Origin of the sequence: Virgibacillus chiguensis (assembly GCF_900129865.1) — a bacterium.
Lineage (GTDB): Bacteria > Bacillota > Bacilli > Bacillales > Amphibacillaceae > Virgibacillus > Virgibacillus chiguensis.
Genome location: NZ_FQXD01000001.1, coordinates 1 through 115343 on the forward strand (window position 1 = coordinate 1; position 115343 = coordinate 115343).

Genomic DNA, 115343 nt, shown 5'->3' on the forward strand with positions numbered 1-115343 from the left:
AAAGAGTTATATTCATGGGTCAAAAAGAGTGATGTTGGCAGTAAGTCGAACTCTTCTAGTAGCAAAAGCTCTACTAAATCCATAAAAGTTGGCAGCAAGGTATACCTAAGCAAGGGAGCGAAAAAATATGTTACTGGTGAAAATATACCGTCTAGCATTAAAGGCAAAACCTACACTGTGCAGCAAGTAAAGGGAAATAGGGTGCTGCTTAAAGAAATTTATTCGTGGGTATATAAATCAGATGTAGGTGGTTCTACCGCATCCAGCAAACCAAAATCAAAATCATTTTCTGTTGGCCAAAAAGTAACGGTTAAAAAATCTGCAAGCAAATTTGCGACTGGCGAATCGATTGCTGACTTTGTTAAGGGTAACTCATACACGGTTAAACAGGTTAAATCAGATCGTTTGCTACTCGATGGTATTATGTCTTGGGTGCGTAAATCGGACGTTTATTGATTTAAAAAGCCCCGTCCTTAGTTGGATGGGGCTAAAAATATTCAACTTGATTAAGAATGTATGTTCTGTTATGATTTATTAAAGGAAATATATACTATAAAAAGCAGGAAAATAGTCCCTATTTGTCGAAATTATACCTGAGCATCATAAGGAAAAAGACAAATAAAGGGTGGTATTTCTTGAGTTATAAAACAGTGCATTTTCACAAACTAAATTATTTAGAAAAGAAATTAGTAAGCGTACCAGGGAAAGCAGATGAGTTGAAACGTAGTTATTTTTCAGAGAATAAACTGAGGTTGAAACTTGAAGATGTATTAAGCAAAGAATTATCAGAGGGTTGTCTAATTCTAGAGATGGGTAATAATCAAATCACTCTAGAAGTGTTGAGTAATACTAATGATTACATTTTTGCAAGGCTTGGCAAAATGCAGGACATTAAAACAGTTCATCTTAGAGATAAAAAAACGTTACGTGCTTCACCTATACAAAAAGCAATAGATCAGGAAATAGAGATATTCACGTATTTAATTATTAATAAGTACAATATGGTAGTTACTTATATAACCGAATTGGGTGCACCTCAGATTAAGAAAATAGAAAGAATAGCGAAAAGATATTTTTCCGAATCAGAGTATTTAGAAGTTGTTCCAATTCTTGTTCCAGATGCTTTAGAAGTATTAAAAAAGAAAAAGAAAATCAGTAAAATGGATTATAAAATAGCTTTACCAATTAATGATCTATTAGATAAAGATCATTTAAATTTACCTGTGGATGACATTCTAAAATTAAGAGAGTTGAAATCGGCTACTATTGAAATAAGTATTACTGGAAAAAAAGATAAAAATATAGTAGATGATATAAAGAATAATTTAAGTACGCTAGTTGAAAAAGTGAAAGGTAACAAGTTTGGAGACGTAAAACAATTAAGTTTTAATGCCAAGAATGAAGGAGAATACACCCATAAATATAACATTTTTGACGAGATTTTTGTCCGTAAAACCAGGATGAATACAAAACAAATAGATAGAAAAATAGATGAATTAGATTATAACGACGAGGATTACCATTATAAAGTTCAAGAAATCATCCATGAGGAAATAAAACAAAATTTACTTTCCGTCTATAAGGTAAATGAAGAAGACTTAGAAAATTATATAAAAGTTTCTTAAAGTAAAGGGTGGTGTTACTTGAATACTTTTATTCGTAGGAATAAGTTAAATGTTGCCTTACTCCTTAGTTGTTTAATAACTTTTACAATTGTAATAAACAAGCAACTGTTAGCCCAAAATGAAATTTACAACAGTAATTTTGTTTCTGTTAATTCTATTTTTGCAGGTTTTTTGTTTACTAGTTTAGGGATAATAGTAGGTATATTAGATAAAGAAATTATCGTTTTTTTAGATAAACATGGCTATTTAGATAGTTATATTAACGGAATTATAATCGGTCTAATAATGCATATTCTTTCAGCTGTTTTGGAACTTTTATTTAGTAATATAGAATTCACTGTTAGCCGTGATACTGATATTTTTATAAAAGAAATTGTGTTTTCGTTATTTTTGACAGGATTGGTATTTTTTATTAAGTCAACCTTTAATGTTCTTAAATTAATTAGGTTAATACGGAAATACAATAAAGGAGAAATATAATTTTCAACTTTCACTGCAAGTTTTTTCCCACAACAAACCACCTCCTGTAACCATAATCGAAATGAGTTACGGGTAGGTGGCATTTTTTGTTAGACTAAAAGCTTTTAATTGTTATAATTAGGGAAAAAGGGGAAGGGGGATTTACACACTTGACTGGTTATATTTTTAATGAATATAAAATCAAATATAGGAGGAAATCAATTGGCCAAGAAAAAGTATTATGATGAACATGGAAATCAAATTCGTTCAAAACCACCAAAACGAATTTATCAAAAATGGTGGGTTTGGTTAATGGTGGTTGTTGTGGTGTCTGTTGGAATCGCTGTTCTTGGTAGAGAAGAAAACATAGAAAAACCAGTATCAACAGGAATTTCGAAAACTGAGAAAGAAGATAAAGAGACAAATGCAGCTGATCCGGAGGAAGAGGGAATGAGTGAAGAATTAACTTATACATATGAAGATTTTAAAGGAACATATGCATTATTTGAAGGAGAGCCGTACAACTCTCCTATAGGGTTAGATATAAGGGTGATTGGAGACGATTCCTATAGAAGTTTTAATCTTTGGGATGTAGGTATGGCTTCTACCATTCTTGATAAAACAATAGAAGAAAATATTTTAACGCTTCACAGCGAAAGTGAAACAGAACAATTCGAGCTACGTTATGAAGGTGATAAAAAAATTATGCATTCAATTACAAATGGACAATCATTTTATTCTATGTCTAGTCAGGATTTACAAACTCACTATAATCAATCAGAAATTGATTATGCACGAATTATTTTGACAATAAATGGTGAACCAAGTTTAGATCAATGGCTTGTGTGGGAAGATCCTGTTGTTAAGATAAATCATAGTTCAGCTGATGATCCAGTCTTTCAGATTGCTGATGATATTGTTTATCCAGATGACGTAACTCATTTATCTAGCACTATAATGGATTCTAATTACATTAGCTATACAGCCAATGGCGACGGATATATCACGATTTATCCTAATCCATCCCATTCTCGAGCTAAACAATCCGAAGAAGAAAATCGTCAACTTGCTCAAGAAGTTTTAGATAATGCTTATACAATATATGTAGAGCCGTTCGACCCCTACACTGTGGCAGATTTTATTGGACGTGTTGAATTTGTATATGAATAATAATGGGATTGAGTAGGACGTTTAAAATCGCCCTACTTTTTTCTTTTTAATTCTTCCCAAACAAAGTAAAAAAAAGAGTACATACAAGGGTTTATCATTGAAAAACCAGATGTAAATGAATTGAGGTTAATTTTTGATTTAGTCGATGAAAAAGATCCCTCTAGTTTTGATTATTTAGCTGAAGAATTAAATTATAATTTAACTTTTGAATGATGTAAAAAAGCCTGCAATTGGCAGGCTTTAATCTTAATATAAACACCCACGAATGCACCCACGAAACACCCACAAAAAAATGAAAAAGTATGATAATCGTTGAAAGAGAATTTTCATAAAAACCTGTTAAAACCTATTTATTGAAACAGTATGAATTAGTAATAAAGCAAGGGGCTGATTTAAAACACAAGTACACCCGTGGGAAAGAGAGCAATATATAAGAACTTATTAATAGCGGAAGCCCCTGACACTATTGGTGTCGAGGGCTTTTGTTTTGGTAATTCAAATCATAGTTTGTTGGTTTCTCGGTAAACACCCAGAGATTATCCGGAAAAATAGTCGCTCATATCTTATTGTTTATTTTATTAAATATGTGCACATTTTTAATAGTTATTGAGTTAACTTTTAAAGCCTGAGCTGAATTTTTTTGTTCAAGTTTAGTACGAACGACTAGTCCAATCGTGCATGTCTTTTTTTCATTTGATATATCAAAGGGAATTCTAAGTTGGCGGAATTGTTCATAAGGTTTATTAGCGATAACGACAATGGTGTTAAATTTATGGACATCAGAGAAAGAATAACCCCTTAGAAAAGATCAATAGACTATGCAAATATTTAAAGAGTAAGGGAGGTAAATAACATGCAGAAGCTTAAAGATAAGTATTTGCTAGAACGTCGTTACCTTACAAATAAAAATGCCCGCCCGCAAATTAAGAATCTAGGTGTAAGTTTTTTAGTTGCTCATGAAACAGCGAATAATAATGCAGATGCAGATGCACATTATCATTACTTTCAAAATATTGACCCCAACATATCTGCTCATACGTTTATTGATGACAATAAGATATTAGAGATTATTCCTTTAGATGAAAAAGCTTGGCATGTACGCTATGATGTACCAAGAGATAACCAAATGTTTGGCGATGATGCCAACGATATTGCGATTGGTATAGAGCTTTGTCGTACTGGAAACTTTGATAAAGCATACGATCGTTATGTTTGGTATCATGCTTATCTTTGTAAAAAATATGAGTTGAATCCAAAAAAGGACATTGTTGCGCATTCAACGCTTGACCCTAGCCGCAGGAGTGACCCACAAAGTTGGCTAGAACCAAATCGTGTAAGTTGGGCAGAATTTATAGCTGATGTTTATAATTACTATCTTCATTGGGAGGATGAAATTGAGTTAGAGCCCAAGCCATCCAAGCCGGCAAAACCAGAAGGTGTTAGAGCTATAGAAACGGATTTAACAGGAGCTCGTATAAAAAATGTTTACAGTGAAAATGTAAATTACTATGACACTCCAAGGTGGAATAACCCATCTGGCACTTTTAAACCTGGTCATGGTTGGATAATTGTTGATAAATACCTTGTTCATGGATCACCTATGTATCAAGTGAAAAATAGTAAGGGTGATAAATATTTTATTACGGCACACCCAAAATTTGTGCAAGTTGTTGGCAGTATGTCTAATGAGTCCGGCCAACGTATTAACCAAACAATGGAAGCTGGTGACAAGGTATATCTTCGTAATACAGCTAAGAGATATTACACAGGCCAGACCATACCGTCAAAGTATAAAGGAAAGAGGTATACTGTGCAACAGGCGGAGCCAAACAAAGTACTCCTTCAAGAACTTTACTCTTGGGTGTACAAAAGAGATTTACAAGGGTATTATAATGAATCAATGGATACACTTGCTAGCTTTATTGATAAACGAGTAGAATCTATTCACAATGGTAGGCTTCGTTTTTATAAACAACCTTCTTGGTCGGATAAACATGTTGTTGGCCATCTAGAAAAAGGAGATGGTTTTCCAACCATCATAAACAAATTAAAAGTTGGTAATGGCTACCAGTATAAGGTTAAAAATAGCAAAGGCGTAATTTATTATGTTACAGCAAGTAATAAATACGTTAGAGTAGAATAGTATACGAAGTACTCGTGTCGATAATAACCCAACTGTTAAAATAAATTCTAACAGTTGGGCAGTACTTTTTGCATGATAGAATATCGCTATAACTTAGATATTCCTAGGAGACTAACAAGTTTATCAAGGATGGTGGAAGGGCTTTCTTGTAAAATATATCTCTCTTTCAAAATGTAGTTTTTTGCTTGTCTAGAGTATGTACGCTTGCGCTTAAAGCGTGCTTATCTATACATGTGCATAAATATTACAACTTAGCATGTTGACCTATACTCGCATGAATTGGGTAGCCAAAAGCTAGCTACTACAAGGGCCGGCTGATTATAATTTATAATGGGGATAAAATGCGTACAATAAATGATCGTTTTTGTACATATTTAAAAATAGCATTTATAGTAGCAGAACAAAAATAGATTATGCACGTTTAGATTGGATTGAATCAAAAAATAGTTAGTTAGGCTACGATGGTAAGTACATAAGTGATTTTTGTAGTAATTATTTTATGTAATGAAACAACGCTTTATTTTAATGCTCTTTTTACGATAAGGTGTAAAACGAGAAAATTTATTAATTTTATCATATTATAGAAATAAAGGAGGTGTAAGGAGTGAAAAAATATACAATCACGTTTCATATGACAGATGGTACTGAAATTGTTACAGAGGAAGAGCGAGAAAGTAAAAAAGATTTTTTCTTTAGTTTAAAGCGCTATGATTCTAATTGGTACAAAAGTAAAAATACAATAATAAATTTAGACAATGTAAACAGCATTATCCTGAAAGAGCAATCAGATGGAATGCTGAAAACTGGTAATGAAGAAAAAGAATTACGAAATGTTGTATGGTGACGAAGCATATCAGTGCTTCGTTTCTTTGTTTCATAAAGTCTTAATGGGGGTTTACATTACTCCTTTAAACTTGTCGTTGCCTATTTTACCTAACGAAACTGCTTGAAAAAATCAAACTCATCAACAATGGTATGTCAACAACTTCTTCTATTATCCATTATTTTATATAAAACGGAATGAGCTAAGGTGCATAAAATGAGATTGCGATATTTAACTACAACCTATCAACAATTTACTTAATGCTCCCCACAGCAATAATTGCCTATTTCTTTTAAAAAACGTGGGTGACTGTGTGAAATTCGTCAAGGTATACATATTCAGTTTGATTCAGTTTTACATTGCACACTCCACAGTGCATATTATCGCTCCTTTTAATATTGATTCGACAGTAAGCATTAATTTCCTTTCTGCTAATAAAACAAAAAGAGAAGGCATAAAAATCTTCTCTTAAAATAAAAGATAGCCTTCTTCAAAAGAGGGCGGCACCCACTTATTTGGTAGGAGCTATTTGTTATGTCTTTAAAAGCAAAAGGAGATCCTATTGCCAATTTGTATGAAGATATTGCTGCGGAAGAAAAGGCGCGGACGATATACCAATGGATTATTGATCTGTCAAGAAAACAGATTCGAGTGAACTACAGATTTCTGTGTATCCAGTAGGTATTGACTCTGGAATCGTTCCATAGTTTATACTTACAAACATAGTAACTATAGATAAAGGAGTAGTTGTACAATGTTCACATATGATGTAGCAATAATTGGTGCAGGAGCAGGTGGTCTAAACACCGCTATGGAAGCAGCTAGTATGGGAAAAAAAGTTGTATTAGTTGACAAATATAAGCCAGGCGGAGAATGTACTTGGGCGGGTTGTATTCCAAGTAAAGCACTTATTCAACTTGCTGATGAAATTCATACGGCAAAAAAATATGCCAACATTGAAGTGAATGGGAAGCAAATAATGAGTAAAGTTCGTCAATTAATAAAAAAAGCGCATCAAGCGGAGGCAGTAGAGCAATTACAGGCTGCAGGTATTGAATATATTCAAGGTGATGCGAAAATTAACGATCAACATAGCATACGTGTAGTCGATGAAATCATTACTGCTGAAAATATAGTTATTGCCACTGGATCAAGAGCACTTATTCCTTCTATTAAAGGAATTGATCAGGTTAACTATTTAACAAATGAGAACGTCTTTCAGCTTGAAGATTTACCAAAAAATCTAATCGTTGTAGGGGGCGGCCCTATCGGTGTTGAATTAACGCAAGCTTTTCAACGGTTAGGAGTGCAAGTAAAACTAGTTGAAATGGCTGACCGTATTTTGTTTAGAGAGGAAAAGGGCTTAGCACACCAGCTCCAGAGTACGTTGGAAGAGGAAGGGGTGCAACTGTATACATCTGCGAAGGCGCTTGAAGTAAAACAAGCAAATGGTACTACAACACTAACTATAAATAGGAACGATGTACTTGAACATATTGAAGCAGAACAGATATTGTTTGCCTTAGGTAGAAAGCCGAATATAGAAAATATTGGTTTAGATGATTTGGGGATTTGCTATACTAACAAAGGCATTGAAGTTAATGAATATAATGAAACTTCAGTTCGCAACATTTATGCTGTAGGAGATGCGGTTGGTCCTTATTTATTTTCTCATATGGCTGGCTTTCAAGCTAAACAGGCAATGCGACATGCATTTTTAGAAATGCATACCCCCATAGAGCAACACCCAGCTTGGTGCACCTTCACACATCCAGAATTGGCTAGAACAGGGATGACTGAAAATGAAGCAAGGGAGAAATTTCAAGACAAGTTTAATGTTTATACAGTAAGCTATTCTGAATTAGATAGGGCTGTTGTTGATCAACAGACAACTGGAGAAGCCAAAATAATTTGTGATCAAGATGGGTTTATAATTGGAGCAAGTATTTTAGGGGAAAGAGCCTGTGAGTTATTGGGCGAATTGCAACTTATGAAAACATTCCATATTCCCTTCCGTAAACTAAAAGATACAATTCATCCATATCCGTCTTATAGTGAAATTCTGACACAGTTAAGCAACGTAGCTACTGAGTAATTGAAATAAAAGCGTTTCTTCAATACCATATGTTAACCTCAAGTCTTGAATAAACGAATTCAAGCAGGTACCCTTTTATAGTACTAGAGAAAAAGACTTGTATTCATTATACAGGTCTTTTTCAATTTTTTCTTCCTTTTTTGTCTTATTAAGTTGTGTAACGTCCGTTGATAAATTTAGAATTGTAACGTATTCTATAGTATGTTAGATAACATCTACACACCTTATGCTAGTCGCTTTTAAAGACAAAACAAAGGAGTTTTTAACATATGGCTGAAAAATATTTTAAAACAGGAGACATAGCCAAATTTCATGGGGTGTCTAGTGACACAGTGCGTTATTATGATAAAGAGAATTTAGTTACTCCTTCTGTTGTTAAAGATAATAGATATAGGTATTATTCTTTGAATGATGCTTTAAAGTTTAGTAATGTGACTTGGTTGCGTGAACTAGGTGTACCTTTAAAAGCAATTAAGAACTGGCTTGATTATAAAGATTTGACAGATGTATCGGGATTTAACGAGACTTATTTAGAGACATTATTGCTAGAGAGAGAGTTATTAGATAAAAAAATTTATTTTTTACAAGAGTTAAATAGAAGACTAGCCTCTTTTCAAACAAAACCAAATATGTGGGAAGTAGTTAAGGATAATTACATATTTATTTGTAAAGGATTTAACTTTACAGCTGATGATAAAGGATTCAATATTAATGAATCCAACCTGTATGATTCCCAAGAAGATGTTTTTTGGAATAAAACTTCGATGATTGTTTATCAAAACAACTTAAGGGATTTTCATCATCCTAAAAAAGGAGAAGTATATTGCTCTAACATTATTTCTAGTATCGATCAAGATATCAAAAAAATTAGTTTTCCAACAGCACTTCGTTATAATTTTGTAGGCAATCCCTTCTCTAATATGAGAAAGATGCAAGAAATCTTGAAAGAAGCAAAGCAACATGCCACTACGCATCAGTTGTGCCTCGAAGAATACTGTTATTCATTGTTTTACCTTTCGCAAATTAAGGAAAAGAGCCCCGTTTACTATGTGCATATTTATTGTCCTGTTCATTATACAGGGGAATAATGACAGAACAAAATTCATAGTAACCCAATATTTATACACTAAAAACTGCCAATTGGCAGTTTTTAGTGTATATGTCGATACAATCCAATAACTTTCCCTAAAATGGTTACATTATCGTATACAAGCGGCTCCATCGTTGCATTTTCTGGTTGTAATCGTATATGATCTTTTTCTTTAAAAAAACGTTTTACGGTTGCTTCATTATCTGCTGTCATTGCAACAACAATTTCACTGTTTTGTGCTGTGTTTTGCTGTTTAACGATTACCATATCTCCATCTAAAATTCCGGCTTCAATCATACTCTCTCCTTCAATTACTAAAACAAATAGACTATCATCAGGGTTAGCTGTATTTGCAGGAAGTGGAATATATTCTTCAATATTTTCTACAGCTGTTATAGGTAATCCTGCTGTTACTTTTCCGATAACAGGCGCATAAAGTGCTTCTTCTTTTGGAATAGGATTCTCTTCTTCCAAATGTAAGATCTCAATTGCTCTTGGCTTTGTAGGGTCGCGTCTAATATAGCCTTTGTCTTCAATTCTAGCTAAATGCCCGTGAACAGTCGAGCTAGATGCCAAACCCACAGCCTTGGCAATTTCTCTTACAGATGGTGGATAACCTTTTTGCATTACTTCATCTTTTATATAATCTAAAATCATTTGTTGCCTTTTGGAAAGTTTAGTCATGAATCTATCACCTCGCACATAATATTAATTAACCTTAGTTTACCATTAGATAAAACTTCGCGCAAACATTCGTTCGAAAAAACGCTTGACAAGATCATATGTTCGAGTATAATAAGTGTATAACACGAACAAAAGTTCTGTATTGTATAAGGAGGGCTATTAGATGTTTCAAAAACTGACCAAAACAGACGCATTCTATCTTGTAGCTTTTGCATTAACATTAGGTTTCTTATATTATTCTATTATAATGAGTTAATATGATAGAAGGAGTAAACATTGTGAAGGCAGTTGTATATTGTAGGGTAAGTACTGACAAAGAAACTCAAGAAACATCATTAATAAGACAAAAACAGGAGTTGGTTAAACTGGCAGCTGAATATCAACTTGCTGTGGTCGCTTGTATACAAGAGCAAGAGAGCGGATATAGTATCGATCGAGATGGGATATTTAAGATGTTAGAGATTTTTTCTCAAAAAAGGGCAGATTGTTTATTGATTCAAGACGAGACTCGGTTAGGTAGGGGAAATACAAAAATTGCCCTTTTTCACCAGCTGCAGAAATTACATGTTCCAATTTATACAAGTTTTCATGGAGGAAAGTTAGAGTTATCGGAAGCAGATTCCATGGTGTTGCAGATCGTTGGAATTGTGGAGGAGTATCAACGCAAAATACATAATATGAAGATAAAAAGAGGGATGAAGCAGGCGATTGCAAAAGGTTATGATCCTACTTTAAATCTTTCGAATAGAAATGAAGCCCCAGGAAGGCAAAGATTAGAATTTCCTGTTGAAGAAGTTATTAATTTACGCCAAACTGGTCTGACGTTTAAAGAAATTGCTAATACATTAAATGGTCTAGGTTACAATGTATCAAAGGCTACTGTCCATAGACGCTATCAAGAATACAAAAGCAAACAAAAATAAAATTATTCTCAGAAGGACAAGTTCTTTGCCCTTCTCTTTTTTATATGGTAATGTAAATAAATCATGTTGATAAGCACACCTATTTTATCTCAATGACATCTCTTGTACAATGAAAGAAAGTGCAATTTTTGTCAACGAAAACTTATCATTTAACGGAATGAAAATATATGCTGAGGGAGGGTAGATGGATGCTATCAAAAGGTAAGATCGAACGTATTAATGAGCTTGCAAGAAAATCTAAAGCGGACGGACTAACTATTTCTGAACAAAACGAACAAAAAAAATTACGTCAGGAATACTTACAGGGTGTAAGAAAATCATTTAAAAATCAGTTTAAAACAATGAAAGTAGTTGATCCAGAGGGAAATGATGTAACACCGAAAAAAGTAAAAGATTTACAAAAAAAGCACAACAATAAGTAGTAATACCTATTTTGCTATAAGTGCATGATTTCACTTGTAGCAAAATAGGTTTCATTATAGAATGAGTATAGGCATGATTATGAAAGGAGTTTTTACTGAAATGGTAAATACAATTGAGCAGCAATCTATTAATACAATCCGGACATTGTCTATTGACGCTATTGAACATGCAAATTCTGGGCACCCAGGTCTCCCAATGGGAGCAGCGCCAATGGCTTATACGTTATGGACTGACTTTATGAACCATAACCCAAAAAATTCAAAATGGTTTAATCGTGATCGTTTTATTTTATCAGCAGGCCATGGATCTATGTTATTGTACAGTTTACTACATTTATCTGGTTACCAAGTATCCATGGATGATCTAAAATCCTTTCGACAGTGGGGATCTAAGACGCCCGGACATCCTGAAGTTCATCATACGGATGGAGTAGAAGCAACTACTGGGCCTTTAGGACAAGGTATTGGTATGGCTGTCGGTATGGCAATGGCAGAAGCACATTTGGCTGCTAAATTTAATCAAGAAGATATTGCGGTGGTGGATCACTTTACATATGCAATAGTGAGCGATGGCGATCTAATGGAAGGTATCTCTCATGAGGCTGCGTCTTTAGCAGGACATCTGGGATTAAGTAAATTGATAGCACTTTATGATTCTAATGATATTTCTTTAGATGGGGATTTAAATAAATCTTTCTCTGAAGATATTGAAAAACGTTTTGCATCATACGGCTGGCAAGTATTAACTGTCAAAGATGGTAACGATGTCAATGAAATTAGACAAGCTATTAAAGCAGCGCAAGAAAATCAAGAACAACCAACTTTAATTGAAGTGAAAACTATCATTGGATATGGGTCTCCAAATAAATCTGCTTCGGCAGCTTCTCATGGCGCTCCATTAGGTGAAGATGAAGTGAAACTGACAAAAGAATTTTATAAATGGACACACGAAGAAGATTTCTATGTGCCCGAAGAAGTATATGAAGATTTCAACCAAAAAACAGTTAAAAGAGGTGTTGAAGAGGAGGAAAACTGGAATCAACATCTAGCAATGTATAAAGAGAGGTACCCAGAATTAGCTAATCAGTTTGAGCTTGCTCTCAACGGTGAACTTCCTGCAGATTGGGACAAAGAGCTTCCAGTTTTTGAACCGGAACAAGATACACTAGCTACAAGGGCATCTTCTGGAAAAGTATTGAACGCTATTGCTAAAACCGTTCCAAACTTCTTTGGTGGTAGTGCTGACTTAGCCGGCTCAAATAAAACTACCATGAACGGGGAAGATGATTTCTCTCGTAAAAACTATGCTGGTAGAAATATTTGGTTTGGTGTACGAGAGCATGCAATGGGCGCAGCTTTAAATGGTATGGCATTACACGGTGGATTAAATGTATTCGCTGGTACTTTCTTTGTGTTTAGTGACTATTTGCGACCTTCCATTCGTCTTGCATCAATTATGAACACACCTGTCACTTATGTGTTTACACATGATTCTATTGCGGTAGGGGAAGACGGTCCAACGCATGAACCTATTGAACAGCTTGCTTCACTACGAGCAATGCCTGGTTTATCGCTTATTCGACCAGCTGATGCAAACGAGACACAAGCAGCTTGGCGATTAGCTTTAGAATCTACAGATACACCGACAGCACTTGTGTTAAGCAGGCAAAATTTACCTACGCTTTCTGGTACGAAAGAACATGCGTATGAGGGTGTTAAAAAAGGTGCTTATATTATTAGTGAAGCAAATAAAGAAACGCCTGATGTAATCCTTCTGGCAACTGGGTCGGAAGTACAATTAGCGATTCGTGCCCAAGCCGAACTGAAGGAAAAAGGTATAGAAGCTCGCGTAGTAAGTATGCCATCTTGGGATCGATTTAAAGCACAGGATAAGAGCTACCATGAACAAATTCTACCTCAAACTGTCAAGAATCGGGTAGCTATTGAAATGGCGTCTCCATTCGGTTGGGAAAGATATGTAGGTGAACACGGGAAAATTATTGGTATTGATACTTTTGGAGCCTCTGCAAATGGGGAGAAAGTAATGAAAGAATATGGTTTTACCGTGGAAAATGTAGTTAAGCACGTAGAATCATTTGTTAATTAAGTAAAAAAAGAGTGACCTGCAAGTTTGGGTCATTCTTTTTTTACTCTAGTAAATAATCATTTATTTTTATCTTAATCGAATATATTATAGTGATCGCCAAAGACAGACAAAAGAAGTGGTAATTTTCTTTAAAACCTGACAGTATTTTTAATATATAACACGTATAATAGGTATATCTAATAACATCCTGCATGATAGTAGGAAGATCGGAGAGATTATACCTATGCACATGTATTCTATATACCACTTGACAGAGGAAGTAGCTAAGAATTATTTCCATAAAAGTAGCTTACTATATCGGTTTTTTATGGAATTGAAATCCCAACCTAATCGTTCTGATTTGCGTAGACAATTTGATTACATTACGTATCCAATTTGTTATAAAGGAATTTTGCTAACGATTCAACGTTTTAATTCTGCTAATTTATTTGTAAATATAGACAAGCATAGGGTTAGTATATATAATAAGAAGGCGTGCATTTCTTTACATATTGGTGAAAAACATTTAAAATTTCATTGTGAAACGTTAGAAATCGCTGAGGAAATACTATTTCCAATATTACGTAGTTACCAACCATTGCTTTTTGTCGTTGGCGACAATATACAAAACTTCGGTTGGATAACACCAATTTTGGAATACAGTCAACCAGAACAAAATGAGGCAATGTATTCCTAGTATTAATTTACTATACTGTTTTAAGAGACAACACGAAGGAGGAAAGCTTTACATGGACACAATATGGGTCGTATTAATCGCTGTAGCAGCGTTAATTATTGGTGTTGCTCTTGGGTTCTTTCTTGCAAGAAAATATATGATGAATTACATGAAAAAGAATCCACCGATTAATGAACAAATGCTACGAACATTAATGATGCAAATGGGTCAAAAACCTTCCCAAAAGAAAATTAATCAAATGATGCGTGCAATGAACAACCAGTCCGGAAAATAAAAACGTTGATATGCCAGTGGTTTTAGACGTTGGTCTTCATTATCAAAAAAGTGCTTTTGATTAAGTTTATTAGCACACTTTTAGTATTATTTTGGGTTGATTTTCCTTGAAACCACTTATTTCTGTAAAAAATTAAGCAGAAAAGGTGGTTTTTTATTTTATGTTTTTAATAGGTTTTATACAGAATGTCGTCCTCAATCTCAATCGCAACGCAATGAAGTTACTGCAGCGTGGACAAATACACTTATCCCCCCTCTTTTAAAAGAAGTAGAATTTAAGGGGGAAATAGATAAACGATTAAAAACAAGTGATGAGAAGAAATTGGAGGAATGTTGGAATATATACGTTTTTCCAATATGGATGCATAGGCTTACACTACGTAAGAAAAACGTTTTTACGTTGAGAATAAAGGATCTTACAATCGTTCATGCTTCCGTTATAAAGAAACTATGAACAATACGGTAAGGGTTTTGAAGCGAGATTCACTTGGTACTAGAAACTTGAACATTTGAAGCATGAACTTTTATGGCAGCAACAGGTAAAAAAGGTGCTAGTTTGAAATACACATAGCAGAAGAGATATACGGAGACTCCTGTGAAAAACGGCGACTGAGACCCCACAGCAGGCTTTATGAGGAGTATCGGGCGGGTTTGTTCACGGGAAGCGGAGTATGTCCCTCTTGAGACCTAATAAAAAGTGTTTTTTATGGAGAACAAGCTTTTAACCAAAAAGTTGGTGGCGTAAATATCATACCAGTTCCTTTGACAGAGAACCTTTTTAATTTTGTATTTAGTTTCTGGTCTCACTGAGCAAAACTTTGTGAAGTTTATTTTGACATTTTATTAAATATGATTTCCTTTTAAGTACTTTAAGTTTTCTGATATATCTTCCTCGTAATTTCGAAGTGATGGAGAGTATAAATTGATGAAGACCACTATAGCAAAAATCAACAAATAAAATAAAGTTTTCATATTAAATCCTCCCTGATTAAATTGTGTTCTTAGTGTCCAAGTACATTTGATACTTATGAGAAATTATACTGTCTAAAATACGTTTAAACAAATGATTCGTTTCATGGAAGTTTTACTTTAGGAGAATGAATAAACAATATAGTAATTTATAAAAAGTTTTTAAGCGATGCAGAACAGCGTTATTTAAAGCACAATAAGTTTTATTGGTATCATTAGCATCATCCTTTCTGCTAAATTCTTTCAGATGAGTCTATATAATTAAGTAATACAGGTGCTTGAGTAATCTATAAGCTCATAGAAGAATGGTTAAAAACTTTATGAATAATTATGATTTTTAAACGTTTTCACTTGATTGTCAAAAATGTTTGCTAGACATCGATTGCTAGTTTGATACAATAGACACATTGAATAATAATAGAGGAGGTATACCTTTGACGGAAATAAATGTATTCATCGCTTTTGGAGCAGGTTTTCTCTCCTTTATATCTCCGTGTGTATTACCTTTATATCCAGCATTTTTATCCTATATTACAGGTATGAGCGTAAATGAGTTAGCTGAGGACAATAAAAAACTGAATGCAAAAAGCATATTTCATACGGTTTTCTTCTTGTTAGGATTTTCTGCCGTATTTATTATGATGGGGTTTGTAAGTTCGGGTATATCTGATTTTTTACTTTTGTACCAAGATATAATTCGGCAAATTGGTGCTATTGTGATCGTGTTTTTTGGGTTAGTTATTGTTGGTATACTAAATTTTGATTTTTTAATGAAAGATCGAAAAATAAATTTTAAAAATCGTCCAGCAGGATTTATTGGCACGTTTATTATCGGTCTAGCCTTTTCCTTAGGATGGACGCCATGTACTGGCCCAATTTTAGGGATCGTATTATCATTAGCTGCCACAGAGCCTAATACCGGTATGATGATGATGATTGGATACATACTTGGTTTTTCGGTACCTTTCTTCGTACTATCATTTTTCATTGGTAAATTAAAATGGATAAAAAAGCACAGTTTAAAACTTGTTAAAATCGGCGGCTATGTCATGATTTTTATGGGGATCGCTTTGTTTTTTGATTGGATGACCGCGCTAACTTCATACTTAGCAGGATTATTTGGTTTTTATGGCTTCTAATGGATTTTTAACTTATGATATATTACAATAAAAACTATAACTGCTATTAAAGGGGCAATACAAATGTACAAAACGAATGATCTTATTTTACGAACCACTGCATCTTTAATTGCGTTTATTCTACTAGGTTTTGCAGTGTATTTGTTATTGGCTGGACACAATTCTCCTGGTGGTGGGTTTGTTGGAGGCCTTATGACTGCTGGTGCTATTCTATTAATGAATATGTCCTACGGGTTTAAAGAAGTAAGAAAGGTGTTACCAATTAATTATGTGAAATTAATTCCTGTTGGCTTAGCAATCGCTGTTGGTACAGGTATTGGTTCTTTTCTTTTTCAACAGCCTTTTTTATCTCAAACCTATGGTTATTTTCACTTTCCTATATTTGGAGAAATTGAGTTAGCTACAGCCATGATTTTTGATTTAGGTGTATACTTAACAGTTGTAGGTGTAATGATGACGATTATTTTATCAATTGCTAATGATACGGAGTAGTGAGGAGGAAATGTGGCATGGCAAAAATACTTTTAGTCGATGACGCTAATTTTTTGCGGACTGCGCTCACTTCGATTCTAAAAAAGAAAAATCATGAAATTGTTGGAGAAGCAGAAAACGGCAAAGAAGCTGTACGACTATATCAAGAATTGACAATGCCCGTAATGAACGGTATTGAAGCTATGAAAAAGATTATTGAATTAGACTCTAAAGCTTCCGTAATTATGTGTTCGGCAATGGAGCAACAAAAGGTAGTTTTTGAAGCGATAGAGCTTGGTGCAAAGGATTTCATTGTTAAGCCATTTGACGATAATCGCGTCCACGACACCTTTGAGCGTGTCATATATTCCACGTGACACTTGTTTCTTAATTATTAAATAATTTTTGAAGTGACGCTTTATTTATTCGTCTATTACTTTTCCTCTCCATGTCACACGTAAACAAGTAAATTATTTAGGTTATGATGGGAGAAAGTGAATTGCACATGTTTTGGTTTATTACAAGTACAGTTGGGGCAGCTATTATGGCAACTTCTATGATTTTTTTTCGATTAAAAGCAGCAAAAAGGCCGGCTTCTGTTAAGAAAATCATTCTACCACCACTTTTTATGAGTACTGGAGCGCTAATGTTTTTGTTTCCTATGTTTCAAATTAGTTGGTATCAAGTTTTAGAAGCTTTTAGTGTAGGTGTACTATGCTCCTTTTTTTTAATTAAGACATCCAAATTTCAAATACGGAATCAAGCAATTTATTTAATTCCGTCTAAAGCATTTGCTTTTATACTATTTAGTCTATTGTTATTTCGTATTGTTGTTAAGCTTGCTATAGGAAGTCATATATCTTTTGGTGAAACAAGCGGTATGTTTTTCCTATTAGCTTTTGGGATGATTTTTACTTGGCGCATAGCGATGCTTTATAAATATTTACAGTTGGAAAAGGAATTAAACACTAAAGTAAATAATTTTTAATCAGAAGGTACTACTATAGATTTTATTTTTATTTAATTAATCTAATTCCAAATAAATTTTTAAAAAGACTTGGCTATTGCCAAAGCTTTATGACGATAACTCTAGTTTTTCTTCTACTATAAACCCTAAAGAATTTATATTTTCCTATAATGCAAAAAACCGATCTTACTTTTTATATGAAGGATAAGTCGGTTTTTTGCATTATAAAAGATTTGCAGATAGTATTATAATAAATTTTTTTCAAGACCATTAAAATAAATTTATATGGTTATAATTGATGTTTTCTCTTCCAATCCGAATTGTAATCATTATTGGATTGTTGAAAGAAAGGTTCATAAGGTGCAGTATCAATTTCTTTTTCAGCTAATTTTTTTCGTAAAAATTTATGATCACGTTTGGGGGTAGCAATTATATACCCTTCAATTAATACATCTTGCGTAATTTTTTGTTTGCTTTTTGCTAAAGCAACTTCTCCAACTTTGCCGACAATCTTATGTCTTGCAACATCACGGAATAGTTCAGGAACAGGAGAAACCAATTCTTCTAAAAGTTGTTTTTCTTCTTCATCCCACATATGTTTTGTTATATTTACATAATAAGTTTCCCAATCCATTGTCGATTTTCCATCTTTCTTTGGCAATCGTTTAAGAAATTTACGAAACATGAAGTAACCGCCAATAGCCATAATTGCAATCATAAAAAAGCCCCAAAAAATAATTAAGTAATCAACAAAAACCGACATCATCCTCCTCCTCCCCTTCTTTTTTCCAAAATTTCGCAAGAATTTGACAAAATATTTAACTATTTAATTTATTTTTTCATTCACTTATAGTAATATTACTAATAATTGGATGTTTAAATACGCGGTCAATTTCATTATAAGCTGAAAAATATATGGAAACAAGCGTCATACTATTAAAATTGAATTCATATAATTATGTAACAGAAAGGAATTGTTGATATTTGCAAAAGAAGGGGGAAATATGATGAGGTACGAAAAAGAGATAGGAAATACCGATGAAACTATTCATTTAGCTGAACTGGAACAGATACAAAGGAATAATCTTCAATTGTCGTCTTTATCGACATCTATGCTTACTTGGATAGAAGAAAATTGCCATGATATTATTTCCGTTTTGAATGAGGACGGTTTGTTTGTGTATACTTCCAAATCTGTCGAGCGTATTCTTGGCTATCATCCATCCCAATTAATCGGAAAACCATGGTATACATTTGTATCCACAGAAGATATTGACTATATTAAAGAAAATTGTGACCGTTCTCCAGCGCTAAAGCGGTTTTATCAACTGAATGTTTTAAATAGTGCTGGAGAAGCCATTTGGTCATCTTGTACACTAACTAAAATGAAAGAAAAAGATACAGACAGAACTTACTATCTTTCCATTATAGCTGATAAGCGAGATAAGAAAGAAGTAGAAGAAATAATGATTCAATCAGAGAAAATGTCTGTAGCTGGTCAATTGGCTGCAGGTGTTGCTCACGAAATTCGTAACCCTCTAACATCTTTAAAAGGTTTCTTGCAGTTACTTCAAGCGGGTGTACGGAAAGAAGAATATTACAATATTATGATAGAAGAAATAGAAAAAATGGAAACGATCACCTCAGAGCTGTTATTTATTTCTAAGCCATTAACTGAAACGAAGAAATTAGAATCAATTGATTCAATGATTCGTGATGTAATTGTATTGCTTGGGCCTCAAGCGAAAATGAAAGGAATCTTTATTGAATATGGTGGCTCAGAAAAAGATAAAATTTACTGTGATCGTTCACAGATTAAACAAGTATTAATTAACTTAATTAAAAATGCTATTGAGGCTATGGAACAAGGAGGTAGCATTCGAATTGTAACTAGTTCTTCCGAATCCCATGTAGATGTGTGCATTATTGATGAAGGGCCTGGAATACCGCAAGAAATAATACATAAATTAGGTGAGCCTTTTTTCACTACAAAACAAAGTGGTACAGGATTGGGACTTATGATTACAAAACAAATTTTAGAAAGACATCAAGCGTTTTTAGAGGTGAAAGCTAATGAACAGATTGGTAGCACATTCAGGATTATCTTCCCAATACCAGCATGATTTTAAATAAGTCAGAGCATAAAAATTGAAAGCATAGAATGATCATATAAACAAGTAATTGGAATAATATTATTTTATATAAGTATTTCTTATCGATATGCATAATTTTTTACTATAAGCTTAAGAGGGTTGAATGGTTTGTTTTATGTTGGTTTTTCTTATAAGATAGAGACAGTGAAAGGTTTTATATTGTAGATGTAATAACAAACGCTGTATTTTGGTATGGCGAGCATGAAGAAGAAAGGGGTACACACATGGGGAAGAACAATACATTAAATGCAAAAAAGCAATTTAAACTCAATGACAAAACGTACAATTATTATGAACTAAAAGCTTTAGAAGAAGCTGGTTTTGGAAAAGTAGCACGATTACCTTTTTCAATACGTGTGCTTTTAGAATCTTTAATTCGTCAACAAGATGGGCATCAAATTAAAGACGAACATGTAGAAGGATTAGCAAAATGGGGGACAAAAGAGGGCGAAGGGGTAGATGTGCCTTTCAAACCATCCCGTGTTATTTTACAAGATTTCACTGGTGTCCCAGCCGTAGTCGATCTTGCTTCACTAAGAAAGGCTATGGTAGATATGGGAGGAGAACCTGGAGAAATCAATCCTGAAGTACCGGTAGACTTAGTTATTGATCACTCTGTACAAGTAGACCAATATGGTACTGCGAATGCACTAAAAGCTAATATGGAATTGGAATTTGAACGAAATGCAGAGCGTTATGAATTTTTAAACTGGGCACAAAAAGCATTTAATAATTACCGTGCAGTTCCACCTGCAACCGGGATTGTTCACCAAGTAAACTTGGAATATATAGCTAATGTTGTTCATGGTATAGAAGATGACAATGGCGAATATGAAGCGTTTCCTGATACATTAGTAGGTACAGATTCACATACTACGATGATAAATGGTCTAGGAGTATTAGGATGGGGCGTAGGAGGTATTGAAGCAGAAGCAGGAATGCTTGGGCAACCATCGTACTTTCCTGCACCTGATGTAATTGGTGTGAAATTTACAGGTAGTTTTCCAAATGGCACTACAGCGACCGATTTAGCATTAAAAGTTACACAAGTGTTACGTGAAAAAAATGTAGTAGGTAAATTTGTAGAATATTTTGGTCCAGGTCTACAAGATATGCCATTAGCTGACCGAGCAACGATCTCAAACATGGCGCCAGAATATGGTGCTACTTGCGGATTCTTCCCAGTTGATGAAGAATCATTAAATTATTTAAAATTGACAGGTAGGGCGCAAGAACAGATTGACCTTGTAGAAAAATACTGTAAATTAAATAACCTCTGGTACTCACCGGATCAAGAAGATCCAAAGTATACAGAAATTGTAGAAATTAATTTATCCGAATTAGAACCAAATCTATCCGGGCCGAAACGTCCGCAAGATCTCATTTCTTTATCTAATATGAAGAAAGAGTTTAATAAAGCAATAACAGCACCAGCTGGAAATCAAGGTTTTGGATTGGATAAATCCGAATTTGATAAAGAAGCTGTTGTCGAACATCCTAATGGGAAATCTTCTGTAATGAAAACAGGTGCGCTTGCAATTGCTGCAATTACATCTTGCACGAATACGTCAAATCCTTATGTAATGTTAGGAGCAGGGTTACTTGCGAAAAATGCTGTGGAAAAAGGTCTAGAAGTTCCGGAATATGTAAAAACTTCGCTTGCACCTGGATCAAAAGTAGTTACACGGTATTTGGAAGATGCAGGCCTAACTCCATACTTGGATAAACTAGGTTTTAACTTAGTTGGGTATGGTTGTACTACATGTATTGGTAACTCAGGCCCTCTACGTGAAGAAATCGAACAAGCAATTATTGAAAACGATTTGACTGTCGCTTCTGTGTTATCTGGAAATCGTAACTTCGAAGGACGTATTCATCCGTTAGTAAAAGCAAACTATTTAGCTTCACCGCCATTGGTTGTTGCTTATGCGCTTGCAGGTACAGTGGATATTGACTTGAAAAAAGATGCATTAGGAACAGATAAAGACGGAAACCCAGTATTCATGAGTGACATTTGGCCTTCTATGGAAGATATTAAAAAACAAGTAGAAGCAGTTGTCCAACCAGAAATATTCCGTAAAGAGTACGAAGATGTATTTAGTTCCAATGAGCGTTGGAATCAAATTGATACTACAGATGAACCACTGTTTGAGTGGGATAGTGAGTCTACGTATATTCAAAATCCTCCATTTTTTGAAGGGTTATCGAAAGAACCTGGTACTGTAGAACCTTTACAGAATTTGCGAGTTGTTGGGAAGTTTGGTGATTCTGTTACAACAGATCATATTTCACCAGCTGGAGCAATTGCAAAAGATATGCCGGCAGGAAAATATTTACAGGATAAAGGTGTGTCACCTCGTAATTTTAACTCATATGGTTCACGTCGTGGAAATCATGAAGTGATGATGCGTGGTACCTTTGCAAATATTCGAATCCGTAACTTAATTGCACCAGGAACAGAAGGTGGATTTACAACATATTGGCCAACAGAAGAAGTTATGCCAATCTATGATGCTGCCATGAAGTATCAAGAAGAAGGTACTGGTCTAATGGTGATTGCAGGTAAAGACTATGGAATGGGCTCTTCTCGAGATTGGGCTGCAAAAGGAACGAATTTATTAGGAATCAAAACAGTTATTGCTGAAAGCTTTGAGCGGATCCATCGGTCAAACTTGGTTATGATGGGAGTTCTTCCTTTACAATTTAAGCAAGGAGAAAACGCTGATAAATTTGGTTTAACTGGAAAGGAAACCTATCATGTGGCAGTAGATGAAAGTGTAAAACCTCATGATTTGGTTAAAGTAACAGCAGTTGATGAATCTGGTAAACAAGTAGAATTTGAGGCTATTGCTCGCTTTGACAGTGATGTAGAAATTGATTATTATAGACACGGCGGTATTTTACAAATGGTGTTACGTAGCAAGTTAAGCGTTATTTAACAAAGAACAAGTGAAGATCTCTGCCTATTTATTGGCAGAGATCTTTTTTAAAAGATTAGAAAGCATATAATTTAATGCTATGGCGTAACCACCAAATAACCGAATGTGCACCCGTTGGGCTCCATCACCTAGAAACGAGGTGACTTCACGAATCGCAGTATCATCATTGGTTCGTCGTTAATAGAAAAGCCGACTAAAAACGGGCTAGTCGCCCGAAATCAGTACCTCCCTCTGTTTTAATGGCATAATTCCTAAATCTTTATTTGATTCGTTCCATTTGTCTAGGTGCTAAACGACACTTGGGACCTTTGTTCTTAAGAAACAAAACGCTGTGGTTTTGCTTATATGTTGAACATGAATATTTCTTATTTTTTCTGTAGTATCAAATTATCACGTGTCTTTATATTCTAAAGATGTTAAAATGGATTTTAGTTGACTATACAATTATTTATGTTTTTATTAATTATAGTTATTGTTAAACAATGCATATAACCAGTGATAGATAATGTATATGAAAAAGGACAAGGGGAAATTTTTATGTTAAAGAGGATAGTAGGAATTTCAATCATTATTGCCTTAGCTGGCGGTGTGCTATATAATTACGTACAGCAAAAGAAAGAATCGGAAGCAACAAAAAATAATGCATACAACGTAACTGGAGATACAGAGGCAGAAGGTGGAATGATTTCTTCGGTCAAAAATCCACTTGACGTCGGAGAGAATGCTCCAGATTTTTCACTAAATACATTGGATGAAGAGAAACTACAACTCTCAGAATTACAAGGGAAAAAGGTAATACTAAATTTTTGGGCAACATGGTGTCCTCCTTGTCGTGAGGAAATGCCCGCCATGCAAGAGTTTTATGATCATTTTAAAGATGAAGTAGAGGTAGTAGCTATCAATTTAACAAAGAGTGAAAGTAAAAAGGAAGATGTCGCTGCTTATATTGAGAAATATGACTATACATACCCAATTCCTCTAGATGAAAAAGCGGAAGTTAGAAGTGCCTATAAGGTTGTAGCTGTACCAACCACTTATTTTATTGATGAGGAAGGAAAGATTGCCAAAATACACCCAGGGCCAATGGATTATCAATTTATGAAAAAAACGGTAGAAGATATGTAGGCTTAAGGACAGAGGAAAACTGTCTGAGCTTCATATCTTCATTCCCGTCTATATATTGCTGTAATAGATCAATAATTCGGTGTATACAATGATTTTGAAATGGGTAACCTGTTTTAAAAAGGAGGAGATTCCCATTTCTCTTAAAAAAAACCAAACATTTAATGATTTGTTGCAGAAAAATCGCCAATCTATCTTAGAAGATAAACGTTTGATGGAAAAAATTGAAGAAAGAATAGAAGCAAAACATAAGCATATTCAACAGAAGAATGCATAAAAAGTCACGTAACCACATTTTAAATGGTTACGTGACTTTTAAGTTTAAAAAATGGAAGAACGGTATAGATCTATTTTAACTAGGTAAACTATAAACGAACGGAAATATTAAATAAGAAAGAGGTCAGAGATATGTCAGATCAATATCGTTCTAAACCTGATGATCGAAGTGACAATGTAGAGAAATTACAAGAAATGGTCCAAGATACGATACAAAATATTGAAAAATCACATGAGACCATGCAATTTTCTTCTGGTGAGGAGAAAGAAGCTATTCAAGAAAAGAATAAACGAAGAGAACAAGCGATTGAAGGTATGCGCCAAGAAATTAAAGATGAATATAAAGACCAAAATTAATGTTACTTTCTTTTCCCCCAAGTACAGAATTGTTGTATTTGGGGGGAATTTGAATTCTAATAAAATACCTCGACTTGTAAGACGCTGTATGGTTCCCGCTACCCTTATTACCCTTATCCTACTTGATAATGCGTGAGAAATGAAAAATGACAAATTCACTTTGTAGAAATACCTAAGTAGATTGATGCTAAATAGTGCCCTTGATATTAAGCCTTGTTACATACGTTAAAACTTGCTAAAAGATGGATTCTTAAAAATATGTTAAGCTATATATAAAGAAATAGTTTTTTAATAGGAGGAATCCTTCATTGTCAAGTATAAAAACACCAATCGAAGTACGTTATCAAGAAACAGATCAAATGGGAGTTGTATATCATGCTAATTATTTAGTGTGGTTTGAAATTGGAAGAACGAAATTTATTGAATCATTAGGGTTACAATATACAGAAATGGAAGCACATCAAATCGTTTCACCTGTCACTAACGCAAACATTCAATTTAAACACCCAATTCGTTACGGGGAAAAAGTAACTGTTGAAACGTGGCTAAAATCTTATAATGGCATACGTACAGTCTATGGTTATCGCATATTGAATGGGCAAGGAGAAGTTGCTGTTAATGGGACAACGGAACATGTTATTGTGAATAAGCACACGTTTCGTCCGCTATCGCTGAAGAAGACCTTTCCAATCTGGCATCAAGCATATAAAAGTCAACTAGAAGGAGAAAAAGAAAGTGGCATTCGGCATTAGTCGTCAAGAATTACAGTATTGGAAGCAAAAAGTAAGGGCAGGAGAAATTGCTTTTTTAACCCATTTTTGGTTGGATCATCGTTTCCCAAAATGTACAACAGTAACGAAAGCAGGTTGCAAAGATATACAAAAATTAATTGCTTGGGGAAAGAAGTACCATTTACAGCCAGATTGGATCGATCAAAAGGCTGATTTTCCGCACTTTGATTTATTTGGAGAAAAGCAAAGATACATATTGGAAAAAGAAGGCGAGTGGGACCAAATAGAACGATTCCAATTACTATAGTACTTTAAAACAGCTACAATTGCATAGAAAGTCTTCAACACTCGCATGTTAAAAAATTGGAAATAAGTGACTTTCTGTTTTTCTTTAAAGTATGAAAAAAGAGCTTATAATCTAAGCTCTTTTTTCATAAGAAATTTCTGGTTCTTGTTTTTTTCTGCTAAACTTAATTTTTAAATCATTATCTTCAAAGTACCATGCATCTTTTTCTTCGACATAAAAAGTAATGTTGTCTATTTCTTTAGCAGCATGTACCTCCTCAGGTGCATCCTTACTTACACCTAGTGAAAAACCTGGAATATTACCTCCAAATCCTCCATATCTGACAAAAAAGCGAATGTAGTTGTCATTGTTTTCTAAATCTAACTCATTCTTATACCATTTCGCTGCTTCTTTACTTATCTGTATATCCATGGTGACAGCTCCTTTTCATTTCTTGTTCTTTTCAGGTACCAGATCAATGCCACCTGGATGAAAAGGGTGACATTTGCTAATTCGCTTTACTGTTAGATAGGTACCTTTAACAACACCAAATCGTTTGTAGGCTTCGAGTCCATATTCAGAGCAAGTAGGGAAAAATCGGCAACTCGGCGGTTTAAAAGGACTGATAGCAGTACGGTAAAATTTTATCAAACCGATAAAGATATATTTCATAATAACCCTTCTTTATCTCAAATACCCTTGGTCTTATCATAAGTGATTTCAGCAATCGCATCGTGCATATGAATAGATTCTTCATTTTGGCAAGTTACTTTAAACTTTTCAATAAATGGCGTTTCATATAAATCAGCAGCTATTAAACGAACCATATCTTCGACAAAACGCGGATTTTCATATGCTTGTTCTGTAACAAATTTTTCATCCGTTCGTTTTAAGATAGGATGTAATCGAGCGCTTGCGTTACTTTCTGCTGCCTCAAGCAAGACTTTTTTCCAATCAAGATCTTCTTCTTGATAATCATCACTAACTCTTATTTCCATTGTAACATTACCACGCTGGTTATGAGCGCTATATTCACTTATTTCTTTAGAGCAAGGGCATAGTGTAGTAATGGATACACCTAAAGATAATTGAATATGGAATCCTTTTGTTTCATGGTATTCCATTTTAATACTCGCATTAGCGTGATTTAAGCCAATAAGACTTGTGTCAGGGGCTTGTCTTTCAAAAAACCAAGGAAAGCTTACTTCTATTGTTGCATCTTGTTGTTCAACTCTTTTGGCCATATCTTTTGTGAATTTTTTTAATAATTCTAGGTCCGTAGAGAACCCATTTTTTTGGTAACTTGCTAATTGTTCAATAAAGCGACTCATGTTTGTGCCTTTGTTCGTTTGTTTTAAGCTGGAAGTGAATGTGAATTCTGCGACACTTGTTTGTGTGTACGGTGGCATGAAACTATATATCAAAATAGGGTGTTTTACCTTTGTAACCCCAACCGCATCTAGATCAAATAAAAAATCTTTTTTTGTATTCTGTAAATCCGCCATATGCATTTTATCAACAGGTTTTGTTTTTGGGGCAGGCTTTACAGAACCAAATAGTTGATGGCGCTTTTCTTTAGAAGGTAATTGTTTTACTGGAAGAGCCTTTGCCTGATGTTTCATCATATTGCCCCCTTTCTCTATATTGTTAAAGTATACGTTACGACGTAATGATAATCAATTTTTAGGTTCTATTTCTTATTAAGAGTTTTTTTGCTGCAACAAGTTTAATTAAAAGTAAGTAAATGCCCTCCTTTATGTCTCAATAAAGCAAGGGCATCATCTAAGTTTTACAAAAATATGCTATGATAAAAAACGATAACTTTTGCATAAACAGTAATGACATGCTAAAGTCTTTTAAACAAAATAAAATGCATTTTTCAAAGTAACTACAAAGAAACGTTATTTTTTCAAGTTCTAGCTATAGTTTTCTCGTTATGAATTGTAACAAAGTATAGTGCATTAGATAATCATGTTATGTAGCTACATCCACGTAATTTTTGGCTCTGTTTTGTTCTTTATTCGCTTTAAATTTTCCCGATGTCTATATATCACGAAAATAGTTAATAGTGATGTAACGATAATTAATCCTGTATTTTGAAAAACAAAAGAAAGAATAACTGTTATGACTCCAGTAATAATGGAGGAAAGCGACACATATTTAGAAATATACAAGCTAATAATGAAAGTTGATATCATCAATAAAAATAATAGTGGATTAATACCTAAAATGATTCCTGCAGACGTTGCAACCGCTTTTCCACCTTTCATTTTAGCAAAAATCGGGTACGTGTGGCCAATAACGGCGAACAGTCCAATAATAAGTCTGTGTACATCAGCGTCAAATATTAGGGGGATGAGTGTTGCTGCAGTCCCTTTTAAAATGTCAGCTAAAGTTACAATGATTCCAGCTTTTATACCTAATACACGAAAGGTGTTGGTTGCTCCTAAATTTCCACTTCCATGTTGTCGTACATCTTTGTTATATCCAACCTTACCAACGATAAGCGCTGAAGGGATTGAACCAAGTAAATAGGCTATAAAAGCAAACAGAACAAATTCCATATTTTATTTCCCTACTTTCCGTATATGATGTTATTTATTTCGGATGTATAGTGCTGCATGATTCCAACCTCAAAACTCAGAAGATATGACTAAACAAGTATCAGTAGAGATAACAGTACCTAAATCCCATATTCGTTTAGAGTATACGATTAGGCTACTAAACAAATTGAAGATTTTACCGCACTACGATTATTACAACGAAGTATATGATAGGGCTTCTGATGAATACCATGCAACTTACAAAATATATTAGTGCTGTTCTTTATTTTAGCATGAAGTTTATAAATTAAGAACAGTTAATTCATATACTAGGTTTCTTCGTTTTGTATAAGGGGTATTACATAAGCATTGAAATTGTTAATTAAAGAATCCTATGATTGTTTACTAGAATATGGTATTGTTTGTGTTTGAGGCTCGCTTTAAAAGATGACAGCATTCATACTACAATAATTATAACCAGTTTACAACTAGGCAGAAACCGAACTTTTAGCTAATAAGACTTGACGAAAAAAAATCTAGCTAAGAAAGCGGAACCCTTCTAACTGAACGTAGATCATAGTTAATACATATATGGAGGCTTGTTATGATTGAATTTAACCAAGTTTACAAAGCATATCTAGATGGAACAGAAGCTGTAAAAGATATTTCTTTCCAAGTCGAAAAAGGAGAATTTATTACTTTAATTGGCCCAAGTGGTTGTGGTAAAACAACAACAATTAAAATGGTTAATCGACTAATGGAACCAACTTCAGGTGACATCTATATAAAAGGAGAAAATATTAGCGCATTTCCAATTGACCAGTTACGGTGGAATATTGGTTACGTACTACAAGAAATAGCTTTATTTCCTCATATGACCATAGAAGAAAATATCGCAGTTGTTCCTGAATTAAAAAAATGGGATCGACGACGAATTCAAAATCGATCTAAGGAACTATTAGAGATGGTCGGTCTTGACCCATCCATGTATAAGAAAAAACTGCCAGCCGAACTTTCTGGTGGTCAGCAACAGCGTATTGGAGTTATTCGTGCTTTGGCAGGTGATCCGGATATTATATTGATGGATGAGCCATTTAGTGCCTTAGATCCGATCAGTAGGCAGCAATTACAAACAGATATCCAAAGATTACAACAAGAAGTGAAAAAAACCATTTTGTTTGTTACCCATGATATAAAAGAAGCAATGGCATTAGGGGATCGTGTTTGTTTAATGAATGAAGGGAAAATTGTACAGTTTGATACACCAGACAATCTCGTACGTCACCCGAAAACTACATTTGTAAAAGAATTCACTGGTAAAAGTCAGTCACCTTGGGACACACCTGTGGAAACAATTGCTTCTTCTGCAAGAAAACATATATTAAGCCGAACTGCTTTGAAACAAGGAGAATATGACCCTAACCTACTATATATAATAGCGGATGAAAATAATAATTATGTTGGTATGGTGAAACAAGGTAGGAAGATGGAAGGCGTACAACTACAACATAATCTTCCTTTATCAGAGGTGGTCCATGTGACAGAAGAAGTAGACCAAGATTTCTTTCCAATAGTAAAAGAAAATAAACTTGTTGGAGTGTTTCAATTTAGAGATACGGTTGCGTATTTAAAAGATCAGTCCCTGTTTGCAGGGGGATCAGAAGATGAATGAGTTTGTAAATGCATTTCAAAACCGACAAGGATTGCTTGCTGAAACCATTTGGGAGCATTTACAAATATCACTTATTGCTTTAATCATCGCTATTTTAATCGCTGTTCCTTTAGGGCTCTTGTTAACAAGATATCCTAAAATAGCTGAACCGGTCATAGGTCTTACAGCTATTTTACAGACTATTCCAAGTTTAGCGGTGTTAGCATTTTTAATTCCTTTTTTCGGTATTGGGACGCTACCAGCTGTTATCGCTTTAACTGCTTACGGTTTACTGCCAATTTTACGAAATAGTTATACTGGGATTAAAGAAGTAGATCAAGCTTATATTGAAGCAGCAACAGGCATGGGGATGAATTCTTATAAGCGGTTAATAAAAGTTGAATTACCTATTGCGATGCCAGTATTAATGGCAGGAGTTCGGACATCTATGGTTTTAATTGTTGGAACAACTACATTAGCCGCTTTAATTGGCGCTGGCGGTTTAGGAGAAATTATTCTATTAGGCTTAGACCGTGGAGCTGATGTTAATCTAATTTTATTAGGAGCTATACCTGCCGCTTTACTTGCAATTGTACTCGATGTCATTTTACGGTGGTTTGAACGAGTTTCTAAGAAAGCAGGCATTAAAACGTTGTTAGTTATGTTACTACTTGCTATATGTATTGTTATCGCTCCATTCGTTATCCAAATGGAAGAAAAGGAAGACATCGTGATCGGTGGAAAATTAGGGGCTGAGCCTACTATTTTAATGAATATGTACAAGCTCTTAATAGAAGAGGAAATGAATTTAAACGTTACCCTAAAGCCAAATCTTGGAAAAACAGCATTTGTGTTTGAGGCATTGGAACAAGGGAGTATTGATGTTTATCCTGAATTTACAGGAACAGCCATTGTTACTCATTTAGAAGAAGAGACAACTAGCCAAAATGAACTAGAAGTGTATCAACAAGCCAAAGATGGAATGGAAGAGGCATTTGATATGGCATATTTACAGCCGATGGATTATAATAATACGTACACCGTTGCAACGACAAAAGAAATAGCTGATCAATACAACTTGCAAACAATGGAAGACATTAAACAAGTAGAAGAACAGTTGATTGCAGGATTTACATTGGAATTTAAGGACAGATACGATGGGTATGTTGGAATGCAGGATGTTTATGAGCTGGACATTGCAGATGTTAACACAATGGATCCTGGTTTGCGACAGGAAGCCATAACATCCGGTGAAGTTGATCTCATTGATGCATATGCAACAGATAGTTACATGGAAGAGCTTGGTTTAGTTGCTTTAGAAGATACGAAAAGTTTATTTCCTCCTTATCAAGGAGCACCTCTTTTACGTAACGATACGTTAGAAAAACACCCTGGACTAGAGCGAGTTTTAAATCAGCTTGGAGGTAAAATAACGGATCAACAAATGAGGGAAATGAATTATCTTGTGGACTATGAAGATCAGTCACCTGAAAAAGTTGCTAAAGATTTTTTAACAGATCAGGGATTATTACAATAACGGGAAGGCTCTCGCCTAATCGTCTGCATCGCTAAGGTGTGACTTAAAGAATGCTTACAAAGAAGACCATTTAGGTGCTGTTACCTCTTCATTTCTCGTCTCAGCAGGAATCTTATAGCACCTTATTTTGGGATAAAATGAAGGAGGTCATTATATGACTTGGGAAAACCCAACAAATGAAGAACTGAAGCAGATTCTAGCTACAGCTAAAACAATTGCCGTTGTTGGATTATCAAATAATCCAGAACGAACATCTTACCAAATTGCTAAGATTATGCAACAAGAAGGGTATAAAATTATTCCTGTAAACCCCACTGTAGAGGAAGTGCTTGGGGAAAAAGCCTATACGTCGTTGTCAGAAGTACCTGATTCGATAGATATTATTAATGTGTTTCGCAAACCAGAATTTTTACCAGAAATTGCACAACAAGCTGTAAAAACAAATTGTAGGGTTTTTTGGGCTCAACAAGGTATTGTTAATGAAGAAGCATATTATTACTTAAAGCATCATGACTTTACTGTTATTATGGATTTATGTATTAAAGTAGTCCATGCTGTGTTGGTAAAATAATAGGTAGAACAAAAGGGTGACAACAATATGTCATCCTTTTGTTTGTTTAATTTTTTACATAGGTGAGAAAAGGCTTTGTTCTCTAAAGATGATCGCACAACTTAAAAGTAAAGGAAGAATAAGGGGATTAATCTCTCTCCATAGCATTTTAATATATACTTATTTTATATTAACGAGTGGGACAAAAACCTCGTCAATGATTGAAAGGGACAGCGATTTCGCATGTTTAAATGAGAGTCATTCTTGCAATATGAGCAACTTGTCTCTATAGTATAATAAGTAACGGGGCTTAAAATAGGAAGATGGAATGCAGTTAAAATTATGAATGCTTCATAGCAACGAATTGACCGTTACATTAAAATAAGAGAAGTTTTCCCCACTTTTATTATGGAGCAATAAACTTATAGATATGTTCAAATTGAAATTTAACGCTTTTCTCTAATTACAATAGAAGTGTGCTGTTTATAGTAAGAAAAGGTTCTTTACCAGTGCAGTAACTTCTTTCTTCTTTACATATGCAAACGTTCGTTCTAATATAATACATACAGTAATGAAAGGAGCAGGTACGGCGTGACAAAACAAGCTAATTCATATAGCGATGACTCGATTCAAGTTCTAGAAGGCCTTGAGGCTGTACGAAAACGACCTGGAATGTATATTGGAAGTACAGATCTTCGAGGACTGCATCATCTTGTGTTTGAAATAGTAGATAATGCGGTAGATGAGGCTTTGGCTGGGTTTGGGGATGTCATTAAAGTAATGATACATAAGGATAATAGCATTTCCGTAACAGATTATGGACGAGGAATTCCTACAGGCATGCATCGTTCAGGAAAACCAACTCCTGAAGTTATTTTTACGATTTTACATGCAGGAGGTAAATTCGGGCAAGGCGGTTATAAAACAAGCGGGGGTTTACATGGAGTTGGTGCTTCGGTAGTAAATGCTTTGTCGGAATGGCTTGAAGTAACGATTCATCGAGATGGGCATAAATATTTTCAGCGATTTGAAAATGGAGGTAAACCTGTTGGGACTTTGGAGAAAAAAGGAACAACAAAGCTAACTGGTTCGATTATTCATTTTAAACCTGACCCTACTATTTTTACTTCTACAGTTTATGATTTTGAGACTCTATCAGAGCGTTTACGAGAAGCAGCTTTTTTATTAAAAGGTCTAACTATTGAATTACATGATGTAAGATATCATCAAGTAGAGAAATACCAATTTCCAGATGGGTTAAAAGCGTTTGTAAATTATTTAAATGAGGAAAAGGATACACTTCATCCGGTTGTAGCTTTTGAAGGTGAACAACAAGGTATTGAGGTTGATTTTGCGTTTCAGTTTAATGATGGCTTTGCAGAGAGTATGCTGTCGTTTGTTAATCATGTTCGTACGAAAGATGGTGGAACGCATGAATCTGGGGCGCGAACGGCAATTACAAGAACATTTAACGATTATGCAAAGCGGACAGAACTGTTAAAAGAAAAAGATAAAAATCTAGAAGGTACAGATATACGTGAAGGATTTACATCCATTGTCTCGGTACGTGTGCCTGAAGATAAATTACAATTTGAAGGTCAGACGAAAGGGAAATTAGGTACTCCTGAAGCAAGATCTGTAGTAGATGCCGTTGTTTCTTCAAAATTGACTTTTTTCCTTGAAGAGAACCCAGATATCGCCAATTTGCTCATTAAAAAAGCGATAAAAGCAAAGGAAGCGAGGGAGGCAGCTCGAAAAGCAAGGGAAGAAGCGAGAACAGGAAAAAAGCGAAAAAAGAGAGAAACTCTGCTTAGCGGAAAGCTTACTCCTGCTCAATCAAAAAATGCAAAACGAAATGAATTATACCTTGTAGAGGGAGATTCAGCAGGAGGCTCTGCTAAGCAAGGAAGAGACCGCAAGTTTCAAGCAGTACTTCCGTTACGGGGGAAAGTAATTAATACAGAAAAAGCTAAATTGGAAGATGTTTTTAAGAATGAAGAAATCTCAACGATTATCCATACAATTGGTGCTGGTGTAGGCGGTGACTTCGATTTAGAGGATGTTCAATATGATAAAGTTATTATTATGACTGACGCAGACACGGATGGAGCACATATTCAAGTTTTATTGCTCACATTTTTTTATCGCTATATGCGCCCACTTGTAGAAGCTGGAAAAGTCTATATTGCACTTCCCCCTTTATATCAAATTGCTAAAGGGAAAGGAAAAAAGAGACAAGTAGCCTATGCGTGGGATGAACAAGAAATGAAACGAGTCGCTAAAGAATTTAAAAATGGCTATTCATTACAACGCTATAAAGGTTTAGGAGAAATGAATGCAGATCAACTTTGGGAGACGACTATGAACCCTGAATCCCGAACGTTAATTCGTGTTACTATTGATGATTTAGCTCGTGCTGAACGTAGAGTAACAACATTAATGGGGGATAAAGTAGAACCACGAAGAAAATGGATTGAAGGCAATGTTGAATTCGGTTTGGATGATGATTCCAATATTTTAGAAAATGATAAAATTTATACAGATGAATAAATTTTAAGGAGGGCTCGGTTTGACTCAATCAGGAACATTTTTAGACCTTCCCTTAGAAGAAGTAATAGGCGATCGATTTGGAAGGTATAGTAAATATATTATTCAGGATAGAGCGTTACCTGATGCTAGAGATGGTTTAAAACCAGTACAACGTAGAATTCTTTATGCTATGCATGAAGAAAAAAATACACATGATAAAAATTTTCGAAAATCGGCAAAAACAGTAGGTACAGTAATCGGTAATTATCATCCACATGGCGATTCCTCCGTTTATGAGGCTATGGTTCGACTTAGTCAAGATTGGAAAGTAAGAAACGTTTTAGTTGAAATGCATGGAAATAATGGAAGTATTGATGGCGATCCACCTGCTGCTATGCGTTATACGGAAGCGAGATTGTCTAGCATCGCTTCTGAGCTACTAAGAGATATTGATAAAGATACCGTTGATTTTATTTCTAATTTTGATGATACCGATACAGAACCCGTTGTTTTACCAGCAAAGTTTCCTAATTTGCTCGTAAATGGATCAACCGGAATTTCTGCTGGATATGCAACAGATATCCCACCGCATAATTTAGCAGAGGTGTTAGATGCCGTTATTCTTAAAATTGATAAACCTACTGTTACTACGGAAGAATTAATGAAGGTTATAAAAGGGCCTGATTTTCCTACTGGAGGGATTATCCAAGGTTTTGATGGAATAAAAAAAGCGTATGAAACAGGTCGTGGAAGAATTGTAGTTCGTGGGAAAACAAGAATTGAAAGCCTACGGGGAAACCGTGAACAGATTATTATTGATGAAATCCCTTATGAAGTCAATAAAGCGAATATGGTTAAGAAAATTGATGAATTACGCATTGACCGAAAAGTAGAAGGGATTGCTGAAGTTCGCGATGAGACAGATCGTACAGGATTACGAATTGTAATTGAGTTGAAAAAAGACGTAAATGCAGAAGGTGTTTTAAATTATTTATTTAAAAATACAGACTTACAAGTAACTTATCATTTTAATATGGTTGCTATACAAGATAAAACACCCAAACAATTATCGTTAAACCAATTATTAGAGTCGTATATTGCTCATCAAAAAGAAGTCGTAACGAGGCAAACAGCTTTTGATCTAAAAAAAGCGAAAGATCGCGCTCATATCGTTGAAGGTTTGATTAAAGCTATTTCTATGCTTGATGAAATTATCCAAACGATCCGTTCATCCAAAGATAAACAGGATGCAAAGCAACGCCTTATCAGTACCTATTCCTTTACAGAAGCACAAGCTGAAGCCATTGTTACTTTGCAGTTATATAGATTAACAAATACAGATATTACTTCATTAGAGCAAGAGGCAAATGCTTTACAAGAACGGATTAAGGAATTAGAGCTTATTTTAGGCAGTGAAAAGGAACTTTTAAAAACAATTAAAAAAGACCTAAGGAAAATAAAAAAGACATATGCGACGCCACGTTTAACAGTTATTGAAGCTGAGATTGAAGAACTGAAAATTGATATTGAAGTGATGGTTGCAAGTGAAGATGTACTACTGTCAGTGACGAGAGACGGTTATATAAAACGGACGAGTTTACGTTCTTATAGTGCTTCCAACGGGGAAGATTTCGCTATGAAAGAAGAAGATCATCTAATTCGCTTGATAGAACTAAATACAACGGATAAAGTTCTCTTGTTCACAAATAAAGGTAGGTATATCTATTTACCTGTACATGAGTTACCGGATATTCGCTGGAAAGATATTGGACAGCATTTATCTAATATTGTAACCTTAGAAAAAGAAGAAAAAGTAATTGAATGTTTACCTATACGTCAATTTGATGAACGTTGCTATTTATTGTTTTTCACTAAAAATGGCATGGTCAAAAGAAGCCAATTCCATCTTTATGAAGCACAAAGATATGCAAAGCCATTAATTGCACTTAACTTGAAAAATGGTGACGAAGTAATCAATGTCCATTTAACAGATGGAAATCAAGATGTATTTGTTGCTTCAGACAAAGGATATGGATTATGGTATCATGAATCGGAAATTTCAGTTGTTGGGCAACGTGCTGCTGGAGTAAAAGCAATGCAGTTAAAAAATGATGAACATGTAGTTAGTGGGCAAGTATTTGATGATTTATCAGAGGCTTCTTTAGTCGTTTTAACGCAGCGCGGCGCTTGCAAGCGGATGAAGTTAAATATGTTTGAGAAAACAAGTCGAGCTAAAAGAGGTTTACAAATGCTTCGTGAACTGAAAAGTAAGCCACATCGGATACGAGGCTTCTTTCTCATTAACGAACAAGATACAATTCAATTTAAAACAAAAGATGAAGAAGTGCATCACGTATTCCCATTAGAACTATCCAATAGTGATCGGTACAGTAACGGATCATTTATTATAGATGCTGATATTCATGGAGAAATTATCGATGCATGGAAGCAAGTCCAATATGAGCAGCCATTTGCAAAATCATCCGAAACTTAACCGTACATCGTTTATTTTTTTGTGAACATAACAGCTAAACCGAACCAGTAGATCGTAAACGCTGGTTCGGTTTTTTAAAAAACTTAATTCTAAGTTGTTTTTATTACTTATAAAATGTTTCTATTGTTTCAATTCGATGTATTCCTCATTCATAATTAGTAGTAAAATTATATTTGATTCGTATAAACACTTTAAATTTTCAGCTAACTATGATAATGTAAACGTATACAAATAAAAGGAGGGATAAGGACGGATTTACGAGAAAAGATTATTCAATCTTCATTACTGCTATTTGAAAAGAAAGGGTTTCATGGTGTAACGGTAAATGAAATTGTTAAGGATGTAGAAACTTCTAAAGGCGGGTTTTATCATCATTTTACTTCTAAGGAAGAATTGCTTTACGTCATTCATGATATATTTATTAGCTATGTATTGGAAAAAGCGGAAGCTGCTAATAGCAGTCATACTTGTCCAACAGATAAGCTGCAAGCGATTATTAAGGATTTTGTGAAAGTATTTGATATTTATAAACCGCATATTTCCGTTTTTTATCAGGAAAGTATCTATTTGAAGCCAGAATATGAATCTTTAATTAAACAAAAAAGAGACCAGTTTAAACAGTTGATTTTTAATACAATTGCTGAAGGTCAAGCAGATGGAGAATTTCGTGATGATTTACCTGTTGAAATAGCAGGAATGGCAATTTTAGGGATGGTGAATTGGACGTATAAGTGGTATCAGCCTACGGGGAAGAATACAATTGATGAAATTAGCGACATATTTATTGATCTTATTTTACAATCTATCATACCAAAAGAGATTGAATTAGGTGAGGAAAAAAGAGGACGTTATGGTTCCGACAGTTCTCGATAAAAGAAATGCCAAATACAGACCAACCAGTCGGTCTAGTCCAACAAAGGGGGATGCTCATGAATTTTTCGTTTACCGAAGAACAAACAATGGTGAAAAATATGGTGCGGGATTTTGCTGAATCTGTCATCAAACCACGAGCAATTGAAATTGATAAAACAGCTTCTTTTCCAATTGATATTTTTAAACAAATAGGCGAGCTGGGATTATTAGGGATCCCATTTCCTGAAAAATATGGTGGTTCTGGGGGAGATACAATTTCATATGCTTTAGCAGTGGAGGAAATTGGCCGCGTTTGTGGAAGCACAGGCTTAAGTTATGCAGCAGCAGTTTCATTAGGTGCTAGTCCGATTTATTATTTTGGTACAGAAGCACAAAAACAACAATATTTAGTTCCACTTGCTGAAGGTAGTGCATTAGGGGCGTTTGGCTTAACCGAACCAAATGCTGGGTCAGATGCTGGGGGAACAAAGACGACAGCAGTAGTTGAAGGTGACGAATATGTTATAAATGGAGAAAAATGTTATATTACAAACGCAAGCTACGCTAAAACAATTATTGTAACCGCTGTAACAGGAAAAGATGATCGAGGGAAAAATATTATTTCTGCTATTATTGTTCCTACGCATACAGAAGGGCTCACGATTACAAGCAGTTATGACAAAATGGGAGTTCGTGGATCAGATACAGCTGAAGTTGTATTGGATAATGTACGCGTTCCTACAGAAAATCTATTAGGAAATCCAAAAAAAGGATTTAAACAATTCCTATATACTTTAGATGGTGGCCGCATATCTATAGCTGCTCTGGGTGTAGGGATTGCTCAAGCATCATTGGAGAAAGCGCTAACCTATGCAAAAGAACGAAAACAATTTGGTAAATCTATATCCGACTTTCAGGCGATTCAATTTAAGTTAGCTGATATGGCAATGGAAGTGGAGTTAGCTAGAAATATGGTACATAAAGCTGCCTGGTTAAAAGATAAAGACAAAGCATTTGGGAAAGAAGCTGCTTATGCAAAGTTATATGCTACTGAAACTGCTTTTCGTTCAGCGAATCAAGCGATTCAGATTCATGGCGGTTATGGATATATGCGTGAATATGAAGTAGAACGCTATTTGCGCGATGCGAAATTACTTGAAATCGGAGAGGGTACTTCAGAAATTCAACGCTTAGTTATTGCTAGACACTTAGGTTGTTAATGGATCAAAAGGGGGATATTCATGACGCTTTTACATGAAACTGTTGGGGAACTTTTAGAGAAACAAGTAAAATATTTTCCGAATCATGAAGCAATTATCTACCCAGAATTAAACCTTAGAAAAACATATGAGGAATTTAATAAGGAGGTAAATGATGCAGCCAAAGGCTTCATGGCTTTAGGAATAAGTAAGGGAGATCATGTGGCAATTTGGTCGGACAATAAACCTGAATGGCTAACGACCCAATTTTCAACCGCTAAAATAGGGGCTGTATTAGTAACCGTAAATACGAACTACCAAGCTAATGAGCTAGAATATTTATTAAAACAATCCGAGGCTTCTACTTTAATTATGGCTGAAAATTATAAAGGGACGTCTTATTTGGAAGTTTTAAGAAATATTTGTCCAGAACTGGATAACGCGACACCAGGGAACATAAAATCAAAAGTTTTACCAAAACTAAAAAACATTATCGTTTTAAGTGAAACGGATTATGCTTTTGCGTATAAATGGATCGATATCATGCATGCAGGAAAAGGCATAGCAGAACAAGACCTAACGGAACGAAAAGCAAGTTTAGCAATGCATGACGTTATTAATATGCAATATACTTCTGGAACAACTGGATTTCCCAAAGGTGTGATGCTGACACATTATAATATTGTTAATAATGGGAAGCAAATTGCTGATTGTATGAAGTTGACTGAATCAGATCGGTTGTGTATCCCCGTCCCCTTTTTTCACTGTTTTGGTTGTGTGCTAGGAGTCTTAGCTGCCGTTTCCAAAGGAGCTACAATGGTTTTAGTAGAGCAATTTGACCCAGAAAAAGTACTAAAGACAGTTTCTCAAGAAAGATGCACCGCTTTACACGGTGTGCCAACGATGTTTATTGCTGAACTGAATCACCCTAATTTCGAACGGTATGATTTGTCTAGTTTAAGAACAGGGATCATGTCAGGGTCGCCTTGTCCAATGGAAGTTATGACGAAAGTAATGGAAAGAATGGGCGCAGATGAAATAACAATCGCATATGGGCAAACCGAAGCTTCACCTGTAATTACACAAACGAAGACAGATGACGCTATAGAGTTACGAGTGAGCACGGTCGGGATGCCTCATCCTAATGTTGAAATAAAAATCGTCATTCCAGGAACAAATAAAGAACAAAAACGTGGAGTTCCTGGAGAATTGTTGACAAGAGGTTATCATGTGATGAAGGGATATTATAACAATCCCGAAGCTACTAAGCAGGCAATAGATGAGGAAGGTTGGCTACACACTGGAGATTTAGCTTTGCTTCGAGAAGATGGTTATTTAGAAATAACGGGAAGAATGAAAGATATGATTATCCGTGGAGGGGAAAATATTTATCCACGAGAAATTGAAGAATTTTTATATCAGCATTCAGATATACTTGATGTGCAAATTGTTGGTGTCCCTGACGAAAAATATGGCGAAGAGATAATGGCATGGATTATTCCCAAAAAAGAGAGTACTATTTCTGAAGCCGATATACGCACTTTTTGTGAAGGGAATATATCATGGCATAAAATACCAAAGTATATTGCTTTTGTGGATGAGTATCCGATGACGGCAAGTGGAAAGATTCAAAAATACCGCTTAAAAGAAATGGCGATGCAAAAGTTAGTTGAATAGGGGGCAGATCATGATAAATAAACTTGTTATTGCTAACAGAGGAGAAATTGCGGTACGGATTATCCGCACATGCAAAAAATTAAATATTCAAACGGTAAGTGTTTATTCCGAAGCTGATAAACACGCACCTCATGTAAAAATGGCAGATAAAAGTTATTTAATTGGCCCGCCACGTGTACAGGAAAGTTATTTAAATGCTGAAAAAGTCATTGCGATAGCGAAGGAAGCAAAAGCAGATGCTATACATCCAGGTTATGGATTTTTAAGTGAAAATGCTGACTTTGCTAAGCAATGTGAACAAGCTGGATTTATCTTCGTTGGGCCTAGAAGTCAGGTTATTCAAAAAATGGGTAATAAAATTGAAGCTAGACGCGCGATGAAGGAAGCGGGAGTTCCAATTGTTCCTGGAACAGAAGACGCCATTGTTACAGTGGAAGATGCTCTTTTACACGCTAATCAAATTGGTTACCCGGTGATGGTAAAGGCTTCTGCTGGAGGTGGTGGGGTTGGTATGCAAGTAGTGTATAAAGAAGCTGAGTTGGCAGAAGCATTTACGAACAATGCAAAACGAGCCCAAAGCTTATTTGGTGATGGAGCAATGTTTATTGAAAAAAAAATAGATAATGCCCGTCATATCGAAGTGCAAGTACTAGCTGACACTTATGGAAATACCATACATTTATTTGAGCGCGAATGCTCTATTCAACGGAGAAATCAAAAGGTGATTGAAGAAGCTCCGTCTCCATTTATATCCGAAGCAACTAGGCTAGAAATGGGTGAAAAAGCAGTTCAAGCAACGAAGGCTCTTCACTATACGAATGCTGGTACAATTGAATTTTTAGTGGATGAAGAGGAGAACTACTATTTTTTAGAAATGAATACACGTATTCAAGTAGAACATCCCATTACAGAAGAAATAACAGGAATAGACATTGTTGAAAAGCAATTAGAAATCGCTAGCGGCAAACGGTTGAACTTAACGCAACAAGAATTATCCATCCAAGGCCATGCAATTGAAACTCGGATATATGCGGAAGATCCGAGCACATTTTTTCCATCACCTGGGCATATTGATATATTTCAACCTCCGAAAGGGTACGGCATTCGTAATGAAATCGCTGTAGGTACGAATTATGATGTAACCCCATTTTATGATCCAATGATTGCAAAATTAATCGTTCACGGGAAAACACGGGATGAAACTATTGCTTTATTAAAAGAAGCACTAGGGCAATATAAGGTTACAGGAATAAAAACAAATATTTCAATGTTGTTGCATGTAATAGAGCACGAACAATTTAAAGCTGGAAATACGACCACGAATTACCTAGAATTATATTACAAATAATGTAATCTACCTTCGTATTACTTAGTATAGATATAAACCAAATAGCCGTTTTATTATTAGGGAGGAAAAGAAAATGGAAGTAAAAGCAACGATGGCAGGAAGTGTTTGGAAGATAACGGTAGAACAAGGGCAAACAATAGAGGAAGGTCAAGATGTTGTTATCTTGGAATCTATGAAGATGGAAATACCTATTACAGCTGAACAGTCTGGAGTAGTAAAAGCGTTAAAAGTAAATGAGGGGGCTTTTGTGAATGAAGGAGATGTTATTGCTATCATTGAATAATGGAATGATGCTAACTTTTCCATGAAGGAGGATACTTGTGGATCAAAATATTGAATTAAAAAAGGAAGCATCCATTGCTGTAATAAAAATAAATCGGCCAGAAGCTGCAAATGCGCTATCACAGCCATTACTCAAAGAACTACAAACAACTCTCCATATCATTGAACAAGACCATACTGTTCGATGTGCCATTATTACTGGGAATGGTGGGAAAGCATTTTGTGCAGGAGCAGATTTAAAAGAGCGTGCGAATATGAATGATCAAGAAGTAATAGCTGCTGTTGCTAGTATTAGTGAAACAATAAATAGAATAGAAGAATTGTCTATACCAGTTATTGCTGCAATGAATGGGGTAGCATTTGGTGGTGGATTAGAATTAGCATTAGCATGTGATATTCGTATTGCTGCGGACCATGTGCAAATGGGGCTTACAGAAACTTCGCTCGCTATTATACCAGGAGCAGGCGGTACGCAGCGTCTACCGCGATTGATAGGAATGGGTCAAGCGAAACGATTGATTTTTGGAGCGAAACGCATCGATGCGGAAGAAGCTTATCGAATCGGGTTAATAGAGGAAATCGTATCAGAAAGTGATTTAATGACAGAGGCTAATAAACTTGCAACAACTATTTCAAGAAATGGACCCGTTGCCCTTAGACAGGCTAAAACAGCTATAAATAAAGGTGCAGAAACCGATTTAAAAACAGGTTTGCTTATTGAAAGATTAGCCTATCAGCAAACAATTCCAACGAAAGATCGAATGGAAGGGTTACACGCCTTTCGTGAGAAAAGACTACCGAAATATGAGGGGAACTAAATGGGAGGCTAAATACGATGACTCATAAAAATATATATGATGAAAAAGTAGCTACTATTAAGAGTGGTGGACAAGAAAAATATCATCGTAAAAATGGGGAAAAAGGTAAGTTGTTTGTACGTAAACGGTTAAAAAGGTTATTAGATGAAGATTTAAATATAGAAGATGCTTTTTTTGCAAATTGCATGGATGGTGCACTACCATCTGATGGTGTGGTTACAGGGATTGGGAAAATAAACGGCCAATCCGTTTGCATCATGGCAAATGATTCTACGGTCAAAGCTGGCTCATGGGGAAAGCGTACCGTGGAAAAAATCATTCGAATTCAAGAAACTGCTTTATCACTGGAAATTCCCATGATTTATCTAGTAGATTCTGCTGGTGCGAGAATTACAGATCAAGTAGAGATGTTTCCTGGAAGAAGAGGTGCCGGACGAATATTTCATAACCAGATAAAATTATCAGGCCGCGTGCCGCAAGTATGTCTATTGTTTGGCCCTTCTGCAGCAGGAGGCGCTTATATCCCTGCTTTTTGTGATATTGTCGTTATGGTTGATGGGAACGCTTCTATGTATTTAGGTTCACCACGAATGGCAGAAAAGGTTATTGGCGAGCAAGTTAGTTTAGAAGAAATGGGTGGAGCTAATATGCACTGCTCTGTTTCGGGGGTTGGTGATGTGTTAGCAAAGTCTGAGCAAGAAGCCATTGCATACACTCAAACTTACTTAAGTTATTTTCCAGCCAATTTTAGGCAGAAACCAAACATAGAAGAAGCAAAAGCAACAAAACAACTGAAAACAACTATTTCTGACTTAATTCCAGAGAATCAAAATGCTGCTTTTAACATGTATGATCTTATTGATCAAATTATAGATGAAGATAGCTTTTGTGAGATAAAGAAGAAGTTTGCGCCTGAACTAATTACGGGTCTAGCAAGAATAGACGGACGGTCTATTGGTATTATTGCAAATCAGCCAAGGATGAAAGGCGGTGTCTTATTTCCGGACTCAGCGGATAAGGCAGCCAAATTTATGCAACTCTGTGATGCATTTAATATCCCACTGTTATTCTTAGTAGATGTACCTGGATTTATGATTGGGACAAAAGTGGAACGCGCTGGCATCATTCGTCACGGAGCAAAGATGCTCGCGACAATGAGTGAAGCGACGGTTCCTAAGATCTCTGTTATCGTGCGGAAAGCATACGGAGCTGGATTATATGCTATGGCAGGGCCAGCTTTTGAACCAGATTGCTGTTTAGCCTTACCTACTGCTCAAATTGCTGTTATGGGACCTGAAGCAGCAGTGAATGCCGTATATGCGAATAAGATTCAGGAATTACCGGAAGATGAGCGACCGGCCTTTATTAAAGAAAAGCAGGCAGAGTATAAAGAGAATATTGATATTTACCGCTTAGCTTCAGAAATGGTAATTGATGCAATTATTGATCCAGAGAAGTTGCGAGAAGAATTAAAGACACGCTTTTCTATCTATGAATCAAAAAATGTAACATTTACGGAAAGAAAACATGGTGTATATCCTGTATAGAGAATTTAAATATAATGAACGCTCAGCTAATCCATAAATAGCGAGCGTTCATTTTAATATACAATAATTTTGTGATGTAAACTAAAATGATTTTTAAGATGTGTAAATTTTTTCCAAATATCTAAGAGCATTTGTTACATGTAAGACGTTTTCTGCTATAATAAGAATGCTTTGTTACTAGGGCATATTGGAAATAAATAGATTTCTTGTTAATAGTGGAGGAAAAATGAAAATAATAGAACTACCGATTGAATTTGAATTTAATGGGCAAAAAAATTGCATCTACCCTAGCCTATTTATTTCAAATAATGATGAATTAACTTTGGTCGATACAGGGTATGCAAATTTTTTGCCTTTAATTGAAAATGAAATTATTAAGAATGGATATGAAATGAAGCAATTAAAGAACGTAATTGTTACGCACTATGACGATGATCATATAGGTTCATTATATGATTTTAAAGTAAAATATCCGCAGATTAATATTATAGCTAGCGAAATTGAATCAACATACATTAGTGGCGAAATAAAATCAGAGAGATTGGTTCAAGCTGAAGATATGCTGGAAAATTTGCCAAAAAAGGAATTGGAGTTTGGTATATGGTTTGTACAGCAATTAAGAAAGTTGAAGCATGTCGCAGTAGATGAGAAGGTAAATGATGGTGATATGATTTTAGATAGCAAGTGTAAAATAATAGCAACACCAGGTCATACTTCGGGGCATATTACATTGTATTTCCCAAGTTTAAAAAGTGTAATTACTGGAGATGCAGCTGTTAAAAATCATGATGATTTAATTATTGCTAACCCGCATTTTTGTTTAGATATTAAGCAAGCAGAACAGTCATTGAATAAAATTAAAAATCTTAAAGTTAAATATATTTATTGTTATCATGGTGGGAAATTAACTTTATGATTTCAGTGCTATTATTTGATTCGTTATGTTGATACACACAAAAAAGTAGAGAGTACCATCATACTTCGCTTTTTTGTGTGTTTTACGATTCGTTAAGATGAAGAATGAAAGTGTGGTTTTAAATTAACTGTAATTTTATTATGTAAACTAAAATGATTTTAAGTAGAAATAGAGTTACATATCTCGTATAATAGACGCTAGTAAATCGGATAAGGGGATGCAAGAGAACTTATGGGGGAGATCATCATGGAGAAAGAAACCGCGCCACGTTTCGTATATCAACTAGCTTCTGTATATGAACAAGTACGCGAAAACGGAGATGACATACGCACAGAGAAATTAATTGAGCTCTACGATAAATATAAGAGACAGGAACTCACGATCTGTTTTGCTGGGCATTTTTCTGCTGGGAAATCATCGATGATTAATGCTTTGCTTGGGCAAGATATTTTACCAAACAGCCCAATTCCAACAAGTGCAAACATTGTTAAAATCACATCTGGCAAGGGCAGCATTAGGGTGTATTTTAAACATAGTGATCCAGAAGAATATAAAGAACCGTTTAATTTGGAAGTCTTAAAACAATATTCCATGGATAAGGATAATATCCAAAAGATTGAAATTAGTACATCTGAACAATTGCTTCCTTCCAATTCTGCATTTATTGATACGCCTGGTATTGATGCTGCAGACGATGCAGATCGATTAATGACAGAGGGGTCGCTCCATCTAATGGATGCATTGTTTTATGTGATGGACTATAATCATGTGCAATCAGAAGTGAATTTACAATTTATGCGTAATGTTCAACAAAAGAATATTCCGTTTTACATCATCATTAATCAGATTGATAAACATAAGGAGTCGGAATTAACATTTGCTAGTTTTAAAGAGAGTATTAAGCAAACTTTTGATCTATGGGAAATTAAACCAGAAAAAATCTTTTACACTTCCTTATATGAACCAAAGTCGAAGCATAACCAATTTACCGAGCTTCAAAAGACCATACAAGAATTGTTGACTAGTCGTAAACAAGCGTTATTAGATCGTAAACACCATATAGATGACATCATTACACAACATGTTGATTTTCTTCAAGAACAATATGAAGAAGCATTGGAAAATGACTATGTTACGAGTGAGCAACAGGAAAAGCTTGTAAAAAAATCAATCATAGTAGATGCGTTATCAGCACTTGAACAGAGGGAAGCTGATTTAAAAGCAGATTTTTATAGCATTTTACAAGAAACGGTAAAGAATGCTTATTTAATGCCAGCAACACTAAGAGATAAAGCTACTTCTTTTTTAGAATCTCAACAAAGCAATTTTAAAGTTGGTTTTATTGGAGCGAAAAAGAAAACAGAGGAAGAGAGAAAAAAACGATTAACTGAATTTGTATCTGATTTACAGCAGAATGTAGAGGCTGGATTACAATGGAAACTTCGAGACAAATGGCTCCAATTGATAAAAGCGTATAAAGTGGATGATGGACAAGTCCAACATGATTTACAGCACTTTACGATTGCTGTTAAGGAAGAAGACCTTATAAGAACGATGAAACAAGGAGCGACACTTAATGGTGATGCGATCCTTCATTATACCAATGATGTGGCGCATGAAATAAAGAAGCGAGCAAAACAATTAGCACATACTTTATGGAACCAAATTGAGCAAGCTTTTCAAGCTGAGGTGGCTCCTGAGCGTTCACGATTGAAGCAACAATTAACAGAAATCAATTATATTCAAGAAAAATCAAACCATTATTATGCATTAGTAGATGAATTAGAACAAAAGCAAACGATGGTTAGACAGGCTCGTTATCATAAGTCTGCTACTGTGAAAATGACAATTGTAGAAATAGAAGAACATGTATCAAAACAAAAAAAACGTATAAAATTTGCAAGTGAGCCAGCACTATTTAAGTGGGAAAACATCCCTGACAAGCTACTAACCAAATCGAGTCAAACAACAACGGAATTAACAGAAAAAAAACAACCAGTGGATAGGGCTATAAAGGCTATTGAACAGACCATAGATACGGTTAAAAACTTACCAGGCTTTCAATCACTTATAGAAGATTTATCTCGTAAACAACAACGATTACAACATCGCACATACACGATTGCTTTATTTGGTGCTTTTAGTGCTGGAAAATCTTCATTTGCGAACGCACTCATGGGAGAAGCTGTTTTACCTGTGTCACCAAATCCAACCACTGCTACTGTCAATCGAATACACCCAGTGACAGATAAAAATCAGCATGGGACGCTATTGGTACAATTAAAAACAAAACAAGAATTAGTGAAAGAAATAACGTCGATGACAAAAAAATTTTCACCAGTTGCAAATGAACTAGAAGAATTGATTACTTGGATTACTAGGGAACAACTTCATCATCACCCAGACTTAGAAAACACGTATCAATCATTTTTGCAGGCTCTTTTAAGTGGTTTCGATTCCATAAAGGATGACTTAGGTGAAGAAATTATTTTATCTATAGAAGCATTTCCTAGCTATGTGGCAGATGAGACGAAAGCTTGTTTTGTTGACACGATTGATCTTTTTTACGATTGTGAATTAACTAGACAAGGAATCAGCCTTGTTGATACACCTGGAGCAGATTCTGTTCATGCCAGACATACAAATGTAGCCTTTAATTATATTAAACATGCAGATGCAATTCTTTATGTAACCTATTATAATCATGCACTGAATCGAACTGATAAAGATTTTCTTATGCAATTAGGTAGAGTAAAGGATGCTTTTGAATTAGATAAAATGTTTTTTGTCGTTAATGCAGCCGATCTAGCAAAAGACAAAGCGGAATTATCGTTAGTTTCCACATATGTAAAAGAACAGCTAACGCAATTAGGGATTCGTTTTCCTCGCTTGTATCCTGTCTCTAGTAGGAAAGCATTAACGGAAAAGCAAATGAATCATCGTCCTGATGAGCTTATGAGTAAGTTTGAAGACGATTTTTATCCATTTATCCATCACGGTTTAACGAAATTGGCTGTAGCTGCAGCTTACCGAGATGTGGAACGTATAGAGCAACAACTTCAACAATTTATAGCATCACAAAAATTGGATCAACAAGAAAAAGAGGCGTTCAAAAACGCCATTGAACAAGGACGCCAGCAAATAGAACAGATCATTGATCGTATGAAAGGTACAATAGAAATAAATCAAGTGAAACAAAAAGTGGAAAAACAAATATACTATGTTTTGGAGCGATTTTCCATTCGCTTCCATGATATGTTTAAAGAAACATTCAATCCAGCAACAATTACGGAATCCGGTAAAGAAGGTCGGCAACAGGTTTGGATTTGTCTACAAAACTTGGTTGATTACTGTCAAGCTGAATTGCTTCGAGAGTTACAAGCTGTATCGTTACGTTTAGAGGCATTTATGAATGATAAAATGTTAGAAGTATATCGATTTGCAGAGAAACAAAGTCAAAAAATTGATCATTCATTTTTGCTTGCAGAAATAGACCGAAAGAAAATTGCTTCACCTGATTTTATCAAGCCTTTAAAAAATGTTAACTTGCAAACTTTTGCTCAAATTGTTCAATCATATAAACACACAAAAGCTTTCTTTGCTAAAAATGAGAAGGAACAAATGAAAGAGACTATCTTTGAATTACTTAAACCAGTAACGAAACAATCTATGGATGAGCATGAACAAATGATGGCCGCTTTTTATGAGGAAGAGTGGACAGTAATTATAGAGGAATTAAAACAGGCTATTGCTAATCAACTCCAAAGACATATGGAGAGTTATGAAGAGATGATGTCATCAAACGTTACGTTGCAAGAGTTATTATACAAACATGATCATATATCTGCTATTTTAGCAGATCACAAATAGAAAGAAGGATTTTACTTTGAATAAACATCAAATAATGCTAGTTGACGGCATGGCGCTATTATTTCGAGGTTTCTTTGCCACAGCTTTCCGTGGTAATTTCATGAAGACAAGTGAAGGGATGCCAACAAATGGGGTTTATCAGTTTTTGCGCTATTTTTTAGACGCTGTGCACACATTTGAACCTACGCATGTTATCTGCTGTTGGGATATGGGGAGCAAAACTTTTAGAACGGAAATGTACGCTGATTATAAAGCGAATCGGGATAAACCACCAGTTGAATTAATACCGCAATTTGACTTAGCAAAACAAGTAGTAGATCGTTTTAATATGCCAAATATTGGTTTAGAAAATTATGAAGCAGATGATTGTATTGGAACCCTAGCTAAGATATATGCGAAAGATCACGAAGTAACTATTCTTACAGGTGATCAAGATATTTTACAATTAGTGGATGATGGTATCCGCGTGGCAATTATGAAAAAAGGACAGGGAAATTACGATTTATTTCATCAACATAATTTCTATGAGAAAAAAGGTATTCAACCGAAACAGATAATTGATTTAAAAGGATTAATGGGAGACCCTTCTGATAACTACCCAGGTGTTAAAGGCATCGGTGAAAAAACAGCGTTGAAATTAATTCAAGAACATGGATCTATTGATGCATTAATTGCAAATATAAATACATTGCCAAAAGGTGTACAAACAAAAATAAAAACAAATATGGATATGTTGCTCTTATCAAGAAGCCTTGCTGAAATAAAGTGCAATGTTCCCATTACGTGTGAACTAGACCGAGCATTATGGAATTATGATCGTGAACGAATAATTGGCACCTTCGAATCTCTAGAATGGAAGTATTTAGATAAGCTTGTATAGACTACTTTATACTGGTAATTTCGATCCTATTATTTAAATGAGATAACTGGAGATGATTGGTCGAAAGAGAATTAACTAACTACATGACCTCTCCTGTTGTCTCAAAACACAAAAACTCGGCGATGAAGCCAAGTTTTTGTGTTTCTGTCATGTAATAAAGGTGTTTATAGGGGGGTACCCCATATACCTATGAGGGGTATGGGGGATGCCCCCTCTGCAATCCTTTTGTTTCATTCCTTATTACGGATACAAGCACGATGATTTAGATCCAAATACTAAAAACAGTCACTACTTTGAAAAGAAAGCAATCGTTTGCACGTATGTCTAGCCTGTTTTTTACTGTCATGAAATCAATTTATTTGGTTAAGCTAACAAAATAATTTATAGTTAGTAAGTGGAATGTTATATGGACTATATTGTTCAATGAGTAACACAGTAGTAATAAGTGAAAATATGTAGTATACGTGCAAAATTACATCGTGAGGTTGATAAAAATGGCATTGTTTCGAGCGGAAAATATAAAAGTGAAGGGGATTATTGAAATAAACAAACTAGAAATCCCTGCCCAACAAATTGTTTGTATCGTTGGAAAGAGCGGAAGTGGGAAATCGACTTTTTTACGATTGTTAAATCATTTGGATTCGCCTGACGAAGGGACTATTTTCTATCAAGGAGAAAACATGCAGAAAATGAATCCGATCGAGCTTAGGAGATCGATAACTATGGTTCCACAAACTCCAGTCATATTTTCAGGCTCCGTAGAAGACAACTTAAAAATTGGACAGAAATTATCTGGTATAGATGTAGTAAATGAGTTAAAACTTAAAGAGACTTTAGAAAAGGTTTTTTTACATAAATCATTAGACGCTCCTGCTGAAGATTTATCAGGTGGCGAAAAACAACGGCTTGCATTAGCAAGAGCTATGTTACTACAGGCAGATGTTTTTCTTTTAGATGAGCCTTCCTCTGCATTGGATAGCGATACGGCAGCTAAGGTTATTGATATGTTTATCGAATTTATTAAAACACAAAACAAATCTTTAATTATGATTACGCATGATCTTGAGTTAGCGAGACGTGTAGCAGATGTGACCATTGAAATGGACCAATATAGCAAAACGTCTCTTAACAGTTAAGCTATACGAATTATACAGATCTTATATGGAAAGGGGAATACAAAATGAGCGAGCCAAGTTCTATTGATTTAACTTTTTGGCAATTACTATTCGCATATGTTTTTATAGTTATTTTATGGATTATCGTTCGTGTGAAAGGTATCCCGAGGCAAAAATTAATTGTCATTTCCACAGTACGGATGACAGTACAATTGGTTTTAGTTGGCTATTTATTAATGATTGTGTTTGAAAATCCGCATCCAGCGATCACTTTAGTCATTGTTTTATTTATGCTTGGATTTGCTATCTATAATGTGTATAAACGTGCAACCGTAGCCATTCATATATCTGTTAAAAAGACGATTGCGCTAGCTATGGTATTAGGCATATCTGTAAGTATGGCTTATTTTTTATTCGTTGTTCTTCAATTAGATCCTTGGTATGAACCACAGTTATTTATTCCGATTGGTGGCATGATCATCGGTAATGCGATGACTGGTATTACTTTAGGTGTAAACCAATTGCTTATTGGTATGAGAGAACAAAAAGAAAAAGTAGAAGCAGCTTTAATGTTAGGTGGAACGCCAAAAGAAGCATCCAATTCGATTATTAATGAAGCTTTTGATTCTGCACTGCTTCCAACTATTAATTCAATGGTCGGTATGGGAATTGTATTCTTACCTGGTATGATGACAGGACAAATTATTGCTGGAGCATCTCCTGTCAGTGCTGTGAAGTATCAGATTGCAATTATGCTTGGTGTAGCAGGAACTGTTTCAATTACTGTTGTAATTTTTCTCCATTTAACATACAAAGCGTTCTTTAACCATCGTGCACAATTGAAATTTTCTGATGACTAGTATTTAAAAAAACAAGCACGCGTTCCATATGTGTTAACTTAGCTACTGTTTAAACTTTTTCGAAAAGAGACTTTCTTCTTAATAATATAGACTAGCAAGTGAAATAGTTTTGTTAGTGACCTATGAATGGTTGGGAAGAATTTATTAGCTTTATGATAGAATATTGAAATCTATTTCTTCATTTGCGCCTCATTAAAAAGGTTAATAGTAAAATAATGTGCACTATAAAATTGTTCTTTAACACCTATTTATGATAAAATTTAAATTATTATAAAATTCAATCTTGAATCTATTGTTAAATAGTTGATTTAGGAGGTAGATAGTATGATTAACCATGTAAATATTGACGTAGCAAAAACGAAGGTAGGGGCATGTCTCTTTAAGATATCGTTCGCTAAATAAGAAAGGGGAGCATTATTTGAAACAAATTTTATTAATTATTGATGCACAACAAGAGCTAATAGAAGGAAACAAAGAATATGGAGCCGTTTTTTTAAAAGAGGAATTAATTAGAAATATCAATAGCGTCATTGAAAAATCAAGTAAATTAAATATTTCTGTTGTCTTTGTTAGGGATTTAGATGTTGCAGAAGGCAAAGGGAAGGGTTTTCAAGTGCATGAAGAAATCCATATACCTAAAAATGCAACATTCTTTGATAAAACCGCAACAAATTCTTTCTATGGAACTGGACTTTTAAATTACTTTAAATCTGAAGAAATTGAACATGTAGTTATGATGGGGTGTACGACCCAGCATTGTATTGATAGCGCAGTCAGAACAGCTACGATTAATGGGTTAGATGTTACATTAGTAGGTGATGGACATTCTACAACAGGAAGCGATATTTTACATGCAGAGCAAATTATCCAGCATCATAATAATACTCTGCATGGACATTACAATGTTGAAAACTTTTCCATTGTAAGAAAAACAGAGGAAGATTTGTTTCATCCAACACATCATTTATATAGGTGATTTTCTTTATAAAGTAATATCCCGATTTCTTAAGTTTGACAAAGGAATTGGGATCTTTTATTGTTGCGTGTTTATTCAATATAAAATGAAAGTGTCATTAAATCGAACACTTCTGTATTGCTTTAAACTCTCTATAAGGGACGAAGCCGATTCTGTACATACGTTAATCCAATAGGTATAGTTGGAAAAAAGGTTGTATTCCCTTTATAATGAATAAAAAACATACAGGAGGAAAATATATGGTGTTTCCTTCCAAGAAGGATCAATGGATTACTGTTCTCTTATGGGGGATTTCTATAATAGGATTTTTTATACCGCTAATTACAGGAAACGGGTTGTCTATTTTACTAATCCTTCCTTTAATTGTGTTCTTATTATGGTTTTGGTTTGCCACGGATTATCGGATTATTGGTGAAAAACTTAAAATTCGCTATGGGCCTGTTCGTCAAACGATAAATATAAAAGAGATTGAAGTCGTTTTTCAAGCGAAAAAAAATCCTTTAGCTGCTGCGCCAGCTTTATCACTTGACCGAATTGTATTGCATTGTGGAAAATTTAACGTAACAAGTATATCACCGCTAGACAAACAACAATTTTTACAAGCACTTATTGCTATAAACCCGCATATAAAAATGGAAAAGTCGTTGAAACAATCACTTTCTTAAAGTACTTGTTTAACAAGGAGGATGGGGAAATGCGTGTAGTAGAAAATATTAGTCAATTAATTGGAAACACGCCAATGTTGAAATTAAACAAACTTGTTCCTGACTATGCTGCAGACGTATATGTGAAACTAGAGATGTATAATCCCAGTAGAAGTGTAAAAGATAGGGCCGCGTATAATATGATTAAAGTAGCGGAGGAAAAAGGATTATTGAAACCAGGTGATACTATTATTGAACCTACGAGTGGAAACACTGGCATTGGATTAGCAATGAGTGCGGCGGCAAAAGGATATAAAACGATCATTGTCATGCCCGATAATAGTACTGCTGAACGAAGGAATATTCTTAAAGCTTATGGTGCAGAAGTTGTTTTAACGCCTAGTGAAGAAAAGATGCCTGGTGCAATAAACAAAGCGTTGGAGTTACAAAAAGAACATCCTGGAAGTTTTATTCCACAACAATTTGAAAATATGGCCAATCCGGATATTCACAAAACAACAACGGCTTTGGAAATACTTGAGCAAATGGAAGGTGAGCTAGATGCTTTTGTATGTACTGCAGGAACTGGAGGAACAGTAACTGGTACAGGTGAAGTATTAAAAGAAAAGCTTCCACACATCCATATCGCTGTAGTAGAACCAAAAGGATCTCCTGTTTTATCAGGAGGAAAGCCTGGTAAGCATAAGCTTGTCGGCACAAGCCCGGGTTTTATACCAGAGATTTTAAATACATCTATTTACGATGAAATTATGCAAATTGCAGATGATGATGCAGTTCAATTGTTTAAAGAACTTGGACAAAAAGAAGGCATTTTTATTGGTTTATCAGGTGCTGCTGCTGTATATGCAGCTATCCAAACAGCTAAGCGTCTTGGAAAAGGAAAGAAAGTTGTTTGTATTGCTCCGGATTCTGGAGAACGCTATTTAAGCATGAATTTATTTGCGGAATAAAATTGATATGCTTTCATGTATCACCGCTGACGCTATTTCTCATAAAGATGTTAAGGTTTTGCTATAACCAAAATAAATACTTCCGACATGGTGCTTTTTTAACGATAAGCAAACTTTTTCTTCATCTTTCATTGAAAAATAGAGCTACGGTATAACTACACGTATCTATGCATTATTAACATATAAAAGCCAACGAAGCTTCGTTGGCTTTTATATGTTAAAATAAGCATAACTAAGATAATCGTTTTGTATTTTCATCACTTCTAATAGCTTCAATTAAAAAGAATTGAAACCTTTTGACAAATACTTCTGAGGAGAACTTCAATGAAAAAGACTGCTTATATTATTAGTGTTTCTAGTCTAATATGTGCCTTACTTGCCTTTGTGGAGCATGGAATGGATGTTAATTATGTTGTTAAATCATTAAGCAAAATGACGTTATTTTTTCTTGCGATATGGTTATACACTCGTTTATTTGGCGATTTTCGCTTTAAAGATGTTCTAACTTTAGATAAAATGAATAGAAGAGATTGGTTGCGTTTACTTTTCCTTGGAGCATTATCTGCCTCCATCGTTTTAGCTGCTTATTTGTTGCTATCTCCTTATTTCTCAGTTAGCCAAATCAAGCAAGATATAACTGGAAGATTAGGTATAAGCGCCACGGGGTTTATTTTCGTTGGCATCTATATTACTTTTATTAATTCTTTGTTAGAGGAGTACTTCTTTCGCGGGTTTATTTTCTTTCAATTACCCAGGAAAATCGGATACTTTTTTAGCCCTTTGCTATTTGCAACTTACCATATACCCATGATTGCCTTATGGTTTAGCCCCAGTTTAATTATCACTTGTTTTGTAGGACTTTGGGGGATCGCGATAGTTTTTCATAAGGTAAATGAGAGAAACCAGACAATTTGGTTTTCGTGGATCATCCATGTATGTGCCGATATTATGATTATTGCCATAGGTATAACGTTATTCTATTTTTAAATTCACAAGGAACAGTAGTATGAAAAATTATTAGCAGCAAGACCATCGAGGTGATAAATAACTCATAACTGAGAGTGTTTCCATTGACGATAATCTAATAAATTGCTACTCTAATAGATAGAATGCTCATTCTATTAGGAGGAAGGTGAAGTATGAAAACGTCAATGAAACGAAAGGATTTATTGGAAGTTGCTGAACGTTTGTTTTATGAAAAAGGCTTTCGTGGGGTGGGATTAAAACAAATTACCACAGAGGCTAACGTGGCAACGATGACGCTATACAACCATTTTTCTTCTAAAGAAAGGCTAGTTGAAGAAGTCCTTAAAGAGCGAGAAAAACGCTATTGGTCTTATCTAAATAAATATGTTGAAATTGATTCAGATTTGTCTTTTATTCTTGTTGTAGAGGCACATGGTAGATGGTTAAAAGAGTGGTCATATAAAGGAGATATGTTCTTACGTGCGATTGAAGATTACGCAGGGTCAAACAATGAAATAGAGAAAATAGCAAGAAGTCATAAACAAAAACTTGTGCGCTTTTTTCAACAATTAGCATGTAAAAAAGGGGAGGCAAACCAACAAGGTTTAGCCAATCAATTTACTTTATTGCTAGAAGGTACAACTTCAATGGCAACTTTAATAGGGCCTGAAGAAGCAACTTCACACTCGATTGCGATAGCCCGGACACTTGTCCAACAGGCTTCGTGATTTTTTTTACGCTTCATAAAAAAGCTTATTTATATGTTCGATATTAGAAAGATCGTTCTATCTAATTGAATAAGGAAGGAGCGGTATGATGAATTTTTTACGATTTGTTTTACCTGGTATAGCAATGATTGCTTCCACATATGGGCTAGCGAGATTTAGCTTTGGTTTACTACTTCCGGATATACAGAAGTCCCTGCAATTATCAGATCTTATGTCTGGAACCATTTCTTCATTATTTTATTTAGCTTATTGCTTTACAATAACCCTTTCAACTATTATTACGATTAGGCAAGGACCTCGAAAAATGATTTTTGCTGCTGGTTTGGCTGCACTTATTGGTTTGCTATGCATGGGTTTGGCACATAATATCTATATACTTGGATTAGGTGTCCTGTTAGCTGGTGCAAGTACTGGCTTAGTATCTCCTCCATATGGAGCAGCAATATCACTTTGGATTGAAGAGAAAAAGCAAGGAATAGCGAACACTTGGATTAATTCTGGCACAAGCATAGGAATTATTCTTTCTGGATTAGGAGCCATCTTATTAACACCACATTGGCGCATCACTTATTTCATTTATGCGGTTCTAACATTAATCACATTGCTTTGGAATATCCAAATTATCCCAAAGAAGTCCATGTATTCCACGCGAATGGTATTGAAAAAAGGAGATTATTCGATCAAAGGTGTTGAAGGTTCAATAAGACTAAGTATTGCATCTGTTGTACTAGGCATTTGTTCAGCAGCTTTTTGGACATTTTCGCGCTCTTTTTTTGAAAATGCTGGTAATTATGAAGACTGGCAGTTATCTATATTTTGGGTTGTTATCGGTGTTTTAGGTATCTTGGGCGGGTTTTCAGGTTCATTAATTGAAAAGAAAGGCCTGCCGTTTTCTTATAAATTTGCTACTATTTTATTATCCATTGCTTCCATCATTCTAGCCCTATCTCCTGACAAGTGGTTTATTGCATATTCTGCTGCTGGAATATTTGGTGGGTCTTATATATTTTTAACGGGGGTATTACTTGTTTGGGGAATTCGTGTATTTATTCATAATGCTTCACTTGGTATCGGTGTTCCCTTTCTATTATTAGCAGTTGGACAAGTAATTGGTTCGTTATCTGCTGGCCTATTCATTGGTCTTTGGGGTTACGCATCCACGTTTATTTTATTTGGCTGTGCAGGTTTATTAGCTAGTTTTATTACTCCTAAGAAAAAACAAACATATGAATCTATATAATAAGTAGAAATGCAGTATCTTTTTCTTTCTATAGGTAAACATATATGATTAGAGGGAGAGAATTATTGAAAGAATTTGTCGTTATTTAAATTAATTGTGGAGGTATATAGAAAAGTGGAACATAATTTACGATTACGGCCTTTAGAGGAAGAGGATTTACCATTTATTCATGAATTGGTAAACGATCCAATTATTATGTCTTATTGGTTTGAAGAACCATACTACTCGTTTGCAAGATTAAAGGAAATGTATGAAAAACATGCACAGGATGAGCATTTACGGAGGTTTACAATAGAAAGTAAAGGAGAAAGAATAGGGTTAGTAGATATTGCTTATATTGATTATCTTGTTCATAGAAACGCAGAGTTTGAAATTATAATTTCTCCAAAACATCAAGGTAATGGCTACGCTCTTCCAGCTGCTCAATTAGCAATGGACTATGCATTTTCAACATTAAACTTGCATAAATTGTATCTCATTGTTGATAAACAAAATGAAAAAGCTATTCATATTTATAAAAAGCTAGGATTTTATGTAGAAGCGGAACTCAAAGAAGAGTTTTTTGTAAATGGAAGCTATCATGATGTGTTACGTATGTGTATCTTCCAACGTGACTATTTAAATAAATTATAGTAACGTTTCATACTATCAAAAAAGCAATAGAGCACTAGAAAATAGCCTTCGGGGGTAATCACCGCTGTGGGCTATTTTTACATTTATCCAACTTCAATTTTAAACTACATGTTGTTTCTATTTTTAAAATTAGAAAAAGAAGGATAAGAACCATATAATTTGTTGATGATTGAAAATGCTATTAATAAATACCTCTATTTTTAAGTTGTTTCTCATTTCAATTGTTTGAAACTATTTATTAAGTATACTACTACATTTACTTGGTTTGTTTTTAGAAAAATGCTAAAATTTAATATAAAACAGTCTCTTCAAAAATTCCAAAGTGCTGTGTTTGAACAATTTTTTTAATCTAATAGAGAAGGGTTTTAGCATGCGATTAAAGAAACTATATTTTTTTTATTTTAGGTATATACTTAGAAATAAGCTCTATCTATGTGCGAGTATTACGTTTATTCTGTTATTAGGGACGCGCATAATCATATATATGAATACATGGTTTGCGCAGGAAAATTATGGTGATTTACCAGCGGAAATTGTTATAATCACACAAATAGTAAGCATTTTGTATATCGTGTATTTTTATCAAAGTTTTTCCAATGAATTAAAATTTGGCGTGCATACTTTTTTTGTTGATGGTTACAAAATAATTTTGGAAAAATTAACAGCTTTATTACTCGTCCATCTTAGTTTACAAATTATGTTGTTACTAATAGTTTATATGACTTTTACGGCAGTTTATATCTTTGTTGGAATTGAATTCTCGTCTATATATGTATCTTTATTTCGTTTTTTAATTGATTATATGTTTTTCCCTCTCTTATTTACATGTTTTATTGGCTTAATTATAGCTCTGATCTTTGGCGCAAATAAGGTCAGTATTTTTTTTATTATAATAGTATGGTTTTTATCAGGTGTAATAAATCAAGAAGTTTTTTCATCATTTTTTGAGACAGTAGGTGCAAATGATTGGAAAAATTTACTCAGTATTGGTCCAAATAGTATTTATTCTGTATACCAATCGTACATAGGATTTAATGTAGACTCTGGCTTAGAACTTAAATTACTTGCATGGTTTTTACTGTTAATTTCTATTTTGTTAGTCTCTTCTTTAAAATGGACAATTTTACAAAGAGAAAAAAAGATCATACTATCTATTGTTACTGGTTTAATTATTGGATGTATAGGATTTGGTTTTTTATCTGTTCATAAAAATTCTCTTGCGTTTAATAGTGTTGATGAAATGAAGGAAACTGAAAGATATGAAGAATTGCATTCAGTGGATACCAATCTTCATTATAAAATCCATACATACGATATTACGATAGATGGAGACGACGTACGAACAGAAATTGAATTTGACCATACGGCGACCAATAGCCCGTCATTTCAATTATATTATGCCTATCCAGTTCAAAAGGTAATGGTTGATGGTACAAAAGTTTCATATGCTAGAGAAGGAGATATTATCCATATTAATAGTGGTACGGATAAATTTAAAAAAATCACTTTCTACTACAAATTGACAGATACAGCGTTAATACCTTATTCAAAAAATAGTACAATATTGCTAGCGAATCATGGATGGTATCCCAAAAAGAATTGTAAGCACATATTTGAAAAAGACGCATACTTAGGAACTGTCCAACGAACAAATGATGTAAAAGTTAATGAAGCATATTATTTTACTCTAACAGCGGATGATGTATTATTTACAAATATAGATTCAGCAGGCAGGAATTATAAGGGAAAAACAAGCGGGCTTTCGCTTATAAAGGGTGAAGGAAATCAATTAAAATATAAGAATTATGACATAGTCTATCCCGCTGATTGGCCAAACATGCCCAAACGTATAGAAGAAGTAACTAATCGGTTAGAATCTATTCTTAGTGAAATATATATATTAGCACCTATGAAAGTAAATGCATTACCTTCCAAGTTAGTCTTTATGAATAATACTACTCCTAACTTAATCAATAATGACCATCTAGTATATTCAACTAATGGATCTACTCTAGCAATAAATGATGAAGAGGTCATGAAAGATTTTGAGAGAAATCTAAAAGAATCTTCTTAGAACAATGGTATCATGCTATGGATGATGCATGGACATGGGAGAATGTCAACTTGTTATTGGAGGAGAAAAAAGCAAATTGAATATTTATGTGAAAGATTTATATAAATCATATAAGAAAAAGCCTGTCTTGTCTGGTATTCATTTATCGTTTTCAGGAGTATATGGATTATTAGGACCTAATGGCGCAGGAAAAACTACTTTAATGAAAATATTAGCAGGACTAGAACCTTTTCAATCTGGTGAAGTACATGCAGATGAAAAATTAATAAGTTCAAAATCATATGTTAAAAAAACAGAACTAATTGGTTATTTGCCACAAAATTTCATGGTATACCCGGACTTAACTGTTTATCAAGTGCTGGAACATATTGCAGTTCTCCAAGGTTTACCTGTTTCCAAAACTTCATTAAAAATCCAAGAAGTTTTAGAACAAGTAAATTTAAAGTTGCATAAAAATAAAAAAATGAAAGAATTATCAGGTGGCATGAGGAGGAGAGTTGGAATTGCACAGTTATTACTTCGAAAGCCGTCTGTTTTATTATTTGATGAACCTACAGCTGGACTAGATATTGAAGAAAGAGTTCGTTTTCGAAATTTACTTAAACAACTAGGAAGGGTTCATACTGTGATTATATCCTCCCATCTAGTTGAGGATATTGAATTTCTCTGTGATCAGATCGGTGTTATACGAAATGGTAAGGTTTTATTTGAAGGTAGCCCTTTACAACTAAAAAAAATGGCTGACCGATATGTTTTTCAATTACAAGTAAATAATTATGAGTTAGATGAAGTAATTGCAAATCATGAAGTTATTCAATTGGATGACGAAGGTAAGCACATATTAGTACGGATATTATCGAACAAACCTGTTGGTAAAGCAGTTTCCCCAAAATTAATTGATGGGTATTTATCATTATTGAAAGAGAGTCAATCACATGAATAGGCTTAAACATCACTTTACCTTTGACATAAAATTACTAAAAGGAATTTACACTCTTCCTTTTGTTGGCTACATTATAGCGCTATTTCTAATATTCACAAGCCATTTGAATTCAACTGATCCATATTTACCTTATATTTTTTTACAAGGGGTAGCTGTACCTGTTTCTGGACTGCATATCGTTTTTTTATACAGTTATATTTATGACGAAGGATCCAAGGAGGTGCTACTTCCATACTATAAGAACAATCTATTATATGATTTAGTTCGTTATAGTATGTTACATGGTTGTATACTGTTCCTATTTACTTGTTTACTAATTTGGTTGAATGGGTTTGGTTTTTTTGATGCAAAAATCATATTGCATTTACTATTATTGTTTGTTTTTTATCAAGTAATTGGCGTTACATTATTGTCTTTAGTGGAATCATTAGAATTATCTATAGCAATATATGCAACTTACACAATAACAGAAGTGGTAACAAAAGGTACGTTTTTACCTTGGCCGCATATATTTTTATTTGAAGAGCCAATAATAAATATTTGGCTTGTATTAACCTTTATTTTCTTAATACTTGGTCTTGTGTTATCTATTGTTCAATTAATTCGGTCTTATAAATAAAAACATTAATTAACACAACATTACAAATTCACTATTGTATAAAAGGGACACTGTTTGATACGAAAAGAGGCTATCCCGTTTTACATAAGATCAATAAATTGGTTGCAGTGTATGGTGAGCTGTACCAAGTTGATAAAGCTGGATTACATCTTTTAGATGAACTGGAAGGATATACAATATAAGTCATGTCTGGCTTCAACGCCCACTAACTGGTCCTTCACGCAATCACCTTAAGATAAGTCATCATCGGTTCATGCCTCACCGTGATTCCTTTATCTCAGTTGATGCGTTTCACTAGCTACGTTGCTAATCGGGTGTTTACGCATTTATTTAATTTTAGTTAAAAAGAACTTGAATCGAACGTTACGTGCTGATTTATACTTACAGTAGAAATACAAGGAGGTAGGAGGTAAAAACATATTGAACTGGTACCAGATTGGGTTGAAACCGTTGCAACTTTTAATCCTCTAAATTGGGCAGTTGAAGCGGGTAGAGAAGTTATTACGACAAAACCAGATTGGTCGCTCGTCATACCTAATAGTAGTTATTTAATTATCATGTTTATTGTCTCTTGTGCACTTGTTTTGGTAGCGTTTCGAAAGTATCAAAGAACGTTATAGAGTGTTTTACTTGTTTCGTCTTTATTCATCTATTATGATATGTATATATTTTTAGAAATATTTAAAAAATGATTTAGAACAAAACATATTTGAAGGAAGGTGAACGGATGGATTTTAGAGATTTTTCTGCAACACAAATACGTATAGCAAGACCTACGGATAAATTTACAGAAGTCATTCATTTTTACGAAGCAGGTATTGGTTTAACTAAAATAGAAGAATTCCAAGGTCATAGAGGATATAAAGGGGTTATATTTGGCCTACCACACGCGGACTACCATTTAGAGTTTACATCTCATGAGAGCGGTAGCCCTTGTCCAGTTCCAACAAAAGATAATCTTCTCGTCTTTTATATGGAAAATCAGGATGAAATAGGTCAGTTAATCAAGCGAATGGACGAAATGGGTTATAAAGAGGTAGAGCCCGAAAATGAATATTGGAAAGAAAAAGGTGTTACGATTGAAGACCCAGATGGGTGGCGAGTGGTATTTATGAATAGATCTTATGAATGATATGGATGCGTTTAAGAAAAAGCACAACATCACTTGGATAACAGCAGCTTGTTATATATGTACAAATTATTCACTCCCTTTGCTAATAGTATTAGTAGAGGGAATATATTCTTTTCACAATTGTTCTATAAGGAAGGATGAATTTATTGAAAAAGAAAAAAATCGGCATTTTACTTTTTGACTACGTAGACATACTAGATTTTGCTGGTCCAGCAGAAGTGCTTTCATTAACAGCACATAATAAAGCAGAACAAGTGATAACGCTTTATAAAAAGCAATTATTGCCTACAAGACCATTTGAAGTTATAACGATTACAGAAAATGGAGAAAAAATTAAAACACATTCTGGTATATCAGTAGAACCTGACTACAGCATTCATCAGCATCCGGAAGAGTGAGGTGATACTGAATTGAAACTGTTGAGCATGATTAAAGTTAGTTTTTTTCACACACTAGAAAGGAGAGTTAGCATAATGGAGGAACAAATGAAACAATTAACCGATTTTTATAGGGTATATAAATTTATTAGATTTAATATGTGAGAATGGATGATCTGTTAGTTAGGTTAGTTTTCTTGATGCAAGAGGGTTTATTAGAAGGTTCTTTCTAGTTAAAATGACTCATTAAACAGATAAAAATGTATAGTACCATTTGATCATTCACCTGTGCAGAATTTTAATGTTTATTATTTTGAATTTTAAAGACTTGTAATTTAGACATGCTTTTTCTTGTTTTAGATTTAAAATGAATTCATTGCATCGATTTTCCTATACAAGGAAAACTAATCAATTAATCATAGCCATTTGCTATAAAATTAGTGCAAAAATCTAATTATTTTCCCAATATGCATTTGTGGGATTTGTGTTACAATTATATTAGATACATAATAAATTAATGAGAGATTGGTAGGTGATAATTTGATAGAAATAGGTTCTATTATTAAATTACAGCGAACCAAGCGCAATATGACACAAGAGGAATTGTCAGAAGGCATTGTTTCATTATCCTACTTATCAAAAATAGAAAACAAGAAGACAAAGGCTAGCCCTGAAATTATTCAATTACTGTGTAACCGATTAGAGATTGAGCTTACGGAAAAGCTAGATATAGAAATTGAAGAAAAATGTCAAGAGTGGTACGGAATGCTTTATGACCGATTCGATAAACAGAAAATATCAGTAATATATGAAGAATTGCAGCAGTTGCTGGGTCGAAGTATTAATGACCAGACACTCATGTTTGAGATTCATAAAATTCGTTATTACTGTATTATGCGGGACCTCAAAAAAGCATTATGTAAAATTAACGAACTTCATGAAATGGCAAATTCATTTAACCCTATACATAAATATTATTGGCATAAATTTCAAGGTAACTATTATTCTTTTAAAACGTACCATCATCAAGCTATGCAACATTATAAATTAGCAGAAGAAACTATCAGTTTTGCAAATATTCAAGAACAGGAAATAGCAGATTTGCAATATATCATATCTATAGAACATAGTAAATTATGGAATGATCTTGAGACTATTGAATATGCAAAAAAGGCAATGGGAATTTTTCAACAAAACTACAATTTTATTCGCTGTGCTCAATGCCATATTTTATTGGGGATTGCGCATCATAGAATTAAGAATTTAGATAAGGCTACCAAAAATTATAACTTGGCATTACAATTGGGAGAATTAAAAAACAATGAGGATGTAGTTCATCTAGCACATTACAATCTGGGCTACCTGCATTCAATAACTGGAAATTCAGAAAAAGCAATCGAACACTATCTAATTGCGATACAAAATAATAACTTTAAAGAAAAAACTAAACTAGTATCCCTAATTCGCTTAATTCAAGAGTTTTATTTAGTTGGGGATTATGAAAAAGCCAAGAACTATTTGGATCAAACAATATTAGTTTTGGAAGCGTATATTAATGATTATAACGAATATATTGAAGATTTACACAAATATGTTATTAAAGTATATACACATTTATTAAATGGAGAAACTAAACAATTTATATCTGTATTAGCTAATGATTTCATACCTTACCTAGAGAAAAAAAGAAATTATGAGTATTTAGCTTTTTATGCAAAAATGTTAGGTGATCATTTAGAGAAGAGTGGTAAGTATAAGTCATCATTACAATATTATAAATTAGCAAATAGCAGTTATGAGAAATTATTTAATTTATAAAGGAGGAGAAGGATCGTGAAAAAAATAGTTTTAAAATTAGTATGTGGTACATTTCTTATAGGTGGTTTGGTATTTTTAAATGTTCAATATGATCAGACAGCAACACTTCAACCTAATCCTACATTTAACCCAATTGAAGTTGAAAATGTTTAATTAAACAAATTATTTATTATTGAGTCTTTATTGTCACAGAAGTCAAAATAGATACAAGACTTCTGTGTTTTTTGTTTTATCAATAATTAGAATATAAAGGATGGAATGTTTCCTTATCTTTCTAGAAAATTTAAAAGCGTTAGCATTTTTATTAATATTCATATCAGTATTATGTATTATCGAAAGCTCAAATTGCTTAAAAAACAAAGAAGACTCACTAACTTGAAAAAGCAATGTATGTAATTACGTGACCACACCGTTTACTTATGCATTTATACATATTCTCTTTATTATAAGAACATAGTGGTATTATGTACTTGAAGATCTCATAATAATTCAGTTAACCTAAAATCTTCTATGTTCTATTTGTATCAAAAGGAACATATAGTTATAGGTTATAACCAGGTATAGATAAGGGGATGTTATACGATGGCTGTAACACTTATAAAAGTGTTAGAATCAGAAAAATCTATTTTGCGTAACTTTTACACATTGTATCTTCATGATCTTTCAAATTTCACTATAAATTTAGATGTTGAGGAGGATGGTCTTTTTCATTATAAGGAATTGGATAAATTCTGGGAAGCAGAAGGGTTATCGCCATATTTTATAAAGTTGGATCATAAAATCATCGGATTTATATTGCTATTAGAACGCCCATTTTTGAAAAAGAACAATGATTACGGAATAAACGACTTCTTTATACTTAATAAGTATAGGGGCAAAGGTTTCGCTATTCAGGCTGTTGAAAAATTGTTTAAGGAAAAGCAAGGTCAATATTTTGTAATGCAGGTTACAGAAAATAAGCGTGCGGTTGCATTTTGGAAAAAAGTATATGAAGAATTAAATATTGAACATCATGAAAGACAGGATTTAATTAATGGTGAACTATGTTTAATTCAAACGTTTATAGTATAATTCATTTACAAGCTTTTGAAAAAGGCGAGATAGTGATTAAATAATACGACTGACTTTTCGCAAGAGAACAATTAGATTTTTAGAAAATTTTACGTACGTAGAGCAGTTTTAAGGAATTAGAAAAGCTAATAGAGGAAGAAGCAATGATAGTACTTTCAAAACACTAGTTTACATAATATATATTATAGGAAGTTACAACCGAAACGCTTATTTATGTCTCAATTTTAAAGTATTCTTTTGATAGTGAGACGAAAATAAAAAATTACTATGATTGAATAGCTCATAGTAATTTTTTATACTTCACTTTAATTTATTTGGATCAATATGTTTTAAGGGTTTGTTCGCAGGTCCATTCAAAACTTCGCCTGTATATGAAAATCTTGAACCATGACACGGACAATCCCAACTTCGTTCTCCGGAATTCCATTCGACTTCACATTTTAAGTGTGTACACGTTGTATCAACAATATATATTTGGTTTTTCTTATCTTTATAAACACCAGCTCGGTTTCCATTAATTCGTGTAACGGTTGCTTGATCTGCTTGCAATTGATTTATATCCAAATGGTTATTCGTATTATCCAATTTTCCTTTCACCATGTGTTTAGCTGTATCTGTATTCGTTTTCACAAACTTTTTTATCGTGGGATCTGCTTTAAATCCGGCCGGATCAAAAAGTTTCGTATATTCACTTGCTTTGTTAACAATGATGTTTGTTAGCATGTTTGCAGCAGCAGTGCCGTTTGTCATCCCCCATTTACGGTAGCCTGTCGCAACGAGTATGTTAGGTGTTGATTTTTTCATACAACCAATATAAGGTACTTTATCCAATGTTGTTAAATCCTGCGCCGACCAGCGAAAATCATATGACGCTACTGCAAAGTTTTCATTCGTAAAAGATTGTAATGCTTTAAAATGTTCGTGCATAGGTTTACCCTGGCCAGTTTTATGATTTTCCCCACTTATTAACCATAAATCTCTTCCCTTCCATGTTGTAGTGCGAACAGATCTTGTAGGTGATTCTGCATTAATGTACATTCCACCAGGATACTTTTCCTTAGATTGCATCGCCAGCACATAAGCACGTTCTGCGTACATTCTAGTAAAATAAAAGCTGTCTCGATCATAAAAAGGAAAATGAGATGCAGCAATAATATAATCACACTTTATTCGATGACCATCTTTCGTTATAATGGAGGGGTTTGAGCGATCACTTTCAATATCTACAGCTACTGTATTTTCATAGACCGTTAACCCATTCCTTATACTTTCTTCTAATAATGAGCTTAAGTACTTTAACGGATGAAATAGAGCCTGATTTTTCATTTGTAAAGCTAATTTCATCGGAATTTTTAGGGGGGTATCCTTTGTTATTTCGCTCTCAATACCAATATGGTCATAGGCATCCTTTTCTTTTTCTAAATCACGCTGCCAAGAATCTAGATTGGTGTAAAGAAAAGCATCTTCATGGCAAAAATCGCAATCTATTTGTAGATTATTTATATTGTTTTCAATTAATTGCCTAGCCTCATCCATAGCTTTATAATAAAGAATAGCTTGTTCTATACCGAAGTGCTGTATAAGCTCATCATAAATTAGACCATGTTGTGCAGTAATTTTAGCTGTTGTATGACCCGTTGTTCCTTTTAAAATTGGATTCGCATCAATTAATGTAACTTTTATATTTTTTTTAGATAATAAATACGCTGTTGTAATTCCGGTTATTCCCCCTCCAACGATCCCAACTTCTGTTTGAATGGAGGTATCTAAGGATGGATATTTAGGTATTGTAGATGTTTCACGCCAAAATGATTGTGAGTGATTCGGCAAGTGGTTTTCAACCAATATCTTCATTCCCTTTCAACATTTTTTATTTTATTTAACGAGGTTGTTCAAAAAGTGCCTTAAATGGGGCAAGTGAGCGCACTACTCTTTGTTTCTCTTGTTTAATAATGTTTTCTATATGGGATTAGATAAGACACAGACAAAATCCAAGTTGAAGTCATATCTATTCCAAAGGTACTAACTAGTATGAACATGAAAATTAGGTTTTAATCGAAAAATATGTTTAGACTTTAGTATAAAGGGATAATTGTAACTGAGGTGATAAGTATGCGTATACATGTGGTTTTTTATGGAAGAGTGCAAGGCGTGGGGTTTCGCTATTCTGCTAAACAGAAAGCTCTTGAATTAGATGTTCACGGATGGGTGAAGAATAAGGAGGATGGCACGGTTGAATTAGAAGCTGAAGGCAATGAAGCTCATTTAAGAAAGTTTATGGGTGCTTTAAAAAACGGATTGAATCCCTTTATTAAAGTAACTCATATTGATCAAAAATTACTTGATAATGAAGCTGGTTATTCAACCTTTTCTGTCAAATAAATGTAGTGCATTTTATTTTTCTAGAAATTTTGCCAATCAGGTAAGTCTCAATTAATAAAATTTAAGTAAAAAAAAAGGGTTTACGTGTTGTTTAGATACAAAGAAGCAAGCTAAATAATCACAGCTTGCTTCTTACTCAGTTATTGTTCTTCAAAAAACTTGCGATTTAAAGCAATATATTCTGTTTCCTCTTCGGGAACTTCATCCTCCATATAAATTGCTTCTACAGGGCATACAGCTTCACATGCACCGCAATCAATACATATATCAGGGTCAATATAAAACATATCTTTTCCTTCTTCTATACAATCAACAGGGCATACTTCCACACATTCTCCCGACTTTTCTTCTTTACATGGTGACGTAATTACAAAAGCCAAAATGGCTCTCCTCCTTTTTTGAATCCATAAGACGAATGTTATTATGTAGTTATTTATTATTGTACTAGTTATTATAACGCATTTTCTATAAAAAATGAAAGCAATATCGTAAGTGAAGAAACTTAATACTGGTATTTTCAACCATTAAAAGTAATGCTACAGTTTCTAGCTCAAAAAATAACCACTCGTAACTTAACTAGTTCTTTTTTGTGGTTATTTTTTTTGCTAGTTGTCAACAAGCGTTAGTTTACTTTAGCAAAAGCCATTACGAGTAACGATTCATTTCACAAACTTTTCTAGTTAATTTATTTCATCAAAATATTCTTTTCGAAATCCGCCTATACGTTTACTGTTATCAATAATAAAATAAAACTCATTTGTTTCATTTTTTACATCATATATCTTACCAGGTGTTAATTTGTTATTCACTACAAACTTTTTTGCATCTGCATGAACGCATTTTAATTGCTTCATCGTTTTTCGGTTTTCCCAATTTAAATGAATCATTTTCTGCTCCTTTTGTTTACATAATATAATTATAGTTTACTCAATCAGTGAATAAGTTTATATACTCTCCGTAGCCTTCTTCGACCAATTTATCCTTTGGAATAAATCGCATAGCAGCAGAATTCATACAATAACGAAGACCTCCTTTATCCTTAGGGCCATCTTCAAATACATGCCCTAAATGTAAATCTGCCTCCTTACTGCGGATTTCTGTACGCATCATGCCGTGCGACATGTCCGTTTTTTCTGCAATTTGGTAACGGTCTATAGGTTTAGTGAAACTTGGCCAACCACAACCAGCATCATACTTATCTTTAGATGAGAATAATGCTTCACCAGAGACGATATCTACATAAATCCCTTCTTCTTGTTTATCCCAATATTCATTTTGAAATGGCGGTTCTGTACCATTTTCTTGGGTCACATGATATTGTATCGGTGTAAGCTTTTGTTTCAGTTCATTTTGATCGTATGTGTTTTTCCAATGCTTCTTAATAAAATTTTCCCTACCTGACCCTTTTTTGTATAGACGATAATGAAAGCCTTGCTTTTTATAATAATCTTGATGGTGTTTTTCTGCAGGATAAAAGGTTTTGGCAGGGACAATTTTAGTTGCAATTGGTTTAGCAAATTTTCTACTAGCTTCCAGTTCCTTTTTGGAAGCTTCTGCTTCTCGTTTTTGCTGATCTGTATGATAGAATATTGCAGTTGTATAAGACTCACCACGATCATTAAATTGACCATGTGGGTCTGTTGGATCGATCTGTTTCCAAAATGTATCTAATAACTTTTTATAGCTCATAATATTTGGGTTAAATTCAATTTGAACTGCCTCGACATGCCCTGTTGTATTAGAACATACCTCTTCATACGTTGGGTTTTCCACAGATCCTCCTGTATATCCAGATGTAATTCGGATAATTCCAGGACGCTGATCAAACGGCTCTACCATACACCAAAAACATCCTCCAGCAAAGGTTGCATATTCTTTTGCTGTAGCATTCATCATTTTCATCCCCTTCTTTCGCATTTTCTTCTATTTTTCACTTTATAGAAGAAAAAATCAAGTTAGGAGCATTTAAACTAAATAAATAACTTTGGTACAGATTTTCCATTCTGTTGATTATTCTCTTCTTGCTTCTCTGCTGAATCTTCTGCAACCGTACTTGTATTTAATAAATCATCATTAGATATTGCTTCCGTATTGTTTTTCTCTTTATCTTCTATTTCTTCATCATTTAGTGAATTGAATGCTTTCATCATCCGATACATTCTAGGCAGATTCTTTACCATTGGTCCGTATTCTTGCACGATAGGAGCTGCGTTTTGTACAACATTTAGTACTTGCTGAACATTATCTAATGCGCCACTTAAGCCACCAACTCCTTTGCTTAGAAATCCACTACCAACGCTATTTACTCCTGCACCGGCTTGAGGTTGAAAGAGACTCAATAAATTTTGCAATTTCCCTCCTTTAGATAATGATTGCCCTCCTGGCAAAGGACCTCCAGCGAAAGGTCCAGATGACATTGGTGCGCGAGGGAAACTTTGTTGTGGATTAAAAGCTCTTATATTCGGCGTCATAGGTCCGCGTTGCATATGAAATGGGAAATTAGCCGATCGATTTGGCGGAAATACCATTGATTACCCTCCTTTCTTTAAGTAAATCACCTATAGATAGTGTACGTTAGGTAAAAAAAATAGTGTAGGCTCTGCTGTAATCAAACAAAAGATATTATTATTCATTAACTTGATGTCTCACAAAGTTATAAGTTCAAACTTTAAGAAATACACATTTAACAAAATGAAATATTTCCCGGGCAACCGCACATAATTACAGTTTTCTTCATGTAATGCCCTTTACTTGCCGAATATTGCTGAAAAACAACATAGAAACATAAATTAATCAAACGTTTGTTTGAAATTCTTAAAAGGAACAGATTTTGTTCAACAAAATGGTTAGTTTAAGTATTCATTTTTCAATAATACCATTTGATTGTGCTTTACTTTTTGCAAATGGTTGAGAATTTAGTAACTGACGAAACAGTGGCAGTGAATGGGATAGTGCTTGTCGTTTTCCCCCTCTCTTTTCATTTGTTTTCTCCTCTTATTTCTTCTCTGCGTAAGAAATGGTAATAGTAAACTACCCTTTAGTAAAAGAAAATAGAGTGAAACTGAAATAACTAGAGGAACTAGTTAAAGTTTACTTCCCAGGTAGAAAAAAACTATTTTCTGTTAAAAGAAGTAGGTTTTAGCTTGTGTTCTCTCCAAAAACTTTATTATTGTATGTGAGAGACGATGTTATTAATTTATTTTCTACATATTTATGTTTTACTTTTCCCCTTTTTTCTATGATCACAAGTAAAAATCTTCTCTAATATCGGCTATTTCTCGATTTCACTTTCGTTGGTATGAACATCTTGTGGAGTTCTGTTAGGTTGCCAGTGACTATATCCAACAAAAAACTATCGTTAGTCACGCCTAATCGTATCATTTAATTTCTCTCGGTGTTTGTCTTTCCAAGTTTTCAAGTCCTTCACTAGTTCGTCACAAATGTGGCCACGTTCTCACCTGTAAGGTCAGCGACCTTCTTGCCTTCCGATGCACCTTCTTCAAAGAGATCGAGAATGGTATCAAAAATACGAACAGTGTCCTTCCAGTCAGTAATTCCACTAGCAGTCCACATGTATTTTTGAATAGTTTTGTAAGCACTAAGGTACTCTTTTGAAAGTGTCTTCGCACGCCCCTCCATAGCCTTCCATTCCCGTTTGTCATCCAAGCTACCGATTATTTTTTCAATATAACTCATTTTATTTTCCCCTTTTAATTTATTTAGTTTTCAGTTCGTTCATTTTGCTTGAAATGAAGTCCCATTTTTTCCAAAAAGTTTCAAGGTGCTCTTGACCTGCTGCGTTTAGCGTGTAAAATTTCCTTGGTGGTCCGACCAGGGAAATGGAGTGAAGTCGCCTAGTTGCTGGGCGCTGAAGCCGGACATAGCTAAATAACTCCACAGCTGCAAAATTTTATAGTTTCCTAGACCATAAAAAAAGCTTGAGCGATAAGCTCAAGCTTTTAGAAGCCTTCAAAGTTCCCAGAGAATACACACTATCTAGTTAAAGAAATTTACTATATTGTTAAATTTAGAATAAAGATTTGACACGCCAGTTTTTTAATTATCCAGAATGTATGCTTCCCACAATTCATCAAAAACCGTTAAAGCTGTTGGAAAAGGACTATTCCATTCCAAGTAATTGCTTATTTCATTGTAGCTTGTAGCGTGTTTAGGGAAATGATGATCTTGGAATGCCCAATCTGCTAAACGTGATGGATCATCTGGTTGTTTTTTTCCTCTGTAAGTCATTAAATAATGATAAAAGGAGCGCAATTAGCCTCCTCCTTCCCTATAAATCAGCGTCGTTCATAAATGCTTCGTGTTTTCGTTGCTTTTTTCGATAGACGATGGCAGCTAAATTAATGCTTAGTTCATAAAGTAGAATTAATGGGACAGCAACAACAAGTTGTAAAACGAAATCTGGTGGTGTAACGATAGTGCCAATAATAATCAGAATAAAATAGGCGTATTTTCTCGTTTTTCTCATAAATTGTGGCGTTAAAATGCCCAATGCTGTTAAAAACATAGCGATTACTGGAATTTCAAACAACACAGCAAATGGAAGTGTTATTCGCAATAAAAAGCGAAAATATTTATCTACTGTAAACATTTCATTAAACATACCGTCATTTAGTGAAAGCAAAAATGGTAGAATAAGTTTAATAAACATAAAATAGCCAAAAACTAGCCCACCGATAAACAAGATAAACACAGCTGGTATATAAGCGATTGTTGCTTTTTGTTCCCCTTTTGTTAATCCCGGCTTTACAAATAACCATATTTGCAAAATTAGAATCGGTAATGTAAATGCAATAGCAACCACAGATGCTAAAGTAAAATAGATCCAGATAATTTCACCAGGACTAATAACAGTAAGTTTAAAAGATAAATCTTGCTGGAAAAAATCATATATATCCGTTGCGAAAACAAAACCAACGATAAAAAACAAAATAAAAAAAACTGCCGTTACAATAATTCGATTTCTTAGCTCAGAGAGATGGCCTGTTAAATTCATTTCTTTTTCTTCTGTTGATTGATTGTCAGACATCATGTTACTCCCCCTACTGCCCCGCATCAAGAGCTTTAAACTATAAATATATAAAATAAACTTTATGAAAGACTATGTAAGTTCTCGTATTAATGCTCTTTTCACATAAAAGAAGATGTAAGGAGTTTCCTTACATCTTCGCTTGTTAGTTTTTACTTGATGTAGGGTTTTCCTTCTTATCTGATGCGTTATCGTCTGAAGCAATATCTTTTGTCGCATTTTTAAACTCTTTTAATGAGTTTCCGAATGCTTTACCAATTTCAGGTAGCTTCGATGGCCCAAAGATTACTAATGCAATAATTAAAATTAGAATAAGCCCTGGAATACCTATACTTTGAAACATTCTCCTCACTCCCCATTAGCGATCATTATTATTTGTAATTAATTCTTTTGTTTCTTTAAACTCATCTCTCACATCACTCGTTAAGTCATTGGTCGAGTTTTTAAACTCTTTTAAGGTTTGTCCAGCTGCTTTACCGATCTCAGGTAATTTTTTTGGCCCAAAAATAACTAAAGCAATGACCAATATTAAAATAAGTCCTGGGAAACCGATGCTAGATAACATTTTTCCACCCTCTTTAGATGATCTTTTTATATAAGTACCTCACTATTCTATAAGCGCTTTAAGTGTAACATGATTTTCTATAGCAAAACAAGCTTCTAAGCACCCCTTATTATCCGCTTGTTTGAGGCAAAATTTAAATAGTATCCAATAATTTGCTATTTAAAAGGAGCGTATCGATAAAATGATTAACCAAAGTTACATTAATATAAAAACACATCAATTATATGTTCCAATTGCAATCAATTCATTATTTTCTATCATATTGTAAGAAATAGTATTCATAAGGATTTTTATCGTCTTTTTCTCCTTTTACCTTGGAAGTTAACTTCCAATTTTGTTCAGAAAAAGAAGGAAAATATGTATCACCTTTAAAGGAATGATCTATCCACGTAATATACATACGATCTGCATTCGGTAATATTTGTTCAAAAACATGTGCGCCACCAATAATGAAATATTCTTGTTCTGGATGCTTTTCATTCCACTGTAAAACAGTTTGTAAATTATGGATTACTTCAATATCTTTTGGAAAGTCTCGCTTCGTTTTGGTCAATATTACATTTCTACGGTTCGGAAGTGGCTTTCCTATTGATTCATATGTTTTCCTACCCATAATAACTGTTTGATTTATCGTTTTTTCTTTAAAAAAACGTAAATCCTTAGGCAAATGCCAAGGAAGGCCATTGTTTACACCAATTACACGGTTTTTATCCATCGCTAAAAGTAATGATATCATTCGTTATAAAAATCTCCTTTCCTTTATACAGCGATAGGCGCTTTAATTGTAGGGTGAGGATCATATCCAACAATTTTAAAGTCATCTAATTCAAAATCAAAAATAGATGTTTTTTGTTGATTAATTTCAAGCTGTGGCATTTGCTTTATATCTCGCGCCAGTTGTGTTTTTACTTGCTCCACATGGTTTAGGTAAATATGCGCATCTCCAAGTGTATGCACAAACTCCCCTGGTTTTAAATTACATTGATGTGCAATTAGATAGGTTAGTAACGCATAACTAGCAATATTAAACGGAACTCCTAAGAATACATCGGCACTTCGTTGATACAATTGACACGAAAGCTTACCATCCGCTACATAAAATTGAAACAACGTATGACATGGCGGAAGCGCCATGGATGGTAAATCTTCCGGATTCCAAGCAGAGACAATATGTCTTCTGGAGTTTGGATTGTTTTTAATATTATCTATCACATCTTTTAACTGGTCAATGGTTTCATTTTGCGATGTTTTCCACTTACGCCATTGTTTGCCGTACACATTTCCTAAATCTCCATATTTCTTCGCAAAAGCATTGTCGGTTAAAATTTTATCTTTAAAAATTCCCATCTGCTCTTGATATTGTTTTTTGAAATTAGTATCTTCCTGAGAACGATTACCGAAATTACTCATATCAGGACCAGAATAATTACTGCTAGTAACCCATTTCTCAAAAGCCCATTCGTTCCATATATTGTTATTATGCTCTAACAGGTAACGAATATTAGTATCTCCTTTAATAAACCACAGAAGTTCACTAGCCACTAAGCGAAAAGGAACCCGTTTTGTCGTTAGTAAAGGAAATCCTTCCTCTAAATTAAAGCGCATTTGATGACCAAATACAGAATAGGTTCCTGTATTGGTTCTGTCCCCTTTTTTCGTGCCATTCGCCAAAATATGTTGGCATAGGTTTAGATAAGCTTCTTCACCAATAATCATAATTATCCCTCCAAACTACTCCATCTTATCTGCTTTATTGTAACATAAAAGCTTGACCCAATCATTTGTAATCAAAACGTAATTCATAACTAGCTGAAAACTACATATTTCTATTAATAGACCACATGACGCCAATTTGCCAAAAGTTGCTTGCATCAAGAGTGTAATTGGAGGGGAGTTTTGTGTATGAATAGAAATGTGGAAAAAATCATGAAAACATCTTTACTCTATGGCTTTGTAATGACGCAGCCTTTTGTAAATTATGTCGACGCATATCCTGAATTGCAAAATAAAATCTTATTTAAATCAGATCAGTTAGAAATTGATGAGCACGGTAAGAGTGTTCGTTTGTTACAAAAAAAATTACATACATTATCGTATTTTGACCAACCAGTTGATGGAATGTTTGGATATTATACGAAGCATGCGATTAAAAATTTTCAAGCAGATCATAAGCTATCTATAAACGGAAATGCAAATAAAGAGACATTAACAGCTATCGTAAAAAATGAGCAAAAACAATATAAACAACAGTTAAAAACTTTTGCTAAAGAAATTCAGCCTGGTATGCATAACGAAAAAGTGAAACTTGTACAAAAATCCTTACAATATTTCGGGTACTATGAAGGTAAATTAGATGGCATATATGGCCCGCTAACCAAGCAAGCGTTAGAAGTTGCTGAAAATAAGCATGACTTGAAATTGATAATAGACCCTCCACCTACACCAACAGAAAAACAACCAACATTACCTGTTACCAATAAAGAAACAAATACGGAACGAAAAGAAAAAACAAAACAAAAGGCTGTTCAAAAGGCTACTTATACAGGTATTAATGGTTCAGGTATTGTAGAAAAAGCCCAATCCCAAATGGGAACACCTTATGTTTGGGGTGGAACATCTCCAGGTGGATTTGATTGCAGTGGTTTTATTCAGTATGTTTTTCAACAAGAAGGTATCACCATTCCACGTACAGTTAGTGAAATCTATAATTTTTCACAACCAATATCTGAGCCATCTGTTGGAGATCTCGTTTTTTTTGAAACTTATAAGCCTGGCCCCTCTCATATGGGGATCTACGTCGGTAATGGTAGCTTTATTCATGCAGGAGAATCGAGAGGTGTTGAAGTAAGCAAAATGAATAATTCTTATTGGCAAGAACGGTATTTAGGTGCTACACGTGTAAAACAATGATTTGCCTTTATAAAAGAGCGTTTTTGCAAGCATAATTTCTCCATTGCATAAAACGCTCAATCTAAGTTTTAAAATACAATGTCATACTAATTCTCTACCATTCTCCCATGAATAGTACACAAACTTTACTTCCTCACCATTCATATTAAATGAATCCGTATCTGTTTTTTCGTAATGAAAGCCGTTTTTCTGTAACACCCTTTGAGATGGGAAATTATTACTGGTTGTTTTCGCGTGTATCTTTCTTATGTCCAATTTTATTACTTCTTTCATGAAAAGCTGCAAACCTTTTGTTGCTAATCCTTTTCCAGTATACATCTTGCCAATTCGGTAGCCTAGCTTTCCTCGGCGTTGTTTATTTAAATCAACCACATTAATTCTACCTAATATGGAATCATGATCGTCTTTTATTAAATAAAAATGTGAAATTCCTCGGCTTTGTTCCTTTAATAGTTGTTTATGTCTTGTTTGGAAATTTTCAGACATATAGTACGCATCCCCACGGCTGGGCACCATTGTCTCAAAGAAGTAACGATTTTCCGCTTCAAACACTAGTAAAGCTTCTGCATCACTAGCTTTTAATCTAGTTAAACGAATACTCATTTTTCACCCCTATTTTCTATATCAGGGAAATTCCAATCCTGATAAAACTGTTCTAGAAATTGCTGCATGATGTGATGTCGTTCTTTTGCAATGGTTTTAGCGGATGCTGTGTGCAACTTATCTGGAATACGTAATAGCTTTTCGTAAAAATGTTGGATTGTATGATTGTCTAATTCCTCATGATAAAGATGGCGTTCTTTTGCCCCACCATAGCTAAAAGCACGAGCGATGCCAATTGCCCCAATAGCATCCAACCGATCAGCATCTTGAACGATTTTCCCCTCTAGGTTTACCGGTGTTTTCCCTTTACGAAAAGAAACATCTTGCATTGCTTGCTTTATTTTCTCTATTTGTTGTTTTGTTAAAGAAAGGCGATCAAGCAAATCTCCCATTTCTTGAATGACAACATGAGGATCTAAAAACAATTTTTCATCCCCTACGTCATGCAGCCAAGCAGCTGTTTCACAAATAAACGGGTTAGCGCCTTCTTTTTCCGCTATATATTTTGCCAAACGAGCCACTCGCCTCATATGATAATAATCGTGACCGGTAATGTCATTAGAGAATAACCTGTATACAAAATGCTCTATCTCAGATAGTTGTTCTGCTGTTTGCATTAGAATAATCCTTTTGCTCGTCCATCTTCTCCTACATCCATTTGTAAAGCAGCCGGTTTGGCAGGAAGCCCTGGCATTGTCATTACATCACCAGTTAAAGCGACAATAAATCCGGCCCCAATAGATGCTCGAAGCTCTCTAATTGTAATAGTAAACCCTGTTGGTCTTCCTAATAACGTCGGGTCATCTGATAATGAATATTGGGTTTTAGCCATACAAACAGGCAAATTCCCCCAACCTTGTTCTTGGAAAAAACGTAATTGTTTACGGGCCTCTTTTGTTATTTCAATATCATCTGCCCCATATACTTTCTGAGCTACTATTCTTAATTTGTTTTCCAAGGATTCGTTTATGTCATATAAAGGTTGAAAAGAAGAATGAAAATTATTTGTTTTAGCGATTACTTTTTCAGCTAACTCTATTCCTCCTTTTCCCCCATGAGCCCATACGGTAGTTAACGCAACATCATAACCTCGCGCTTGACACCATTGCTGAATAAAGGATGTTTCCTGCTTTGTATCGGTTGGAAATTGATTAATTGCCACAACAAAAGGTACGTTAAAAGCCTGAATGGTTTCAATATGTTTTTGTAAATTATCCATGCCAGTCTCTAAAGCTGTGATGTTTTCCTCCATCAACCTATCTTTTGTAACGCCGCCGTGCATTTTTAGCGCACGTACAGTAGCGACGATAACAACAGCTGAGGTATCAATATTACCTGCATGAGATTTAATATGAAAATACTTTTCAGCTCCTAAATCCGCTCCAAACCCAGCTTCTGTTACTGTATAATCTGCCAACTTAGCTGCCATTTTTGTCGCAATAATGCTATTACAGCCATGAGCGATATTAGCGAATGGACCGCCATGAATAATAGCAGGTGTGTTTTCTGTTGTTTGTACAAGGTTTGGTTTTATTGCGTCTTTTAATAACAGGGTTAATGCGCCTTCTACTTTCAAATCGCTAACTGTGATAGGATGATGATCGAATGTATAGCCGATAACGATGGAACGAAGCCTTTCTTTTAAATCTTGTACATCGGTGGCTAAGCAAAGTATAGCCATAATTTCAGATGCTACAGTAATATTGAAACCATCTTCTCGAGGAACTCCTTGGTTTGCTCCACCTAGCCCAACAACGATCTGCCTTAGAGCGCGATCATTCATATCTACTACTCGTTTCCATTCAATCTTTCTTGGGTCAATTTGTAATTCATTGCCTTGATGAATATGATTGTCAATCAATGCAGCTAAAGCGTTATTTGCTGTAGTTATAGCATGAATATCCCCAGTAAAATGCAAATTAATATCTTCCATCGGTAAAACTTGGGAATAACCCCCTCCTGCTGCCCCACCTTTAATTCCCATTACTGGACCTAGCGAAGGCTCGCGAAGTGCAATAATGGCATTCTTTCCCATTTGGTTTAATGCTTGTCCAAGTCCAACCGTAACTGTTGATTTCCCTTCTCCTGCGGGTGTTGGATTAATTGATGTGACTAAAATAATCTTTCCACTTTTCTTTTGTTTCAATTTCTCAAATAAGGTTGCTGACAGCTTAGCTTTTGAATGTCCATATGGTTCCCAATCCTCTGAAGTTAGTTGAAGTTGCTCTGCAATGTTATGTATTGGCTCTAACGGTGTTTGTTGGGCAATTTCAATATCCTTATTCATATAGTATGACCCCTTTCAATTTGATGTTTCAGTAATCGTTTTCATTGCTTATTTAATACATTTAAATCATAACTGGAAACATAAAAAATGTCGAGTTATCGTCCTTACTTTCCTTGACGAAGTTACATAAATAAGCTATATTAGAATCAAGCAAAGAAGATGTACGGATTCATTCATGCAGGCAGCTTCCATAGAAGTGGGTGTAAAGTGATCCTACACTTCTATAGAGGCTGTCTATTTTTATGTTCTGTTATCTGCTTTGCATTACCACGTTTTTCAAAGGGAACGTGAAGCATTTTAGGAGGATTAATTAGATGGAAAACGGAGTAGTAAAATGGTTTAACGCTGAAAAAGGATATGGATTTATTCAGCAAGAAGAAGGAAACGATGTCTTTGTACATTACTCAGCAATTCAAGAAGAAGGTTTTAAAACACTTGAAGAAGGCCAAGAAGTTTCTTTTGATATCGTTGAAGGTGAACGCGGACCACAAGCAGCTAATGTTGTAAAAAAATAACGAACGTACCTCATAGATAAAGCGGTAATCTTTTCGTTAGATTACCGCTTTTTTTGTACTATAAGAAAGTAAAGGTTTATAGTATAAGAAAAACTACAGCTTTCTAACGATGAAATCATTAGACGTTGTCACTCTACAGAGGGAGAGTGACTTTTTTCGTGATCGCATATCTCTTTTCCTTCTTTAGAAAAGCCTAACTCCATACGCTAATCGTCATTCTATTACAAATACTTAATGGTTTGTTTTCTTTACGAAAAACCCAATTAGTATTTACAAAAAATATTATTAGGAGAGATCAGATTATTTGTTTACAGACAATCGTTTCAACAGTTTTTCATTAGCCGATATAAAGCGTGACATGATTGCAGGTTTAACAGTAGGGATTGTGGCTATTCCACTTGGGATGGCGTTTGCTATTGCCTCTGGTGTTAAGCCTGAGTACGGTTTATATACAACCATTTTTGCAGGTCTTCTTGTAGCTTTGTTTGGGGGTTCCAGATTTCAAATTGCTGGTCCAACGGGAGCATTTATTCCGATATTACTGGCTATTGTATTAGAGTATGGATATGAAAAATTATTGGTAGCCGGGTTTTTATCAGGATTTATACTCTTGTTGATGGGGATATTTAAATTTGGGAAATTGATTCAATTCATTCCTAGATCAGTAACTATCGGATTTACATCAGGGATTGCTGTTATTATATTTAGCGGTCAAATTGGTAATTTTCTTGGTCTTGAAGAACTTGAGAAAAAGCAATATTTTCATGAAAATATGATGCAAATTGTAGAGAATATATCTTTTATTAATTGGTATAGCGTTTGTACAGCACTAATAGGTCTATTCGTTATCATCTTTATCCCAAAGGTGCTTCCAAAGGTTCCTATTCTACTTGTTGCATTGATTTTACCAACAGCTGTCGCCATGCTGTTATATCCTTCTGAAGTGGCAACCATCGGTACATCCTTTGGTGGTATTCCTCAATCTTTACCTAGCTTTCGAATGCCAGAAGTAACTTGGGGAACTATTGCTGAGCTTTGGCAACCTGCTTTTGTAATTGCAATGCTTGGAGGAATAGAATCATTATTATCCGCTGTCGTATCCGATGGAATGACAGGGACAAAGCATAACTCCAATCGAGAATTAGTTGGGCAAGGGATTGCTAATATGGTTACACCCATGTTTGGTGGAATCCCTGCTACAGGTGCTATAGCGAGAACAGCTACGAATATTAAGAGTGGAGCAATTAGCCCTTTCTCAGGTATATTTCAAAGTGTTTTTGTTTTATTGATTCTATTGTTATTTGCACCATTTGCATCGAATATACCTCTAGCAAGTATGGCTCCTATTTTAATGATTGTCGCCTATAATATGAGCGAATATAAATCGTTTATTCATATACTAAAATTAAAAACAGGCGATTCACTTGTACTAGTAGTCACTTTTTTATTGACTGTATTCGTTAATCTTACAACAGCTGTACAAATTGGTCTATTACTTGCAATGGTTTCGTTCATAAAGCGGATGAGTGAAGTGTTGCAAGTAGAAAAAGTTATTCCTGATAAAATCAAAGACACCATACATGGTAATCATTTGGACACGTTAAGCTCCACTTGTCCCAAGCTTTCATTTTATACTGTTGGCGGAGCACTATTTTTTGGAGCTGCAGACAAATTCGAGTCTATTATTACAAGGTCCATTAACCAGCGTCCAAAGGTATTAATTTTAAAAATGAAGCATGTTTCTATTTTAGATGCTACAGGCGCAGCTAATTTAGACTCTCTAGTTACTGATTTTAAAAATATGGGTGGAATAATTATTATCTCAGAAGCAAATTCAGATGTAATGGCTATGCTAAAGGCAAGTGGTCTTTTGTATAAAATTGGAGAACATCATATCTTTCGTCGTTCAGAAGAAGCAGTTAATTATGGACTGCAACTCATTGAAGTTAGCAAGTGTTCTGTATGCTCTAAAGAAAATAGAACCTCATGTAAAGCTTTTAAACAAAATAACAATGTATCTCTTTCATCATCAGATCAATAAATTCACGTATTAATCGGTTTCTTAAAATAAAAACATAGATTGAGAATGCTAAAATAAAACACCTTTTTTCCTTTATATTTTAATTTTATGTAATAAAATGCGCCACCTTTTACTTCTTGAATCAGGAGATACACAATAAATAATTGCATTTTAGTTCTTTGCGGCGTATAATATCATTTGTGTTTTTCGCGGTTCGAGAACTCCCGCGTTATCAAAACTAAGGAGGAATTTATGTGACAAACGAAATAATTTGGATTATCTTCGCTGTCGTAAATTTTTCCATGCTATTATTGTTTTATCGTCTGTTTGGAAAAACAGGTCTTTATGTTTGGATTGGAATGGCTACAATTATTGCAAACATCCAAGTTTTAAAGACTGTCGAGCTTTTTGGGCTGACTGCTACACTTGGTAACATTCTATATGGGACAGCTTATTTAGCAACAGATATTATTAACGAAAAGCATGGAAAAGATGAAGCGAAAAAAGCGGTTTGGATGGGGTTTGCTACGCTATTAGCGATGACCATCTTTATGCAAATAGCCCTGACGTTTCAACCTGGTGCAGACGACATCGCTCATGAATCATTAACAACTATATTTGATTTAATTCCTAGGGTGGTTGCTGGAAGTCTAGCAGCTTATATCATCAGCCAGTCATTCGACGTTTGGATTTATGATAAATTTAGGAAGATGTTTCCTGCTGACAAGCATCTATGGATCCGTAACAATGGAAGTACAGGTGTTAGCCAATTATTGGACACGGTCGTATTTTGCAGTATCGCTTTTTATGGAAGCTATCCAACAGAAATATTTTTTGAAATTTTCATTACTACTTATGTCATTAAGTTTATTGTAGCCATTATGGATACGCCATTTATGTATATAGCTAAAAAAATGAATCATGTTTAAATTTTATCCATGTAATAAAAAGCCGCTCTTTTTAATCTGGATTTTGAGCATAACCTAAATAAAACACATTCATATTCACTAAATAAACATGTTCCACTTTCAATAAGTGGAACATGTTTATTTATTTTAGCACTATAGGAAATTATAAGTGTTTCTAATGCCCATAAACAGCTTTTTCTTCTGCGGGAATGCGGACATATAATAATAACGCATGTAGAATTGGAAATACTATCGCTGTCAACCACGCACCAAACAGTGAAGGAATGACAAACAATTCTATACCAACAATAATGTAGTTAGGATGTTTTACGTATTTATATGGGCCTCGCTTAATAACGTCAAATTGCGGTGCAACAATTATTTTGGTGTTCCAAAATCTACCCAATGTTGCAATACACCAAATACGGCCAATTTGGGTAATTATAAAAGCAGTAAATAGAACATAGTTTAAGGAAATGCTTTGTTGATTACGAAAAATAATTTCCGCAATGAGGGACAGGAAAAACAATGTATGGACAATAATAAACCATTTATAGTGTTGCTTCCCTTTTTCAATGGCTCCTCTTTGTTTCATCCATTGCTCATTACTACGTGCAATAACCAGTTCGACTAGTCGCTGTATTATAATTACCGACAAAATAACCCACATAAAAATTGGCATTACTACATCCACTCCATTAAAATTAATTCTGAACTGAACCCTGGGCCAAGTGCAGAGAGCACACTTTTTTCATTTGTATATCGTGCCTCCTTCATCCATGAATAAAGTACATATAGAACGGTTGCTGATGACATATTACCGTGTTTTCTTAATACAGAAATGGAGTGCCGAAATTTATCAACATTTGCTTGCAACACATGTTGCATTGCTTCAATAACTTTCTTGCCTCCTGGATGGGCAATAAAAGTAGCAATAGCATTTTCGTTTAATTGGTGTTGAGTAAAAAATAGCTGTACATGCTCCCTCCAAAAGCTTTGCACGAGCGCAGGAATGCTTTTGGAAAAAATCACTTCAAACCCTGTATCGGTAATTTGCCATCCCATTACCGAAATGCTGTCCTTTTTAGTATAAGAATGGGATTGCAACAAACGTGGTACTTTATTTTTATTATGTTGAATTAATGGAGATGTTTCTCCAACAATAACTGCGGCCCCTATACCGTCACCAAATAAAGCAGTTCCTATCAGGTTACTTTTTTTCAAATCCCCTTTTTGAAACGTTAAACTACATAATTCACAACAAATGACTAATGCAGATTTATCTGGGTTTGCTGTCAACCAATCGTGTGCTCTTGCTAAGCCAATAGCTCCTCCAGCGCACCCTAACCCCCATAAAGGCATGCGCTTTACATCTTGTCGAAATGGGCGTTCATTCATTACATGTATATCTAATGAAGGTGTTGCTACGCCAGTACTTGACACAAAGATAATCATATCAATATCTTCGTAATCAATAGGATTGGATAAAAACGCCGTCTGATGTAAACAATCATCAATAGCTTTTAACGCATACGCTTTAGCAAGTTCAATAAATAAATTGTTGCGCTCTTGGAAGGAATGATTTTCTGTAAACCAATTAGCTTCCACTACAAACTGCCTTTCGTCCACTTGTGCATGATCAAAAACAGGGAGTAGCCGGTTAATTTCTCGCTTGGAAAAAGGAAAAATTTCCTGAACGATTTCTTTTATACGTTGTTGACTTAGACGATACTCTGGAATCCCCAGGCCAATCGAACAAATATATGACATGCTTTAATCTCCTTTACAACTCATGACGTTTGAACGTTGTTCCCCCTGTTAATGGATCAAAATTGCATACTAAAAACAACATCTTTTATACAATTAAAACTGATAAATCGCCTTGAATTTTTTCTCTAAATGTTGAACTAAATAATCAGGATTTAATGTTTCATTCGTTACATCAGTTAGAATTTCCAGCGGTTCTTTTAATTTACCATATTGGTGAATCGACTTGGCGAGCCAACTTTTAATAGGAGTAAGGTCACCAGTTCGTATAAGGCTCTCTACAGGAAAGTCTTTAGATAATGTATGATAAATTTGTGCTGCATACATATACCCTAAAGCGTAAGACGGGAAGTACCCGAAATCACCGCCTGCCCAATGAATATCTTGTAGTACACCTTCTCTATCTGTTGGCGGCGTGATTCCTAAATAATCATTCATTTTTTCATTCCATAAATGGGGTAAATCATCTACTATGATTTCTTCATTTATAAGTGCTTTTTCTAACTCATATCGAATCATAATATGTAGCGGATAGGTTAATTCATCTGCTTCAATTCGAATAAAAGATGGCTTCACTTCGTTGATTGTTTGATAAAATTGCTCTAGATCTACATTTTGAAATGAATGTGGAGCATACTGCAAGAATAAATCGTAATTCTTTTCCCAAAATGGATAACTTCTGGCAATAAAATTTTCCCAAAATAATGATTGTGATTCATGTATACCCATAGAAGCTCCAGTCGCTAATGGTGTTCGAGCTAAACGAGGATCAATATTTTGCTCGTATAAGCCGTGTCCCCCTTCATGAATCGTTCCAAATACAGCCATTCGGAAATCATTTTCGTCATAACGGGTAGTTAATCTTACATCATTTTGATTTAATGGAATAGCAAATGGATGAACAGTCTCATCTAAACGTCCAGATGTAAAGTCATAGCCCATCTGTTTAAGCAGTTGCTCTGTAAAAGCTACTTGCTGTTGTTTAGGGAAATGAACCTGTATTATACTAGGGTCAGGCTTTACAGCACTTGTTTGCACTTTTTCTAACGTGGAGCGTAACGAACTGCGTAATTTAGGGAATACATGATCTAGTTCGTTTACTGTGATACCTGGCTCAAATTTGTGTAGCAAAGCATCATAAATATTGTTTTCATATCCCCAATAAGAAGCGAATTCACGGTTGAAATCCACTAACTTTTTAAGGTATGGTCGAAATAGATGAAAATCATCATTCTCTTTAGCTTGTTGCCAAATCGCTTCAGATTTAGTCTGCGTAATCATAAAATCTTTATACAGCTTGTGAGGGATTTTTTTATTCCTTTCATATTCTTCTTCACAAACTTCAATTGTTCTTAAAAGAATAGAATCATCCGTGTTAGGTTTAAGTTCTTTAATATATGCTTCCATTTGCTTCGATGTCTGCAATTGGTGAATTTTTTCACCCAAAAAACCTGCCACTTCTGACCGCTGCTCAACGCCTTTAGTTGGAATTTTCGTACGCATATCCCAATGTATAAGGGAAAGTGCCTCTCGATAATAATCAATTTCTTTTAAATAATTTTTAAATTGCTGTTTTTGATCACTTAATTTCATCAGAATATCCCCTCTCTTTCTGACCGAAGTACTGATAATAATCTGTTCGAATATAGCCATTAAACAACTTTCGCTTCTTCGTTGCTTTTTTACCAAAAGCGGCTTCAAATTGATCGTATGCTGTTATTATATAAACACTCCAACTCGGGTAGTTACTTATGATTTCACCAAGTTGTTTTGCTGTTTTCATTGCTTGTTTTTGATCTCCGAGACGCTGCCCATAAGGCGGATTGCTTACAATATAACCGTTAGGCTGTTTAAAGTGAAGGTCACTAACTTGCATTTGCTTCCATTGAATAAGTTCCCCTAGCCCTGCTTCAAGTGCATTTCTATTGGCAACGTTAATCATTTTATGATCGATATCCGTCCCAGTAATATTTAAAGGTTGATCATAATTAGCGACGTCCTCCGCTTCTTCAAAAGCTTTGTCCCAATGCTTTTGTTTAACAAATGACCAATTTTCGGATGAAAATTCACGATTAAAACCTGGAGCAATATTTTGTCCAATCATTGCAGCTTCAATAGGTATAGTACCTGAACCACAAAATGGATCAACGAAAGGCTCATTTGGATGCCAATTAGTTAATAATACTAATGAAGCAGCAAGGGTCTCTTTAAGCGGAGCGTCACCTTGCCCAACTCGATAGCCTCGCTTATGTAAACCTACGCCTGAAGTATCGATCGTAAGTGTTGCTTCATCTTTTAATAGGGCGATTTCGACACGATACATTGCTCCTGTTTCTGGTAGTTTAGAAACCATGCCGTATTTTAATTTCATCCGTTCAACGAGCGCTTTTTTGACTATTTTTTGACAATCAGGAACACTATGTAATGTTGATTGAACAGATTTTCCTATTACAGGAATTTCGCCATCTTCATCAATGTAAATCTCCCAGGGTAAAGCCTTTGTTCCCTCAAATAAATCATCAAAGGAAGTAGCTTTAAATTTACCAACTAATAATTTTACTCGATCCGCAGAACGAAGCCATAAATTACAGCGAGGAATTGCGCTTATAGGTGCCTTAAATTCTACTTTTCCATTATCAACTTGTACTTCATAACCTAAATTTTTAACTTCTTTTGCAACAACAGACTCTAATCCCATCGCTGCGGTAGCTATTAATGTAACTGTCTGCATAAAAAACGTCCTTTCAATGACTGTTTGTGTTTTAGTTTACCATATTTTCTTATGTATCATGAATAATTATTCGTGATGCAAATGAATTTCAGATAGGAAATGAAAAAAGTCTCTCTTTCGTTTATACACCGATAGAGAGACTTCATGTTAATTTTTTGACCTGTTAAATACTCGATAAGCCATGTTCTGTACCATTGTACTGCTAACGGTGGTCAACCTCGTACTTTGGTGGTGATCATCTATCTACAAGCTTAGCTTGTCCTCCGTTCGGTTCCTATTCCCTACTAAAAGATGCCCCTACCATTATTTGGGTTGCTCACTCGTGGGGTTTACCTCGTTCCACCTGAAAGGTTTCCCAATCAGCTACGTCACTGTGGCACTTTCAAGGTTACTTCCGTATCCGATTACTGGACTTAGGAAATATACCTGCCGTTAACCAAAAGGTTACCTTGACTTATGATTTCGTCAAGCACGAACACTACAAACATCGCAGTTTGTGTGAGCATGGACTTTCCTCTGTAAAAATTACAGCGATCACTTGAGTATTTAACAACTAGTCCAAGTTAAAATTATACCATATGGATAAAAAAAAGCAAGTTAAGAAAGAGAAATCACCAGATCACCCTTCTGAATCAGCAAACTTTTTACCAAACACTGCTTTTTCTAAATTTGAGAGACGTTTTAACACATCATAATTAACTTGATGATTAGGTGCAGTTTGCACAGACCTTGCTTTTGGTTTCTCAGAACTTGTTTTTCGCAATTGCTCATTTTCTTGTTGTAAACGATTGATCTCCTGTTTAAACAAATCATAATCTTGAATAATTAAGTCAAGAAATTCATCCACCTCTTCTTGGTTATATCCTCGCATTGCGGTCTTAAAATCTTTATCCAAAATATCTTTACTTGTTAAATGCACTTGGTTCATACTCATTCCGATCACCTCATACCAGTTCTATAATTAAGTGTGGCTTTGTTTGTTTCTTCTTTTCCATTGTATGACTGGAAAAAAAATAATATGTTTGTGTACTCTTTTTTTATTATAGCATTAAATAAGAGGTGTGAAAAATGAATCCGTGCAAATGCGTTGTGAGTGGTACATAATGAAGTATCAAAAAGTGTTTGTTACGATTGAAAAATCAATTGTTTGCTGTTCCCCAGTTTGTCTGCATTTTCAATAGAGAACAAACGTCGTAAATTGCTACACTTCTTGTTCTAAATCAGAAGGTTGAAATGAAAAAGGCAATAATTCTTCCATTTTAACCGTTTTTACATCTTCTTTTAGATTAGTTAGGTGAATAAGCATATCAGATGGAAAAAATTCACTCATTACCTGTCTACAAGATCCACATGGAGGTACAGGTCTTTCTGTATCAGCAACAACAGCCATCTCCGTAAATGATTTTTCGCCATTGGCAATTGCTTGAAAAATAGCAACTCGCTCTGCACAGCATGTGACAGGATAAGCAGCATTTTCGATATTACAGCCTGTATAAATGTTTCCAGAAACCGTTTGTAACGCTGCTCCAACTTGAAAACGAGAATACGGTACATATGCTTTTTCTCTAATCGTTTTCGCAGCTTCTATTAATGCTTGTTTTGTTTTCATCATGCATCCCCTTCTCAAAAGATTTTAGAATTATCTTTAATATATTTACGACAGCGTATCCAACTCGCGCATTAACTGATCGAAAATGTATTGTATTGATTTGTATAATTCGAAATATCGTTTTCTCTTTACATCAATATAATAACTATGCAACAGTAATAGTTCCATATTTTCTCTTGTAGAAACAATTTGATGAGGATGTACATTCACTTTGCGCTCTTGTACCAACTGTAAAGCGTCTTTTTCCCAACGTTCAAGCAACTGATAAATAGGCGTTGTTTCCTCTTTAACTTTCAGAAACAACGCTCTATCTTTTCGGTCCTCTGGAGGATTCGTATGCTCAAATTTTTCTTTCAACTGATATAAATTTTGTTGTAATTTATTTGTTTGTTGTTTTATATCCATGCAAATCTCAACCTACTTAAATATAATGTTATGTTTATATAGTAACATATAATGAAGATGAATAAGAACTTTTTACTATGGTGTTATTTTAAAATATTTATTATTCCTTTTGAGGAACAAAGTAGATACAAGTTGATACTGGATAGGATTACTTGCTTTGTTCTCTTGCATTTTTTTCTAATTGCATACATTGATTCTTCACTAGCGCAATTTCATTTAGTTTTTCATAATATTGACTTGATATATTATTTTCTACTTTCATTGTCAACTTTTGATCCAATCGGCGAATTTGATTTGATAATTCGTATAAAGCTGCTTCTACTTTTTTACGGTCCACACCGCGCTTTCCTTTTTTTTGTGATTGATACGCAAGCATTCTTATGCTACCTCCCCTTCCCATCTTACTGTATACATTTCGTCTTAAAAAGAAGGCTTCCTTCACGTTCGACAAAACTAGAATGAAGCTTACAAAACAAGTGCATATACTCATTTATTTTTACATTTTTGACAAACTAATGATGAAAGGAGGGTAAACGATGAAAGATAAAAAGAAGAAACAAGCCAAAACAGAAAGCATCCGTTCTAACTCTTTGAAAAAAGGAGATAAAAAATTGAACGGACCCAATTTCCCAGCAACTTAAGGGTTTAATGATTAACAAAGTGCTGCCATATACATGCATGGCAGCACTTTATCTATTCAAAATGGTTTTAAAAATTGCTCGAAATGACACGTTGTTTTTCTTTTGCTATATTTTTTCTGTTACTGTAACCTAATTTATATATTTTAGAGAAGCTACCCCCTTTTATTGGTGGAAAAATATTTTTTTGCGGTAAACACTTGTTTAGTATAGAAATAAGCAAATAACATTTGTCGTTTTTGGTAAAAAGTTTTTCCGATTTGTTGTTTGTTACATTGATGTGCGTCGCGAATCCATTTTTTCTTTACACCCCCTGATTGATACCAATCCTTTCGAATAGTATCTTGATGTGTAATAATGGGATATACCATTCGCAAGATTGGGGTAACCGGTTGTTTGGGAAGCTTCAAAAAACGTTCATAATCACGTCTAGATCCAGTGTGTGTACAATATTTAACAAATAAAAACGTTTGCTTATAGACAGTTGGGGAAAAAATAAGAGAAGCTAGTTTTTTCCCTAACTGAATTCGGTTCGTTCTATTTGTGAAGTTATGGACATAGGCACCATATAAATCATTGGACATAGAAGGCAAAAGAACAGCATTCATCATAAAAAAGTTTTGCATTTGATAAGGCAATTGATGAAATACACGACGTTGAAAATAATGCTGTTTAATAACAGGTTCTTGAATAACATTCTGTTCGTTTATAATAAGTGCTTGTACAAGACGATTTTTATCACAATACTTCCAAAAATAGTGCCATTCTTTTATCATATAACTAGAAACATGAAACAGAGAAAGAAGGTCGAACATTGGTTTGTTGTTTTGCTTGGATAATTGGTATACTAAGAGTTGGGGATAGGCATCTGAAAAAATGAGCCAATTAGCACGCTCATACGTCATAAACAGCCGCTCTCTTTCTTGTTTCCCTAATAAATATTGAAATGGAGTCATTTGCAAATCAGTCATGTTCCATCCAGCATTTCTTGATACGATACTTGCTAAAAAAGCCCATTTTATTTCCGGGAATTTCAGATAAAACTTAAAATAAGCGTTTGTACGTGTTATATTATCTTGGTTATGTGCTGTTGTTTTATTTGTTATATAATGAAGATAGGCTTTGAGGTTTGCATCTATATACATCTGCCTCCCATCCTTTCAGAACAATTATTTTATAACATGTACGGAGCAAGACGCTACTATGCATTATAAGTTGCTAGTATTTTTTGCAGAGAGGAAATACGATGTAAATAAAAGTAAATTTCTAATCAAGGTGAATTTTTCAGAGACAACACATTTTGTGTTGTTGAACAATTTCTTTTCTCCATGAAACGTATCAGCTATTTCATTTAATCATACGCTGATTTAAAGAAGGGATTGTAAATAAATGAATTACCCAAATGGAAGAAAAAATGGGGACCTATACAAGCAAAAAAAATTATATTCTCATCAATTTGGTAATCGTGGGATGTCATTAGAAAAGGATATTAATGATACAAATGCATACTATTTAGAGGCAAAAAAAGCTGTCATTCACAAAAAACCGACACCTGTTCAAATTGTCAAGGTTAATTATCCAAAAAGAAGTGCAGCAGTAATTACAGAAGCGTATTTCAAACAAGCTTCAACAACGGATTACAATGGAGTGTATCGCGAAAAATATATTGATTTTGAAGCAAAGGAAACAAAAAATAAAACGCTATTTCCGTTAGCAAATATACATGATCATCAAGTCGATCATATGCAGGCTGTTGTTGCTCAAGGCGGTATTACATTTCTGCTCATACGCTTTTCTGTACTTGATGAAACATATTTATTTCCTGCTGAAAGACTTTTTACGCATTGGGATGCTCACCTAAAAGGAGATAAAAAATCCATTGCGTATAAAACAATAAAACAGCAGGGTTATTTTATCCCTTTTCAATATAAAGCTAGAGTTGACTATTTAACAATTATTGATAAGCTTTATTTTTAGAGATGGAGGAATGAAGCATGGTAAATAATAGCCAGTCTCGTACAGCGAGAAGAAAACAAAAGAAAACAAAGAAAAAACCATTATGGAAAAAAATATTACTTTCAATCATAATTATTTTTATAATTATGGGACTTGGCGCTGGAGCTACAGCAGCTTATTGGGTAGCCACAGCACCTGATCTGAATGAGTCGAAATTATCCGACTCTCTTGCCTCAAAATTCCTAGATATTGACGGGAAATCTTTTGCGGTTATGGGCGAGAAAAATCGAACGAAAATTAACTACGATGATTTACCACAAGTGTTAATTGATGCTGTTACAGCAACCGAAGATGCGAGGTTTTTTGAGCATTCTGGTATTGACTTAAGGAGAATTGGCGGTGCGGTTATTGCCAATATAAAAAATGGTTTCGGTTCAGAGGGGGCAAGTACGATCACGCAACAAGTAGTTGAGAAATCTTTCTTGTCTGCTGAAAAAAAGATTAGTTTAAAAGTTCAAGAGCAATGGTTAGCATTGCAATTAGAAAGAGACTACTCAAAAGAAGAAATTATGGAAATGTATCTGAACAAAATCTTTTACGGTAGTAATGCTTATGGAGTAGCGACTGCTGCTGAAACTTATTTCGGAAAAGAAGATTTAAACGAATTAACGTTACCTGAAGCAGCCATTTTAGCTGGGTTGCCACAGCGACCAACAGCATACAATCCGTTTGAAAATCCTAAATTGACGAAAGAGCGAATGAATACTGTTTTAGATTTAATGGTACGTCATGATAAAATTTCTGAAAAAGAAGCCGAAGAAGCTAGAAATGTTGATATTCCTTCTTTATTAGTTGAAGATAAGCCAGAAACAACACCTTATGAAGGTTTCTTACAACAGGTGGAAAAAGAAGTGAAAGAAAAAGTAGACGGTGCAGATATTTATACAGATGGTTTAACCATCCATACGACAATTGATCAAGATGTGCAGAAACATGTGGAATCCTTACTAACGGATAGTGATTCCAATCCGATTCAATATCCTGACGATGAGATGCAAGCAGCAATGACAGTTCTTGATACGAAGACAGGAGCCATACGTGCTATTGGTGGTAGAAGGAATAGTGAAGGGAAAAGAGAACTAAATTACGCTATTCAAAACAAAACGCAGCCAGGTTCAACTTTTAAACCAATTGTAGCTTACGGACCAGCGATTGAATATAATAAAATGTCAACGTATCATCAAATAAACGATGATAAACCATACGAAATCGGTGGTACAGATTCAGTAATTGGTAATTGGAATGGGCAATATGCTGGCTGGATGACAGCACGTCATGCACTTAAACAATCGCTAAACGTACCTGCTGTGAAAGTTTTAGAAGAAGTTGGTTATGAAAAAGCAAAAGAATTTGCAGAAGGTTTAGGAATCAAATTTAAAGACGATAAAATTTTAGTTGGTGATGCTATCGGTGGTACAGGGACAGAGGTTACACCTTTACAGCTGGCTGGAGCCTTCCGAGCCTTTGGTAACGAAGGGTTGTATAATGAACCTTATTCGGTTACAAAAGTCGAATTTCCAGATGGGAAAACAGTTGAATTAACACCACAAGCAGAACCCGCTATGTCAGACTATACAGCATATATGATGACAGATATGATGAAAACAGTTCTAACTGAGGGTACAGGTAAGAATGCAAATATTCCAGGCCTTCCCGTAGCTGGTAAAACCGGAACCACAAACTTAAAAGATCGTGAAGGAAGCCCTGATGCTTGGTTTAGTGGTTATACAACGAATTACACGATTTCTGCATGGGTTGGTGGTTATGAAGATGAAGGAGGAGGTCGAGATGTTATTCCTCCTGGAAATGGAAATACGCAAATTCCATTACAAATGTTTAAAAATACGATGACAGAAATATCGAAGGACATAGAGACAAAGGATTTTGTCAAACCTGATAAGGTAATTGAAGCGGAAGTTGAAAAAGGATCTAATCCACCTGCAAAACCAAGCGAACATACACCTAGCAACAAGATTATTACAGAGTTGTTTGTTAAAGGTACAGAGCCGAAAGAGACTTCCGAGAAGTTTGATCAATTAGATCCGGTTAGCGGATTAACGGCAAGCTTTAACGAAGAAAAGAGTGCGATCGACGTTTCTTGGGAATATGATGCTGATGCAGATGTTTCCTTTGAAGTCAGTGCACAAGTGGATGGCGGTGAGATGCAAGCATTATCAACTACCGAAGATACATCTATGGAAATATCCGCGGTGGAACCAAATAAAGAATACACGATTCAAGTTGTGGTAGTTAGTAATGAAGACGATTCTAAAAGTGAACCGAAAACGACTACAGTAGCAACAGGTGAAGAAGAACTAGAGGAGTTACCTGAAGTAACAGGGCTAACAGCTACCTATAATGAAACAAACAAACTTATTGATGTCAGTTGGAATTACAATGGCCCGCCCGCTACCTTTGAAGTATCTGTTAATGGTGAGACACAAACCGTCCAGTCAAATGGGTTAGAAATAAGTGGAGCCACACCTGGAGAAACGTACAACATATCTGTTACACCTATTGGTAAGAAAGGTAAAAACGAAGGTGTAAGAGGACCCACTCAACAAACATCTGTAACCATATCAGCAGAACAAGAAGAACCTCCTGCTGATGATGATGGAGGGGACGGTGGAGCTGATACTGGTGATAATGGTCAAGATAACGGGGAAGCTCGCCCACCAGAAGAGGAGAATGAAGAACCCCCCTCTGATGAAAATGGTCAAACCGATGATGGATCAGATGAAGAACAAGGGGCTAGTGACGAAAGCTAAACTGATAGTAACTTAAAGCTTGGATTATAAGAGTAAGAAAAGAGGTAAACGCAATATTTACGCGTTTACCTCTTTTCTTTTCTTCATTCGTTTTTGTCCCTCACGGCACACTTCTAATAATGGACATTCCATACAGTTCGGGTTTCTTGCTTTACAATGATATCGACCAAAAAAAATCATGCGATGATGCGTTTCACTCCACTCTGACTTTGGAATTTTTCGCATTAAAGTTTCTTCCACTTCCGGGACCGAATCTTTCCACCTACATATACCAAGTCGTTTTGAGACGCGTTCTACATGTGTGTCAACCGCAATTGCCGGCTCACCAAACGCTACAGAGGCAACGACATTAGCTGTTTTTCTACCTACCCCTGCTAATTTCATTAATTCTGTTTTTGATTTTGGAATGATTCCTCCATAATCTTCTATCAACATCGCACAAAGCTTACGAATATTTTTTGCTTTATTTCGGTATAAACCAATTGATTTAATATCTTCTTGAAGCTCTTCTAAAGGTACGGCTAAATAATCTTCAGGCGTTTTGTATTTTTGAAACAGCGTTCTTGTAACCTTATTAACTAAGTTATCTGTACACTGGGCAGATAACAGCACTGCAATTACTAATTCAAATGGGTTTTTATGTGTTAATTCACATTGGGCGTGAGGAAACATTTTTTTCATTTCATCCAAGCAAAAGCGAATTTGTTTTTGCGTCAGCATCGCTAATCCTCCCCTTCCAGCCAATTATAGTAAAAAGAACTGTTACGAGTACTTTGTGAACTACCTTCTGATCTTGGAGCATTCTGTCTGGCATGAAATTGTTTACTGGACATTCTAGCTTGTTCTACACTATGGATCCCTTTTTTCTTCCATTCGCGTAAAATACGATCAATATATTTAAAATTTAACTTTCCCATTAACACGGATTCACGTAAAGCTGCTTTAACTAATGATGGAGCAATTTGATCCTCATCTAGCCACGCATTAATCATTTCAATTTCAAATGGCGATAATGGTCTACCGAATTCTTGTTCAAACAAGATAAAAATAGTCCCTTCAGATGTATCTGAATCCTGTTTCGTATCTTCTTCCGTCTGAAATAATTTATCCCATAGAGGATTTAAATCGTAAGCTTCTTTAATCTTTCCATCGTTTTCTTCTTGCTGTACAATAGCCAGCATCCCTTTTTGAACAAGACCACGTAATAAATGTGCACATTCTTGTTCTTTCATCGTTACAAAAGTAGTTAATTGATCTGGAGTAGGAAAATCAATTCTTTCTACCATAAATCGTTGTAATTGTATTAGCAACATAACTTCTTTTTCATCTAGCCCTATAGAAACATAGGAAGTTAATAGTTCCTTTGGAATAGGCACTTGATTGTTTAAAAGGTGCTGAATGGAGAATGATTGCTTTTTAATGACGAACATCTCCTTCTCATCTTATAAAATTTCCGTTTTACATGATAAATGAATCCCTTGCCTGTTCTAGCAAGGGATAGGTTATTTTCTAAGTTTTGTATAAAGTTTGAGATACTTCTTTTAGAACATGAATCAATCGGCGTTTGTTTCTGACTTGTTGCATTCACTCATTTTCCCTTATTAAGATAGATATAGAAGCCTTACAGCACCCCTATATATTTAAGCTAAATTAACAACCTAATAATTATGGATAAAGCCGATTTAGTAGACGTGGAAACGGTATAGTCTCGCGAACATGATCAACACCCGCAAGCCAAGCTACCGTTCTTTCCAATCCTAGGCCGAAGCCAGAATGCGGTACACTACCATATTTTCTTAGTTCTAAATACCATTGATATGCTTCATCTGTTAATCCATGTTCTTTATAACGCTCTTCCATTAACTGCAAATCATCAATTCGTTGAGAACCACCAATAATTTCTCCATACCCTTCTGGTGCAATGAGATCTGCACATAATACGACATCATCTCTCTCTGGATGTGGCTTCATATAGAATGCTTTTATTCCCGTAGGATAATTGGTAATAAATACTGGTTTATCAAAGCTTTCAGCGATAGCTGTTTCATGAGGAGCCCCAAAATCTTCACCCCATTCTATGTCGGTAAAACCTTTTTCTTTTAATAGCGCAATTGCTTCATCATAAGTTATCCGAGGAAACGGTGCTTGTACTTTTTCTAAGCTTGAAATATCACGATCTAATGTTTGCAATTCCAATTTACAATTTCCAAGCACATTTTGAACGATAAAGCTTACATAATTTTCTTGGATTTCAAGACTTTCTTCATGCTCTACGAAAGCCATTTCTGGTTCAATCATCCAAAATTCAATTAAATGTCGGCGTGTTTTTGATTTTTCTGCTCGGAAGGTCGGTCCGAAAGAAAATACTTTTCCGAATGCCATTGCCGCTGCTTCCATATATAATTGCCCGCTTTGTGATAAATAAGCTTCTTCATCGAAGTATTTTGTATGGAATAATTCAGTTGTTCCTTCTGCCGAGGATCCTGTTAAAATAGGCGGATCAATTTTAACATAACCGTTATCATTAAAAAATTGATAAGTCGCACGTATAATTTCATTGCGTATTTTCATAACAGCATGTTGACGTTTAGATCGTAACCACAAATGGCGATGATCCATTAGAAACTCTGTACCATGCTCTTTCGGTGTAATCGGGTAATCATGAGCTTCATGAATTAATTCAATATCACTTACTTGCATTTCGTATCCAAATGGTGAGCGTGTATCCTCGACAATTTTACCAGTAATATACATCGATGATTCTTGTGTGATGTTTTTAGCTAATTGGAATGTTTCTTCGCTCACATCATTTTTTACAACAACACCTTGCATAAATCCAGTGCCATCACGTAATTGTAGAAATGCAATTTTTCCACTTGAACGTTTATTTGTGAGCCAAGCTCCAACCGTAATTGTCTCTTCATTATATCTTGGTGCCTGCGAAATTGTCGTTTTCAAAAGAACTCCTCCTAATACATGTTCATGCTTTTAGAAAATTTTTTTAACGTAAATTATTGTTGTTTTTACACGATAAAATTAAGAATTTATGCTCTCTTATAGTGTAAAATAAAATGTTTAATTCTTTTTGCAGCTTCTTCTAGTGCTTCCATAGATGTGGCATATGATAAACGTACATTATTAGGCGCACCAAATCCAGATCCGGGAATAAGAGCTACTTTTTCTTCTTCCAATAGTGCCTTTGCCCAATCATCTACATTACTAAAGCCACTTTTACGTACTGCCTCTTGCACATTTGGAAATAAATAAAATGCCCCTTCAGGCTTTACACAACTCACTCCAGGTATCTCCGTTAGCAGTTGATATAAACTTTCCAAACGATGTGAAAAAACACCCTTCATTTCTTCATTAAAGGAATCGTCCATTTGATAAGCGGCTAATGCTGCGTACTGAGCAATTGACGTTGGGTTTGATGTAGAATGTGAAGCAAGACTTGTCATTGCTTTAATAATTTCATTTGGTCCAACAGCATAACCAATTCTCCAACCAGTCATGGAATGGGATTTAGATACACCATTAATAATAACTGTTTGAGCTTTTAATTCTGGTGATAATTGTGCTATAGATACATGGTCTTCGCCAGAATAAATTAGCTTTTCATAAATTTCATCGGATACAATTAACAAATCGTGCTTTAAACAAATGTCTCCTAACTGCTTTAATTCATCTTTATTATACATCATACCAGTCGGGTTACTAGGTGAATTAATAATGATGGCTTTCGTTTTCCTCGTAATAGCCGCTTCTAATTCCTGTGGCGTTAATTTAAATTGGTTTTCTTCTTTAGCAGGAATAAAAACAGGAGTTCCACCAGCAAGCTTTACTTGCTCTGGGTAACTAACCCAATACGGGGCTGGGATAATAACCTCATCCCCTTCATTTAGTAGCACTTGAAAAAGTGTGTATAATGCATGCTTGGCTCCAGTAGTTACGATAATTTGTTCTTTAGTATAGTTAAGTTGATTATCTTTTTGAAATTTGTTTACAATGGCTTGCTTTAATTCCACAATCCCTCCAGAAGGCGTATATTTTGTTTTGCCTTCATTCATTGCTTTTTCAGCCGCAACCAATATAGGCCCAGGTGTATTAAAGTCAGGTTCACCAGCCCCTAAAGCGATAACGTCATGACCTTGCTGCTTTAATTCTTTTGCTTTCGCTGTAATGGCTAATGTAGATGAGGGGGTTAATGTTTTTACTCTGTTTGCTAATTCCACTTTTTATCACCTTTCTATTTAAACATACTTTTAAAGCGCATTTGTTCATATCGCGAACCATCATGCATATCTAAATAATCAAAAACGTATCGATTTGAGTCATCTATATAAGTCAGTTCCCACAATTCTTTGCCATCTACGAGTGCGGGGGTAATACGGATAAACTCACATTGATCACATTCCTGTCTCCACTGCTCTTTCATTTCTGATTTACTTACAATATCAGCTTGGTTTACAGTTAAAAGCTGTTTTTCTTTCCCTTTTAAGGGATAAAAAACAAGTTTACTTTGTTCATTTTGGTCTTTTCCATACGCAACATGGTAGGCTTCTTTTCCATGAAATGTTTCTATTTTATCAATCTCAGCTAAAGTTTCAGCCTTCAGTAGCTGTTGCTTTGTTTCTTCATATCCTGCTGTTTTACTTTCAAGCAAACCATTGTATAAATAAATAAAATAGATACCGCAAGCCACCGTCAATAAAAAGAGAATGAATAATGTCCATCTTATCCATTTAGGACCGATATATAGTAAAGATCGCTTGTTCTTCATCTTTATCATCCAATGCTAAACCAAATATTAGGTTTTGTTCTTTTAAAGTTTTATTACATAGGTCTACTATTTTGTATAACTCGGAAGAATATCCGATTTGTACAGTCGCTAAAGTGGTTAATTCATCCATATTTTGACCTCCCTATATAGCCAGTATTGAAATTACGTTGATTGGTATAAAATGCAACATGGTCAATTCCATTTACGGTTAAAGTTTCTTGTCTTATCAAGTTCTGCTAGACATATCCTGCTTTTTTTAGCAAAGAATATGTATATGCTTAAATAAATAAAACAGAACATAAATATAGTATAACAAGATTTACAACAAATGTGTTTTGTTTTTAATTATTGAGCAAATTATTATTCAACCCACACCACTTTACTTGTAACTGATGCTTTTTAGCATCAGTTTTTTATATACATGAAGTTCTTTAATTGGAGCTAGGATACAAAAGCTTTATTTATCCATATTTAAAACCATTTTTCAGCTCTATTCATTAATTCATGTGTTGTATCAAAAAATAATGGTACTTTAGGAATAGAGCGGATAAAATATTTCCCATAGCGAGCTGTTATAATTCGGGAATCACAAATAAACACAATTCCTCGATCACTGCTAGATCGGATTAATCTCCCAAATCCTTGCTTAAACCGGATAACAGCATTAGGTAAGGCATATTGCATAAATGGATTTTTGCCTTGCTCTTTTAAAAACTTTGATTTTGCTTCAAGCACTGGATGATCAGGTGGTTGAAACGGTAAACGCACTATTACAAGACACGATAAATCTTCGCCAGGAATATCTACACCTTCCCAAAATGAACTGGTTCCTAGAAGAATCGCTTTATCAAACGTTTGAAAGTTCTTTTTTAAACGCTCTCTACTACCACTGGAGATTCCTTGGGCAAAAAGTGCATACGTGTCATTCTCCATTAACTCTTTAAGCAAAGAATGTGAACGTCGTAGCATATCATATGATGTAAATAACACCAGCATCCTACCGTTGGTTATTTCTGCCAAAGATAATACTGCCTCACAGGTTGCATGAATAAATTCATCGTTGTGTCCTGAAGTGATTGTTGGAAAATCATTTGGCACCATTAATTGTACTTGATCGGCATACGAAAATGGAGAAGCAATTTTCTTCGTTAAAGGGTTCTCTGTTTGTAAGCCTAGACGCTCCACAATATATTGAAATGAATTCTCTATTGTTAATGTAGCGCTTGTTAAAACAATACTTTCTTTAACTGAAAAAAATACGTCTGTTAGTAAATTAGCAATATCTGTTGGTTCACTGTATAAGTAAACTGCATTTTTTGCGCCGTATGCCTCTATCTCCATCCATTTTACTTCCTGTGCGCTATCTTCTACAAGGAAAAACTGCTCTAATTGGTCAATAAATATCTGCAGCCGTTCGGCACTAGCCAAAAGTTTCTCTTTATCTTCCTGATGAAGTTGATTCACTCGTAACTCTGCTTCAATCATTACTAATCCATGTACTAAGTCGCGTAAATGTAAGCAAACCCTTGATACCATTTCCTTAATTACTGTCCATTTGTTTTGATCTTCTTTATTCGCTTCAAAGCGATATTGCGTTCTACCTATATCACTAAACGATTTGTCTCCTTTACGTACCTTGGAAACATATTGAAACAAGTAACGAAATAAATCATCCGTTTCATAACGAGTATCATCAAGCAGTTTATTCCACAAAACCTTAGTTTCTTCTGAAAGTGCTGATGGGTAATGAGATAAAATGGTATGAACCAGTTTCTGTTCATCTGTTCTCCCTAATTGATTCAATGTATAATGCATATGCATATAATCAAGTTTTAGTCCATAATGCTTCGATACGGTTGCGTCAAAATGATGTGCTTCATCAATAATTGCTCTTTCGTATACTGGTAGTAAAGAAGAAGGATGAAAAATATCTGTACATAATAATGCATGATTAGTAATAACAATATGAGCTTGCTGGGCTCGTTTTTTTGCGTACTGATAGTGTGATCTATAAAACCATTGCGAGGATGGATCAACACCTTCTTCCATGTCTGCAGATATGCGTCGAAAAAACAAATATCCACTAGAAGGCAACTGGATTTCGTCAACGTCACCCGTTTTCGTTTCTGTTAACCAAACCAAAAGCATCGCTACGGTAAGAGCGATGTCGTAGTTACTCTGGAGAGGCTCTACCAACTCTTGGTGCAATTTTTCCAAACTGATATAATGCCCTTTCCCTTTAAGCAGTGCTACGCGGAAAGGGAAAGGAATTAACCGACGAATTAAGGGGATTTCTTCCTCTAATAATTGAGTTTGTAACTGCGTAGTGTATGTACTAATGACTACTCGTTTATGTGTAGAAACAGCATCATATATTGCTGGAAGCAGGTATGCCAGTGATTTTCCTGTTCCTGTTTCAGCTTCAATCAACGCATGCTGTCTCGTTTGGAATGCATCAAAGATCATTTCCGACATTTCTCGTTGTCCTGCACGTTTTTCATAAAAAGACAAATTTTTTTCTAAACTACCATTTGATTCATAAATGGAGTCTAAATAATCCCCAAAAGAAAGATCCATAACGTTATCTTCCTTTTCTAGATGATTCATACGGCGATAGGCAAGACCTTGATATATAGCAATTTCATCATTTTTTTCTACAAACACATTTTGCTCTTTATAATAGTTAAATAAAGCATATGCATCTGACTTTAACCACTTTTCCAAACGTAGCAATTGCTCTAGGGTCTCATACGGTAAAGAAGCTAGTTTTTCTTTTAGCTTTAAAAATAACTTCGCGGTAACAAATGCATCGGAAAGTGCGCGATGCGGGTTTTCATGGTTGATTTGTAAATAATCAGTTAGCTGATTTAATTTATAACTTGGCGCACTTGGAAATAGTATTCTTGCTAATTCTACTGTATCAAGCACTGGGTTCTTGAGCTTTTTTCGATCACTTTTAGTCAATTCTCCATTTAAAAAGCCGAGGTCAAATGGGACATTATGTGCGATCAAGTAACTATTTTCAAACATAGCAGTTACTTCATCTGCTATATTTTCAAATAATGGTGCATCGGCTACATCTTCATTTGAAATACCTGTTAAATTTGTTATAAATGCTGGAATTTCTTTGTTTGGATGTAGTAAGGTAGAATAGCTATCTACAATTGTATCTTGCTCAATAACTACGATACCTATCTCAATAATTTTGTCTGTTTTAGCTGGATTATTACCAGTTGTTTCTAAATCGATCACAACATAGCGTTGCACGTCAGCCCCTCCCTTCTTTTAAATAACTATTTTATTTATTCATTATTAGATTTAGCTTCATGAAACCAGTCAATTTCCCCTGAATACAACCGCTCTACATCACCAGCTTCATTTTTTATTAACAGCGCACCATCGTCAGCCAAACCATAAAATACAGCCTGTCGAGTCTTATCCAATTGACGGATGGTGATCCAATCCCCTATTTTAAATCCATATGACTCCCATTTCGTTTTCACAGCTAAAAATCCTTGCTTCATATATTCATCATAAAGACTTTCGAAACTGCTCAAGAAATATTGTATAATTTCCCTAATCGGCCATTGTTTCCCAGTTTCTATTTGCAATGAGGTTGCTCTTTTTTGTACGTCTTCTGGCCAATCATTCTTTTGTTGGTTAATATTTAATCCAACACCAATGATAACATACTGGATTTTGTCCTGCTCAGCTTGTAGTTCTGTTAAAATTCCTGCACATTTTTTTTCATTATCAAAGAGAATGTCGTTAGGCCACTTAATACGTGGCGTTAATCCCGTTAACTTTTCAATAGTTTCCGTTAATGCAACAGCAGTTAATAATGTTAACTGTGGAGCAAGATATGGTGGTAAGGGTGGCTGTAAGATCATGCTCATCCACATGCCATCGCCTTTTTTAGAATGCCAATTTCGATTCATTCTTCCTCTACCAGAAACCTGCTCATCTGCAATAACTATAGTGCCATGTCCTTTCTGTTCTTTTGCAACTTTATGGGCAATAATTTGAGTAGAGCTAGTCACTTCACGATGAATCACTTTCTGGCCGAGCCAATTCGTTTGTAAACCCCACTGTACGGTGTTTTCAGATATTTTTTCTGGATAGCTTACAAATCGGTAGCCTCGCTTCGACTTTGCTTCTATGACGTAACCATCTTTCTCCAATTCTTTCATATGCTTCCAAACGGCGCTGCGAGATATGTTTAATTTTTCTGAAAGAACCTGTCCAGATATATATTCTTCGTTATTCTTAGCAAGTAATTGGATTAATTGATTGCGGGTGGATTCCATTTTATCCATTCCTTTAACTTATAGTAATCATTTGGCAACTGTCCTGCAACAACTTTTCGCTCCAGTTTATTCAATAGTTGTTGTATCCATGGACCTTGTTTAAAGGCCGGAAAAAGATCGATAATATCCTGGCCACTTAATTTTATGTCTGATCTAGATGTAATCGGTAATGTTTGTTCTATTTGTAATAACTGTTCCATTGTAATATTTTTTTTAGAATATAAACAATTTGTTAGCCGAATAAAGCTATTATACAAAGCTCGTGGTAATTGATAAACAAGCCAAGGAGTTAAGTCATTTGCTTGTAATTCTTCTAATTGTTTAGTTAGATTCATGGCAGCATTTTTTTGTTTATTTGAGCATTTCCATGCTTTTACCCATGTTAAAAGCGGTATTGTGCGATCCAAAAAATGAAAAAGCACCAATACTTCGTGAAAAAACGGTAAAGGTTTTATATTTTTTGGAATCCGGTAAATTAATGAGTGGTGCTGTTCAAATACAGGTAAGTATTTATAAATCTCCAAATCATTTACATATGTTAATCCATGTTGTACATAATCACCAGCGAATAGCTTGGTAAACTCTCTTGTAATTCGTTCTACTGCTAACCCTTTCATTTCATGCCTTACTTTTCGAATGTGTTCGATCGTATCCGGATGAATAGTAAACCCTAATTGACTGCTGAAACGAAGTGCACGAATGATTCGTAACGGGTCTTCTCTAAATCTTTCTTCCCCGTTTCCTACTGTACGAATCACATGATTATCTAAGTCAGACCTACCAGCAAACAGATCAATAATGTTCCCTTTTAAATCCATTGCCAATGCATTTATCGTAAAGTCTCTTCTTTCTAAATCTTTATCAATGCTATCTACATATGTAACATCATCTGGATGACGTTGATCCGTATATGTTCCGTCAACTCGAAAAGTGGTTACTTCATAAGACTCATTTTGATGGCGAATAATAACTGTTCCATGTTCTATTCCGACTGGTATCACGGAAGAAAACAAATTTTGTAGCTCAATTGGTTTTGCTGATGTAGCTATATCAATATCCCCAATAGGACGATGAAGCAGAAAATCTCTGACACACCCTCCTACAAAATAAACATTATATCCATGAGCCTTAATTTTCTCTACTACTGGCTTAGCTTTTTGGAAAGGTTCTGCTAACATAATTATCACCATTTCTATAAGCTTGTAAGTAAACAGTCATATAATTGCTCATACTGCTTTACAATTTGCTTCGAATGAAAATGAGTTTCTACTCTTTTAACAGCATTGTTTGAAAAACTATTCCACAATGTCTGATTCGTTAATATTTCAATAGCATATGTTGCTGCTTGATCAGTGTCCCCTAATTCGGCAATAAACCCTGTCTGATTATGATCAATTACTTCGGGTATACCGCCAACATTTGTGCCAACGCACGGTACACCGCAAGCCATCGCTTCCAACAAAACAAGGCCAAAGCTTTCCTTTTCTGACAGCAATAACTTTAAATCACTGATACGTAAAAGCTCACTTATATTTTTTTGCTTACCTAAAAATAGAACTTTCTGCTCTAATTTTAATTCCTTTACTAAATTCATAGCTGTTCCACACTCTGGACCATCACCAATAAGTAATAATTTACTATCTACTTGTTGAAGTATAAGGTAAAATGTACGTATAATATCTGGCAATCGTTTTACCTTACGAAAATTAGAAATATGAACAATCACTTTTTCGTTTGACTTAATGTCATATTGCTGCTTGATAAAGTCTAACCGTTTTGGATAGTACTCTTGTTCATTTATAAAATTATAAATGACTTGTATATCTTGTTTTATTTTAAGAAGTTGTTTCGTATGACTAGCTAAATGGTTTGAAACTGCTGTTACAGCATCTGATTGATTGATTGCATGAGTAATCATGTTTTTAAAAATATCATCAATCGCTAAAACAGTAATATCTGTTCCATGTAAGGTTGTTACAATCTTTACTTTATGTTCTGCAATATCTCGTGCTAAAAGAGCGCTAATAGCATGTGGCATTGCATAGTGGACATGTAGTATATCCAACTTTTCCCGATTGATTACTTCTGCCATTTTAGCAGCTAATGCTAAATCATACGGTGGATATTGAAAAACAGGGTAGTGACTTAATTCAACTTCATGAAAATAAATTCTTGGATTAATATGATTTAGGCGAAAAGGTAAACTGGAAGTTATGAAGTGAACTTCATTCCCCTTTTCAGCGAGTAACATTCCTAACTCCGTTGCAATAATTCCAGATCCTCCTACACTAGGATAGCACGTTATTCCAATTTTTTTCATGCTTTTTCTTTTTCCTTTTTCTGTTTGACAATGTCACGCCATTGGAAGTCACCGTTTTCCAGCCCACGGATAAAAATCTCAGAAGCTGCTATATTTGTAGCGAGCGGTATATGATAAACGTCACATAAGCGCATTAAAGCACTAATATCTGGTTCATGAGGCTGTGCAGTTAAAGGGTCACGGAAAAAGATCACCATATCCATTTCATTATTTGCAATCATTGCACCAATTTGCTGGTCGCCACCCAATGGACCCGATTGAAACAAATGTACATCCATTCCTGTTGCCTTACGAATCTTACTGCCTGTAGTTCCTGTTGCATATAAATGATGTTCCGATAAAACATATTGGTATGCTGTAGTAAAATTCACCATATCTTGTTTCATTTTATCATGTGCTATTAAAGCAATATTCATCTGTATCCCCGCCTTTACAAGATAGTATCTAACCCATAGATCAATCCTTTTACTTCCATCACTTTATTCACACAAAGTTTCACACCATCCATAAAGGAAGAGCGATCCATGGAATCATGTTTTATCGTTAATGTTTGTCCAGGACTTCCAAAGATAACTTCTTGATGTGCCACTAATCCCGGTAGCCGAACGCTATGAAGCTTTATTCCATCTAAATCAGCACCTCTTGCTCCTGGAATAGTCTCTTCTTCCTTTGGATGGCCTTGTGTTTTCGCCTTGCGATTTTCGCTAATTAATTCAGCCGTTTTAATAGCTGTTCCAGATGGTGCATCTAATTTTTGATCATGGTGCTTTTCTATGATATCCACATCTGGAAAGTAAGTAGCGGCCATTTTAGCAAATTTCATCATTAAAACTGCTCCAAGGGCAAAATTGGGAATGATCATACATCCCATATTATTTCGTTGTGCAAATTCGTCTAATTCCTTTAATTGTACTTCCGTAAAACCTGTTGTTCCTACCACTGGACGAACATGATGTTCTAGTGCAGATTTTGTGTGTTTGTAGCCTGCTTGGGGAACAGATAACTCAATTAAAACATCTGCATCTTTATGGTTTTCGAAACATTTTGTAGCATCATCATAGATTGGAATAGAACGTTCCACGTCTGGAAAAATCGTATCTAATGTTCTGCCATTATTTTTATGGTCAATACACGCAACTAAACGGAAATTTGTTTCGTTTTCTACCATTTTCACTGCTTCTGACCCCATTTTACCTCTTGGGCCTGCAATTACAACATTAATTGCCATACTCTAACTCTCCTCTATTGATGTAAGTCGTCTTTCTTCGTCCAACGATCTTTGTCCCTAGTTTCAATTTTTGTTATAGCTCTATGAAAACAATCAGATAGGTCCATATTTAATGAATTAGCAAAGCATGTAAGCACAAAAATGATATCCCCGAGCTCTTCTTCCATACTTTTTTCCTTTTCTGTTTTCTTTTTAGGTTTTTCTCCATAATAATGATTAACCTCTCTGGCTAATTCACCTGTTTCCTCTGTTAAGCGAGCCATTAAACTTAAAGGAGAAAAATAACCTTCTTTAAATTGTCCGATATATTGATCAACTCGCTCTTGAATTTCTTTTGTCGTGTATATAGTATTTTCCATCCATCTCTTCCTTTTATCTACATTATTAATATTACCATGTTAGCGAATCCATCACATTTTGACAAATGATTTATCATGAATCAATCGTTCACGAAACAAAATTAATTAACCTTAGAGAAAACATATGTCAATATAGCTTTTATTTTTATTTACTATTTCATTATAAGGCAAATGGAGTAGTATTAAAAGTTCAAGAGAAAGACTATTATAAGCAATATAAGTTAGCCTTCATTTATCTTAAAATTTAATTACATATTTAATAAACTAGGAATGTATACATTGGTTACTGTGTATATTGGGGCAAGAGTTATCGATTTTATTCAAGAAGGTGCTTATTCAGCTAAAGGGGCCACTATTATTTCGAACCAAAGTGAGGAAATTGCTGCAACAATTCTCCAGAGGATGGATCGAGGTGTTACGGTGTTAGAAGGAAGAGGAAGTTATTCTGGAGAGAAAAGAGATGTATTGTACTGTGTTGTAGCTAGAAATGAAATTGTGCGTTTAAAAAACATCATCGAGTCTATTGATCCCCATGCATTTGTAGCTGTTAGTACTGTCCATGATGTAGCAGGTGAAGGCTTTACATTGGATGAAAATAAAAACCCTATTAGTGGAATAGTTTAATTAGATCAATGGTTCGCACATGTTTACAATAAACCCTAAAATTATATGTTTCCCTATAGTAAAAAATAAAGGTTCTATGTCAAATGTTGGGGTGGAGTGAGATGCAATCTCACCCTACCCAACATGACTTCCAATTTTTTTATACTTATGTAAAAGAAGTATTCTTGCTCTTGCCCTTAGGAAGTTCCTGAATCCAAAGGCGTTCCTCTTCATGACTTTCGTTAGTTTATTAATTCCCTCCAAAAAACCATTTGAGTAATCAAATAAAAAGCTGTTTAATACCTCTGTCTGCCAGTTCTTGAGTGTACGGATAGCCTTCTCAAATTCAGGGAGACCCTCTTGTTCTACCTTCCTGTAAAAATCCAATAATCCTTCGTTTTTTGTAGAAGAGATAAGTTAATCGTTCAAACCACTTTAAATGTTTGATCTTTTGGATCCGATAATCATGAACTTTCTTGGTTCTCTTTCCACAGCTAGGACACTTGTGTACCTTGACAGGCATTTCTACATGAAGCGCAATACCACCTTCCATTTCCTCCACTTTTGTAATCCATACATCTTCAAGACCAGGCATTTTTATGGTAAAATTCATTTGCACGCAACTCCAATCTTTTCTTGTTTCTAGTCAATTCAAGTATAAAAGAATTGGATGTTTGCGTGTATATTTTTATACGCAAATTGTGTGGAAACCCCAACATTTAGTATAGAGCCAAAATAAACAGCATCCTTAAACCTAAAAAATCAGCGGTAGTTCAAAACCACCGCTGATAACCTTTAAACTTTATTCATCGCTAGCAACAAACATCAGAATAAATCGTAGTAGTTCAGCTAACGCGACTAACGCTGCTGCTACATAAGTCATCGCAGCTGCATTCAGAACTTTTTTCGTATCTCGTTCTTCATTATTTCGAATTACTCCTGAAGATACTAGTTGAGCCATCGCTCGATTAGACGCATCGAACTCTACTGGTAATGTAACCAATTGGAATAAAACAGCTGCGGCAAATAGAACGATACCTAACAAATACAACTGGCTCATTCCGATCACAAATCCAATTAGTATAAAAATCATTCCAAAATTGGAACCGAAGTTGGCTGCTGGAACAAGTGCGCTACGAAAGCGAAGAAAAGCATAATTTTCTGCATCTTGTATAGCATGTCCGACTTCATGAGCTGCCACAGCAGAAGCCGCCATAGAATGCCCATGGTAGTTATCGCTAGAAAGACGTACAACTTTTTTTCTTGGATCGTAATGATCAGAGAGCATACCTTTTGTTTCTTCTATCGTTACATCGTATAATCCGTTTTCATCAAGAATGCGACGTGCTACTTGTGCACCAGTCATATACGAAGATGTTGGCACTTTCATATATTTTTTATACGTGCTTTTTACTCTTGAGCTTGCCCACAGTGGAATAAGAAGCAATAAAGCTACATAAATTAAGTAACCTCCAAAACCACCAAACATACGCATCCCTCCTTATAAGGTCAATTTTAGTCAAAAACAAGGCGTTAGTCAACTGTTTTGTCTTGTCTACTTTTCTTCTCACCTTTATATTTTCTCCAACTTACATAAGTTAATGTAATGCCGATACAACCTCCTACAATAAGTAAAATCCAAATAAACGGAAATAATTGACCTTTCTGTTCCGTGACTGGTTGTACCCAGTTAGAGGCATTGGCGTGTACTGCTTTAGACATAAAAATATTAACATATATGTATATCCCTATGGTCATCCCAAAAGTAAACACGAATTGATGCCTATTCTTATTCATAGAGACCACCCCATTTTTTCGTCTAATACTAATGTATGAAGCGGTCTTATATGATATAACGAGATCTTTTCATTTTCATTTGCTTTTTTGCATTACAGAATTTTAGTATTATCGTACAAGTAAAATGCAGGTATTACCATTAACAATTGGTAATAAATGGGGTTCTCTTAAGTCGAATAGCAAAATAATATGTAATGCCGATGGATAAAAGGCTTAACCAGAATGTAAAATAGCCTATTTCGTTCATATAAGAGGATAGCGAGGAATAAACTGGCATTTGCTCAAAAACGTAATCAATCACATCATTATGTAACGTCCAAACAGCTGCAAACACAATATGACGTAAGCGTAATTGATAATAAGGCATATAGAGCAGCCCTTGAATGGCCATAGCACCGTGCGAGGCCATTAACATATATCCTTGCCAATTTAACGTTCCCTCCACTAGTAGAGTAAGAAAATTCATGACAACAGCCCATATACCATACTTAAATAAAGTAATTACTGCTAATGCTTCTATGTAAGGAAGATGTTTACCAAAAATAAAAAGCAATAAAAATATAGAGAAAAATAAACTGGCCGTTGGACTATCAGGAACAAAAATTAAAAAAATGGATGCTGTTTGTGATAATTGTGAACCATACCATATATAACCATATATAGTGCCTGCTAAATTAATAATAAATAACAAGCATAAAAACCGTTTATCTATCAATAAGTATTTAAACAAATTGTCAACCTCTCTCTAACATAATATGATGCATATTTAGCCTAGAAAGTTTGCAAGGAGATAATTTCTTAGGAAAACCTAGCCTATTGAAAAGCTGTAGCTTTTCTTATAACAAACCTTCATAGTATAAAAAATGAAGAAGCACCTTTGCCAATAGTATTGGCAAAGGTGCATTTGTATTACTCTATTCACCAGACTCCTCATTCACGGATACGATAAAATCAACCAATTGTTGTAGTTCTTCATCTGTACCTGAGAACTGATCCGGTGGCATGGAGTTAATTCCCTCTGTAGCAATTGTAGCAATTTCTTCAGCAGATTTATCGATACCGATGAGTGACGGACCAGCCGCCCCCCCTTGCAAATTATCGCCATGACAAGATAAGCAACTGTTCTCATAAACGGCGTAACCAGGGTCTTCTGTATCAATCGCTGCCTGCTCACCAGGAGGTACTGGTTTGTTAGTTTCTGCTCTTGATTCCCAATCTACATTGGCTGCAGATTCGTACGTTAGCCAAATTACAGAAGCTAAAGCAAGTAGCATCATTCCAACAGAAATAGGACGTTGATGTGGTCTTCTTCCGGGACCTTTGTCTAAAAATGGAGCTAATAATAATGCACCGAATGCAATTCCAGGTAAAACAAGAATCCCCATCAGTGTATAATCTCCACTAGCAAATTCATATTTTAACAGTTCATACAAGAACAAGAAATACCAATCCGGCAACGGAATATAAGATGCATTTGTTGGATCAGCCATACCTTCTAATGGAGAAGGATGAGCTAATGTCAGACATAAAAATCCAACTAAAAACACAGCTCCTACTAACCATTCTTTTAATAAAAAGTTGGGCCAGAAAGCTTCTGTTCTTCCAGGATATTCGGAATAATCCTTTGGTACATTTGGTTTTCTATCAGCAGTAATACGTGAATCGCCAACAAATTTCATACCTTTTCCCTTATGCATGCTTTCCCCTCCTTTTTATAATGGTCCAGAAATCCCTTGTCTACGGATTAGAATAAAGTGTACTGCTAATAATGCAAAGAGTGCTCCAGGCAAGAAGAACACATGAATTGCAAAGAATCTGGTTAGTGTTTGGGCTCCTACAATTTTTTCGTCACCCGCTAATAGCGTTTTCAACTCTTCGCCAACAAATGGAACTTGTTGCGCAATTTCCAATCCAACTTGCGTAGCAAAAAAGGCTTTGTTATCCCATGGTAATAAATACCCGGTAAACCCTAATCCAAGCATGATAAAGAAAATCAAAACACCAACAATCCAATTCAGTTCACGTGGCTTTTTATAAGCTCCTTGGAAAAACACTCGTAGTGTATGTAATAACAGCATGACAATAACAACACTAGCGCCCCAATGGTGCATACCACGAACAATCTGCCCATGTGCTACTTCCGTTTGCAAGTAATAAACGGATCTCCATGCATTTTCGATATCTGGAACATAATACATCGTTAAAAACATTCCAGATAGGATTTGAATAACAACCACAAAAAAGGTTAAACCACCAAAACAATAAACAAATGCGGAAAAATGATGTGCTGGATTTACATGCTCTGGAACTTCATGGTCTGCAATATCCCGCCAGATAGGCGTAATATCAGCACGCTCATCAATCCAGTCATAAATTTTTTGTAGCATATACTATTACGCCCCCTCTCTTGGTACTGCATCACCTAAAAATAAGATTCCATCTCTTACTTCTAATTCATAAACATCCAACGGCTGTAAAGGCGGTGTTCCTGGTACGTTTGTTCCATCTTTGTAGTAACGTCCATCATGACACGGGCAAAAAAACTGTTCAGGATATTCATCACTTCCTCCCCAGGATACGACACAACCCAAGTGTTTACAAACTGGGGAAAAGGCTTGAATATCGCCATTTTCATCCTTAAAAACCCAAGCGGAACGGTTTACTTCCGACTCGTACCAGCCATCAACTTGTGTGATCTTCCAATCTACTTTTTGTGGCTCGGTAGTAATGTCATCAACAGATAAGCCGACATTTGCCATGTCCCCCTGCCCCGATTCTTTTAACACTGGATCAACTGCCATTCGCAACATTGGCGCCAGCATTCCTGCTGCCATAAAACCACCAACCCCAGTTAACGTATAGTTCAAGAACTGTCTACGGGATACTTGTTGCTTTTTATCGCTCATGATTTTCCCCCCCTCTTATACAATAATCACGGACAATACAGATATTCACATTACTAGGACATAACCATGATAGCGTAAACTGTTTGTCCGGTCAATGATTATTCCTTTTTCCCAAAAAAACTTTTTTCTTCTTATTACCAATAAGATTGAATTAACTCGCTCATTTGCTCCACTTGATCACGAATAAATCTGTACATGTCTGCAGAATGTAAATCACCTGACTTCATTCCAGGCAACCAGAGTAGTGTTCCAGGAAGAACTTCTTCATGCTTTTTCCATCCACCATCTAAAGTTAGAAAAAACACATGATTAAACGGTTGCTTTTTTATTTCTTTAGCCCAGGAATCAATCCTTTTAAGTTCCTGTTCTTGGATGATAGGTTTTCTATAAACATAAGGTGGTAATAACATCATCCGTCCTGTAAGTTCTTTTTCTAACTCATTTACAAGTAACATCGTCCATTCGTATTGAAACGCGTTTACGTCTAAATGCGTATCACTTTCCATTTCAAAAGGCATTAATGGAATTAGAACCGTATCAATGTATTCTTTTGCTTCTGTATACTGCGTTATGTCTGTTTTTTTCCATTTCATCGCTCTGCCCAGCCTTTCTTATTCTGCAAAATTTTAAATATATTTATTTAAATCTTATCTATCTTCACAAAAAAAATCAACCTATCGCTTTAGCAATTTTGGTTGATTTAGAAAGTTCTCTTCCAACATTTGAAGTTCTTTCGTTAATTTTAAGAAAGCTTCTTCATTCATACAGTCCAAGGCTTGATCAATTTGCTTATTTAAAAAACTTTTTTGAAATTCGTATCGAGATTGATCAAGCAGCTGCTGTGCAACTTCTTTGTCCTGAGCAGTTATAAAATAGTCATTTGGTATAAATGGGTTTTCCTCTAATACCGCAATATATAATGCACTTCGGTATGATTTTTTAAAATTTAACTGAAGGTACAGAGCTTCTGTTTTATTCAAGCGAATGTCATGAAACGATTTCTCTGCATCTGTTGTTACGAGTTGATTTTTATAAAAACGAAAGGCTGTTTCACTTGAGCATTGACTTGTCATAATAATTCCCCGCGGACAGAATTTCGCCTCTCTAACAAA

114 protein-coding genes, 1 other RNA gene and 6 pseudogenes (1 of these 121 running past the window's edge) are annotated in these 115343 nt (G+C 34.9%); 66 read left to right on the top strand and 55 right to left on the bottom strand.

All coding sequences use genetic code 11. The features are described from left to right. The 9 genes and pseudogenes from BUB45_RS19700 to BUB45_RS00045 form a co-directional block, all read left to right on the top strand. Nucleotides 1–456 (top strand): hypothetical protein (locus BUB45_RS19700; protein ID WP_342068333.1); only part of this gene is annotated, 456 nt, incomplete at its 5' end. A gap of 179 nt (nucleotides 457–635) precedes the next feature. Then, nucleotides 636–1625 carry a hypothetical protein gene (locus tag BUB45_RS00010; RefSeq protein WP_073003959.1) on the top strand — a complete coding sequence of 330 codons (990 nt, stop codon included), beginning with the start codon at nucleotides 636–638 and terminating at the stop codon, nucleotides 1623–1625. An 18-nt stretch (nucleotides 1626–1643) separates the two neighbouring features. Then, nucleotides 1644–2105, top strand: coding sequence for a hypothetical protein (locus BUB45_RS00015; protein ID WP_073003961.1), 462 nt, complete (start codon nucleotides 1644–1646; stop codon nucleotides 2103–2105). Nucleotides 2106–2306: 201 nt separating this feature from the next. Then, on the top strand, nucleotides 2307–3254 hold the full coding sequence (locus BUB45_RS00020; protein ID WP_073003962.1) for a hypothetical protein: 948 nt from the start codon (nucleotides 2307–2309) through the stop codon (nucleotides 3252–3254). An 853-nt stretch (nucleotides 3255–4107) separates the two neighbouring features. Beyond that, nucleotides 4108–4632: pseudogene (locus tag BUB45_RS19480) on the top strand (peptidoglycan recognition protein family protein); the annotation flags it as partial. Nucleotides 4633–6001: 1369 nt separating this feature from the next. Then, nucleotides 6002–6241, top strand: a complete 240-nt coding sequence (locus BUB45_RS00030; protein WP_073003965.1) for a hypothetical protein — start codon at nucleotides 6002–6004, stop codon at nucleotides 6239–6241. Nucleotides 6242–6760: 519 nt separating this feature from the next. Continuing rightward, nucleotides 6761–6889, top strand: a pseudogene (locus BUB45_RS00035) (manganese catalase family protein); the annotation flags it as partial. Between the two features lie 85 nt (nucleotides 6890–6974). Further along, nucleotides 6975–8315 carry a dihydrolipoyl dehydrogenase family protein gene (locus BUB45_RS00040; RefSeq protein WP_073003967.1) on the top strand — a complete coding sequence of 447 codons (1341 nt, stop codon included), beginning with the start codon at nucleotides 6975–6977 and terminating at the stop codon, nucleotides 8313–8315. Between the two features lie 269 nt (nucleotides 8316–8584). Further along, nucleotides 8585–9403 carry a MerR family transcriptional regulator gene (locus BUB45_RS00045; RefSeq protein WP_073003968.1) on the top strand — a complete coding sequence of 273 codons (819 nt, stop codon included), beginning with the start codon at nucleotides 8585–8587 and terminating at the stop codon, nucleotides 9401–9403. Between the two features lie 62 nt (nucleotides 9404–9465). Here the strand turns inward: BUB45_RS00045 and lexA are convergent, their stop codons facing one another. Then, nucleotides 9466–10089 (bottom strand): transcriptional repressor LexA, encoded by a 624-nt coding sequence (gene lexA, locus BUB45_RS00050; RefSeq protein ID WP_073003970.1) that lies wholly within the window; start codon nucleotides 10087–10089, stop codon nucleotides 9466–9468. Between the two features lie 278 nt (nucleotides 10090–10367). On the opposite strand from lexA, the gene BUB45_RS00055 reads away from it, so the two are divergent. From BUB45_RS00055 to BUB45_RS00100, 9 genes are all read left to right on the top strand, one after another. Then, the gene (locus BUB45_RS00055; protein ID WP_073003972.1) at nucleotides 10368–11012 is read left to right on the top strand and encodes a YneB family resolvase-like protein; all 645 of its coding nucleotides are present in this window, start codon (nucleotides 10368–10370) and stop codon (nucleotides 11010–11012) included. Between the two features lie 188 nt (nucleotides 11013–11200). Continuing rightward, nucleotides 11201–11434, top strand: a complete 234-nt coding sequence (locus BUB45_RS00060) for a DUF896 domain-containing protein (protein WP_073003973.1) — start codon at nucleotides 11201–11203, stop codon at nucleotides 11432–11434. A gap of 100 nt (nucleotides 11435–11534) precedes the next feature. Next, on the top strand, nucleotides 11535–13541 hold the full coding sequence (tkt, locus tag BUB45_RS00065) for a transketolase (protein WP_073003975.1): 2007 nt from the start codon (nucleotides 11535–11537) through the stop codon (nucleotides 13539–13541). 229 nt (nucleotides 13542–13770) lie between these two features. Then, the gene (sirA, locus tag BUB45_RS00070; protein ID WP_244527642.1) at nucleotides 13771–14217 is read left to right on the top strand and encodes a sporulation inhibitor of replication protein SirA; all 447 of its coding nucleotides are present in this window, start codon (nucleotides 13771–13773) and stop codon (nucleotides 14215–14217) included. Between the two features lie 52 nt (nucleotides 14218–14269). Next, nucleotides 14270–14491, top strand: coding sequence for a YneF family protein (locus tag BUB45_RS00075; RefSeq protein ID WP_050352841.1), 222 nt, complete (start codon nucleotides 14270–14272; stop codon nucleotides 14489–14491). A gap of 1402 nt (nucleotides 14492–15893) precedes the next feature. Next, the gene (locus tag BUB45_RS00085) at nucleotides 15894–16598 is read left to right on the top strand and encodes a cytochrome c biogenesis CcdA family protein (RefSeq protein ID WP_073003980.1); all 705 of its coding nucleotides are present in this window, start codon (nucleotides 15894–15896) and stop codon (nucleotides 16596–16598) included. A 63-nt stretch (nucleotides 16599–16661) separates the two neighbouring features. Then, nucleotides 16662–17090, top strand: coding sequence for a Na(+)/H(+) antiporter subunit B (locus tag BUB45_RS00090; RefSeq protein WP_073003982.1), 429 nt, complete (start codon nucleotides 16662–16664; stop codon nucleotides 17088–17090). A 17-nt stretch (nucleotides 17091–17107) separates the two neighbouring features. After that, the gene (locus tag BUB45_RS00095; protein WP_073003984.1) at nucleotides 17108–17446 is read left to right on the top strand and encodes a response regulator; all 339 of its coding nucleotides are present in this window, start codon (nucleotides 17108–17110) and stop codon (nucleotides 17444–17446) included. A gap of 128 nt (nucleotides 17447–17574) precedes the next feature. After that, nucleotides 17575–18057 carry a CcdC family protein gene (locus BUB45_RS00100; protein WP_073004821.1) on the top strand — a complete coding sequence of 161 codons (483 nt, stop codon included), beginning with the start codon at nucleotides 17575–17577 and terminating at the stop codon, nucleotides 18055–18057. Nucleotides 18058–18325: 268 nt separating this feature from the next. Here the strand turns inward: BUB45_RS00100 and BUB45_RS00105 are convergent, their stop codons facing one another. Then, entirely contained in the window at nucleotides 18326–18799 is a 474-nt protein-coding gene (locus tag BUB45_RS00105; protein WP_073003986.1) for a DUF2621 family protein, read from the bottom strand. Nucleotides 18800–19043: 244 nt separating this feature from the next. Between BUB45_RS00105 and BUB45_RS00110 the strand changes: the two genes are divergently transcribed. The 7 genes from BUB45_RS00110 (at nucleotide 19044) to BUB45_RS00140 (ending at nucleotide 25921) form a co-directional block, all read left to right on the top strand. After that, on the top strand, nucleotides 19044–20159 hold the full coding sequence (locus BUB45_RS00110; RefSeq protein WP_073003988.1) for an ATP-binding protein: 1116 nt from the start codon (nucleotides 19044–19046) through the stop codon (nucleotides 20157–20159). A 254-nt stretch (nucleotides 20160–20413) separates the two neighbouring features. Continuing rightward, a complete protein-coding gene (acnA, locus tag BUB45_RS00115; protein WP_073003990.1) occupies nucleotides 20414–23128 on the top strand; it encodes an aconitate hydratase AcnA in 2715 nt (904 codons plus the stop codon). A 537-nt stretch (nucleotides 23129–23665) separates the two neighbouring features. Continuing rightward, the gene (locus tag BUB45_RS00120; protein ID WP_073003992.1) at nucleotides 23666–24253 is read left to right on the top strand and encodes a TlpA disulfide reductase family protein; all 588 of its coding nucleotides are present in this window, start codon (nucleotides 23666–23668) and stop codon (nucleotides 24251–24253) included. 88 nt (nucleotides 24254–24341) lie between these two features. Next, a complete protein-coding gene (locus BUB45_RS00125; RefSeq protein WP_073003994.1) occupies nucleotides 24342–24527 on the top strand; it encodes an FbpB family small basic protein in 186 nt (61 codons plus the stop codon). 131 nt (nucleotides 24528–24658) lie between these two features. Continuing rightward, nucleotides 24659–24883, top strand: a complete 225-nt coding sequence (gene tlp, locus BUB45_RS00130; protein ID WP_073003996.1) for a small acid-soluble spore protein Tlp — start codon at nucleotides 24659–24661, stop codon at nucleotides 24881–24883. Nucleotides 24884–25191: 308 nt separating this feature from the next. After that, a complete protein-coding gene (locus tag BUB45_RS00135) occupies nucleotides 25192–25635 on the top strand; it encodes an acyl-CoA thioesterase (protein WP_073003998.1) in 444 nt (147 codons plus the stop codon). Further along, the gene (locus BUB45_RS00140) at nucleotides 25619–25921 is read left to right on the top strand and encodes a hypothetical protein (RefSeq protein WP_073004000.1); all 303 of its coding nucleotides are present in this window, start codon (nucleotides 25619–25621) and stop codon (nucleotides 25919–25921) included. Before BUB45_RS00135 ends, BUB45_RS00140 begins: the two co-directional genes overlap by 17 nt. Before the next feature lie 111 nt (nucleotides 25922–26032). On the opposite strand, the gene BUB45_RS00145 is transcribed toward BUB45_RS00140, so the two are convergent. The 4 genes from BUB45_RS00145 to plsY form a co-directional block, all read right to left on the bottom strand. Further along, nucleotides 26033–26332 carry a HesB/YadR/YfhF family protein gene (locus BUB45_RS00145; RefSeq protein ID WP_073004001.1) on the bottom strand — a complete coding sequence of 100 codons (300 nt, stop codon included), beginning with the start codon at nucleotides 26330–26332 and terminating at the stop codon, nucleotides 26033–26035. A gap of 15 nt (nucleotides 26333–26347) precedes the next feature. Beyond that, nucleotides 26348–26572 carry a membrane protein insertion efficiency factor YidD gene (gene yidD, locus BUB45_RS00150; RefSeq protein ID WP_073004003.1) on the bottom strand — a complete coding sequence of 75 codons (225 nt, stop codon included), beginning with the start codon at nucleotides 26570–26572 and terminating at the stop codon, nucleotides 26348–26350. Between the two features lie 17 nt (nucleotides 26573–26589). Next, nucleotides 26590–27522, bottom strand: a complete 933-nt coding sequence (gene folE2 / locus BUB45_RS00155) for a GTP cyclohydrolase FolE2 (protein WP_073004004.1) — start codon at nucleotides 27520–27522, stop codon at nucleotides 26590–26592. A gap of 360 nt (nucleotides 27523–27882) precedes the next feature. Next, nucleotides 27883–28464, bottom strand: coding sequence for a glycerol-3-phosphate 1-O-acyltransferase PlsY (plsY, locus tag BUB45_RS00160; RefSeq protein ID WP_073004006.1), 582 nt, complete (start codon nucleotides 28462–28464; stop codon nucleotides 27883–27885). Nucleotides 28465–29047: 583 nt separating this feature from the next. On the opposite strand from plsY, the gene BUB45_RS00165 reads away from it, so the two are divergent. The 33 genes from BUB45_RS00165 (at nucleotide 29048) to BUB45_RS00320 (ending at nucleotide 66760) form a co-directional block, all read left to right on the top strand. Further along, nucleotides 29048–30115, top strand: a complete 1068-nt coding sequence (locus BUB45_RS00165; RefSeq protein ID WP_073004008.1) for an ABC transporter ATP-binding protein — start codon at nucleotides 29048–29050, stop codon at nucleotides 30113–30115. Next, nucleotides 30108–31631: an ABC transporter permease/substrate-binding protein gene (locus tag BUB45_RS00170; RefSeq protein ID WP_073004010.1), complete on the top strand. Its 1524-nt coding sequence runs from the start codon at nucleotides 30108–30110 to the stop codon at nucleotides 31629–31631. Before BUB45_RS00165 ends, BUB45_RS00170 begins: the two co-directional genes overlap by 8 nt. 154 nt (nucleotides 31632–31785) lie before the next feature. Continuing rightward, on the top strand, nucleotides 31786–32202 hold the full coding sequence (locus BUB45_RS00175; protein ID WP_073004012.1) for a CoA-binding protein: 417 nt from the start codon (nucleotides 31786–31788) through the stop codon (nucleotides 32200–32202). Nucleotides 32203–32772: 570 nt separating this feature from the next. After that, on the top strand, nucleotides 32773–34731 hold the full coding sequence (parE, locus tag BUB45_RS00180; RefSeq protein WP_073004013.1) for a DNA topoisomerase IV subunit B: 1959 nt from the start codon (nucleotides 32773–32775) through the stop codon (nucleotides 34729–34731). 19 nt (nucleotides 34732–34750) lie between these two features. After that, on the top strand, nucleotides 34751–37204 hold the full coding sequence (parC, locus tag BUB45_RS00185) for a DNA topoisomerase IV subunit A (RefSeq protein ID WP_073004015.1): 2454 nt from the start codon (nucleotides 34751–34753) through the stop codon (nucleotides 37202–37204). Between the two features lie 243 nt (nucleotides 37205–37447). Next, nucleotides 37448–38077, top strand: a complete 630-nt coding sequence (locus BUB45_RS00190) for a TetR/AcrR family transcriptional regulator (protein WP_073004017.1) — start codon at nucleotides 37448–37450, stop codon at nucleotides 38075–38077. 56 nt (nucleotides 38078–38133) lie between these two features. Next, entirely contained in the window at nucleotides 38134–39276 is a 1143-nt protein-coding gene (locus BUB45_RS00195) for an acyl-CoA dehydrogenase family protein (protein WP_073004019.1), read from the top strand. 21 nt (nucleotides 39277–39297) lie between these two features. Then, complete coding sequence (locus BUB45_RS00200; RefSeq protein WP_073004021.1) at nucleotides 39298–40932, top strand: AMP-binding protein; 1635 nt, start codon at nucleotides 39298–39300, stop codon at nucleotides 40930–40932. 10 nt (nucleotides 40933–40942) lie between these two features. Continuing rightward, nucleotides 40943–42280, top strand: a complete 1338-nt coding sequence (locus BUB45_RS00205; protein WP_073004022.1) for an acetyl-CoA carboxylase biotin carboxylase subunit — start codon at nucleotides 40943–40945, stop codon at nucleotides 42278–42280. A 73-nt stretch (nucleotides 42281–42353) separates the two neighbouring features. Further along, nucleotides 42354–42563, top strand: coding sequence for an acetyl-CoA carboxylase biotin carboxyl carrier protein subunit (locus BUB45_RS00210; protein ID WP_073004024.1), 210 nt, complete (start codon nucleotides 42354–42356; stop codon nucleotides 42561–42563). Between the two features lie 37 nt (nucleotides 42564–42600). Beyond that, nucleotides 42601–43380 carry an enoyl-CoA hydratase gene (locus BUB45_RS00215; RefSeq protein ID WP_121639854.1) on the top strand — a complete coding sequence of 260 codons (780 nt, stop codon included), beginning with the start codon at nucleotides 42601–42603 and terminating at the stop codon, nucleotides 43378–43380. A gap of 17 nt (nucleotides 43381–43397) precedes the next feature. Then, a complete protein-coding gene (locus BUB45_RS00220; RefSeq protein WP_073004028.1) occupies nucleotides 43398–44927 on the top strand; it encodes an acyl-CoA carboxylase subunit beta in 1530 nt (509 codons plus the stop codon). Nucleotides 44928–45153: 226 nt separating this feature from the next. Then, nucleotides 45154–45843 (top strand): MBL fold metallo-hydrolase, encoded by a 690-nt coding sequence (locus BUB45_RS00225; protein WP_073004030.1) that lies wholly within the window; start codon nucleotides 45154–45156, stop codon nucleotides 45841–45843. 246 nt (nucleotides 45844–46089) lie between these two features. Continuing rightward, nucleotides 46090–49713 carry a dynamin family protein gene (locus tag BUB45_RS00230; protein ID WP_073004032.1) on the top strand — a complete coding sequence of 1208 codons (3624 nt, stop codon included), beginning with the start codon at nucleotides 46090–46092 and terminating at the stop codon, nucleotides 49711–49713. Nucleotides 49714–49747: 34 nt separating this feature from the next. Further along, complete coding sequence (locus tag BUB45_RS00235) at nucleotides 49748–50593, top strand: 5'-3' exonuclease (protein ID WP_073004823.1); 846 nt, start codon at nucleotides 49748–49750, stop codon at nucleotides 50591–50593. A gap of 494 nt (nucleotides 50594–51087) precedes the next feature. Continuing rightward, a complete protein-coding gene (locus BUB45_RS00240) occupies nucleotides 51088–51729 on the top strand; it encodes an ABC transporter ATP-binding protein (RefSeq protein WP_212590736.1) in 642 nt (213 codons plus the stop codon). A 44-nt stretch (nucleotides 51730–51773) separates the two neighbouring features. Next, complete coding sequence (locus BUB45_RS00245) at nucleotides 51774–52568, top strand: ABC transporter permease (protein ID WP_073004034.1); 795 nt, start codon at nucleotides 51774–51776, stop codon at nucleotides 52566–52568. A gap of 418 nt (nucleotides 52569–52986) precedes the next feature. Beyond that, nucleotides 52987–53544, top strand: coding sequence for an isochorismatase family protein (locus BUB45_RS00250; protein WP_073004036.1), 558 nt, complete (start codon nucleotides 52987–52989; stop codon nucleotides 53542–53544). A 239-nt stretch (nucleotides 53545–53783) separates the two neighbouring features. Next, the gene (locus BUB45_RS00255) at nucleotides 53784–54209 is read left to right on the top strand and encodes a PH domain-containing protein (protein WP_073004038.1); all 426 of its coding nucleotides are present in this window, start codon (nucleotides 53784–53786) and stop codon (nucleotides 54207–54209) included. Between the two features lie 29 nt (nucleotides 54210–54238). Next, complete coding sequence (gene cysK, locus BUB45_RS00260) at nucleotides 54239–55159, top strand: cysteine synthase A (protein ID WP_073004040.1); 921 nt, start codon at nucleotides 54239–54241, stop codon at nucleotides 55157–55159. A 324-nt stretch (nucleotides 55160–55483) separates the two neighbouring features. Continuing rightward, a complete protein-coding gene (locus tag BUB45_RS00265) occupies nucleotides 55484–56146 on the top strand; it encodes a CPBP family intramembrane glutamic endopeptidase (protein ID WP_073004041.1) in 663 nt (220 codons plus the stop codon). A 152-nt stretch (nucleotides 56147–56298) separates the two neighbouring features. After that, complete coding sequence (locus tag BUB45_RS00270; RefSeq protein ID WP_073004043.1) at nucleotides 56299–56853, top strand: TetR/AcrR family transcriptional regulator; 555 nt, start codon at nucleotides 56299–56301, stop codon at nucleotides 56851–56853. 85 nt (nucleotides 56854–56938) lie between these two features. Beyond that, complete coding sequence (locus tag BUB45_RS00275) at nucleotides 56939–58093, top strand: MFS transporter (protein ID WP_244527634.1); 1155 nt, start codon at nucleotides 56939–56941, stop codon at nucleotides 58091–58093. Nucleotides 58094–58207: 114 nt separating this feature from the next. Then, entirely contained in the window at nucleotides 58208–58726 is a 519-nt protein-coding gene (gene speG, locus BUB45_RS00280) for a spermidine N1-acetyltransferase (protein ID WP_073004045.1), read from the top strand. Nucleotides 58727–59210: 484 nt separating this feature from the next. Next, a complete protein-coding gene (locus BUB45_RS00285; RefSeq protein WP_139300070.1) occupies nucleotides 59211–60800 on the top strand; it encodes an ABC transporter permease in 1590 nt (529 codons plus the stop codon). 76 nt (nucleotides 60801–60876) lie between these two features. Continuing rightward, a complete protein-coding gene (locus BUB45_RS00290; protein ID WP_073004830.1) occupies nucleotides 60877–61743 on the top strand; it encodes an ATP-binding cassette domain-containing protein in 867 nt (288 codons plus the stop codon). After that, a complete protein-coding gene (locus BUB45_RS00295) occupies nucleotides 61736–62362 on the top strand; it encodes a hypothetical protein (RefSeq protein WP_073004046.1) in 627 nt (208 codons plus the stop codon). The genes BUB45_RS00290 and BUB45_RS00295 overlap by 8 nt, the downstream gene beginning before the upstream one ends. A gap of 26 nt (nucleotides 62363–62388) precedes the next feature. After that, complete coding sequence (locus tag BUB45_RS20740) at nucleotides 62389–62544, top strand: gamma-glutamylcyclotransferase (protein ID WP_425303949.1); 156 nt, start codon at nucleotides 62389–62391, stop codon at nucleotides 62542–62544. A 545-nt stretch (nucleotides 62545–63089) separates the two neighbouring features. After that, on the top strand, nucleotides 63090–63494 hold the full coding sequence (locus BUB45_RS00305; RefSeq protein ID WP_073004048.1) for a VOC family protein: 405 nt from the start codon (nucleotides 63090–63092) through the stop codon (nucleotides 63492–63494). Nucleotides 63495–63640: 146 nt separating this feature from the next. Then, nucleotides 63641–63892 carry a type 1 glutamine amidotransferase family protein gene (locus tag BUB45_RS00310; RefSeq protein WP_073004050.1) on the top strand — a complete coding sequence of 84 codons (252 nt, stop codon included), beginning with the start codon at nucleotides 63641–63643 and terminating at the stop codon, nucleotides 63890–63892. Between the two features lie 519 nt (nucleotides 63893–64411). Beyond that, entirely contained in the window at nucleotides 64412–65689 is a 1278-nt protein-coding gene (locus BUB45_RS00315) for a helix-turn-helix domain-containing protein (RefSeq protein WP_073004051.1), read from the top strand. A 15-nt stretch (nucleotides 65690–65704) separates the two neighbouring features. Further along, nucleotides 65705–65842, top strand: a complete 138-nt coding sequence (locus BUB45_RS19705) for a hypothetical protein (protein WP_170861683.1) — start codon at nucleotides 65705–65707, stop codon at nucleotides 65840–65842. A gap of 429 nt (nucleotides 65843–66271) precedes the next feature. Continuing rightward, a complete protein-coding gene (locus tag BUB45_RS00320) occupies nucleotides 66272–66760 on the top strand; it encodes a GNAT family N-acetyltransferase (RefSeq protein WP_073004053.1) in 489 nt (162 codons plus the stop codon). A gap of 300 nt (nucleotides 66761–67060) precedes the next feature. Here the strand turns inward: BUB45_RS00320 and BUB45_RS00325 are convergent, their stop codons facing one another. Then, nucleotides 67061–68605 (bottom strand): FAD-dependent oxidoreductase, encoded by a 1545-nt coding sequence (locus BUB45_RS00325; RefSeq protein ID WP_425303950.1) that lies wholly within the window; start codon nucleotides 68603–68605, stop codon nucleotides 67061–67063. A gap of 267 nt (nucleotides 68606–68872) precedes the next feature. Between BUB45_RS00325 and BUB45_RS00330 the strand changes: the two genes are divergently transcribed. Further along, nucleotides 68873–69142 carry an acylphosphatase gene (locus BUB45_RS00330; RefSeq protein WP_073004057.1) on the top strand — a complete coding sequence of 90 codons (270 nt, stop codon included), beginning with the start codon at nucleotides 68873–68875 and terminating at the stop codon, nucleotides 69140–69142. 140 nt (nucleotides 69143–69282) lie between these two features. On the opposite strand, the gene BUB45_RS00335 is transcribed toward BUB45_RS00330, so the two are convergent. The 12 genes and pseudogenes from BUB45_RS00335 to BUB45_RS00390 all read right to left on the bottom strand — a co-directional run bounded on the left by BUB45_RS00335 (nucleotide 69283) and on the right by BUB45_RS00390 (nucleotide 76470). Continuing rightward, the gene (locus BUB45_RS00335) at nucleotides 69283–69522 is read right to left on the bottom strand and encodes a DUF362 domain-containing protein (RefSeq protein WP_073004058.1); all 240 of its coding nucleotides are present in this window, start codon (nucleotides 69520–69522) and stop codon (nucleotides 69283–69285) included. A 300-nt stretch (nucleotides 69523–69822) separates the two neighbouring features. Further along, entirely contained in the window at nucleotides 69823–70029 is a 207-nt protein-coding gene (locus BUB45_RS00340; protein WP_073004060.1) for a DUF6501 family protein, read from the bottom strand. A 40-nt stretch (nucleotides 70030–70069) separates the two neighbouring features. Then, a complete protein-coding gene (gene msrB / locus BUB45_RS00345) occupies nucleotides 70070–71035 on the bottom strand; it encodes a peptide-methionine (R)-S-oxide reductase MsrB (RefSeq protein ID WP_073004061.1) in 966 nt (321 codons plus the stop codon). A 77-nt stretch (nucleotides 71036–71112) separates the two neighbouring features. Beyond that, nucleotides 71113–71670, bottom strand: a complete 558-nt coding sequence (gene vrrA / locus BUB45_RS00350) for a VrrA/YqfQ family protein (RefSeq protein WP_084723495.1) — start codon at nucleotides 71668–71670, stop codon at nucleotides 71113–71115. An 830-nt stretch (nucleotides 71671–72500) separates the two neighbouring features. Then, nucleotides 72501–72838 (bottom strand): annotated as a pseudogene (locus BUB45_RS00355) (DUF1048 domain-containing protein). A 19-nt stretch (nucleotides 72839–72857) separates the two neighbouring features. Then, nucleotides 72858–72980: pseudogene (locus BUB45_RS20330) on the bottom strand (PadR family transcriptional regulator); the annotation flags it as partial. 218 nt (nucleotides 72981–73198) lie between these two features. After that, nucleotides 73199–73414 (bottom strand): YozE family protein, encoded by a 216-nt coding sequence (locus BUB45_RS00365; RefSeq protein WP_073004063.1) that lies wholly within the window; start codon nucleotides 73412–73414, stop codon nucleotides 73199–73201. Between the two features lie 16 nt (nucleotides 73415–73430). Continuing rightward, nucleotides 73431–74189, bottom strand: coding sequence for a twin-arginine translocase subunit TatC (tatC, locus tag BUB45_RS00370; protein WP_073004834.1), 759 nt, complete (start codon nucleotides 74187–74189; stop codon nucleotides 73431–73433). 145 nt (nucleotides 74190–74334) lie between these two features. Then, complete coding sequence (tatA, locus tag BUB45_RS00375; RefSeq protein ID WP_073004065.1) at nucleotides 74335–74532, bottom strand: twin-arginine translocase TatA/TatE family subunit; 198 nt, start codon at nucleotides 74530–74532, stop codon at nucleotides 74335–74337. Nucleotides 74533–74547: 15 nt separating this feature from the next. Then, the gene (locus BUB45_RS00380) at nucleotides 74548–74754 is read right to left on the bottom strand and encodes a twin-arginine translocase TatA/TatE family subunit (RefSeq protein WP_073004074.1); all 207 of its coding nucleotides are present in this window, start codon (nucleotides 74752–74754) and stop codon (nucleotides 74548–74550) included. Between the two features lie 247 nt (nucleotides 74755–75001). Next, complete coding sequence (locus BUB45_RS00385; RefSeq protein WP_073004076.1) at nucleotides 75002–75490, bottom strand: dihydrofolate reductase; 489 nt, start codon at nucleotides 75488–75490, stop codon at nucleotides 75002–75004. A gap of 23 nt (nucleotides 75491–75513) precedes the next feature. Then, nucleotides 75514–76470 (bottom strand): thymidylate synthase, encoded by a 957-nt coding sequence (locus BUB45_RS00390; protein ID WP_073004078.1) that lies wholly within the window; start codon nucleotides 76468–76470, stop codon nucleotides 75514–75516. A gap of 186 nt (nucleotides 76471–76656) precedes the next feature. On the opposite strand from BUB45_RS00390, the gene BUB45_RS00395 reads away from it, so the two are divergent. Continuing rightward, complete coding sequence (locus BUB45_RS00395; protein ID WP_073004080.1) at nucleotides 76657–77664, top strand: C40 family peptidase; 1008 nt, start codon at nucleotides 76657–76659, stop codon at nucleotides 77662–77664. An 81-nt stretch (nucleotides 77665–77745) separates the two neighbouring features. Here BUB45_RS00395 and BUB45_RS00400 read toward each other — a convergent pair whose 3' ends face one another. The 3 genes from BUB45_RS00400 to BUB45_RS00410 are packed head-to-tail and all read right to left on the bottom strand — an operon-like array spanning nucleotide 77746 to nucleotide 80554. Beyond that, nucleotides 77746–78267 carry a GNAT family N-acetyltransferase gene (locus BUB45_RS00400; RefSeq protein WP_073004081.1) on the bottom strand — a complete coding sequence of 174 codons (522 nt, stop codon included), beginning with the start codon at nucleotides 78265–78267 and terminating at the stop codon, nucleotides 77746–77748. Continuing rightward, the gene (locus BUB45_RS00405; protein WP_073004083.1) at nucleotides 78264–78884 is read right to left on the bottom strand and encodes an HD domain-containing protein; all 621 of its coding nucleotides are present in this window, start codon (nucleotides 78882–78884) and stop codon (nucleotides 78264–78266) included. Before BUB45_RS00405 ends, BUB45_RS00400 begins: the two co-directional genes overlap by 4 nt. Continuing rightward, entirely contained in the window at nucleotides 78884–80554 is a 1671-nt protein-coding gene (locus tag BUB45_RS00410) for a formate--tetrahydrofolate ligase (protein ID WP_073004085.1), read from the bottom strand. Before BUB45_RS00410 ends, BUB45_RS00405 begins: the two co-directional genes overlap by 1 nt. A gap of 314 nt (nucleotides 80555–80868) precedes the next feature. On the opposite strand from BUB45_RS00410, the gene BUB45_RS00415 reads away from it, so the two are divergent. From BUB45_RS00415 to BUB45_RS00425, 3 genes are all read left to right on the top strand, one after another. Beyond that, nucleotides 80869–81069 carry a cold-shock protein gene (locus BUB45_RS00415; RefSeq protein ID WP_021291310.1) on the top strand — a complete coding sequence of 67 codons (201 nt, stop codon included), beginning with the start codon at nucleotides 80869–80871 and terminating at the stop codon, nucleotides 81067–81069. 358 nt (nucleotides 81070–81427) lie between these two features. Beyond that, on the top strand, nucleotides 81428–83110 hold the full coding sequence (locus BUB45_RS00420; protein WP_084723514.1) for a SulP family inorganic anion transporter: 1683 nt from the start codon (nucleotides 81428–81430) through the stop codon (nucleotides 83108–83110). A 233-nt stretch (nucleotides 83111–83343) separates the two neighbouring features. Further along, the gene (locus tag BUB45_RS00425; protein WP_073004089.1) at nucleotides 83344–84018 is read left to right on the top strand and encodes a queuosine precursor transporter; all 675 of its coding nucleotides are present in this window, start codon (nucleotides 83344–83346) and stop codon (nucleotides 84016–84018) included. Nucleotides 84019–84172: 154 nt separating this feature from the next. Here BUB45_RS00425 and BUB45_RS00430 read toward each other — a convergent pair whose 3' ends face one another. The 10 genes from BUB45_RS00430 to BUB45_RS00475 all read right to left on the bottom strand — a co-directional run bounded on the left by BUB45_RS00430 (nucleotide 84173) and on the right by BUB45_RS00475 (nucleotide 92292). Beyond that, nucleotides 84173–84679, bottom strand: coding sequence for an isoprenylcysteine carboxyl methyltransferase family protein (locus BUB45_RS00430; RefSeq protein ID WP_073004091.1), 507 nt, complete (start codon nucleotides 84677–84679; stop codon nucleotides 84173–84175). A 2-nt stretch (nucleotides 84680–84681) separates the two neighbouring features. Continuing rightward, nucleotides 84682–85767, bottom strand: coding sequence for a type III polyketide synthase (locus tag BUB45_RS00435; protein WP_073004093.1), 1086 nt, complete (start codon nucleotides 85765–85767; stop codon nucleotides 84682–84684). 93 nt (nucleotides 85768–85860) lie between these two features. Beyond that, a complete protein-coding gene (locus BUB45_RS00440; RefSeq protein WP_073004094.1) occupies nucleotides 85861–87357 on the bottom strand; it encodes a carboxypeptidase M32 in 1497 nt (498 codons plus the stop codon). Then, nucleotides 87344–88495, bottom strand: a complete 1152-nt coding sequence (locus BUB45_RS00445; RefSeq protein WP_073004096.1) for a THUMP domain-containing class I SAM-dependent RNA methyltransferase — start codon at nucleotides 88493–88495, stop codon at nucleotides 87344–87346. The genes BUB45_RS00440 and BUB45_RS00445 overlap by 14 nt, the downstream gene beginning before the upstream one ends. 170 nt (nucleotides 88496–88665) lie before the next feature. Beyond that, nucleotides 88666–89041: RNase P RNA component class B (gene rnpB, locus BUB45_RS00450), an RNA gene on the bottom strand. A gap of 73 nt (nucleotides 89042–89114) precedes the next feature. Continuing rightward, nucleotides 89115–89429, bottom strand: coding sequence for a cell division regulator GpsB (gpsB, locus tag BUB45_RS00455; protein WP_073004098.1), 315 nt, complete (start codon nucleotides 89427–89429; stop codon nucleotides 89115–89117). Between the two features lie 267 nt (nucleotides 89430–89696). Continuing rightward, nucleotides 89697–90104, bottom strand: coding sequence for a cytidine deaminase (locus BUB45_RS00460; RefSeq protein ID WP_073004100.1), 408 nt, complete (start codon nucleotides 90102–90104; stop codon nucleotides 89697–89699). Between the two features lie 45 nt (nucleotides 90105–90149). Next, the gene (locus BUB45_RS00465; RefSeq protein WP_073004102.1) at nucleotides 90150–90509 is read right to left on the bottom strand and encodes a DUF1798 family protein; all 360 of its coding nucleotides are present in this window, start codon (nucleotides 90507–90509) and stop codon (nucleotides 90150–90152) included. A gap of 148 nt (nucleotides 90510–90657) precedes the next feature. After that, the gene (locus BUB45_RS00470) at nucleotides 90658–90885 is read right to left on the bottom strand and encodes a hypothetical protein (RefSeq protein WP_073004104.1); all 228 of its coding nucleotides are present in this window, start codon (nucleotides 90883–90885) and stop codon (nucleotides 90658–90660) included. Between the two features lie 417 nt (nucleotides 90886–91302). Next, nucleotides 91303–92292 carry a DUF2515 family protein gene (locus BUB45_RS00475; RefSeq protein ID WP_073004105.1) on the bottom strand — a complete coding sequence of 330 codons (990 nt, stop codon included), beginning with the start codon at nucleotides 92290–92292 and terminating at the stop codon, nucleotides 91303–91305. Between the two features lie 244 nt (nucleotides 92293–92536). On the opposite strand from BUB45_RS00475, the gene recU reads away from it, so the two are divergent. Both recU and BUB45_RS00485 read left to right on the top strand, forming a co-directional pair. Further along, nucleotides 92537–93124, top strand: a complete 588-nt coding sequence (gene recU, locus BUB45_RS00480) for a Holliday junction resolvase RecU (RefSeq protein WP_073004107.1) — start codon at nucleotides 92537–92539, stop codon at nucleotides 93122–93124. Between the two features lie 17 nt (nucleotides 93125–93141). Beyond that, the gene (locus BUB45_RS00485; RefSeq protein ID WP_073004109.1) at nucleotides 93142–95931 is read left to right on the top strand and encodes a PBP1A family penicillin-binding protein; all 2790 of its coding nucleotides are present in this window, start codon (nucleotides 93142–93144) and stop codon (nucleotides 95929–95931) included. 57 nt (nucleotides 95932–95988) lie between these two features. Here BUB45_RS00485 and nth read toward each other — a convergent pair whose 3' ends face one another. From nth to BUB45_RS00550, 13 genes are all read right to left on the bottom strand, one after another. Further along, complete coding sequence (nth, locus tag BUB45_RS00490) at nucleotides 95989–96651, bottom strand: endonuclease III (RefSeq protein ID WP_073004110.1); 663 nt, start codon at nucleotides 96649–96651, stop codon at nucleotides 95989–95991. 2 nt (nucleotides 96652–96653) lie between these two features. Then, nucleotides 96654–97361 carry a DnaD domain-containing protein gene (locus tag BUB45_RS00495; RefSeq protein WP_170861684.1) on the bottom strand — a complete coding sequence of 236 codons (708 nt, stop codon included), beginning with the start codon at nucleotides 97359–97361 and terminating at the stop codon, nucleotides 96654–96656. 235 nt (nucleotides 97362–97596) lie between these two features. Next, on the bottom strand, nucleotides 97597–98889 hold the full coding sequence (gene asnS / locus BUB45_RS00500; protein WP_073004112.1) for an asparagine--tRNA ligase: 1293 nt from the start codon (nucleotides 98887–98889) through the stop codon (nucleotides 97597–97599). Nucleotides 98890–98975: 86 nt separating this feature from the next. After that, nucleotides 98976–100163, bottom strand: a complete 1188-nt coding sequence (locus BUB45_RS00505; RefSeq protein ID WP_073004114.1) for a pyridoxal phosphate-dependent aminotransferase — start codon at nucleotides 100161–100163, stop codon at nucleotides 98976–98978. A gap of 14 nt (nucleotides 100164–100177) precedes the next feature. Beyond that, the gene (locus BUB45_RS00510; RefSeq protein ID WP_073004116.1) at nucleotides 100178–100711 is read right to left on the bottom strand and encodes a cell wall elongation regulator TseB-like domain-containing protein; all 534 of its coding nucleotides are present in this window, start codon (nucleotides 100709–100711) and stop codon (nucleotides 100178–100180) included. Beyond that, nucleotides 100674–100841 (bottom strand): YpmA family protein, encoded by a 168-nt coding sequence (locus BUB45_RS00515; protein ID WP_073004117.1) that lies wholly within the window; start codon nucleotides 100839–100841, stop codon nucleotides 100674–100676. The genes BUB45_RS00510 and BUB45_RS00515 overlap by 38 nt, the downstream gene beginning before the upstream one ends. A gap of 341 nt (nucleotides 100842–101182) precedes the next feature. Further along, nucleotides 101183–103978, bottom strand: a complete 2796-nt coding sequence (gene dinG, locus BUB45_RS00520; RefSeq protein WP_073004119.1) for an ATP-dependent DNA helicase DinG — start codon at nucleotides 103976–103978, stop codon at nucleotides 101183–101185. A gap of 35 nt (nucleotides 103979–104013) precedes the next feature. Further along, nucleotides 104014–105027, bottom strand: a complete 1014-nt coding sequence (locus BUB45_RS00525; RefSeq protein WP_342068334.1) for a biotin--[acetyl-CoA-carboxylase] ligase — start codon at nucleotides 105025–105027, stop codon at nucleotides 104014–104016. Then, on the bottom strand, nucleotides 104994–106196 hold the full coding sequence (locus BUB45_RS00530) for a CCA tRNA nucleotidyltransferase (protein ID WP_073004122.1): 1203 nt from the start codon (nucleotides 106194–106196) through the stop codon (nucleotides 104994–104996). Before BUB45_RS00530 ends, BUB45_RS00525 begins: the two co-directional genes overlap by 34 nt. Nucleotides 106197–106210: 14 nt before the next feature. Beyond that, a complete protein-coding gene (gene bshA / locus BUB45_RS00535; protein ID WP_073004124.1) occupies nucleotides 106211–107338 on the bottom strand; it encodes an N-acetyl-alpha-D-glucosaminyl L-malate synthase BshA in 1128 nt (375 codons plus the stop codon). After that, nucleotides 107335–107754, bottom strand: a complete 420-nt coding sequence (gene mgsA, locus BUB45_RS00540) for a methylglyoxal synthase (protein ID WP_073004126.1) — start codon at nucleotides 107752–107754, stop codon at nucleotides 107335–107337. Before mgsA ends, bshA begins: the two co-directional genes overlap by 4 nt. A 14-nt stretch (nucleotides 107755–107768) precedes the next feature. Continuing rightward, on the bottom strand, nucleotides 107769–108566 hold the full coding sequence (gene dapB, locus BUB45_RS00545) for a 4-hydroxy-tetrahydrodipicolinate reductase (RefSeq protein ID WP_073004128.1): 798 nt from the start codon (nucleotides 108564–108566) through the stop codon (nucleotides 107769–107771). Between the two features lie 14 nt (nucleotides 108567–108580). After that, nucleotides 108581–108925 (bottom strand): nucleotide pyrophosphohydrolase, encoded by a 345-nt coding sequence (locus tag BUB45_RS00550; RefSeq protein WP_073004129.1) that lies wholly within the window; start codon nucleotides 108923–108925, stop codon nucleotides 108581–108583. Nucleotides 108926–109192: 267 nt separating this feature from the next. Here BUB45_RS00550 and BUB45_RS00555 point away from each other — a divergent pair. Beyond that, nucleotides 109193–109549, top strand: a pseudogene (locus BUB45_RS00555) (YitT family protein); the annotation flags it as partial. Between the two features lie 114 nt (nucleotides 109550–109663). Here BUB45_RS00555 and BUB45_RS20335 read toward each other — a convergent pair. The 10 genes and pseudogenes from BUB45_RS20335 to BUB45_RS00605 all read right to left on the bottom strand — a co-directional run. Then, a pseudogene (locus BUB45_RS20335) lies at nucleotides 109664–109942 on the bottom strand (transposase); the annotation flags it as partial. Beyond that, nucleotides 109875–110141, bottom strand: a complete 267-nt coding sequence (locus tag BUB45_RS20340; protein WP_073004133.1) for an ISL3 family transposase — start codon at nucleotides 110139–110141, stop codon at nucleotides 109875–109877. The pseudogene BUB45_RS20335 and the gene BUB45_RS20340, both read right to left, overlap by 68 nt. Before the next feature lie 189 nt (nucleotides 110142–110330). Beyond that, nucleotides 110331–111017, bottom strand: a complete 687-nt coding sequence (locus tag BUB45_RS00570; protein ID WP_073004134.1) for a zinc metallopeptidase — start codon at nucleotides 111015–111017, stop codon at nucleotides 110331–110333. 44 nt (nucleotides 111018–111061) lie between these two features. Then, a complete protein-coding gene (locus tag BUB45_RS00575; protein WP_212590737.1) occupies nucleotides 111062–111250 on the bottom strand; it encodes a sporulation protein YpjB in 189 nt (62 codons plus the stop codon). A gap of 214 nt (nucleotides 111251–111464) precedes the next feature. Continuing rightward, nucleotides 111465–112055 carry a lipoprotein heptaprenylglyceryl N-acetyltransferase LhaT gene (lhaT, locus tag BUB45_RS00580; RefSeq protein WP_073004138.1) on the bottom strand — a complete coding sequence of 197 codons (591 nt, stop codon included), beginning with the start codon at nucleotides 112053–112055 and terminating at the stop codon, nucleotides 111465–111467. A gap of 184 nt (nucleotides 112056–112239) precedes the next feature. Continuing rightward, on the bottom strand, nucleotides 112240–113022 hold the full coding sequence (locus tag BUB45_RS00585) for a menaquinol-cytochrome c reductase cytochrome b/c subunit (protein ID WP_073004148.1): 783 nt from the start codon (nucleotides 113020–113022) through the stop codon (nucleotides 112240–112242). 15 nt (nucleotides 113023–113037) lie between these two features. Continuing rightward, nucleotides 113038–113712, bottom strand: a complete 675-nt coding sequence (gene qcrB, locus BUB45_RS00590; protein ID WP_073004149.1) for a menaquinol-cytochrome c reductase cytochrome b subunit — start codon at nucleotides 113710–113712, stop codon at nucleotides 113038–113040. A 6-nt stretch (nucleotides 113713–113718) separates the two neighbouring features. Continuing rightward, nucleotides 113719–114231 (bottom strand): QcrA and Rieske domain-containing protein, encoded by a 513-nt coding sequence (locus tag BUB45_RS00595; protein WP_073004151.1) that lies wholly within the window; start codon nucleotides 114229–114231, stop codon nucleotides 113719–113721. 134 nt (nucleotides 114232–114365) lie between these two features. Further along, the gene (locus BUB45_RS00600; RefSeq protein ID WP_073004153.1) at nucleotides 114366–114824 is read right to left on the bottom strand and encodes a DUF2487 family protein; all 459 of its coding nucleotides are present in this window, start codon (nucleotides 114822–114824) and stop codon (nucleotides 114366–114368) included. 81 nt (nucleotides 114825–114905) lie between these two features. Further along, a protein-coding gene (locus BUB45_RS00605) for a ReoY family proteolytic degradation factor (protein ID WP_073004838.1) crosses the window boundary here: on the bottom strand, nucleotides 114906–115343 show its 3' portion. It continues 138 nt past the right edge of the window; the window shows 438 of its 576 coding nt (coding positions 139–576); its start codon lies beyond the right edge, outside the window — the gene reads right to left on this strand; the stop codon is at nucleotides 114906–114908.

Excerpts from the sequence above, each read along its gene's own strand:
- BUB45_RS00040 (WP_073003967.1), top strand. The coding sequence starts at position 6,975 with ATGTTCACATATGATGTAGCAATAATTGGTGCAGGAGCAGGTGGTCTA.
- BUB45_RS00045 (WP_073003968.1), top strand. The coding sequence starts at position 8,585 with ATGGCTGAAAAATATTTTAAAACAGGAGACATAGCCAAATTTCATGGG.
- lexA (WP_073003970.1), bottom strand. The coding sequence starts at position 10,089 with ATGACTAAACTTTCCAAAAGGCAACAAATGATTTTAGATTATATAAAA.
- BUB45_RS00060 (WP_073003973.1), top strand. The coding sequence starts at position 11,201 with ATGCTATCAAAAGGTAAGATCGAACGTATTAATGAGCTTGCAAGAAAA.
- tkt (WP_073003975.1), top strand. The coding sequence starts at position 11,535 with ATGGTAAATACAATTGAGCAGCAATCTATTAATACAATCCGGACATTG.
- sirA (WP_244527642.1), top strand. The coding sequence starts at position 13,771 with ATGTATTCTATATACCACTTGACAGAGGAAGTAGCTAAGAATTATTTC.
- BUB45_RS00075 (WP_050352841.1), top strand. The coding sequence starts at position 14,270 with ATGGACACAATATGGGTCGTATTAATCGCTGTAGCAGCGTTAATTATT.
- BUB45_RS00090 (WP_073003982.1), top strand. The coding sequence starts at position 16,662 with ATGTACAAAACGAATGATCTTATTTTACGAACCACTGCATCTTTAATT.
- BUB45_RS00095 (WP_073003984.1), top strand. The coding sequence starts at position 17,108 with ATGGCAAAAATACTTTTAGTCGATGACGCTAATTTTTTGCGGACTGCG.
- BUB45_RS00100 (WP_073004821.1), top strand. The coding sequence starts at position 17,575 with ATGTTTTGGTTTATTACAAGTACAGTTGGGGCAGCTATTATGGCAACT.
- BUB45_RS00105 (WP_073003986.1), bottom strand. The coding sequence starts at position 18,799 with ATGTCGGTTTTTGTTGATTACTTAATTATTTTTTGGGGCTTTTTTATG.
- BUB45_RS00110 (WP_073003988.1), top strand. The coding sequence starts at position 19,044 with ATGAGGTACGAAAAAGAGATAGGAAATACCGATGAAACTATTCATTTA.
- acnA (WP_073003990.1), top strand. The coding sequence starts at position 20,414 with ATGGGGAAGAACAATACATTAAATGCAAAAAAGCAATTTAAACTCAAT.
- BUB45_RS00120 (WP_073003992.1), top strand. The coding sequence starts at position 23,666 with ATGTTAAAGAGGATAGTAGGAATTTCAATCATTATTGCCTTAGCTGGC.
- BUB45_RS00125 (WP_073003994.1), top strand. The coding sequence starts at position 24,342 with ATGATTTTGAAATGGGTAACCTGTTTTAAAAAGGAGGAGATTCCCATT.
- tlp (WP_073003996.1), top strand. The coding sequence starts at position 24,659 with ATGTCAGATCAATATCGTTCTAAACCTGATGATCGAAGTGACAATGTA.
- BUB45_RS00145 (WP_073004001.1), bottom strand. The coding sequence starts at position 26,332 with ATGGATATACAGATAAGTAAAGAAGCAGCGAAATGGTATAAGAATGAG.
- yidD (WP_073004003.1), bottom strand. The coding sequence starts at position 26,572 with ATGAAATATATCTTTATCGGTTTGATAAAATTTTACCGTACTGCTATC.
- folE2 (WP_073004004.1), bottom strand. The coding sequence starts at position 27,522 with ATGAAACATCAGGCAAAGGCTCTTCCAGTAAAACAATTACCTTCTAAA.
- plsY (WP_073004006.1), bottom strand. The coding sequence starts at position 28,464 with ATGGAATTTGTTCTGTTTGCTTTTATAGCCTATTTACTTGGTTCAATC.
- BUB45_RS00165 (WP_073004008.1), top strand. The coding sequence starts at position 29,048 with ATGATTGAATTTAACCAAGTTTACAAAGCATATCTAGATGGAACAGAA.
- BUB45_RS00170 (WP_073004010.1), top strand. The coding sequence starts at position 30,108 with ATGAATGAGTTTGTAAATGCATTTCAAAACCGACAAGGATTGCTTGCT.
- BUB45_RS00175 (WP_073004012.1), top strand. The coding sequence starts at position 31,786 with ATGACTTGGGAAAACCCAACAAATGAAGAACTGAAGCAGATTCTAGCT.
- BUB45_RS00195 (WP_073004019.1), top strand. The coding sequence starts at position 38,134 with ATGAATTTTTCGTTTACCGAAGAACAAACAATGGTGAAAAATATGGTG.
- BUB45_RS00200 (WP_073004021.1), top strand. The coding sequence starts at position 39,298 with ATGACGCTTTTACATGAAACTGTTGGGGAACTTTTAGAGAAACAAGTA.
- BUB45_RS00205 (WP_073004022.1), top strand. The coding sequence starts at position 40,943 with ATGATAAATAAACTTGTTATTGCTAACAGAGGAGAAATTGCGGTACGG.
- BUB45_RS00210 (WP_073004024.1), top strand. The coding sequence starts at position 42,354 with ATGGAAGTAAAAGCAACGATGGCAGGAAGTGTTTGGAAGATAACGGTA.
- BUB45_RS00220 (WP_073004028.1), top strand. The coding sequence starts at position 43,398 with ATGACTCATAAAAATATATATGATGAAAAAGTAGCTACTATTAAGAGT.
- BUB45_RS00225 (WP_073004030.1), top strand. The coding sequence starts at position 45,154 with ATGAAAATAATAGAACTACCGATTGAATTTGAATTTAATGGGCAAAAA.
- BUB45_RS00230 (WP_073004032.1), top strand. The coding sequence starts at position 46,090 with ATGGAGAAAGAAACCGCGCCACGTTTCGTATATCAACTAGCTTCTGTA.
- BUB45_RS00235 (WP_073004823.1), top strand. The coding sequence starts at position 49,748 with ATGCTAGTTGACGGCATGGCGCTATTATTTCGAGGTTTCTTTGCCACA.
- BUB45_RS00240 (WP_212590736.1), top strand. The coding sequence starts at position 51,088 with ATGGCATTGTTTCGAGCGGAAAATATAAAAGTGAAGGGGATTATTGAA.
- BUB45_RS00245 (WP_073004034.1), top strand. The coding sequence starts at position 51,774 with ATGAGCGAGCCAAGTTCTATTGATTTAACTTTTTGGCAATTACTATTC.
- BUB45_RS00255 (WP_073004038.1), top strand. The coding sequence starts at position 53,784 with ATGGTGTTTCCTTCCAAGAAGGATCAATGGATTACTGTTCTCTTATGG.
- cysK (WP_073004040.1), top strand. The coding sequence starts at position 54,239 with ATGCGTGTAGTAGAAAATATTAGTCAATTAATTGGAAACACGCCAATG.
- BUB45_RS00265 (WP_073004041.1), top strand. The coding sequence starts at position 55,484 with ATGAAAAAGACTGCTTATATTATTAGTGTTTCTAGTCTAATATGTGCC.
- BUB45_RS00270 (WP_073004043.1), top strand. The coding sequence starts at position 56,299 with ATGAAAACGTCAATGAAACGAAAGGATTTATTGGAAGTTGCTGAACGT.
- BUB45_RS00275 (WP_244527634.1), top strand. The coding sequence starts at position 56,939 with ATGATGAATTTTTTACGATTTGTTTTACCTGGTATAGCAATGATTGCT.
- BUB45_RS00285 (WP_139300070.1), top strand. The coding sequence starts at position 59,211 with ATGAATACATGGTTTGCGCAGGAAAATTATGGTGATTTACCAGCGGAA.
- BUB45_RS00295 (WP_073004046.1), top strand. The coding sequence starts at position 61,736 with ATGAATAGGCTTAAACATCACTTTACCTTTGACATAAAATTACTAAAA.
- BUB45_RS00305 (WP_073004048.1), top strand. The coding sequence starts at position 63,090 with ATGGATTTTAGAGATTTTTCTGCAACACAAATACGTATAGCAAGACCT.
- BUB45_RS00320 (WP_073004053.1), top strand. The coding sequence starts at position 66,272 with ATGGCTGTAACACTTATAAAAGTGTTAGAATCAGAAAAATCTATTTTG.
- BUB45_RS00330 (WP_073004057.1), top strand. The coding sequence starts at position 68,873 with ATGCGTATACATGTGGTTTTTTATGGAAGAGTGCAAGGCGTGGGGTTT.
- BUB45_RS00340 (WP_073004060.1), bottom strand. The coding sequence starts at position 70,029 with ATGATTCATTTAAATTGGGAAAACCGAAAAACGATGAAGCAATTAAAA.
- msrB (WP_073004061.1), bottom strand. The coding sequence starts at position 71,035 with ATGAATGCTACAGCAAAAGAATATGCAACCTTTGCTGGAGGATGTTTT.
- vrrA (WP_084723495.1), bottom strand. The coding sequence starts at position 71,670 with ATGGTATTTCCGCCAAATCGATCGGCTAATTTCCCATTTCATATGCAA.
- tatC (WP_073004834.1), bottom strand. The coding sequence starts at position 74,189 with ATGTCTGACAATCAATCAACAGAAGAAAAAGAAATGAATTTAACAGGC.
- tatA (WP_073004065.1), bottom strand. The coding sequence starts at position 74,532 with ATGTTTCAAAGTATAGGTATTCCAGGGCTTATTCTAATTTTAATTATT.
- BUB45_RS00380 (WP_073004074.1), bottom strand. The coding sequence starts at position 74,754 with ATGTTATCTAGCATCGGTTTCCCAGGACTTATTTTAATATTGGTCATT.
- BUB45_RS00385 (WP_073004076.1), bottom strand. The coding sequence starts at position 75,490 with ATGATATCATTACTTTTAGCGATGGATAAAAACCGTGTAATTGGTGTA.
- BUB45_RS00390 (WP_073004078.1), bottom strand. The coding sequence starts at position 76,470 with ATGATTATTGGTGAAGAAGCTTATCTAAACCTATGCCAACATATTTTG.
- BUB45_RS00395 (WP_073004080.1), top strand. The coding sequence starts at position 76,657 with ATGAATAGAAATGTGGAAAAAATCATGAAAACATCTTTACTCTATGGC.
- BUB45_RS00400 (WP_073004081.1), bottom strand. The coding sequence starts at position 78,267 with ATGAGTATTCGTTTAACTAGATTAAAAGCTAGTGATGCAGAAGCTTTA.
- BUB45_RS00405 (WP_073004083.1), bottom strand. The coding sequence starts at position 78,884 with ATGCAAACAGCAGAACAACTATCTGAGATAGAGCATTTTGTATACAGG.
- BUB45_RS00410 (WP_073004085.1), bottom strand. The coding sequence starts at position 80,554 with ATGAATAAGGATATTGAAATTGCCCAACAAACACCGTTAGAGCCAATA.
- BUB45_RS00415 (WP_021291310.1), top strand. The coding sequence starts at position 80,869 with ATGGAAAACGGAGTAGTAAAATGGTTTAACGCTGAAAAAGGATATGGA.
- BUB45_RS00420 (WP_084723514.1), top strand. The coding sequence starts at position 81,428 with ATGATTGCAGGTTTAACAGTAGGGATTGTGGCTATTCCACTTGGGATG.
- BUB45_RS00430 (WP_073004091.1), bottom strand. The coding sequence starts at position 84,679 with ATGCCAATTTTTATGTGGGTTATTTTGTCGGTAATTATAATACAGCGA.
- BUB45_RS00435 (WP_073004093.1), bottom strand. The coding sequence starts at position 85,767 with ATGTCATATATTTGTTCGATTGGCCTGGGGATTCCAGAGTATCGTCTA.
- BUB45_RS00440 (WP_073004094.1), bottom strand. The coding sequence starts at position 87,357 with ATGAAATTAAGTGATCAAAAACAGCAATTTAAAAATTATTTAAAAGAA.
- BUB45_RS00445 (WP_073004096.1), bottom strand. The coding sequence starts at position 88,495 with ATGCAGACAGTTACATTAATAGCTACCGCAGCGATGGGATTAGAGTCT.
- gpsB (WP_073004098.1), bottom strand. The coding sequence starts at position 89,429 with ATGAGTATGAACCAAGTGCATTTAACAAGTAAAGATATTTTGGATAAA.
- BUB45_RS00460 (WP_073004100.1), bottom strand. The coding sequence starts at position 90,104 with ATGAAAACAAAACAAGCATTAATAGAAGCTGCGAAAACGATTAGAGAA.
- BUB45_RS00465 (WP_073004102.1), bottom strand. The coding sequence starts at position 90,509 with ATGGATATAAAACAACAAACAAATAAATTACAACAAAATTTATATCAG.
- BUB45_RS00470 (WP_073004104.1), bottom strand. The coding sequence starts at position 90,885 with ATGCTTGCGTATCAATCACAAAAAAAAGGAAAGCGCGGTGTGGACCGT.
- BUB45_RS00475 (WP_073004105.1), bottom strand. The coding sequence starts at position 92,292 with ATGTATATAGATGCAAACCTCAAAGCCTATCTTCATTATATAACAAAT.
- recU (WP_073004107.1), top strand. The coding sequence starts at position 92,537 with ATGAATTACCCAAATGGAAGAAAAAATGGGGACCTATACAAGCAAAAA.
- BUB45_RS00485 (WP_073004109.1), top strand. The coding sequence starts at position 93,142 with ATGGTAAATAATAGCCAGTCTCGTACAGCGAGAAGAAAACAAAAGAAA.
- nth (WP_073004110.1), bottom strand. The coding sequence starts at position 96,651 with ATGCTGACGCAAAAACAAATTCGCTTTTGCTTGGATGAAATGAAAAAA.
- BUB45_RS00495 (WP_170861684.1), bottom strand. The coding sequence starts at position 97,361 with ATGTTCGTCATTAAAAAGCAATCATTCTCCATTCAGCACCTTTTAAAC.
- BUB45_RS00510 (WP_073004116.1), bottom strand. The coding sequence starts at position 100,711 with ATGAAGAACAAGCGATCTTTACTATATATCGGTCCTAAATGGATAAGA.
- BUB45_RS00515 (WP_073004117.1), bottom strand. The coding sequence starts at position 100,841 with ATGGATGAATTAACCACTTTAGCGACTGTACAAATCGGATATTCTTCC.
- BUB45_RS00525 (WP_342068334.1), bottom strand. The coding sequence starts at position 105,027 with ATGGATAAAATGGAATCCACCCGCAATCAATTAATCCAATTACTTGCT.
- BUB45_RS00530 (WP_073004122.1), bottom strand. The coding sequence starts at position 106,196 with ATGTTAGCAGAACCTTTCCAAAAAGCTAAGCCAGTAGTAGAGAAAATT.
- bshA (WP_073004124.1), bottom strand. The coding sequence starts at position 107,338 with ATGAAAAAAATTGGAATAACGTGCTATCCTAGTGTAGGAGGATCTGGA.
- mgsA (WP_073004126.1), bottom strand. The coding sequence starts at position 107,754 with ATGAATATTGCTTTAATAGCACATGATAAAATGAAACAAGATATGGTG.
- dapB (WP_073004128.1), bottom strand. The coding sequence starts at position 108,566 with ATGGCAATTAATGTTGTAATTGCAGGCCCAAGAGGTAAAATGGGGTCA.
- BUB45_RS00550 (WP_073004129.1), bottom strand. The coding sequence starts at position 108,925 with ATGGAAAATACTATATACACGACAAAAGAAATTCAAGAGCGAGTTGAT.
- BUB45_RS20340 (WP_073004133.1), bottom strand. The coding sequence starts at position 110,141 with ATGAATTTTACCATAAAAATGCCTGGTCTTGAAGATGTATGGATTACA.
- BUB45_RS00570 (WP_073004134.1), bottom strand. The coding sequence starts at position 111,017 with ATGTTTGGTGGTTTTGGAGGTTACTTAATTTATGTAGCTTTATTGCTT.
- BUB45_RS00575 (WP_212590737.1), bottom strand. The coding sequence starts at position 111,250 with ATGTCTAAAGCAGTACACGCCAATGCCTCTAACTGGGTACAACCAGTC.
- BUB45_RS00585 (WP_073004148.1), bottom strand. The coding sequence starts at position 113,022 with ATGCATAAGGGAAAAGGTATGAAATTTGTTGGCGATTCACGTATTACT.
- qcrB (WP_073004149.1), bottom strand. The coding sequence starts at position 113,712 with ATGCTACAAAAAATTTATGACTGGATTGATGAGCGTGCTGATATTACG.
- BUB45_RS00595 (WP_073004151.1), bottom strand. The coding sequence starts at position 114,231 with ATGAGCGATAAAAAGCAACAAGTATCCCGTAGACAGTTCTTGAACTAT.
- BUB45_RS00600 (WP_073004153.1), bottom strand. The coding sequence starts at position 114,824 with ATGAAATGGAAAAAAACAGACATAACGCAGTATACAGAAGCAAAAGAA.